The organism is Lutispora saccharofermentans, assembly GCF_024363565.1.
Lineage (GTDB): Bacteria > Bacillota > Clostridia > Lutisporales > Lutisporaceae > Lutispora > Lutispora saccharofermentans.
The window spans coordinates 1-115,343 of record NZ_JAJEKE010000004.1 but is presented as its reverse complement, the minus strand read 5'-3'; the positions used below and the strand labels follow the sequence as shown (position 1 = coordinate 115,343).

89 protein-coding genes and 3 CRISPR repeat arrays (1 of these 92 running past the window's edge) are annotated in these 115,343 nt (G+C 39.5%); of the genes, 79 read left to right on the top strand and 10 right to left on the bottom strand.

The genetic code is table 11. The features are described from left to right. The 59 genes from LJD61_RS06820 to LJD61_RS06530 all read left to right on the top strand — a co-directional run. Positions 1–183, top strand: partial view of a histidine--tRNA ligase gene (locus LJD61_RS06820; RefSeq protein ID WP_255226779.1) — the final stretch only. It extends 1,128 nt beyond the left edge of the window; 183 of the gene's 1,311 nt are visible here — the last part of the coding sequence; the start codon falls outside the window, past its left edge; its stop codon occupies positions 181–183. Between the two features lie 76 nt (positions 184–259). Next, entirely contained in the window at positions 260–517 is a 258-nt protein-coding gene (locus tag LJD61_RS06815; protein WP_255226778.1) for a hypothetical protein, read from the top strand. A 133-nt stretch (positions 518–650) separates the two neighbouring features. After that, a complete protein-coding gene (locus tag LJD61_RS06810) occupies positions 651–1,394 on the top strand; it encodes an SIMPL domain-containing protein (protein ID WP_255226777.1) in 744 nt (247 codons plus the stop codon). A 144-nt stretch (positions 1,395–1,538) separates the two neighbouring features. Then, positions 1,539–2,954 carry a sigma-54 interaction domain-containing protein gene (locus tag LJD61_RS06805; RefSeq protein ID WP_255226776.1) on the top strand — a complete coding sequence of 472 codons (1,416 nt, stop codon included), beginning with the start codon at positions 1,539–1,541 and terminating at the stop codon, positions 2,952–2,954. A 297-nt stretch (positions 2,955–3,251) separates the two neighbouring features. Beyond that, on the top strand, positions 3,252–4,151 hold the full coding sequence (locus LJD61_RS06800) for a glycyl-radical enzyme activating protein (RefSeq protein WP_255226775.1): 900 nt from the start codon (positions 3,252–3,254) through the stop codon (positions 4,149–4,151). A gap of 5 nt (positions 4,152–4,156) precedes the next feature. Further along, on the top strand, positions 4,157–6,517 hold the full coding sequence (gene hypD / locus LJD61_RS06795; RefSeq protein ID WP_255226774.1) for a trans-4-hydroxy-L-proline dehydratase: 2,361 nt from the start codon (positions 4,157–4,159) through the stop codon (positions 6,515–6,517). 338 nt (positions 6,518–6,855) lie between these two features. Beyond that, the gene (locus LJD61_RS06790) at positions 6,856–7,956 is read left to right on the top strand and encodes a M24 family metallopeptidase (protein ID WP_255226773.1); all 1,101 of its coding nucleotides are present in this window, start codon (positions 6,856–6,858) and stop codon (positions 7,954–7,956) included. A 12-nt stretch (positions 7,957–7,968) separates the two neighbouring features. After that, complete coding sequence (locus LJD61_RS06785; protein WP_255226772.1) at positions 7,969–8,529, top strand: helix-turn-helix domain-containing protein; 561 nt, start codon at positions 7,969–7,971, stop codon at positions 8,527–8,529. 112 nt (positions 8,530–8,641) lie between these two features. Further along, complete coding sequence (locus tag LJD61_RS06780; RefSeq protein ID WP_255226771.1) at positions 8,642–9,724, top strand: M24 family metallopeptidase; 1,083 nt, start codon at positions 8,642–8,644, stop codon at positions 9,722–9,724. A gap of 74 nt (positions 9,725–9,798) precedes the next feature. Then, on the top strand, positions 9,799–11,157 hold the full coding sequence (locus LJD61_RS06775) for a sigma-54 interaction domain-containing protein (protein ID WP_255226770.1): 1,359 nt from the start codon (positions 9,799–9,801) through the stop codon (positions 11,155–11,157). Between the two features lie 132 nt (positions 11,158–11,289). Further along, positions 11,290–12,987, top strand: coding sequence for a methyl-accepting chemotaxis protein (locus LJD61_RS06770; RefSeq protein WP_255226769.1), 1,698 nt, complete (start codon positions 11,290–11,292; stop codon positions 12,985–12,987). A 275-nt stretch (positions 12,988–13,262) separates the two neighbouring features. Continuing rightward, entirely contained in the window at positions 13,263–14,636 is a 1,374-nt protein-coding gene (locus LJD61_RS06765) for a tryptophanase (protein ID WP_255226768.1), read from the top strand. Between the two features lie 556 nt (positions 14,637–15,192). Next, complete coding sequence (locus LJD61_RS06760) at positions 15,193–15,645, top strand: Lrp/AsnC family transcriptional regulator (protein WP_255226881.1); 453 nt, start codon at positions 15,193–15,195, stop codon at positions 15,643–15,645. Further along, positions 15,646–17,274, top strand: a complete 1,629-nt coding sequence (pruA, locus tag LJD61_RS06755; RefSeq protein ID WP_255226767.1) for an L-glutamate gamma-semialdehyde dehydrogenase — start codon at positions 15,646–15,648, stop codon at positions 17,272–17,274. It begins immediately after the preceding gene. A gap of 113 nt (positions 17,275–17,387) precedes the next feature. After that, positions 17,388–19,727 (top strand): beta-propeller domain-containing protein, encoded by a 2,340-nt coding sequence (locus LJD61_RS06750; protein ID WP_255226766.1) that lies wholly within the window; start codon positions 17,388–17,390, stop codon positions 19,725–19,727. A 193-nt stretch (positions 19,728–19,920) separates the two neighbouring features. Continuing rightward, a complete protein-coding gene (locus tag LJD61_RS06745) occupies positions 19,921–20,367 on the top strand; it encodes an Lrp/AsnC family transcriptional regulator (protein ID WP_255226880.1) in 447 nt (148 codons plus the stop codon). Between the two features lie 6 nt (positions 20,368–20,373). Further along, a complete protein-coding gene (gene pruA, locus LJD61_RS06740; protein ID WP_255226765.1) occupies positions 20,374–22,002 on the top strand; it encodes an L-glutamate gamma-semialdehyde dehydrogenase in 1,629 nt (542 codons plus the stop codon). Positions 22,003–22,106: 104 nt separating this feature from the next. Then, positions 22,107–23,945, top strand: a complete 1,839-nt coding sequence (locus tag LJD61_RS06735; protein ID WP_255226764.1) for an N-acyl-D-amino-acid deacylase family protein — start codon at positions 22,107–22,109, stop codon at positions 23,943–23,945. A 65-nt stretch (positions 23,946–24,010) separates the two neighbouring features. After that, entirely contained in the window at positions 24,011–24,403 is a 393-nt protein-coding gene (locus LJD61_RS06730) for a 4Fe-4S binding protein (RefSeq protein ID WP_255226763.1), read from the top strand. A 42-nt stretch (positions 24,404–24,445) separates the two neighbouring features. Further along, entirely contained in the window at positions 24,446–26,617 is a 2,172-nt protein-coding gene (locus LJD61_RS06725) for an aldehyde ferredoxin oxidoreductase family protein (protein ID WP_255226762.1), read from the top strand. Between the two features lie 15 nt (positions 26,618–26,632). After that, complete coding sequence (gene thiS / locus LJD61_RS06720; RefSeq protein ID WP_255226761.1) at positions 26,633–26,830, top strand: sulfur carrier protein ThiS; 198 nt, start codon at positions 26,633–26,635, stop codon at positions 26,828–26,830. Positions 26,831–27,053: 223 nt separating this feature from the next. Then, positions 27,054–28,052 carry a dipeptidase gene (locus LJD61_RS06715; protein WP_255226760.1) on the top strand — a complete coding sequence of 333 codons (999 nt, stop codon included), beginning with the start codon at positions 27,054–27,056 and terminating at the stop codon, positions 28,050–28,052. 19 nt (positions 28,053–28,071) lie between these two features. Beyond that, positions 28,072–28,887 carry a tetratricopeptide repeat protein gene (locus LJD61_RS06710; protein WP_255226759.1) on the top strand — a complete coding sequence of 272 codons (816 nt, stop codon included), beginning with the start codon at positions 28,072–28,074 and terminating at the stop codon, positions 28,885–28,887. Positions 28,888–29,141: 254 nt separating this feature from the next. Next, on the top strand, positions 29,142–30,728 hold the full coding sequence (locus tag LJD61_RS06705; RefSeq protein WP_255226758.1) for an ABC transporter substrate-binding protein: 1,587 nt from the start codon (positions 29,142–29,144) through the stop codon (positions 30,726–30,728). A gap of 65 nt (positions 30,729–30,793) precedes the next feature. Further along, on the top strand, positions 30,794–31,714 hold the full coding sequence (locus tag LJD61_RS06700; RefSeq protein ID WP_255226757.1) for an ABC transporter permease: 921 nt from the start codon (positions 30,794–30,796) through the stop codon (positions 31,712–31,714). Positions 31,715–31,729: 15 nt separating this feature from the next. Further along, positions 31,730–32,566 carry an ABC transporter permease gene (locus LJD61_RS06695; RefSeq protein WP_255226756.1) on the top strand — a complete coding sequence of 279 codons (837 nt, stop codon included), beginning with the start codon at positions 31,730–31,732 and terminating at the stop codon, positions 32,564–32,566. Positions 32,567–32,577: 11 nt separating this feature from the next. Further along, on the top strand, positions 32,578–33,555 hold the full coding sequence (locus LJD61_RS06690) for an ABC transporter ATP-binding protein (protein ID WP_255226755.1): 978 nt from the start codon (positions 32,578–32,580) through the stop codon (positions 33,553–33,555). A 2-nt stretch (positions 33,556–33,557) separates the two neighbouring features. Then, the gene (locus tag LJD61_RS06685) at positions 33,558–34,544 is read left to right on the top strand and encodes an ABC transporter ATP-binding protein (RefSeq protein ID WP_255226754.1); all 987 of its coding nucleotides are present in this window, start codon (positions 33,558–33,560) and stop codon (positions 34,542–34,544) included. Between the two features lie 2 nt (positions 34,545–34,546). Beyond that, entirely contained in the window at positions 34,547–35,719 is a 1,173-nt protein-coding gene (locus LJD61_RS06680) for a M24 family metallopeptidase (protein WP_255226753.1), read from the top strand. A gap of 15 nt (positions 35,720–35,734) precedes the next feature. Continuing rightward, positions 35,735–36,646, top strand: a complete 912-nt coding sequence (locus tag LJD61_RS06675; RefSeq protein ID WP_255226752.1) for a phosphate butyryltransferase — start codon at positions 35,735–35,737, stop codon at positions 36,644–36,646. A gap of 19 nt (positions 36,647–36,665) precedes the next feature. Then, complete coding sequence (gene buk / locus LJD61_RS06670; protein ID WP_255226751.1) at positions 36,666–37,742, top strand: butyrate kinase; 1,077 nt, start codon at positions 36,666–36,668, stop codon at positions 37,740–37,742. 174 nt (positions 37,743–37,916) lie between these two features. Further along, the gene (locus tag LJD61_RS06665) at positions 37,917–39,845 is read left to right on the top strand and encodes a sigma 54-interacting transcriptional regulator (protein WP_255226750.1); all 1,929 of its coding nucleotides are present in this window, start codon (positions 37,917–37,919) and stop codon (positions 39,843–39,845) included. Between the two features lie 194 nt (positions 39,846–40,039). Further along, on the top strand, positions 40,040–40,243 hold the full coding sequence (locus LJD61_RS06660) for a 4Fe-4S dicluster domain-containing protein (RefSeq protein ID WP_255226749.1): 204 nt from the start codon (positions 40,040–40,042) through the stop codon (positions 40,241–40,243). Continuing rightward, on the top strand, positions 40,230–41,381 hold the full coding sequence (locus tag LJD61_RS06655) for a 2-oxoacid:acceptor oxidoreductase subunit alpha (RefSeq protein WP_255226748.1): 1,152 nt from the start codon (positions 40,230–40,232) through the stop codon (positions 41,379–41,381). Before LJD61_RS06660 ends, LJD61_RS06655 begins: the two co-directional genes overlap by 14 nt. Beyond that, the gene (locus tag LJD61_RS06650) at positions 41,369–42,214 is read left to right on the top strand and encodes a thiamine pyrophosphate-dependent enzyme (protein ID WP_255226747.1); all 846 of its coding nucleotides are present in this window, start codon (positions 41,369–41,371) and stop codon (positions 42,212–42,214) included. Before LJD61_RS06655 ends, LJD61_RS06650 begins: the two co-directional genes overlap by 13 nt. Then, complete coding sequence (locus LJD61_RS06645; protein ID WP_255226746.1) at positions 42,204–42,743, top strand: 2-oxoacid:acceptor oxidoreductase family protein; 540 nt, start codon at positions 42,204–42,206, stop codon at positions 42,741–42,743. The genes LJD61_RS06650 and LJD61_RS06645 overlap by 11 nt, the downstream gene beginning before the upstream one ends. A 33-nt stretch (positions 42,744–42,776) precedes the next feature. After that, positions 42,777–43,955 (top strand): aminotransferase-like domain-containing protein, encoded by a 1,179-nt coding sequence (locus LJD61_RS06640; RefSeq protein WP_255226745.1) that lies wholly within the window; start codon positions 42,777–42,779, stop codon positions 43,953–43,955. A 16-nt stretch (positions 43,956–43,971) separates the two neighbouring features. Then, complete coding sequence (locus LJD61_RS06635) at positions 43,972–45,381, top strand: sodium:solute symporter family protein (protein WP_255226744.1); 1,410 nt, start codon at positions 43,972–43,974, stop codon at positions 45,379–45,381. A gap of 41 nt (positions 45,382–45,422) precedes the next feature. Next, entirely contained in the window at positions 45,423–45,926 is a 504-nt protein-coding gene (locus tag LJD61_RS06630; protein WP_255226743.1) for an SEC-C metal-binding domain-containing protein, read from the top strand. Positions 45,927–46,165: 239 nt separating this feature from the next. Further along, positions 46,166–46,495, top strand: a complete 330-nt coding sequence (locus LJD61_RS06625; RefSeq protein ID WP_255226742.1) for a hypothetical protein — start codon at positions 46,166–46,168, stop codon at positions 46,493–46,495. Positions 46,496–46,497: 2 nt separating this feature from the next. Next, positions 46,498–47,556: a V-type ATPase subunit gene (locus LJD61_RS06620; protein WP_255226741.1), complete on the top strand. Its 1,059-nt coding sequence runs from the start codon at positions 46,498–46,500 to the stop codon at positions 47,554–47,556. 1 nt (position 47,557) lies between these two features. Continuing rightward, positions 47,558–49,519, top strand: a complete 1,962-nt coding sequence (locus tag LJD61_RS06615) for a V-type ATP synthase subunit I (protein ID WP_255226740.1) — start codon at positions 47,558–47,560, stop codon at positions 49,517–49,519. Positions 49,520–50,005: 486 nt separating this feature from the next. Beyond that, on the top strand, positions 50,006–50,425 hold the full coding sequence (locus LJD61_RS06610; RefSeq protein ID WP_255226739.1) for an ATP synthase subunit C: 420 nt from the start codon (positions 50,006–50,008) through the stop codon (positions 50,423–50,425). 11 nt (positions 50,426–50,436) lie between these two features. Next, complete coding sequence (locus LJD61_RS06605; RefSeq protein WP_255226738.1) at positions 50,437–50,745, top strand: V-type ATP synthase subunit F; 309 nt, start codon at positions 50,437–50,439, stop codon at positions 50,743–50,745. Between the two features lie 13 nt (positions 50,746–50,758). Then, positions 50,759–51,391, top strand: a complete 633-nt coding sequence (locus LJD61_RS06600) for a V-type ATP synthase subunit E (protein ID WP_255226737.1) — start codon at positions 50,759–50,761, stop codon at positions 51,389–51,391. Further along, positions 51,388–53,184, top strand: a complete 1,797-nt coding sequence (locus LJD61_RS06595; protein WP_255226736.1) for a V-type ATP synthase subunit A — start codon at positions 51,388–51,390, stop codon at positions 53,182–53,184. The genes LJD61_RS06600 and LJD61_RS06595 overlap by 4 nt, the downstream gene beginning before the upstream one ends. Further along, positions 53,165–54,547: a V-type ATP synthase subunit B gene (locus LJD61_RS06590; protein WP_255226735.1), complete on the top strand. Its 1,383-nt coding sequence runs from the start codon at positions 53,165–53,167 to the stop codon at positions 54,545–54,547. Before LJD61_RS06595 ends, LJD61_RS06590 begins: the two co-directional genes overlap by 20 nt. Then, positions 54,537–55,160, top strand: coding sequence for a V-type ATP synthase subunit D (locus tag LJD61_RS06585; RefSeq protein WP_255226734.1), 624 nt, complete (start codon positions 54,537–54,539; stop codon positions 55,158–55,160). Before LJD61_RS06590 ends, LJD61_RS06585 begins: the two co-directional genes overlap by 11 nt. A gap of 76 nt (positions 55,161–55,236) precedes the next feature. Continuing rightward, the gene (locus LJD61_RS06580; protein WP_255226733.1) at positions 55,237–56,445 is read left to right on the top strand and encodes an ABC transporter permease; all 1,209 of its coding nucleotides are present in this window, start codon (positions 55,237–55,239) and stop codon (positions 56,443–56,445) included. Positions 56,446–56,581: 136 nt separating this feature from the next. After that, positions 56,582–57,244, top strand: coding sequence for a GntR family transcriptional regulator (locus LJD61_RS06575; RefSeq protein ID WP_255226732.1), 663 nt, complete (start codon positions 56,582–56,584; stop codon positions 57,242–57,244). Between the two features lie 483 nt (positions 57,245–57,727). Beyond that, positions 57,728–59,296, top strand: coding sequence for an L-serine ammonia-lyase, iron-sulfur-dependent, subunit alpha (gene sdaAA, locus LJD61_RS06570; protein WP_255226731.1), 1,569 nt, complete (start codon positions 57,728–57,730; stop codon positions 59,294–59,296). A 30-nt stretch (positions 59,297–59,326) separates the two neighbouring features. Further along, on the top strand, positions 59,327–60,409 hold the full coding sequence (locus LJD61_RS06565; RefSeq protein WP_255226730.1) for an NAD/NADP-dependent octopine/nopaline dehydrogenase family protein: 1,083 nt from the start codon (positions 59,327–59,329) through the stop codon (positions 60,407–60,409). Positions 60,410–60,471: 62 nt separating this feature from the next. Further along, a complete protein-coding gene (locus LJD61_RS06560) occupies positions 60,472–61,146 on the top strand; it encodes a GntR family transcriptional regulator (protein WP_255226729.1) in 675 nt (224 codons plus the stop codon). Positions 61,147–61,255: 109 nt separating this feature from the next. Next, positions 61,256–61,783: a TRAP transporter small permease gene (locus LJD61_RS06555; protein WP_255226728.1), complete on the top strand. Its 528-nt coding sequence runs from the start codon at positions 61,256–61,258 to the stop codon at positions 61,781–61,783. Continuing rightward, a complete protein-coding gene (locus LJD61_RS06550) occupies positions 61,783–63,084 on the top strand; it encodes a TRAP transporter large permease (protein WP_255226727.1) in 1,302 nt (433 codons plus the stop codon). The genes LJD61_RS06555 and LJD61_RS06550 overlap by 1 nt, the downstream gene beginning before the upstream one ends. Before the next feature lie 83 nt (positions 63,085–63,167). Then, positions 63,168–64,175: an ornithine cyclodeaminase family protein gene (locus LJD61_RS06545; protein WP_255226726.1), complete on the top strand. Its 1,008-nt coding sequence runs from the start codon at positions 63,168–63,170 to the stop codon at positions 64,173–64,175. A gap of 33 nt (positions 64,176–64,208) precedes the next feature. Next, complete coding sequence (locus tag LJD61_RS06540; RefSeq protein WP_255226725.1) at positions 64,209–65,207, top strand: ornithine cyclodeaminase family protein; 999 nt, start codon at positions 64,209–64,211, stop codon at positions 65,205–65,207. A gap of 37 nt (positions 65,208–65,244) precedes the next feature. Next, positions 65,245–66,279 (top strand): TRAP transporter substrate-binding protein DctP, encoded by a 1,035-nt coding sequence (dctP, locus tag LJD61_RS06535; RefSeq protein ID WP_255226724.1) that lies wholly within the window; start codon positions 65,245–65,247, stop codon positions 66,277–66,279. Between the two features lie 100 nt (positions 66,280–66,379). Then, positions 66,380–67,660, top strand: a complete 1,281-nt coding sequence (locus LJD61_RS06530; protein ID WP_255226723.1) for an L-cysteine desulfidase family protein — start codon at positions 66,380–66,382, stop codon at positions 67,658–67,660. A 117-nt stretch (positions 67,661–67,777) separates the two neighbouring features. On the opposite strand, the gene LJD61_RS06525 is transcribed toward LJD61_RS06530, so the two are convergent. The 4 genes from LJD61_RS06525 to LJD61_RS06510 all read right to left on the bottom strand — a co-directional run bounded on the left by LJD61_RS06525 (position 67,778) and on the right by LJD61_RS06510 (position 70,306). Beyond that, positions 67,778–68,410 carry an ATP-binding cassette domain-containing protein gene (locus tag LJD61_RS06525; RefSeq protein WP_255226722.1) on the bottom strand — a complete coding sequence of 211 codons (633 nt, stop codon included), beginning with the start codon at positions 68,408–68,410 and terminating at the stop codon, positions 67,778–67,780. A gap of 5 nt (positions 68,411–68,415) precedes the next feature. Continuing rightward, positions 68,416–69,084, bottom strand: coding sequence for a molybdate ABC transporter permease subunit (modB, locus tag LJD61_RS06520; protein ID WP_255226721.1), 669 nt, complete (start codon positions 69,082–69,084; stop codon positions 68,416–68,418). Positions 69,085–69,096: 12 nt separating this feature from the next. Further along, positions 69,097–69,891, bottom strand: a complete 795-nt coding sequence (modA, locus tag LJD61_RS06515; RefSeq protein ID WP_255226720.1) for a molybdate ABC transporter substrate-binding protein — start codon at positions 69,889–69,891, stop codon at positions 69,097–69,099. Positions 69,892–69,976: 85 nt separating this feature from the next. Next, entirely contained in the window at positions 69,977–70,306 is a 330-nt protein-coding gene (locus LJD61_RS06510) for a winged helix-turn-helix domain-containing protein (protein WP_255226719.1), read from the bottom strand. A 348-nt stretch (positions 70,307–70,654) separates the two neighbouring features. Between LJD61_RS06510 and LJD61_RS06505 the strand changes: the two genes are divergently transcribed. The 3 genes from LJD61_RS06505 to LJD61_RS06495 all read left to right on the top strand — a co-directional run bounded on the left by LJD61_RS06505 (position 70,655) and on the right by LJD61_RS06495 (position 72,255). After that, a complete protein-coding gene (locus tag LJD61_RS06505; RefSeq protein WP_255226718.1) occupies positions 70,655–71,185 on the top strand; it encodes a hypothetical protein in 531 nt (176 codons plus the stop codon). Positions 71,186–71,315: 130 nt separating this feature from the next. Beyond that, the gene (locus LJD61_RS06500; RefSeq protein WP_255226717.1) at positions 71,316–71,606 is read left to right on the top strand and encodes an autorepressor SdpR family transcription factor; all 291 of its coding nucleotides are present in this window, start codon (positions 71,316–71,318) and stop codon (positions 71,604–71,606) included. Beyond that, on the top strand, positions 71,596–72,255 hold the full coding sequence (locus tag LJD61_RS06495) for an SdpI family protein (protein WP_255226716.1): 660 nt from the start codon (positions 71,596–71,598) through the stop codon (positions 72,253–72,255). The genes LJD61_RS06500 and LJD61_RS06495 overlap by 11 nt, the downstream gene beginning before the upstream one ends. Before the next feature lie 15 nt (positions 72,256–72,270). Here LJD61_RS06495 and LJD61_RS06490 read toward each other — a convergent pair whose 3' ends face one another. Then, on the bottom strand, positions 72,271–72,957 hold the full coding sequence (locus LJD61_RS06490) for a DUF4397 domain-containing protein (protein WP_255226715.1): 687 nt from the start codon (positions 72,955–72,957) through the stop codon (positions 72,271–72,273). Positions 72,958–73,350: 393 nt separating this feature from the next. On the opposite strand from LJD61_RS06490, the gene LJD61_RS06485 reads away from it, so the two are divergent. Together LJD61_RS06485 and LJD61_RS06480 are read left to right on the top strand one after the other, a co-directional pair. Next, positions 73,351–74,838, top strand: coding sequence for a putative glycoside hydrolase (locus LJD61_RS06485; protein ID WP_255226714.1), 1,488 nt, complete (start codon positions 73,351–73,353; stop codon positions 74,836–74,838). A gap of 92 nt (positions 74,839–74,930) precedes the next feature. Next, positions 74,931–75,407, top strand: a complete 477-nt coding sequence (locus LJD61_RS06480; protein WP_255226713.1) for a hypothetical protein — start codon at positions 74,931–74,933, stop codon at positions 75,405–75,407. 44 nt (positions 75,408–75,451) lie between these two features. Here LJD61_RS06480 and LJD61_RS06475 read toward each other — a convergent pair whose 3' ends face one another. Continuing rightward, complete coding sequence (locus LJD61_RS06475; protein WP_255226712.1) at positions 75,452–77,023, bottom strand: S-layer homology domain-containing protein; 1,572 nt, start codon at positions 77,021–77,023, stop codon at positions 75,452–75,454. A 294-nt stretch (positions 77,024–77,317) separates the two neighbouring features. Here LJD61_RS06475 and LJD61_RS06470 point away from each other — a divergent pair, with 294 nt between their 5' ends. Next, on the top strand, positions 77,318–80,539 hold the full coding sequence (locus LJD61_RS06470) for a hypothetical protein (RefSeq protein ID WP_255226711.1): 3,222 nt from the start codon (positions 77,318–77,320) through the stop codon (positions 80,537–80,539). Positions 80,540–80,638: 99 nt separating this feature from the next. Here the strand turns inward: LJD61_RS06470 and LJD61_RS06465 are convergent, their stop codons facing one another. Continuing rightward, positions 80,639–81,523 (bottom strand): helix-turn-helix domain-containing protein, encoded by an 885-nt coding sequence (locus LJD61_RS06465; RefSeq protein ID WP_255226710.1) that lies wholly within the window; start codon positions 81,521–81,523, stop codon positions 80,639–80,641. Between the two features lie 214 nt (positions 81,524–81,737). On the opposite strand from LJD61_RS06465, the gene LJD61_RS06460 reads away from it, so the two are divergent. Together LJD61_RS06460 and LJD61_RS06455 are read left to right on the top strand one after the other, a co-directional pair. Then, positions 81,738–84,317, top strand: a complete 2,580-nt coding sequence (locus tag LJD61_RS06460; protein WP_255226709.1) for a LuxR C-terminal-related transcriptional regulator — start codon at positions 81,738–81,740, stop codon at positions 84,315–84,317. Between the two features lie 282 nt (positions 84,318–84,599). Then, positions 84,600–87,938, top strand: a complete 3,339-nt coding sequence (locus tag LJD61_RS06455; protein WP_255226708.1) for a hypothetical protein — start codon at positions 84,600–84,602, stop codon at positions 87,936–87,938. A 75-nt stretch (positions 87,939–88,013) separates the two neighbouring features. Here the strand turns inward: LJD61_RS06455 and LJD61_RS06450 are convergent, their stop codons facing one another. After that, positions 88,014–88,898: a helix-turn-helix domain-containing protein gene (locus LJD61_RS06450; protein ID WP_255226707.1), complete on the bottom strand. Its 885-nt coding sequence runs from the start codon at positions 88,896–88,898 to the stop codon at positions 88,014–88,016. A gap of 271 nt (positions 88,899–89,169) precedes the next feature. Between LJD61_RS06450 and LJD61_RS06445 the strand changes: the two genes are divergently transcribed. Continuing rightward, entirely contained in the window at positions 89,170–90,162 is a 993-nt protein-coding gene (locus LJD61_RS06445) for a helix-turn-helix transcriptional regulator (RefSeq protein ID WP_255226706.1), read from the top strand. A gap of 313 nt (positions 90,163–90,475) precedes the next feature. Continuing rightward, a CRISPR array of direct repeats spans positions 90,476–93,803; the repeat unit is 30 nt; unit sequence GTTACTAGAGTACCTATAAGGAATTGAAAC. A gap of 64 nt (positions 93,804–93,867) precedes the next feature. Here the strand turns inward: LJD61_RS06445 and LJD61_RS06440 are convergent. Then, positions 93,868–95,190 carry an ISL3 family transposase gene (locus LJD61_RS06440; protein WP_255226705.1) on the bottom strand — a complete coding sequence of 441 codons (1,323 nt, stop codon included), beginning with the start codon at positions 95,188–95,190 and terminating at the stop codon, positions 93,868–93,870. Further along, positions 95,183–95,626 (bottom strand): transposase family protein, encoded by a 444-nt coding sequence (locus LJD61_RS06435; protein ID WP_255226704.1) that lies wholly within the window; start codon positions 95,624–95,626, stop codon positions 95,183–95,185. Before LJD61_RS06435 ends, LJD61_RS06440 begins: the two co-directional genes overlap by 8 nt. Positions 95,627–95,751: 125 nt before the next feature. Next, positions 95,752–96,114: direct repeats of the CRISPR family, unit length 30 nt; unit sequence GTTACTAGAGTACCTATAAGGAATTGAAAC. Between the two features lie 147 nt (positions 96,115–96,261). On the opposite strand from LJD61_RS06435, the gene LJD61_RS06430 reads away from it, so the two are divergent. The 11 genes from LJD61_RS06430 to cas2 all read left to right on the top strand — a co-directional run bounded on the left by LJD61_RS06430 (position 96,262) and on the right by cas2 (position 106,074). Further along, the gene (locus LJD61_RS06430; RefSeq protein WP_255226703.1) at positions 96,262–96,483 is read left to right on the top strand and encodes a type II toxin-antitoxin system HicA family toxin; all 222 of its coding nucleotides are present in this window, start codon (positions 96,262–96,264) and stop codon (positions 96,481–96,483) included. 48 nt (positions 96,484–96,531) lie between these two features. Continuing rightward, the gene (locus LJD61_RS06425; protein ID WP_408615001.1) at positions 96,532–96,885 is read left to right on the top strand and encodes a type II toxin-antitoxin system HicB family antitoxin; all 354 of its coding nucleotides are present in this window, start codon (positions 96,532–96,534) and stop codon (positions 96,883–96,885) included. A gap of 163 nt (positions 96,886–97,048) precedes the next feature. After that, positions 97,049–97,504, top strand: coding sequence for an IS200/IS605 family transposase (gene tnpA, locus LJD61_RS06420; protein ID WP_255225459.1), 456 nt, complete (start codon positions 97,049–97,051; stop codon positions 97,502–97,504). 485 nt (positions 97,505–97,989) lie between these two features. Continuing rightward, positions 97,990–98,721, top strand: a complete 732-nt coding sequence (gene cas6 / locus LJD61_RS06415; protein ID WP_255226701.1) for a CRISPR-associated endoribonuclease Cas6 — start codon at positions 97,990–97,992, stop codon at positions 98,719–98,721. Positions 98,722–98,735: 14 nt separating this feature from the next. After that, positions 98,736–100,433: a hypothetical protein gene (locus LJD61_RS06410; RefSeq protein WP_255226700.1), complete on the top strand. Its 1,698-nt coding sequence runs from the start codon at positions 98,736–98,738 to the stop codon at positions 100,431–100,433. Then, positions 100,426–101,310 (top strand): type I-B CRISPR-associated protein Cas7/Cst2/DevR, encoded by an 885-nt coding sequence (gene cas7i, locus LJD61_RS06405; protein ID WP_255226699.1) that lies wholly within the window; start codon positions 100,426–100,428, stop codon positions 101,308–101,310. The genes LJD61_RS06410 and cas7i overlap by 8 nt, the downstream gene beginning before the upstream one ends. Positions 101,311–101,327: 17 nt before the next feature. Beyond that, the gene (gene cas5, locus LJD61_RS06400) at positions 101,328–102,050 is read left to right on the top strand and encodes a CRISPR-associated protein Cas5 (RefSeq protein WP_255226698.1); all 723 of its coding nucleotides are present in this window, start codon (positions 101,328–101,330) and stop codon (positions 102,048–102,050) included. A 19-nt stretch (positions 102,051–102,069) separates the two neighbouring features. Beyond that, on the top strand, positions 102,070–104,304 hold the full coding sequence (gene cas3 / locus LJD61_RS06395) for a CRISPR-associated helicase Cas3' (RefSeq protein WP_255226697.1): 2,235 nt from the start codon (positions 102,070–102,072) through the stop codon (positions 104,302–104,304). Between the two features lie 8 nt (positions 104,305–104,312). After that, positions 104,313–104,804: a CRISPR-associated protein Cas4 gene (gene cas4 / locus LJD61_RS06390; protein WP_255226696.1), complete on the top strand. Its 492-nt coding sequence runs from the start codon at positions 104,313–104,315 to the stop codon at positions 104,802–104,804. Between the two features lie 12 nt (positions 104,805–104,816). Then, entirely contained in the window at positions 104,817–105,809 is a 993-nt protein-coding gene (gene cas1b / locus LJD61_RS06385; RefSeq protein ID WP_255226695.1) for a type I-B CRISPR-associated endonuclease Cas1b, read from the top strand. Position 105,810: 1 nt separating this feature from the next. Further along, entirely contained in the window at positions 105,811–106,074 is a 264-nt protein-coding gene (gene cas2 / locus LJD61_RS06380; protein ID WP_255226694.1) for a CRISPR-associated endonuclease Cas2, read from the top strand. A gap of 145 nt (positions 106,075–106,219) precedes the next feature. Further along, positions 106,220–115,332: direct repeats of the CRISPR family, unit length 30 nt; unit sequence GTACCTAGATTACCTATAAGGAATTGAAAC. Positions 115,333–115,343: the final 11 nt, after the last annotated feature.

Below are 115,343 nucleotides of genomic sequence, written 5' to 3'. Positions count from 1 at the left end.
AAGCTGAAGAAGAGCCTTGACTATGCGAACAAAGAAAAAATTCCCTATGTCATCATAATGGGAGAAGAGGAGCTGAAGTCACAGACTGTGAAGCTGAAGGATATGATGAAGGCCGAGGAACAGGATATTCCGCTGGGAGAGCTTATAGAGTATTTGAAGATGAAGACGGATCTCAAGCTGTAGTTTAGCCCTGTAGATAAACCAGAAAATGTATGCTATACTTTAAATGAGAAAAATACTACAAAAAGGAGTTGAAAAAATGACAAACGAAGAATTCCAAAAATTTGTGGTAGAAAAGCTTGGCAAAATTGAGTCCGAGGTAAAAGACATAAAAACTGAAGTAGCAGATCTCAAAAAAGAAGTAGCAGGAATAAAAAATCATACTGCCAGTCTGATAGGGTTTAGGACAGAAGTTAACGCTAAATTGGACGATATGATAGAGGGCAATAAATCTATTTATCAACTGCTTGGAGAGCACGAAATTTCCATAAGGACATTGATGCGCAGACCAGTATAACCGATACCTTGTGTCGGTTTTTCTTTTTAGCTCTTTATGGTTAAAACACGGGAACTTTATCCAAATCCTTGAAGTCTAAGTCATATATTACCGATAACAATCATAATATCTATAATTTAGGGGGTGTATCATTATGAACGGAGAAAACAAAAACAATCTGGTCTGGTCATTAATAGCAGTAATTTTGGCATTGGGGATAATCCTATCCTCAACAATCGTAACAAATGGTATCATAAAGATGAAGACCGGAGATAAAACCATAACTGTTACCGGCTCGGCAAAGAAACAGATAAAATCGGACCTGGTTGTATGGCGTGGAAGCTTTTCGGCTCAGTCGGCCCGGACTGCTGATGCCTATGCCAAGCTGAAGCTGGATCTGGAAAAGGTAAAGAAGCATCTGGTGAGCAAGGGGATAGAGGAAAGTGATATAATCATATCATCCATATCTACCAATCCTTATTACGTGGTATTGCCAAACGGTATGTACAGCAATGAAATCGCAAGTTACAGGCTGGAGCAGCGGGTGGAAGTTTCATCCAATGATGTAGAGAAGATAACTGCAATATCCAGAGAAGCTACTGATCTGATCAATGAAGGGGTAGAATTTCAATCCTATCCTCCTGAATATTACTATACCAAAATCGCTGATTTGAAGGTGGATATGCTGGGGCAAGCCACAGCCGATGCAAAAAACAGGGCAGTGCAAATCGCCGATGGCACCGGCAGCAAAATAGGGACATTGCGTTCGGCCAAGGTGGGAGTTTTTCAGATCACTCCTTTGTATTCTACCGATGTTTCGGACTATGGGATCAATGATACTTCGACCATAGATAAAGAGATTACAGCAGTAGTAACATGCAATTTTGAAATAGAGTAATAATAAGGTTTTACTTATCACTCTGCAGATAAGCAGGGTGATTATTTTGAACACTGATAACATTGAATAAACTATAGTACTTATGATATATTTTTAATAGAAAAGCGAAAAACTAACAATAGCATCACAAAGGGGGGCTTCATAATGGATCAAAACAAGATTAAGCAGCTCATATTGGATAGGCTGGAGGAAGGCATAATAGTGCTGGACGCAGACCTTGCCATTACCTTTTATAAACCAGCCTCAACTGAGATAACAGGTTTTGATCATGAAGATGCAGTAGGAAAAAGCCTATTTGAGGTATTCCCTCACTTGGACAAGGACAGCAGTACCTTCTATAAGGCTATGACAACAGGCAAGCCTGTCATAGATCAGGTGCAAAACTATGTCAATTATAAAGGCAAGAGTGTCTCTATCTTGAGCACTACCATACCGGTATTTGAGGATAGGGAGCTTGTAGGAGCCTTTGAAATATTTAAGGACCTGACAACTGTAAGGGAGTTATCGGAAAAGGTTCTCATGCTCCAAAATGAGCTTTACACAAAAGGTGATGGACATAAGGCACTCAACGGCACTCAATACACCATTTCCGACATCGTTGGAGAGAGTGCTGCATTGCTGGAGTTGAAAAACAAAGCAAAAAAGGTGGCAAACAGCAATTCTCCGGTATTTGTATATGGGGAAACAGGTACGGGCAAGGAGCTCATCGTTCAGGCCATGCATAATCTCAGCAGCAGGCGCGGCAAGCCTTTTATCGCCCAAAACTGTGCGGCTTTGCCGGAAAACCTTCTGGAGAGCATATTGTTCGGGACTGCTCAGGGAAGCTTCACGGGAGCGAAGGATAGACCGGGACTGTTTGAACTGGCAGACGGGGGTACTCTCTTTTTGGATGAAATAAATTCTATGAATCTTGAGCTGCAATCAAAGCTCCTGAGAGTCATTCAGGATGGAGTCATAAGGAGGATCGGAGGCTCAGATACCAAAAAGGTGAATGTGCGCATAATCGCCGCTTCCAACATGGACCCCAATATGATGCTGGAGCAAAATATAATCAGGAAGGATCTGTTCTACAGGCTCAATGTGATATACCTCTATGTCCCTTCTCTCAGAGAACGGAAAGAGGATATACCCATACTTACGAACTATTTTATTGATGTTTTTAATAGAAAAATGAATAAGGATATAAAAGGCGTGACCGGGGAAGTCCTGGATAGGTTTTTCAATGGTGATTGGCCAGGCAATGTGAGAGAACTGGAAAATACGATAGAGAGCGCTATGAACTTTACCGACGGAGATTATATAGGTCTCCCGGACCTGCAATACTACAGCATATTGAGGCAGACTTCGGCGTTTAAAGGTAAAGAAAGTCCGGAGATACCTAAGGGCCTGGGGCTGAAGGACGCCGTAGGAGAGTATGAAAAATCGGTGATCATCTCCGCCATAGATGAAGCGGGCGGCAATCGCGCAAAAGCAGCCAGAATGCTTAAAATACCAAAGCAGACTCTCCATGGCAAGCTTAAGAGGCTGGGCATTAAAAGCCGGGGCGAGGAAAGGGAATAGTATCATAAACCGTACGAAAAAATGTAAAAAAGGCACCTGAAGTACCATAAATGGGACTCAAGTGCTTTTTTATACTTTTCTAAATATTGAACGAGACTTCATTCAGTGGGGGATTCAACTCCCGCTGAATGTTAGTCGAGTCCATGCTGGACTTAGCCGCCCTTTGATGCCCGCCGCCTATGGAGGCGGGGGTCTTAGGGCGGCTTAGTTCAGTGTTGAAATAACTGAACCATCCTATTCCCGCAAGATGTTAAGATTGGCACATGATTTGCAACGAAATTTAGATGAGGTGATAGCGTGGAAGGTTGTATATTCAATATAATGAAATATTCTATACATGACGGCCCGGGAATAAGGACAACTGTTTTCATGAAGGGCTGTCCCTTGACATGCCGCTGGTGTCATAACCCGGAGAGCCAACAGGTTGATCGGCAGGCAGTAAGGTTTCCCGACAGATGCATAGGCTGCGGCAAATGTGCAGAGGTTTGCACTGCAGGCGCCATAGTAATAGAAGATAAAAGGATGAGAGTCGATATTAAAAAATGTATCGGCTGCGGCAGCTGTGCAGAGGTTTGCTATGCGGGTGCCGTGGGAATGGCCGGCAAAGCTATGACCTCGGTAGAAGTGATGAAGGAAGTAGAGAAGGACAACATATTCTACGAGGAATCCGGCGGCGGAGTCACTTTCTCCGGCGGCGAGCCTTTTATGCAGCATGAATTTCTTTTGGAAATGCTTAAAAGCTGTAAGAAAAAGGGTATACACACAGCGGTTGATACCTGCGGCTTTGTAAGAAAAGATATCCTTGCAGAGCTCAGTGGATTCATAGATCTTTTTTTATATGATTTGAAGATGATGGACGATGACAAGCATAAAAAATATACAGGGGTGTCAAATGAACTGATACTTGATAATCTGAAAGAATTGACCCAGCTGGGAAAGCGCATTTTTATAAGGATTCCTATAATCCCCGGAATCAATGATGATGCCAATTTGGAGGAGACAGGTAAGTACCTTTCCTCTATAAACGGAATTGAACAGATAAATCTTCTGCCCTATCATAATATATCTATAGAAAAGTATAAAAGGCTGGGCGAAGAATACAGCCTTGCTGATATAAAGACTCCGTCCGATGACAGGATGGATGAGATAGCTCAGAGGCTAAAAATATTCGGATTCAAAATAAAAATTGGGGGTTAGAGTTTATGAATGAAAGAGTCAGAGATTTAAGACAGAAAAGCCTTGACGCAATACCGGCTATATCCATCGAAAGAGCCCGAATCGTTACAAATGCATATAAGAAATATCAAGGGAAGGTTTCCATTCCTGTCCTTAGGGCCTTGGTCTTCAAGGAGCTGTGCGAAAATAAGACCATATGCATAAACGATGATGAGCTCATAGTAGGAGAGAGAGGTCCGGCACCTAAGGCCACTCCCACTTATCCGGAGCTTTGCTGTCACACTATAGCTGATTTTGAAGTAATGGATAAAAGGGAGAAGGTGTTTTTTAAGGTTTCGGAAGAGTCTAAAAAGGTTCAAAGGGAAGAAATAATTCCATACTGGGAAGGCAGGGCCATGAGAGATCTTCTGCTGAACAATATGACCGAAGAGTGGAAGGAATGCTATAGTGCCGGAATCTTTACCGAGTTTATGGAGCAAAGATCTCCGGGGCACACGGTAGCCGACGGGAAAATGTATCAAAAAGGATTTCTGTACTTCAAAAAGGATATAGAAGAGGAAATCGCTGAGCTTGATTTTCTAAATGATCCCGAAGCCTTTTCAAAGCATGAAGAACTGAAGGCCATGGCCATCTGCTGCGATGCGATAATAACCTTTGGCAAAAGACATGCAGATAAGGCTCTTGAGCTGGCAGCAGCAGAAAAGGATGAAAACAGAAAAAAAGAGCTGCTGCAGATTGCGGAGGTTTGTACAAATGTGCCTGCCAATGCGCCGGAGAATTTCTGGGAAGCCCTTCAGATGTATTGGTTTGTTCATCTCAGCGTAATCACTGAACTCAATACATGGGATGCATTTTCACCTGGCAGGCTGGATCAGCACCTTTATCCTTTCTACAGAAAAGGCATCGAGGAAGGGACTCTTACAGATGAGAAGGCAAGAGAGCTGCTTCAATTGTTCTGGATAAAGTTTAATAATCAGCCCGCTCCGCCCAAGGTTGGGGTTACATTGAAGGAAAGCGGGACCTACACCGATTTTGCAAATATAAACAACGGCGGCCTCACTGCCGACGGATCGGACGGAGTAAATGATGTGACCTATATGATCCTTGATGTCATACAGGAGATGAGGCTGTTGCAGCCCAGCTCCAACATTCAGCTCAGCAAGAAGAATCCGGATAAATTCTTGAAGAGGGTCTTGAAAATATTAGAAACCGGCTTTGGCCAGCCTTCGATCTTCAATGCGGATTCCGTAATAGAGGAAATGCTGAGAGCGGGAAAGACCATTGAGGATGCAAGATGTGGCGGCACAAGCGGCTGTGTCGAGACAGGGGCCTTCGGCAAAGAGGCGTACATCCTCACGGGATATTTCAACCTGGTAAAGGTAATGGAAATAACACTGCATAACGGCTTGGACCCAAGGACAGGCAAGAAGATCGGCATAGAGACAGGCGATCCGAGAAGCTTTAAATCCTATGATGAATTGTTTGAAGCCTTTAAAAAGCAGCTTCACCATTTCATAGAAATAAAGATCAGGGGCAACAATGTCATGGAAAAGCTCTACATCGACAATATGCCCTGCCCCTTCTTATCTATAATAACCGATGATTGCATAAAGAAAGCTAAAAATTACAATGCAGGCGGCGCCAGGTACAATACCAGATACCTGCAGGGTGTGGGCATAGGAACCATAACGGACAGCTTATCCTCTATAAAAAAGCATGTGTTTGATGACAAGAGGCTTGCTATGGCCGAAATGCTGGATGTTTTGGACAAAAACTTTGAAGGCAGGGAAGAAATACGCCAGCTATTCCTCAACAGAACGCCGAAGTACGGCAATGATGACGACTATGCTGATGATATAATGAAGGAAGTTTTCAATGCCTATTATGACGAAGTAAACGGCAGACCCACAGTTTGCGGCGGCAGCTATAGGATAGATATGCTTCCTACGACCTGCCATGTTTACTTTGGAGAAGTCACAGGGGCAACTCCTGACGGCAGAAAGGCAGGCATGCCTCAATCCGAGGGCATTTCGCCGGTTCAAGGCACAGACAGGCTTGGACCCACGGGTGTTATCAAGTCCGCCGGAAAGATGGACCATTTGAGAACGGGAGGTACTCTGCTCAACCAAAAATTCTCCCCGAGTGTAGTCGGCAGCGAGGAAAGCCTGGACAAATGGGCCCAACTCGTCAGGGCATACTTCAGGATGGACGGCCATCACATACAGTTCAATGTTGTAGATGCCAAGACTCTGAGGGACGCTCAGAAAAACCCGGAAAACTATAAGGACCTGATAGTCCGTATCGCAGGCTACAGCGATTATTTCAATGACTTGGGAGAAGCTTTGCAGAACGAGATAATAGAAAGAACGGAGCATAAAGGCTTCTAAAAATGATCAAACAAAGCTTAAAAGGGGCTGTTGCAAAAATCCAATTTTATCATTCTGAGCACAGCGAAGAATCTTTAAGGTATTGCAATAAAAAGATTCTCCAGTCGCTTTGCTCCTTCGGAATGACAGGTTGAATCCGTTATGCAGCAGCCTTTTTGTTTTAGTATATATAAACATCACTTATATAAAACTATTTGCGGATTTATAGGCATATGAACGGTATAAATTCGATTTTAAAAATTTTATGTTTGTAAAAAATTAAGTTATATGTAAATATTGCAGGAAATTTTTAATATATATAGAATATACTCGTAAAAATTATATTGTGGAGGGTGACGATGATGCTCAACATGACAAAGCTGGAACGGATGGCAGAATTGCTTCGGGGACATGGGGCGGATGCCTGTGTTATGGGACCCAGTCACGATGTAGAATACCTTGCAGGTATAAAGCCTTTTTCGGATGAGAGATTCAGGGGATTTTACGTTTTGTCCGACGGAAGATGGTTCTTCATATGTCCCGAGCTGTATTATGAAGAAGTAAGAGAAGCCTTGGGAGATAAAGCCCATATTTATATCTGGTCTGATGGGGATGGGCCCCTGGGATGCTTTGAGAAGGCGCAGGCAGATTATGGGCTTAACGGAAGGATCATAGCGGTCAATGATGGCGTCAGAGCTGTCGATCTCATCGATATGAAGAGCTTTATAAAGGCTGAATATGTGAACGAAGCGATGATATTTGAAGAGCTAAGGCTGAGAAAAGATGAGGAAGAAGCTCAGTATATGGCCAGGGCCGGAGAAATAGCGGACAAAACCTTTGCGGAAATTGTGAAGTTTATCAAACCCGGCGTATCGGAAAGAGAGATTGCCAATAAGATAAAAGAGCTGCTGATAGAGCTGGGAGGAGAAGAGCTTTCATTTGATCCCATAGTGGCTTCGGGCCCAAACAGCTCCAAGCCCCACTATAATGACGACAAGAGAATAATAGAGAAGCGGGATCTGGTTGTATTGGATTTTGGATGCAGATATAAGGGGTATTGCTCGGATACTTCCAGAACAGTATTCATAGGGGAGCCCACAGAGGAGCAAAAGAAGGTCTATGAAATATGCCTGAGAGCGACTACTGAAGCAAAAAAAGCGGTAAGGGAAGGGATAACCGCTGAAGAGGTGGATAAAACAGCCAGGGATATCATATCAAAAGAAGGCTACGGGCAATACTTCATAAACAGGGCAGGACATGGCATAGGCCTGGCTGTTCATGAAGCCCCTTATATAAAAAGCGGGAATAAGCAAGTATTGGAAACGGGCATGTGCTTCAGCATCGAGCCGGGCATATATATACCGGGCAAGTTTGGCATGAGGGTTGAAGATATAGTGATGGTTGACGGAGAAGGTTCAAGGGTATTTAATAATTCCGACAGGAATATGACCATATTATAGAGGAGTATAAAGATGAAAGAAGAGATAGGGCAGAAAATAAACCAGATAAGAAATGAAAAAGGCATGACCTTAAAGGATTTGAGCGAAAAAACTGATCTCTCTGTGGGTTTTTTGTCTCAGGTGGAAAGAGGCCTTACCTCCATTGCCATATTGTCTTTGAAAAATATAGCAGAGGCTTTGGAGGTGGATTTGTCCATATTTTTTACTCCGCCTAAAAAAAGCCGTTCATTAGTATTGAAGAGCTATGAACAGGAATATTTTCAGCTTGATAAAAGCAGCTTTATATTTTCTAACCTATCGGCAGATATGACTGACAGAAACATGGAAGCCATGTTGGCAACTATTTTGCCCGGTGATGATATAGCGGCACCGGCTAAAGCTCCTCACGGAGGAGAAGAATTTGTTTATGTATTGGAGGGAATTCTGACTCTTTGCTATAGTGAGGAAGAATATATTTTGTATCCGGGAGACAGCGCTCATTATAAAGCCGCAGAGCCCCATACCTGGAGAAATAGGACCAATAAGCTTGTTAAGCTTCTGTCTGTTAATACTCCCAGAATATTTGATTTATAGGATAGTAATATATTGTGCTGATTTGAGGAGGATTTGCATGGGGCAAGGCTTGCGGCACAAGCAAAGGGATCAATAAGCATAATGTTATAAATTAAAAAGAACGGTGACAAATATGGATACAAGACAAAGAGCGGAGAAGCTTTTAAAATCACTGCAGAAGGAGGGACTGGATGGTATATTCCTTCAAAAGGATGCCAACATCAGGTATCTGAGCGGCTTTACCAATTCAGACTCATATTTGCTGTTAGCACCTGAAAAACGAGCTATTATTACTGACTCCAGATATACGGAGCAGGCAGAAAAGGAATGCACCGGCTATGAAGTTGTGAGATGGAGAAACCCATATCCATCATTGGCGGAGACCTTGCTTACCCTCAGCGAAAAATGGGGAATAAAGAAGCTGGGCTTTGAAGGGGCTGTGATCAGCTATGATCTCTATACGAGGCTTAAAGAGGCATTGGAAGGGATTGAACTGATACCGGCTTCGGGACTGGTGGAAGAAATAAGGAAGATAAAGGATGAGGATGAGATATCTTTAATAAGGAAGGCATGCGATATTTCGGATAAATCCTTTGAAGAGCTATTGGGCTATATTAAACCGGGCTTATCCGAAAAGGATATTGAGAGGGAATTTCAATATATATTGAAGAAAAACGGCGCCGACGAAATAGCCTTTGACATAATAGGGATCAGCGGAGTTAAAACCTCACTGCCCCATGGCATACCTTCCGATAAGCTGATAGAGGCGGGAGATTTCGTCACCTTTGATTTTGGCGCTCAGGTACAGGGATACAAATGTGATATGACAAGGACGATTTGTGTCGGCAAGGCTACTGATGATCAGAAGAAAATATATGATATAGTTGCAAAGTCACAGAAAAGGGGATTGGAAGCTGTAAGAGCAGGTGTGCCTGGCAAGCTGGTGGATAAGGCCTCAAGAGATGTTATCGAGGAAGCAGGCTACGGTAGATACTTCGGTACCGGTCTGGGCCACGGAGTAGGACTGGAAATACATGAGCTGCCTTTTATGTCCACAAGCTGTGAAGAATATCTGGCTGCAGGCAATGTGCTCACCGTTGAACCCGGCATATATCTTCCCTCCTGGGGCGGAGTCAGGATAGAAGACACTGTGCTGGTAAAGGAAGAGGGCTGTGAGATTCTTACTCATGCGACAAAGAAATTGATCGAGCTATAAGCAGATGCTTTGGTTAGACATCCTTTTCCATATATATTATACTAAAAGTGATTAATGGTAAATTAGGTGATAAAATGAAAGAGCTGGAAAGGATTATAAGGGATAAGGAATTCATTTTCGAAAGCCTCCATGATGGCATTTCCATCATAGACCATAGAGGCATCGTCGTTTATGTCAACAATTCCAATACAAGAATAACCAAGAAGGAGAAGAGCTACTTCCTGGGCAAGTATGTGCAGGATATAGTTCCTGATTCGGGCATGCTCGGGGTATTGGAAACAGGGCAAAAACTAATAGACATTACAACTCATGTATTTGACGCCAATGTCATCTCCAATATAGTTCCTATAATGGATGGTGGACGGATTATAGGCGTCATCTCTATATTCAGGGATATCACGGAAATAAAGCAGCTTACAGACAAGCTGGAATATGCAAATACCACTATAAAGCAGCTTTATGGCAAGCTTCATAAGGTAAATGAAGATATGAGCGACTTTGTGGCAGGCAAAAGCCAGGCGATGAAGGAAGCGCTGAAATATGCGCTCAAGGCCGGTATGGTAGATTCAAATCTGCTCATAGAAGGCGAGAGCGGCACCGGCAAAGAGGTTCTTGCAAGATTTGTCCACAAAAATAGCCCTCGCAAGGATAAACCATTTTTGGCGGTAAATTGCGCCTCTATACCCTTTAATCTGCTGGAAAGCGAGCTGTTTGGCTACGAAGAAGGAGCCTTTACCGGAGCAAAAAAAGGAGGGCATCCCGGATATTTTGAGATGGCATCGGGCGGTACATTGCTATTGGATGAAATAGCAGATATGGATATCGCTCTTCAATCAAAAATACTTAGAGTGATTCAAAATAAAGAAATAATGAAGGTGGGGGGCAGCAGGCTCATACCCATAGATGTGCGCATAGTTGCAGCCACTCACAAGGATTTGAGGACATTGGTGGCTTCCGGCAAATTCAGAGGAGACCTGTTTTACAGATTGGAGGTCATCAGGATTTCCCTTCCTCCTCTGCGGGAAAGAAAGGAAGACATAATATATTACATAGATAACATGCTGGGCAAAATGAGGGAAAAAACCGGGAGAAAGGTCAGCCTAGGAGAGGATGCCTTAAAAATACTGAACAGCTATGATTATCCGGGGAATATAAGAGAACTGGAAAACATAATCGAGAGGGCTGTGGTTATGGATGAAGACGGAATAATCACCAAGAAGGATCTGCCTTTATATATAGCGGAGCATGATATAAAAAGCAGCAGCCAGCTAAACCTTCAATATAATGATCATTTCCCTACAATAAAGGAAATAGAAGCCGATGCCATAAAAAAAGCCATGGAAAAATATAAAAACAAGTCAAAGGTTGCCGATGTGCTGAATATATCAAGAGCCAGCCTATACAGAAAAATGGAAAAATATAATATCAACTGATATGACAAATAAATTAAAGAAATTATTCATAAAAAGGAGGATTTTGTCATATCGTGTTGAAGTATATGAGAATACAACTGCTTTGTTAACTATTAACAATAAACTTAGCAAATTTTTGTAAGGGGTGACATAATGAACATATCAAAATTCTTGAAAATAACAAGCGCGGTATTTATCATTTTGTCTGTATTGGTAGGAGGCAGTATTTATTTCTTTAATAACGGCATTGCAAATGAGAGGAATGCTGTAACCAGGCAAACTGAAATGCTGAGATTGGCAGCTGATCTGATTACGGCTACTAATTATAAGACGGACAAGATTCGAGCTTATGTGGAGTACGGATTAGAGTCAAGCTACACTAACTATATGACAGAAGTCAATGAAACCAAAACTCAGGAGAAGATCTTTGACAGGCTCACCGAACTGAATATTTCAGAAGAAAGCATGGATTATCTGCAAAACGCATTGTCCATATCTAAGAATCTGTTAAATATGGAAATGAAGACTTTAGACCTCTATAAAGAAGGGGATATAGAAACAGCTAAGTTTATGGTCAATAATTCCAGCTATCAGGAAAATATCAGGGCAATGATGAGCTATCTCGAATTATTCCAAAAAAAGATTAACGAAGAAGCCGAGGCATATACTGCAGAAATAATGGTTCAAACCAATTTCCTTTTTAAGGTTATTATCATCACCTCGATTTTATTAGTAGCATTCATACTCTTTACTTTTATCATGATGAACAAAAAAATTTCAAGGCTTACCGAGATATCCGTTAAAATGACTGAGCTGTCAGGCAATGAAGGTGATCTGACATCTCAATTGGCCATAAAGAGCAATGATGAGGTAGGAAAGATCGGCACCGCATATAATAAAATGATTGCCAATCTGAGAAGTCTTATCATAGAAGTAAACAACACTACCGGTGTTGTAGCGAGTGAAACTCTGAAATTTGAAGAAACCATTGCTGAGGCTTCCGGAAGAATGAAAGGAATAAACCAATCCGTGGAAGAGATCACGGGAGGAGCAGAGGAATTGAGTGCAACCACTCAAGAGGTCAATGCCTTTACGGAGGAAATAAGTGCCGCTGCTGTTCAGCTTCAGAGCAAAGCAGAAGAAGCCAAAAGCTCTGCCAGAGAGATACAGGAAAGGGCTCTTGTTATTAAGGATAAATCGGGACAAGCTATTGAGAGAGGCAGCGCTATTTATGAAGAAAAGCATGCAAACATAAAAAAGGCTATAGAAGAAGGACGTGTAGTTGAAGAAGTGAGAGTCATGGCGGACTCTATAGGAAGCATTGCTTCTCAGACCAATCTTCTGGCGTTAAATGCAGCTATTGAAGCTGCAAGGGTAGGAGAGGCAGGAAAGGGCTTTGCCGTGGTGGCGGATGAGGTAAGAAAGCTGGCTGAGCAGTCCGGTGAAGCAGTAGCTAACATACATAATATGGTTGAAAAGGTTCACTATGCTTTTGAAAACCTGTCTAAAGGCGCTCAGGAAGTGCTCGACTATATGTCGGACGAAATGAAGCCAAGCTATGAATTATTGATAAGCACCGGGGAGCAGTACAGGAAAGATGCTGAATTTGTTAACAGGATGTCCGAAGAAATTTCATCAGCAGTTAATACGATGTCAAGCTCTATAGACCAAGTAAGCGCATCCATACAAAATGTATCCTCCATCGCCCAGCAGTCTGCGGCGGGCACGGAAGAAATCTCTGCTACTGTCGGCGAAAGTGTGGAGGCTATAGAAGAACTGGTAGAATCAGCTCGCAGCCAGGCAAAGATGGCGGAAGGCTTAAAAGAATTAGTGCATAGATTCAAGATATAAAGCAATAATGGGGTTTCAGTATTTTGTATCATAAGTATACACAATATTGAAACTCTTAATTATATTGTATATTTATGATACAAAACATGATTCTCAATGTGTTTTTTTGGGACAAAAATTAAATCATATAAACTAAATAACTCTGCTTTTCTGTAACGGCATCTTGGCAAACCGTTGAAAATCAAGGAAAGATGTTATGATGGATAAGGTTTGAGATCTGGCATAAGCCTTGCAAGTATATAATATGAATTATAAAAAAATGAGGAGGTAAAAAAATGAGAAAACCGGAACCTTTCAAGATTAAGATGGTAGAACCTATAAACCTTATTCCCAAGGAAGAAAGAGTGAAGGCGCTGGAAAGAGCCGGCTACAATCCTTTCTCCCTGAAAGCTGAAGAGATTTTCATAGACATACTTACTGACAGCGGTACAGGCGCCATGAGTGACAGGCAATGGGCAGGCCTGATGATGGGAGACGAATCCTATGCAGGAAGCAGGAGCTTTTATAGACTGGAAGCAGCAGCTCAGGATATTTTCGGCTACAAATATATAATACCAACCCATCAAGGCAGAGGCGCGGAGCAGGTACTATTTCCACAGATGATAAAAAAAGGACAGGATGTTCTGGGAAACATGCATTTTGACACTACTATGGCTCATATAGAATTGGCAGGAGGCCATGCAGTAAACCTGATCCATGAGAGAGCCTTTGACACTACAACTCCATATGCTTTCAAGGGTGACTTCGATTTAGAAAAGCTTGAAAATTATATAAAGACCAGAGGAGTAGAGAACATAGCTTTCCTAATCATGACCATCACATGCAACAGTGCGGGAGGTCAGCCCGTATCCATGGCTAATATGAGAGCCGTAAGCGAGATATGCCGTAAATATGGCGTGAGAGTATTTATAGATGCAGCCAGATTTGCCGAGAATGCTTATTTCATAAAGACCAGGGAAGAGGGCTATGGAAAGAAGTCAATCAAGGAAATAGTAAAGGAGATGTTTTCCTATGCAGAAGGCTTCTCTATGAGCGCCAAGAAGGATGCTATAGTGAACATGGGCGGACTTGTAGGAATAAAGGATGATGAAGAGCTTTATATAAGCACAAGATCCATAACGGTTCCCTATGAAGGCTTCCCCACCTATGGCGGATTGTCCGGAAGAGATATAGAAGCTCTTGCGGTGGGTCTCTATGAAGGAATAGATGAAGCCTATCTGGAATACAGAATAGGCCAGATGGAGTATCTTGGAAAGAGGCTTATGGAAGGAGGCATACCCATTCAGACACCTCCCGGAGGTCATGCTATATTCGTAGACGCCAGGAAGATGCTGCCCCATATTCCCTACTATCAATTCCCGGCTCAGGCCCTGGCAAATGCTCTTTATATAGAAGGCGGAATAAGAGGCGTGGAGGTAGGTTCCTTCCTGCTAGGCCGTGATCCTGAGACGGGAGAGCAGAGAGAAGCGGATATGGAGCTTTTGAGATTGACGATCCCGAGAAGAGTATATACGGATAACCATATGGACTACATCGCTGATTGCCTCATTGCTTTGAAGGATAAGGCATCAGAGATAAAGGGTCTTGAGATAGAATACGAGCCCAAGGTTCTCAGACACTTCACAGCAAGGCTTAGACCGGTAAAATAGCAGAAGCTTAAATGATATATAAGTTGCAATAAATACGCTACATAGTTTTTATCACTGAACTAACCCGCTCTAAGCCCCCCACCTCTATAGGCGGTGGGTGCCAAGAGCGGCTAAGTCCAGTATGGACTCGACTAACATTCAGTGGGGGTTGAATCCCCTCTGAATGAAGTCTCGTTCAAATTGACTGATAACGATTGCGAATGCTCCAGAGCTAAGACTTTGTAAGCTTGCATAGGGTTGCGTCAAAACTCGCTTTGGCTCAAACAGTTGACGCAACTTGTCCTATACTTCGCTAACAAACTCTAAGCTCCTTCACAAAGCACTCCTTTATCAGTTAATATAAATTTACTTTTGTAAAATATTTAATGCGTTATATATAGAATAGGGCGTTGGAAATTTTTTCGATGCCCTATTTATTTTTTGAGTATTTTGGTAACTATTCGTTAGTCTATAAATGTTACGAAAAGTAGTATTTATGATAAATAATGAACTTTAAGTTGAAAAAATAATAGAAATATTTATCATAGTAAGTAAAGGGGTGATTTTAGTGGATGACATGGATATAAAAATACTAGAAATATTGGAAAATGAGGGGAGAATAACCCATGAGGAAATGGCCAAAAGGCTCAATATTTCCAGACCCGCCATACATCAGCGGGTTTCAAAGCTGGAGCAATCAGGGGTTATCAAAGGCTATAAGACGGTCATTGAATGGAGCAAGGCGGGACAAGCTCTGAGAGCCCTGATATTTATTAATGTCAGAACATCGGATTTCAATAGCCTGATGAATGAAATAGTAAATATCAAGATTGAAGGTTTGGATATTGAGGAATGCTTCAGGATAACGGGACAGTGGTGCATAATGCTGAGGATCAGGACTATCGAGGCAAAACAAATAACATGTTTGCATGATGAAATATTAAAAAAGCAAGGAGTGACAGAAACCTTTACCATGTTGATATTGTCGGAAATGAGTAAAGGTCAAATTAATACAGGGAGGAAGGATTAAATGAGCAATTCTATGTCGAAAGTGATGGAGTTTGAGAATGAGAAGATTTTGGAGTATCTACCCGGAAGCCGGGAAAGGGAAGAACTGAAAAAGGCTTTGAAAGACTTAAAAGAGGAAATTCTGGAAATACCTTTGATAATCGGAGGCAGAGAAATAAGGACCGAAAACACAGGTCAATGTATAATGCCTCATGACAACAAAAAGGTGATAGCCAAATACCATATGGCAGATGAAGCTGAAGTAAAAATGGCCGTCAATGCAGCTCTTGAGGCCAAAAAGGATTGGGAAAGGCTTCCCTGGGAGCATAGAGCGGCAATTTTTATGAGAGCTGCAGAGTTGGCTTCGGGATCATGGAGGGCGAAGCTTAATGCTGCTACAATGCTATGCCAGAGCAAGACCTTTATTCAGGCAGAAATAGACTCGGCCTGTGAACTGACGGATTTTTTACGATATAATGTCCGATGCCTTTATGAACTATATGGCGAGCAGCCCATGTCTTTAAAAGGCAGCTGGAACAGGACTGAGTACAGGCCCCTTGAGGGATTCGTATTCGCCGTATCGCCATTTAATTTTACGGCTATAGGCTGTAATCTGGCAGCCGCTCCGGCCATTTCAGGCAATGTGGTATTATGGAAGCCCGCTTCTAATGCGGTATACTCTGCATATATGGTGTTCAAGCTTCTTCAGGAAGCAGGGCTTCCTGACGGAGTCATAAACTTTATACCGGGCAAAGGCGGCAATGTAGGAGATGCGGTACTAGCGGATGAGAATCTCGCGGGGATACATTTTACCGGGTCAACAGAAGTTTTTAGAGATATGTGGAAAACCGTAGGAAACAGGCTGGATTTATACAGGACCTTCCCCAGGCTTGTAGGGGAAACGGGAGGCAAGAATTATATATTTGCCCATAGCTCTGCCGATGTGGAAGCTTTGACTGCTTCCATAATAAGAGGTGCCTTTGAGTATCAGGGGCAGAAATGCTCTGCAGCTTCCAGGGGATATATACCGAAAAGCCTTTGGCCGGAATTGAAGGGCCGGCTCATAGAGGAGCTTGGCACTATAAAAGCAGGAAATGTAGAGGATTTCAACAATTTCATGGGTGCGGTGATAGACAGGCATTCTTTCAATGCGATAAAAGGATATATAGACTATGCAAGGGATTCAGTAGAAGCTGAAATAATTTCCGGCGGAAATTGCGATGATTCTGTAGGATATTTTATAGAGCCTACGGTTATAGTTGTTAAGGATCCTCATTTCAAAACCATGGAGGAGGAAATATTCGGCCCTGTAGTCACTTTGTATATATATGAGGATAAAGCTTTTGAAGATACATTGGAGCTGTGCGGCAAGACATCTCAATACGGTTTGACCGGGGCAATATTTGGAAGGGATAGATATGCATTGGTCAAAATGGAAGAAGAGCTTATGCATACTGCCGGCAATTTTTATATAAATGATAAGCCTACCGGTGCAGTAGTGGGGCAACAGCCTTTCGGAGGAAGCAGGGCATCAGGAACCAACGACAAAGCCGGCAGCAAGCTTAACATGCTGCGATGGATATGCCCCAGAGTGATCAAAGAAAACTTCGATTATGTACTGGACTATAGGTATGAAAATAATATAGAATAACGGTAAATACAGCGGAGGTGAAAATCCCCGCTGTATTTTTCATCAACAGGAACTATAATGCATGAAATCCGTCTAATCTATAAAGAATACCAAATAAAGGATGGTGTTATAATATGTGCGGCAATGAGAAATTCATGAGAAATTCTTTGATACTGCTGATAATAATCTCTATGACGGTGACAATCATAGCCTTTGCGAAAGAAGAGGTATACAGGGAATTGCCGGAAATGAAAGGCGTCGCTGTTGATGAGGTGCTGAAGGTGCCCTTTGACGCTCCTCTGGCGGCAAACACTTTGACCAGGGCAAATATATGGGTAAAGGATTCCAATGGCACAAAGCTGCCAATAGACAGAGCCTTGGATAAGGATGGTAAAACATTGGTAATAAAACCTTTGGCTGAATATAAAAGAGGAGAGGCTTATACACTCTACATAAGCAAAAATGTCAGATACAGCAGTGGAAAACCTATCGGTGAAGCTTTAAAAATGAATTTTGCAGTGATGGAAGCGGTGCCGGAAAAGCTGCCGGTGGTAGGAAGTCTGGAAAACTTTAAAAAGCTTTTGGATGAGGCCGGAGTCGGAAATTATGATTATGCGGCCGAAAACGAAGGCGTAATAAGAGGAACTGTAAATGATACGGCTGTACAGGCTGCCGGTGCTGCACCGCAGGCTGCAGAAGCAGCGGGGAAAGCTGTTTCTAATAAGATGAAGGAATCAAAATCCGAGTCTTCGGATTTTTCGGGTACGAATGTTCAGGTCCAGGGTGTGGATGAAGCCGATGTAGTGAAAACAGATGGGGAATATCTCTATCAGGTGAACAATGACAGAATAGTCATCGCAAGGATATATCCTTCAAATGAAATGAAAATCATTAAAACCTTAAAAATGGGAGAAGAAAATTTATATCCCATGGAGCTTTATGTAGATAAAGAGCGTTTGATAGTAATAGGCAGTTCCAATAACAACATACCCATAGCCAGACCTATGGAAAAGAAGAAATCCATATACCCTCCCCGATATTCCTATAATACGGTAAAGCTTATTGAATATAACATAAAGGATAAAAGCAGCATCGCTAAATCAAGAGAGATAGAACTGGAAGGCAGTTATCTTTCTTCAAGAAAAATAGAAGATAAGCTCTATCTTGTATCCAACAAGTATTTCAACTATTATCGCATAATGAATTCGGGACAGGAAAATGACACGCCCTCCTATAAAGACAGTGCAATAGGTCAGGAGTTTGTAAATATTCCTTATGATAAAATCGCGTACTTCCCGGACTGCGTGGCATCCAATTATCTCATAGTTGCCGGATTGGATCTGGGGAGGCCGAAGGAAGGGGCAAATGTATCCACCTATCTTGGTGGCGGAGAAAATATATATGCATCTACGGGAAATTTGTATGTGGCTTTGACAAAGCATGTTGCTGAGCCTAAAAATCCCGTGATATATGACTCAGCCAATCCGACGAAATTTGTGCCTGATTATAATGATAGAGAAACCTTGGTACACAGGTTTGCTTTAAATGAAGGCAAACTGGTCTATACAGGGAAAGGCAGCGTGCCGGGAAATATTCTCAACCAATTTTCCATGGATGAAGATAATGGTTATTTCAGAATAGCTACTACCAAAGGTGACATATGGAGAGATGACGAGGGCACCTCAAAGAACAATCTCTATGTATTGGACGGCGGCATGAAAACTGTGGGGAGCATTGAAGATATAGCTCCCGGTGAGAAAATATATTCCGTAAGATTTATGGGCGACAGAGCCTACATGGTAACCTTCAAAACTGTTGACCCCCTGTTTGTGATAGATTTGAAGGACCCCAAGGCTCCAAAGATATTAGGAGCGCTGAAAATTCCGGGGTACAGCGACTATCTCCATCCCTATGACGAGAATCACATAATAGGCTTCGGCAAGGACTCTGTAGAAGTGGTGCATAAAGATAGCAAAGGCAATGAAACCGGAAGGACGGCATATTATCTGGGAATGAAGATAGCCATATTTGATGTAACCGACGTTAACAATCCTAAAGAAATGTTTACAGAAAAAATAGGAGATAGGGGCACAAGCTCCGAGCTTTTGAATAATCATAAGGCACTGCTGTTCTCAAAGGAGAAAAACCTTATGGCATTTCCAGTGACAGTAATGGAAGTGGAAGATGGAGACAAGGGTATAGGGCAAAATAGAATGCCTGCATATGGCAGCTTCGCCTTCCAGGGAGCTTATATATATAATATAGATCTGGTGAACGGATTCAAGCTGAGAGGCAAAATAAGCCATATAAGCGACGAGGAATACAAAAAATCCGGCGGCAGCTGGTATGACAGCAGCAAGAATGTAGATAGGATACTCTATATTAAAGATGATCTGTATACGGTATCAAAGGGAATGATAAAGGCCAATGATATAAACACGCTGAAGCAAAAAGGAGAGATTTTGATACCTTAGGGATAAATAAGAATAGAGTTAATAAACAAAATACAACACTTGCAAAGAGTGTTGTATTTTGTTTATTAAAATTACTTTAAGTAAACTGAAATTAATTACGAATAGTAGTTATTTTAGCTATATAATTGACTAAATGATTAAATAAATATATAATTAGCACAATATAGTAACGGGAGGTGTCAGCGTGGATGATATGGATCTTAAAATTCTAAAAGAATTAGAGAAGAATGGAAGGATGACTCATGAGGAACTAGGTAAGATACTTAACATTTCGAGACCGGCGATACATCAGAGAGTCAATAAGCTTGAGCAGAGCGGAATTATCAGGGGCTATAAGGCTTATATCGATTGGTGCAAAGCGGGCCAGGTGCTGAATGCTTTAATATTTATAAATGCCAAAACCTCTGATTTTGAGTCCCTGATGAAGAAAATTATGAATATAAGGGTGGATGGACTTACCATAGAAGAGTGCTACCGAATAACCGGACAATGGTGTCTCCTGATAAAGATTAGGGCCCACAACACAGAAAATATTACTGCCTTGCACGATGAAATATTAAAAATGGACGGAGTCACTGAAACCCTTACCATGTTAATACTATCAAAAATGGATCATATAGTAAAATCGAAGGGAGAATAGAGAAAGATGAACAATGGCGTTATTAAAGAAATTGGCTTTGAGAATGAAAAGGTGCGGGAATATGCTGTGGGAAGCAAGGAAAGAGCTGAGCTTAAGAAGACGTTGAAGGAAATGAGAGAGCAAATGCTTGATATTCCTATAGTTATTGGAGGAAAAGAGATAAGAACCGGTAATACGGGAAAATGCATAGTACCTCATGATAATAAAAAAGTTATAGGAATTTATCATAAAGCGGGAAAGAAAGAAGCTGAGATGGCCATTGATGCTGCGCTTTCGGCAAAAAAGAAATGGGAGAAATTATCCTGGGAGCATAGGGTGGGCATATTTCTCAGAGCTGCAGAGTTGGCAGCGGGCCCTTGGAGAGCCAGATTAAATGCTGCTACAATGCTTACTCAGAGCAAGACATATTTCCAAGCAGAAATAGATGCAGCTTGTGAGTCTGTAGATTTTCTAAAGAGCAATGCAAGCTCCTTGTATAAAATATACAGCGAGCAGCCTATATCAACCAGAGACAGCTGGAACAGGACACAATACAGACCCTTGGACGGCTTTGTATTTGCCGTTACGCCCTTTAATTTTACGGCAATAGGATGCAATTTAAGCGCAGCGCCGGCTATGGCGGGAAATACGGTTATATGGAAGCCTGCTTCCAATGTAGTTTATTCTTCTTATATAGTATACCAGCTGTTCAAAGAAGCCGGACTTCCCGATGGAGTGATCAATTTTCTTCCCGGAAGCGGCAGCGAAATAGGAAATGTGGTGCTCAAAGATCCAAATCTTGCAGGGATACATTTTACAGGCTCTACAGATACCTTCCAGGAAATGTGGAAAGCTGTGGGAGATAATATACAAAACTATAGAAGCTTTCCAAAGCTTGTAGGAGAAACAGGAGGCAAAAATTATGTATTAGCTCATGCCTCTGCTGATGTAGATACTCTTGTGGCTGCATTGATAAGGGGTGCCTATGAACTGCAGGGACAAAAATGCTCTGCTACTTCCAGATGCTATATACCAAAGGGCCTATGGCCTGAGGTAAAGGAAAAAATGATCAGAGAAATATCAACAATAAAAGTTGGTGATGTAGAGGATTTCAGCAATTTTATAGGAGCAGTAATAGATCAAGCTTCCTTTGATAAAATAAAGAGCTATATAGATTATGCTAAAAATTCTCACGATGCAGAGATATTAGCCGGCGGCAAGTGTGATGATTCAAAAGGCTATTTTATAGAGCCGACCTTCATACTAACCAACAATCCTGATTTTAGGACCTTAAAAGAGGAAATATTCGGACCTGTGCTGACTGCATATGTCTATGAGGATGAAAGATTCGACTATGCGGTAGATTTATGCGAGAGCACAACGAAATATGGCTTGACAGGTTCTATATTCGCCAAGGACAGATATGTTATAGCTGAGGTGGAGGATAAATTGATGCATACGGCAGGCAACTTCTATATAAATGATAAGACTGCCGGCGCATCGGTAGGTCTCCAGCCCTTTGGCGGTGCCAGAGCATCAGGCACCAATGATAAGGTAGGAAGCATATTCAATATGATGAGGTGGATAAGCCCCAGAGTCATAAAGGATAATTTTAATCAGGTTAATGATTACAGATATTCGGATAATATAGAATAATGCTTTAGTAAAATATATGGACATAAACGAATAAGAAATGTTTAAGAAGTAAACATTTCTTATTCGTTTTTTTGTCTAAGCTTTTTTTGAGGAGCATTCAGGCTATGGAAGCAGAAGGGTTCGTGATTAATTATAAAATTGGCATTAAGCTTGCTGATGATAAAGACAATATTATTTCATTGAAACAAATATATAGGAAAGGGATGTGTTGGATGTTTACCCTAGTCTTAAAAAATGGAACTATAATTGATGGAACAAAGAAAAAAGCATATAAGGCAGATATAGGCATCATAGATTCCAGAATAGTAAAAATAGGGGAAATTGACCAGAAGGAGAATGTCATAGATATAGAGGGCAGGTATGTTACACCCGGCTTTATAGACACTCATTCACATGCAGATTGTTCAGCCTTCTTATATCCTGACTGTGAAAGCTATATAAGACAAGGAATTACGACTTTTATTGGAGGCCAGTGCGGTGATTCTAATGCTCCTATAAATAATTACTGGATGAGAAAATATTGGGAATATGACATGTGGAATGATATTGACCCTTTTATATACTCTCCTCAGACAGTTCAGCCGGTAGATAAAGTGCTGCCTGTGGTCAAGGATAAGACAGGACAGGCCGTAGAATGGAAGTCTTTTGGTGAATACATAAAGCTGGTTGAGAAAAAAGGCATGGCCTGCAACATGATCACTTTGGCAGGTCATAGCCAAATAAGAGCTGATGTCATGGGGCTTGATTATATGAGAAAGCCTACAAGAGAAGAAATGGCTAAAATGAAGGAGCATCTCACGGAGGCTATGGAAAGCGGGGCTTGGGGTATGTCGACAGGCAGAGACTATCCGCCTAGTGCATCCGCGGATAAAGAGGAGATCATTGAATTCGTCAATCATATAAAAGAGCTTGGCGGATATTACTTCACCCATTGGAGAAGAACCGGCTTGAGGATAGCTGGATCGGCAAGGCCAAATAAGCTTGAAGGCATTGTTGAAGCTCTTGAGATAGCCCTTGAAACAGGGGTTAAGACTGAGATATCACACCTGACCTCAGGCTTTGAAATATATCCGGAGAATCCAGAGATGGACAGGCATGCATCAGAAATTACATTGGAGGTTATAGACAGCTATATAGAAAAAGGAGCTGACGTTGCCTTCGATGTAATACCCGGTGTCAGCGGCGGCATTTGTATAAATCCCTATCTTGCATCATATTTTACCCCTTGGATAAAACAATCAGGTTCATTGGACCAATTCATTACAAACTTGAAGGCAAAGGACTACAGAAATAAGCTGGTAAAACTTTTAAGGGATGGAGAATGGTATCCTCTAAGCGGCAAATCAGATCCATGGTGGCAGAACAAAATTTTTATTACGAAGAGCGAATCGGAGTGTTATATAGGAAAAAGCATCAACGATATAGCCATTGAAAAGAATATGGAGCCTGTCGAAGCCGTTATGCAATTGCTATTGGAGGAGCCATTCATCATGATAAGAAGAAATGGAAAATCTGAGGAAGAATTTAAGACTCTTCTGAAGCATGACAGAGCAAGTGTGTGCACTGACACATATGCCTTTGATCTGGTCGGGCTTTACGGGAATGATGCAGAGATAGCAGAACTATTGCCTCACCCACATACCTACTGTGCTTTTCCCAAATATATACTTCAATACGGTATGGATACTATTGAGGAGACCATATGGAAGATAACAGGCTTTCCCGCTGATTTTATGAATATAGAGGGGAGAGGTAAAGTATTAGAAAACAATTATGCTGATTTAGTTGTTTTAGATATGGATAGTTTAAAAACCAATGAAAATTATATAGAGCCAAGAGTATATCCGGAAGGAATAGAGTATGTAGTAGTTAATGGTGAGCTAGTCCTTGATAAGAAAGGCTGTACAGGAATCAGAGCAGGAAAAGTTTTAAAAAAGCAATAAAAAAGGGAGCCCATTGCTGCTTAACAGCTTAAAGCCATAAACAAATTAATGATGAGGTGAATGTTATGAAATTTCTACAAAAAGATGAAACGTTATGCATACAATGCCACATATGCGAGGAAACTTGTGCCCAAACCTTTTTTAAATCCGGTGACAGAGAAAAATCCTCAATAAAAATATATGATGAGCCGGGAGAAAAGGGCGAAGTAATAAATGTATGCAGTCAATGCGGGGAATGTATAGGAATATGCCCCGAACTGGCCATATACAGGGCGAAGAATGGTGTTGTAATGATTGACAAGGAAAAGTGCGTAGGCTGCCTTATGTGTGTCGGATTCTGTCCTACCCTCTCCATGAGAATACATAAGGAGTTTTTAGAGCCTTTCAAATGCATTGCTTGTGGTCAATGCGCCAAGCAATGTCCCACAAAGGCAATCGAATTGAAAAATATAGATTAGGAAAATATATTTATGAATTATGAACAGGAGGAAGGTTAGAGGATGAATGTAACAGGTGTAAAAGACAACGTTGAAAAAATTAAAGAGGCTCACAAGCTGTTAAAAAGATATGAATACACCCCTGGAGAGATACAAAGAGGCTACGCAAATAAAACCTTATATATCAATGTATCGGACAATATTATAGAGGCTAAGGAAGTTCCCGAAGAAATAAAAGAGAAATTTATTGGAGGCAAGGGCTTCGGGCTTTGGTATCTGTGGAATGCAGTAAAAAGCACTACCAAATGGGATGATCCGGAAAATGAAATAGTAATATCACCGGGTCCTATAGGCGGCATTACCCAATATCCGGGTGCGGGAAAGTCTCTGGTAGTCAGTCTATCCCCCACAACAGGCTCAGTTATAGACAGCAATGTGGGAGGGCATTTTGGACCCCTCATGAAGTTTTCAGGCTGGGATGCCCTTGAGATTCAAGGCAAGGCTGAAAAGGATATTGTTATTCTTATAGATGGAAACAAGGGGGTCGTTGAAATTTACGAAGCTCCTTTGGAGTCGCTGAACAGTCATATACTTGCAGAAGAACTGACAGAAATATTTGCAGAATCTGAAGAGGATAAGAGGAACATATCTATAGTAAGCGCAGGGGAAGCAGCAGAGCATACCTTGCTGGGAGTATTGAATTTCAGCTTTTATGACAAAAGAAAAAAAGTCCAAAGACTTAAACAAGCAGGCAGAGGCGGAATAGGAACGGTATTCAGAAATAAAAAAATCAAGGCAGTTGTAGTGAGATACAAAGGGGTGAAGGGCGACAGCAACAATCCTGCAGATGTCGAAAAGATAAAAGAACTGGGCCTGAAGCTTCACAGGGAAATAAAGGAGCTTGACAAGGATCAGTGCAGGATGAGAGAAATAGGCACTGCCCACTTGGTAGAGATAATGGATGATTATGATCTTCTGCCTGTTCATAATTTTAAATACGGCTCCCATAAAGATTCCCGGAAAATAGATTCCAAGGTCTTGGTGAAAAAAGTGGTACAAGGCTCCCCGGACGGCTGCTGGCACGGATGTTCTATGGCTTGTGCCAAGGCAGCTCAAGATTATGAACTAAAGACAGGACCCTATAAAGGCCACAAGGTTGTAGTTGACGGACCGGAATATGAGACAGTAGGAGGAGTAGGAAGCAATTGCGGAATATTTGATCCGGATTATATTATGGAGTGTAATTTCTATTGTGACACTTATGGTATTGACACTATATCTTTTGGCACTACTATGGCATTTTTGATGGAGTGCTATGAAAACAACATAATAAACAAAGATATAACCGGAGGTATTGAATTAAATTTCGGCAATGGAGATGCTGCCATGGAAGTTCTTCATCAAATGGCAAAGGGTAAGGGCTTTGGTAAGATTGCAGGTCAAGGAATCAGGCGTATTAAGAAGCTTTTAACTGAGAGCTACGGAGCCGATCCGAAATTTTTAAACGATATAGGCATGGAAGTGAAGGGCTTGGAATATTCTCAATATGTGTCTAAAGAATCATTGGCACAGCAGGGAGGGTATGCATTAGCCAATAAAGGTCCTCAGCATGATGAAGCCTGGCTTATATTCATGGATATGGTCAACAATCAGATACCTACCTTTGAGGATAAGGCTGAAGCTCTTCACTATTTTCCTATATTCAGAACTTGGTTTGGCTTGAACGGCCTATGCAAGCTGCCTTGGAATGATGTGGAGCCTGCCGACAATCACATGACCGATGAGCCGGCAAAGGTTCCTGAGCATGTTGAAAATTATGTTCAACTTTTTAATAGCGTTACGGGAAAAAACATAGATAAAGAAGAGATGCTCCTGCAATCAGAACGTGTGTATAATTTCCAAAGGGTATTTAACCTTAAGATGGGATTTGGAACCAGAGAACACGATATACCTCCGTATCGTTCCATGGGACCTGTTACAGAGGAAGAATATCTATCCAGGGAAGAAAGGTATGACAAGCAGTTGGAAAATATTTTGGGGCTAAAACCTGAAGAGATGAGTACAGCGGAAAAAATAGAAGCATTGAGGAAATATAAATATGAACAGTATGAAAAGCTTGTTGATGCTGTATATAAGCGAAGGGGATGGACGGAAAAGGGAATTCCTTCTGTAGAATTAATGGAAAAGCTTGGGATGGATTTTCCTGAAGTTATCAGGCTTATCGAGAAGCATTAATTTGGAGTGGTATAAATGATAAGGGTCAACCATAGAAATATGGATTTTTATGAAGGCATGACTCTTAAGAGCCTCATAAAGGATTTGAAATACAGCTTTCCTACCTTGATGGTAAAGGTTAACGGTGAGCTGGTACCCAAGGAAAAATACGAAGAAACACGAATTAGAGATGGCGATGATATTAACATAATTCACCCTATAGCAGGGGGATAAAATAGCGTATTATGTCGAGCTATGTCGTTTACATATGCAACGCATGTTTACAAATTTGACATAAGCATCGACATAATACAACTGATTTATAGGAGTATAAAAATATAAAAAGAGTTGTCTCAATATTGTAAATAGCCACAAATTCTAAAAATTTAGAATGTTGGCATGTTAATTGCTTAATTACATATAAAAGCTTGTAAATATAAAAGGGGAGTGTAATGAAATGATAAATAATTGTTTGGTTATCGATGGCTGTGCTTTTGTTGAAGGTGATTTTAAAGGCTGCTCCTCAAAAGTAGCCGATTCAGGCTTGGATGCTTTCTTTCTTACCTTGCCTAAGTCAGGTGAAGGCTTTACCGAGACAATAAAAGCTATAGGCAATATTTATAATCTTACGGATATTGAGGAGAAAAAAATACAAGTTGCAAGAACTCTTAGGGATATTGAGGAGGGAGCTGAAGCAGGTAAAAGATCAATAATATTAGCCTTCCAAGATCCTCATCCTATTGAAAACTCTCTAGATAATCTTAGGGCATTATATGAATTAGGTGTAAGAGTGGTACAGCTTACATACAACAAAGCGAATTACATCGGTACCGGATGCACGGAAACTATAGATAGAGGCCTGACAGATTTTGGAGCAAGGCTTATTGAGGAAATGAACAAGCTAGGGATGATTGTGGACTTATCTCATTGCAGCAAATTGACAGCCTTAGCTGCCATAGAGGCAAGCAAGCAGCCGGTAGTTTTTTCGCATGCATGCATCAGAAGCATGACCGAATCTCCGAGAAACAGAACAGATGAAGAAATAATCCTGCTTGCGAAAAAGGGCGGAGTTATTGGTTTGTCTCCTTGGGGTCCTCTATGCTGGAAGAAGGAAAAGGGGAAGCAGCCTTCAATGGATGATTATTTAGATCATGTAGACTATGCCGTTAAGCTTGTGGGAATCGATCATGTAGGTTTCGGAGGAGATTGTACCATAGATGACGGAGAAGATGCTTCAGGCACCACTGAGCAGGCTACTCTTTATCCTGCCGTAGTAGGAGAATACAATGCGAAGGTAGGAGTTCACCCTTCAGTAAGACATGCAATCGGGTTTAAAGGAGCCGGTGAGGTTAAAAATGTGGTAGAAGCTATGAAGGTAAGGGGCTATAAAGAAAGTGATATAGAAAAATTCCTGGGAGGAAACTTTAGAAGGGTAATACAAAGCGTTTGGAAATAAAGCTTAGGAGGAATTTGAAATGGCGAAGTTTGCACATTTGTCAGTGACAAAGGATAGAGCAGACAAGGAAACCCAGATTTTACTGAAAAGATCTGATTTGCCCCTCTCCGCCGAAGTATTGGAGATGGAAGGAAAAATTAAGGAAGATCCCAAAAGCGTAGAGCTTTGGATGGAAAAAGGCTTAGCTTTGTCAAAACAAATGCTTTTCAGAGAGGCAATAGAAGCTTATTCCATGGCACTTAGCATTAATCCTTTTCATGCGCTGACACTAAGGCACAGAGGACATAGATTCATATCCGTCAGGATGTTTCATGAGGCTGCAGCTGATCTGGAGCTGTCTTCAAGGCTTGACCCAACCAACTGGGATACATGGTATCATTTGGGTCTCGCCTATTACCTGATACGAGACTTTGAGAGAGCTGAAGCCGCATATAAGAAATGCCTTGAAATGACTCATTCTGATGAATTGGTAGTAGCTATAGTAGATTGGTATTGGATGACGCTTATGAGATTGGGAAAGCAAGAGGAAGCAGACGAGCTTTTGTATCTGGTTACAGAGGATACGGATCCGGGAGAAAATCTATCCTACAAGCGTAGAGTTTTGATGTATAAAGGATTAATAAAGCCGGATGAGCTTATCGACTTTGAAGGAGCGGAATTCCCGGATTTAGAAATGGCCACTCAAGGCTACGGGCTTGCAAACTATTATTATCTTAAAGGCGAATTGGAAAAATCCAATAAGATTTTAGAAGAAATTCTTCAAAAGGATGCCTTTTGGTCTGCATTCGGCTATCAAGCAGCCGTAGTGGATTATGAAGCGCGGGGAGGAATTTAAATGAGGCTTTTGAAGTACTAGAAGAGCTGAGATCTCCAGGTGAAGGAGCAATTTTCTATACATGTCGCTCCTATATGACGAGGCCCGGAGGTTGGGCATATGGGATAGCATGCTTAGAAGATGATAACAGCTATTGGGCATCTAAATAAAGCTCATCATAGTGTAAACTTGATAGCCAGAAAAGGAGGGGATGTCAAAATATACATAAGTATGGGTTCTACAATAGATTATAAAAATATAAGGGGGAAATCTTAATGAAGAAATTTTTAGCATTCATGCTGGTATTAACGATGACTTTATCTTTGGCAGCATGTGCCAAGCCGGCACCTGCTGCTGTGCCGGAAACTCCTCAAGAAGAAAAAGGATTTAAAGACACTATAGTATTTGCTCCCAATACAGATGCTGCTTCTTTAGATCCTCATGTACAAAATGATACAACCTCTGAGCAAGTAGTAAAGATGCTTTACAATACACTTTTGAAGTTTGGCCCTAATGGAGAAATAACAGGCGATTTGGCCGATTCTTGGGAAGTGTCCGAAGATCAGAAAACTTGGACTTTTAAACTAAAAGAAGGCGTAAAATTCCACAATGGAACAGAAATGACTGCAGAGTCTGTAAAAGGTACTTATGATAGAGCAATGGATCCTTCAAACGGCTTAGTAGTAGGCGAGATTGTTAAGATGTTTGAAAAGGTAGAAGTGGTTGACAAATATAAAGTAAGCATTACAACAAAAGAGCCTTACGGGGCTATGATGGCATTGATGTGCAATATGTCCTTGGCGATAATGGATCCTGCTTATATTGAGAAATATGGAATGGACCTTGGCTCCAATGCTGAATCCATCAATGGTACAGGCCCATACAAGGTAGTTTCATGGACAAGAGATGAGGAATTGGTTTTAGAAAGCCATGATGATTACTATGGAGATAAAGCTTTGACTAAGAAGGTAGTATACAGACCAATACCTGAAGCTGCAGCAAGGGTTATAGCTCTTGAAACAGGAGAGGTAGATGCTATTCAGGGTGTACCTGCAAATGAAGTACCGAGGCTCGAGAGCATTGATGGCTTAAGCGTATACAAAGCAAAATCCATAGGACAGAGATTATTCAGATTTGGCTGCAACGATTCAATCGTGGGCAATACAAAGGTAAGACAAGCTTTGATTTATGCTGTGGACAGACAGGCTATAATAGACTCTTTGTTCCCGGGACTATCTTATCCCTCAACAGCTCCTTTGGCACCTGTAACTTGGGGTTATGCTAACTTAGGGGAGATAAAGCAAGATAAAGAAAAGGCAAAACAGCTATTGGCGGAAGCGGGCTATCCAAATGGATTCAAAACAAAGATTGTTACTACAGAAAGATATGCTAAGGGTGTAGAACTGGCTGAAATTATTGCTTCTCAGCTTAAAGAGGTAGGCGTAGAGGCCGAGATACAAGTAATGGAATGGAGTGCTTTTTTACAGACCATCGATGGAATAACCGCAAAAGAGTTTGATGCACCATTGTTCATAATGGGTGCAGGTCCCTCTATGATGGATGCTGACGGTGGGCTGAGAGGACTATACACAACAACATTAACCGGTAAAAATGATAGAAACTATGGCTTCTATTCCAACAAAGAAGTTGACGAGCTTATAGATGCAGGAATGAAAGAAACAGATCCGGAAAAGAGAAAAGAATTATACAAGAGAGCACAAGAGATACTTTATCTTGAAGATCCTGCTGGAATTTGGCTGTTCGATCAGCTTACAAACCTTGCACATTCAAGCAAATTAAAGGATGTAACAGTAAGTCCTATAAGCACGATAACTTTTGAAAAGGCAACGATAGAGAAATAAATAAGTAAATTTTAATATATTATGAAAGCAGTTTTAACTGCTTTCATAATATGGGAGGTTTTTAAATGCTGGGATATACATTTAAAAGAATACTGCAAATAATCCCTGTTCTCTTTGTAATATCATTGGTGGTGTTTTTGATGCTCCATATGATACCGGGAGATCCGGTTAAGAATATGCTGGGTATAAATGCACCTGAAGAGGTAGTGGAGGCCACAAGAATCAAGCTGGGTCTTGATCAGCCCCTATATAAGCAATATATTGGGTTTGTAAAAGGTGTTTTCAATGGCGATCTGGGTGTTTCTATACACACGAGAAAGCCTGTTTTGGAAGAGATATTGAATAAATATCCTTATACATTAAAGCTTGCTATAGGAGGTACAATCGTGGCAACAATACTGGGAGTAATTTTTGGTATCATTGCTGCGGTAAATCATAATAAGTTTATGGACAATTTTATTATGGTATTGTCCTTGCTTTCCGTTTCAACTCCTTCATTCTTCTTGGCTTTACTTCTTATGCTGGTTTTTTCCCTGTATTTGGGTTGGTTTCCCAGCATAGGCATGAGGTCTCCGGCTCACTATGTGCTGCCTATAATAACTTTAGGCACTCAATCTGTAGGTATCATGGCGAGGACCACAAGATCTGCCATGTTAGAAGTATTGAAGCAGGATTATATCAGGACCTCAAGATCACGAGGCGTACCGGAAAGAATAATAATTTATCTACACGCTTTTAAAAACGCGTTGATTCCTGTAGTTACAGTAATCGGCTTGAGATTTGGAGGATTATTGGCCGGCTCTGCACTGGTTGAAACCGTATTTGCAATACCGGGTATCGGACGGCTGATGGTTGATGGAGTCTTAAAGAGGGATTACCCTGTTGTGCAAGGTACTATTTTGGTCATATCTGCAACCTTTGTAATAATGAATCTTATAACCGATTTATTGTATGCAGTAGTTGACCCTAGAGTTAAGTATGATTGATGGGGGGGAAGCTGATTGAATTCACAGGTATTTAAGCGATTTAAGAAGAGAAAATCATCAGTAATCGGCGGAATAATAATCTTGATTTTTGTAATAACTGCTTTGATTGGACCAAGCCTTTGCAAATATGATCCTACTGCCATCGATTTGCCCAATAAATATCAAAGTCCCAGTATAAAGCACTGGCTTGGAACGGACAATTTGGGAAGAGATACTCTTACCAGATTGGTATATGGAGCCAGAGTATCATTGATGATGAGCGTAGTAAGCGTGTTTATAGGTTCGTTTATAGGCATTATTTTTGGTGTACTGGCAGGTTATTACGGAGGTTGGATCGATGCCCTTATATCAAGACTTATTGACTTGATCTTAGCCTTCCCCGGATTGCTTTTGGCCATTGCTGTTGTGGCAGTTTTAGGAAGCGGAATAATGAATACCATGGCAGCTATTGCATTTTATTCCATACCTTATGTAGCAAGACTTGTGAGAGGACTTGTAATATCTTTAAAGCATACAGAATTTATACAAGCCTGCAAAGTGATAGGAGCATCTGATTTTAGAATAATTGTTTTTCATATAATACCAAATACAATGGGGCAAATAATAATAGATGTTACTTTAAGCTTAGGCTCTGCAATACTTACGGCTTCCTCCCTGTCCTTTCTCGGTCTCGGAGTACAGCCGCCCAATCCAGAATGGGGAGCCATGCTGAGCCAAGCCAGAGAAGTATTGAGAAGTACGCCTCTAGCGGCCTTAGCTCCGGGAACTGCAATAACCATGGTAGTCTTGAGCTTCAGTTTGGTTGGAGATGGTTTGAGAGATGCGTTGGATCCTAAGTTAAAGAATAGCTAGTGGGTGAGAATATGAAAGAAAATATACTTAAAGTTAATAATCTGAAAACATATTTCTATACTGAAGAAGGAGTCTTGCCCGGGGTAGATGGGGTGGACATAGAAGTCAACAAGGGAGAGACCTTGGCAATAGTCGGTGAATCGGGCTGCGGCAAGAGTGTAACCTCCTTGTCTATACTAAGGCTCATACCAAACCCTCCAGGCAAGATAGTAGAAGGGGAAATATTATATAAGGGCAAAGACCTGTTAAAGCTCAGTGAAAGAGAAATGAGGGGCATAAGAGGCAACGATATATCTATGATTTTTCAGGAGCCTATGACTTCCTTAAATCCTGTTTTTACTGTAGGAAAGCAAATAATGGAATCACTTATGATTCATCAGAAAATGAATAAAAGCCAAGCCAGGGAAAGAGCCATAGAAATGCTGAAGCTGGTAGGGATACCCCTTCCTGAAAGGCGTGTGGACAACTATCCTCATCAGCTTAGCGGAGGTATGCGCCAAAGAGTTATGATAGCTATGGCTTTGGCTTGCAGTCCGAAGATACTCATAGCTGATGAGCCTACAACCGCATTGGACGTGACTATACAGGCACAAATTTTGAGATTGATGTGTGACTTGAAGGCAAAGACAGACACTTCTATAATTTTGATTACCCATGATTTGGGAGTTGTAGCGCAAATTGCGGAAAATGTTATGGTTATGTATGCGGGTAAAGCCGTTGAATATTCAGATGTAAAATCCTTATTTAAAAATCCTTTGCATCCATATACAAGAGGCTTGCTTAATTCAATACCAAAAATTAATAGCGAGCAAGAGAAGCTATACAATATTGAAGGCAATGTACCCAGTCCAAGAAACTATCCCAAAGGCTGCAGGTTCAGTCCCAGATGTGATGAAGCAGAAAGCGCGTGCTTTGACAAAGAGCCTGAGCTTATAAATGTAGGTGATAGCAGAAGGGTAAGATGCTGGAAGTATAAAGGAGATGAGTAGGATTGAATAATGTTATTTTAGAAGTAAAAGATTTGAAGATGCATTTTCCGATTAAAATAAAAACAAAGAGCTTCATTAGTGAAAAAAAATACGTGAAGGCTGTAGATGGAGTAAGCTTCAGCATACATGAAGGAGAAACCTTGGGTCTTGTAGGAGAGAGCGGCTGCGGGAAATCTACCACAGGTAAAATGATAGTCAAGCTCCTTGAACCAACTGAAGGCAGTATAAGGTTCAGAGGCAAAGATGTGTTCAAAACTCAAGGGGAAGAGTCAAAGCTTTTGCGTAAAGAAGTTCAGATTATTTTTCAAGACCCTTACTCATCTCTGGATCCGCGTTTTACAGTAGGCAGGACAATAAGTGAGCCGCTGGTGGTTCATAAAATAGGGGATGAGAAGACAAGAAAGGAAAGAGCTATAAAGCTGATGAACGACGTAGGATTGATGGGAGAATATTTTGATCGTTACCCTCATGAATTCAGCGGAGGTCAGAGGCAGAGAATAGGGGTAGCCAGAGCTTTGGCCTTAAATCCTTCCTTGATCGTTTGTGATGAACCTGTATCTGCCTTGGATGTATCAATCCAGGCTCAGATACTGAATTTAATGCAGGAGTTGCAAGCAAAATATCATTTGACTTACCTGTTCATTTCCCACAACTTAAGTGTGGTCAAGCATATTTGCGATAGGATTGCTGTTATGTACTTGGGTAAGATTGTAGAGATAGCAAATAAAAAGGACTTATTTGATAATCCAAAGCATCCATATACACAAGCTTTGCTAAGTGCCATACCCATTCCTGACCCTGAGATTATAGTAGAACAGGAAATGTTGGAAGGAGACGTACCCAGCCCGGTAGATCCCCCATCGGGCTGTCGTTTCCATACAAGATGCAAAAATGTAATGGATATATGCAAGAAGCAAGAACCCAAAGACTTAAATATGGGGGAAGATCATATTGTAGCATGTCATTTATACGATAATAAGGAGGATTGAAAATGAGACAATCTCTGATGTTAGGATTTCCGGTGGAGGAGTATGAAAGAAGACTTCAAAAGATTACAAGCCAAATGGAATCAAAGGGCATAGATGCAATAATACTTACAAGTGATGAAAACACTTTTTACTTTTCTGGTTTTAACAGCATAGTATGGGACAGCAAGGTTTCTACTCCCGGGGTAGTAATAATAACCAAGGATGGATCCATGGCTTTGGCTACTACAAAAGGAGGAGCTGAAACGGCAAGAGTTACATCCTGTGCGGAAGATATAAGGGCATACGGCAAGGATGAATATCCAACCTATGCAAAGGCTATAACCTCTTTGCTCAGGGACAAGGGAGTCATCAGGGGAAGAGTCGGTTTGGAATTAGGGGAAGGCCATAAGATGCACTTAAATTATAATGCATCACAGGATCTTTTTAATGAATTGAAGGATGCAGAAATAGTTGATGCAGCGGAGATCATATGGAACCTAAGATCTATAAAATCTCCTCTTGAGATTGAAAAGATCAGAGAATGCTGCAGCATAAATATAAGAGGAATACAAAAAGGTCTGGATAGCCTTTATGAAGGCATGACTGAGGATGAACTGTATAGGACTATAGCTCAGGAATATTTTAGGCTTGGTGCTCAAAGGACTTTGCCTCTTGGAGTAAGAGCGGGAGTTGAGAGATATTCTCAAAGCAACTGCCCTCCATCAGACAGGCCTATAGGCAAGGGTGATATTATATTGATAGACGGAGGTCCGGTTTATAGAGGATATTATTCGGATATAATCAGAGAAGCTGTAATAGGCAAGCCCACAGACTATCAGCTTGAAATGTTTAATGTGGCAAGGGAGGCCTGCTATAAAGGAATAGAGGCTATAAAACCCGGTGTGCCTATTAAGGAAGTTGTCAAAGTTGTTGATGACTTTATGGATAATAGTAAATTTTCAGAAATAAACGTATATAAGAATTGGTGCGGTCATAGCATAGGAGTTGGAGTTCATGAATTCCCTATGCTGGACAGCAAGACCGATACAATACTTCAACCGGGCATGACCTTTGCCATAGAACCATATATATATGAATATGGAGTAGGAAGTCTTGGGATAGAAGAAAACATACTTGTTACGGAAACCGGATGTGAGATTCTGACTCCGTCAAACAGTGAGCTGATGATACTGTAGTAAAGGATAATGGTTATGATAGATACTTTTGAACAAATAATTGAATACGCTAAAAATATTGGACCCAAAACCATAGCAGTGGCGGCGGCTGAAGATGAAGATGTCTTGAAATCCGTTGAACATGCATGTGAAGAAGGCATTGCCGATGCAATCCTGATAGGGGATAAGGGAAAAATACAAGAAATAGTTGAGGAAAACAATCTTAATAAAGGATATGAAATCGTAGATGAAAAGGATAAAATAGAAGCATGCCGCAAGGCTGTGCAGCTTGTTAAAGCAGGCAAGGCTTCCCTGATCATGAAAGGCTTTGTAGATACTTCAGTAATATTAAAAGCCATACTTGATAAGGAAACAGGCTTAAATATTGATGGCTTGCTGAGCCATGTAGGTGTCCTAAAGACCGATAAATATGATAGATTCTTTATTATAAGTGATTCGGCAATGAATATTTCACCCAGCTTGGAAGATAAAGTAAGCATAATAAATAATGCTGTAAAGGTTGCCCATGCCTTAGGCAATAAAAGCCCTAAGGTAGCGGTTTTATGCCCGGTGGAAAAAGTTAATCAGAAGATACTCTCTACTGTTCATGCAGCTGAATTGGTCAGGATGAACAATGAGGGCATAATAAAAGGCTGCATTGTAGGAGGCCCATTTGCTTTAGACAATGCGGTATCACAGGAAGCAGCAAAGCATAAAGGTATAGTTAATCCTGTAGCAGGGCAAGCGGACGTTTTGATAACGCCCAATTTGGAGGCAGGCAATATACTTAATAAAGCTATAGAATATTTTTCAAATGTAGAAAAGGCAGGAGTAATTATGGGGGCTAAATCCCCTATTGTTCTGACCTCTAGAGCCAGCTCTGTATCTGCAAAGCTAAATTCCATTGCACTTGCAGTGCTGATCTCCAGGGGCTCTGTAATGGATTAAATTTTAGGAGGATTAAGCAATGAACCAGATATACAGGATATTGGCAATAAACCCGGGATCAACTTCTACAAAGATAGCAGTATATGATAATGAAGATTCTATATTTACAAAAACCATATTCCATTCTTCCGAGATCATAGGTCAGTTCAGCAAAATCCATGATCAGTACAACTTCAGAAAAGAGATGGTGGTCAACACTCTTAAAGAGCAGGGAGTAGATTTAAACAGCTTGGATGGAGTTGTAGGCAGAGGAGGTAACATGAAGCCTGTAAAAGGCGGAACCTATGGCATCAATGAAAAAATGATTGAAGACTTAAAGGTTGGAGTTATGGGACAGCATGCCTCAAATCTCGGCGGCATAATAGCGTGGGAGATTGCTAATCTCCTCAATATACCGGCATATGTGGTTGACCCTGTAGTTGTTGATGAGCTTGAAGATTTAGCAAGGATATCCGGGATGCCGGAAATCCCCAGGAAGTCCAAGGATCATCCATTAAATCAAAAGGCGGTAGGCAGGAAAGCGGCCGCTGAGCTTGGAGGAAAATATGAAGAATATAACTTTCTTATAGCTCATCTTGGCGGAGGCATTTCCATAGGAGTTCACAAAAAAGGCAGAATAATTGATGTGAATAATGCGCTGGACGGAGATGGACCCTTTTCTCCTGAACGATCAGGAGGACTTCCGGTTGGTTCATTAGTAGACATGTGTTTTTCAGGGGAATACACAAAACAGGAAATAATGAAAAAAATAGTGGGCAATGGAGGATTGACGGCATATTTAGGAACTAATGACGGCAGAGAAATTCAAAAAAGGATAAAAGCCGGAGATGAATATGCAAAGCTTATTTATGAAGCGATGGCATATCAAATTTCGAAAGAAATAGGAGCGGGAGCTTCAGTCCTCAGGGGTGAGGTAGATGCCATATTGTTGACCGGAGGTGTGGCCTATGATGATGAGTTTACAGCTTGGATCAAAGAAAGAGTAGGCTTTATAGCACCGGTAATGGTTTATCCGGGAGAGTTTGAAATGATTGCATTAGTCCAAGGAGTGCTTAGAGTAATGAATGGTGTGGAAAGTGTAAAAATATATTCATAGGAAATATTACAGGTAAGTCTTCGGCTTTGTATTTAGCAGGAAGACTTACTTTGCATTTTGTTTAAAATATGAACACAAATAAATTAGTTAAACAAAATAAGAGGAGTATTGTAATTATACCGAGAATATACGTATTGTATGAATATTTAAACATCTATGAGGGGGCTATATATTATGCAGAATCGTATACTTTTCATATCTACTTACAATGAGTTGGCAGAATTAGCCAGAAAGCTATCCAAAGAATTAAAAATAGATATGCATATTTATGAAGGCGGCATAATGAAGGATGGACATATATATGCAAAAGAAAATGAGAAAAACTTTGATGTGATTATAAGCCAGGGGGGTACTGCAGAAGCGGTAAAAAATATAGTAGATATTCCTGTGGTATCTGTTGAAATCAGGTTTATAGACTTTTTGGATGCCATATATAAGGCAAAGCAATATGGGGACAGAATAGGCTTGGTAACATATATGTCGGAAGATATAAAAGACCTTGAAAGGATAAAGACCATCCTTGATATAGATTTTAAGGTTTTTCCCTATAGAACCAAGGAAGAGTTAAAAAAGCAGGTAGATGACGCCACAGCTTTGGGAAAGCTGACTTTGGTAGGAATGGGCGATTGTATCATGGAAACCGCTAAGGTAAGAAACCTTAACGCAGTAGTTATCCAAACCGGAGAAAAACAAGTGAAGGAAGCTGTTATAGCTGCTAAAAACATTTGCAGCCTTGGCTTGAGAGAAAAAGAAAAGGCTGAAAGATTCAAAACAATATTGGATCATTCGGGAGACGGCATAATTGCTCTTGATAGAAATGGTGTAATTATAATATTCAATCCTGCAGCGGAAAAAATATTCGAGCTTAGTGCGGATCAGGTACTGGACAGATCTATAAACAATAATATGAATAGAAAGTATTTGGGACAGATATATGGAGATGGAAGTCATCAGCTAAATAAACTGGTAAGAGTAAATAACAAGCAGATAGTATTGAACCGCCTGCCTATAATAATCGGGAAAGAACGGCGGGGCATGGTCATGACCTTTCAGGAAATCTCCAAGCTTCAAAAGCTGGAACAAAAAGTCAGAACAGAGCTGTATAGAAAAGGATTGGTGTCAAAATATAGCTTTGACGATATCATAGGAGAAAGTCAAATTATAAAAAATACTATCAGCCAGGCAAAAAAGATAGGAAAAACTTCCACTACCATACTAATAGCTGGAGAAACAGGTACAGGCAAGGAACTCTTTGCTCAAAGCATTCATAGTATCAGCCCAAGGAAGGATGGCCCTTTTGTCGCAATAAACTGTGCGGCCTTGCCAGAAAACCTATTGGAAAGTGAGCTTTTCGGATATGAGGAAGGTGCGTTTACAGGAGCGAAAAAAGGAGGAAAAATAGGCTTGTTTGAGCTGGCCCACGGAGGAACTATTTTTCTCGACGAAGTTGGAGAAATGCCCTTAAGCCTTCAGGGAAGGCTCCTGAGAGTCTTACAGGAGAGGGAGGTGCTGCGAGTTGGAGGGGATTATATACTCAATGTAGATATAAGAGTAATAGCTGCCACTAACCTCAATCTATATGAAAGAGTGAAGGAAGGAAAATTCAGAGAGGATCTATACTTCAGATTGAATATATTAGACTTGAGGCTGCCGGCACTTAGAGAAAGGAAAGAAGATATACCCCTGCTCCTGAGGAACTTTATAAGAGAGATGAATGCAAAGCATGATACAAAAATTAAAGATATTGAAGAATCCGGAATGGAGCTTCTAAAAGAATACAATTGGCCGGGCAATATAAGGCAATTGGAGAATTTTACCGAAAAAATGTGTATTCTATCAAATGCTCCAATAATAAATGAGTCTTTGATAGAGCAGCTGCTGGGCAACGGCTTGTATCAAAAGAAGGCGCCGAAGGCAGAAAAAGAGAAGCAAGGTGATACTATTACCTTAGATATAGGCAACCTAAAGGATATTGAGCTCCAAATAATTAAAGAAGCCAGTAAAGTTTTTAAAGGAGACAAAATATTATTGGCAGAAAAGCTGGGTATGAGCAGAACAACCCTATGGAAGAGGCTCAAGGAAATCGAAGATATGGAACAATGACATTGCTGCTCAAGCTCTTGTTTCAAAATTCAACAAAGTTTATAAATTTGTTCATATTTGACATACAATTTATATCAATATGGCTCTCTCAGCCTATGAACGGTTGGGAGAGCCATATTGCTGAATTGGTATACTATTTGCTATACATATAATGTGATAGAGTTTATTCATACATAGAGAGTGAGGTCAAAAATATGAGCATGATAAGTATTAGGAAAGATTGGTGCAAAAGATGCGGAATCTGCATAGAATTTTGTCCTGTAAAAGTATTTGCTCAAGAAGCAGATGGCACTCCGGTACCACAAAATCAAGATAAATGCACGGTTTGCAGGCTCTGTGAATTGAGATGCCCGGATTTTGCAATCAAAGTGGAGGTGACGGAAGATGAGTCAAAATAAAAGCCTTAGATTCATGCAAGGGAATGAAGCTATTGCAGAAGGAGCTTTTGCAGCTGGAGCAAGATTTTATGCCGGCTATCCTATCACTCCTTCTTCGGAGGTAGCAGAAATAGCTTCAAGGAGGCTTCCGCAGTTAGGCGGTCTTTACGTCCAGATGGAGGATGAAATAGGCAGCATGGCTGCAATCATAGGAGCTTCTGCGGCCGGAAAGAAATCCTTTACCGCTACCAGCGGTCCCGGTTTCTCCCTTATGCAGGAGAATTTAGGAGTAGCTGTTATGGCTGAAGTGCCATGTGTGATTATTAATGTTCAACGTTCTGGCCCAAGCACAGGCCTTGCAACCAAGCCTGCTCAAGGAGACTTTATGCAGAGCCGGTGGGGAACTCATGGAGACCACGGTATAATCGTTATTTCTCCGTCAACTGTGGAGGATTGCTATTATCTGATGGTTAAAGCATTCAATCTGTCAGAGAAGTATCGTACTCCTGTAGTTTTTTTAGCTGATGAAATAATAGGGCATATGAGGGAAAAAGCTGTCATAAGGGAAATAAATCCCGAAGAGATAATAAACAGAAAGTTTCCAAAATGTGATCCTAAGGATTATAAGCCTTTTGAGAGGGAAGAGGATGGTATAGCACCTTTAGCCTCCTACGGCAGCGAATATATAGTGAGATTATCAGGCTCAACACATAATGATGCAGGCTTTCCTGACAGCAGGCCTGAAAATGCCGATAAGTTTATCAGACACTATACAGACAAAATTGAAAAGAACAAAAAAGATATTACAATCATAAGAAAATATAACCTGGAAGATGCAGACTACGCTATAATCACCTTCGGATGTACTACGCGCTCCGCCCTAGAGGCTATGGATGTGATGCGCAAAGAAGGCAAAAAGGTTGGTGTATTGCAGTTGGTTACGCTATGGCCCTTTCCTGATGAGGAAATAGATGAGATATGTGCTAGGGTCAAAGGTATAGTAGTGCCTGAGCTTAATTTGGGTCAATTGATTAGAGAGGTAGATAGGGTAAACAGCTATCCCATTCCCGTAGTAGGGGTCAATAAGGTGAACAGTCTGTCTATCAGCCCTTATGAAATAATTGAAAAGGTAGGGGAGATGGAAAAATGTCAAAAATAAAATATGATGACTATTTAATTAAAGAAAAACTTCCTTTATTCTGGTGCTCAGGCTGCGGAAACGGAACAGTGCTGGGAGCAATTCTTAGAGCTTTTGCCACATTGGAATTAGATAAAAAAAATACGGTAGTGGTTACCGGGATCGGATGCTGGGGAAAGGCAGATGATTATATCAGCACCAACACCTTTCATGGAACCCACGGCAGAGCGCTATCCTTTGCTACCGGAATCAAGCTGGCTAATCCAAAGCTTAAAGTCATAGCCTTGATGGGTGATGGTGACGGCGCCACTATCGGGGGAAATCATCTTATACATACGGCGAGAAGAAATGTAGATATTACAGCAATCGTAGTCAATAATTTCAATTATGGAATGACAGGAGGACAGTATTCGGGTACTACTCCTGAAGACTCATATACAGCTACCTCCAGGTATGGGCATATAGAGCCGGGCTTTGATTTATGCAAGCTGGTAGAAGCCGCCGGTGCCCCTTATGTGGCAAGAGGATCTGCTTATAATGTTGTACAATTGGAGAAACTGATTAGAGATGGAATTGAAAAAAAAGGATTTTCCTTTATTGAGGCAATTTCACCCTGCCCTACTCATTTTGGCCGCCTCAATGGAATGAGGACTGCTCCTCAGATGCTGAAATGGATAAAGGAAAATTCAGTCGCAATAAGCGGTGCGGAGAAGTTAAGCCGGGAAGATAGAGAAAAGAAGTTTATAATGGGCAAATTTACAGATAAGGATATACCGGATTACAGCCAAAAATATCAAAGCATAATAGAAAGCTGTACAGCCGAAGCTGGAGGAGGCATAAATAATGAAATATAAATGGCAATTGATATTAAGCGGCGTCGGAGGCCAGGGACTTATCGCCTGCGGAGGGCTTATAGCTGAGGCTGCTATTTTATATGAAAGTAAATATGCCACACTGTCATCTTCTTATGGAGTGGAGACAAGAGGAACCTTTACTAAGTCAGATGTTATAATAAGCAATAAAGAAATATACTATCCGGAGGTAATGAAAGAAGATATAGTATTATCTTTGGCTCAGGTAGCCTATGATAGATATGTATCTAAAGTTGATTCTGATGCCTGCTTAGTGTATGATAATAGCCTGATCGCAGAGCCAAAGGAATCGAAGGCAAAACAATATGGCTTCCCCTTTACTGACCTTGCAAGAGAATTGGGAAATACTACTGTAGCAAATGTAATAGCCCTCGGAACCATAATAAAGCTTACGGGCATTTTGACAGAGGAATCCCTACTAAATGCTATAGAAGACGCGTATAAGGAAAAGCCTAAAGTTATGGAATTGAATATCAAAGCCTTTAAAAAGGGCGTAGAGATTGCTCAATAGCAGCAGAGTTTCAATAATTGGAGGGTTAGAATTATGGAGATAAAATATGCAGATAGAGTTGACAGCATAAAGCCGTCAGCTATAAGAGAACTCCTAAAGCTCACACAGCAACCTGGAGTCATATCCTTTGCAGGCGGGCTGCCGGCTCCTGAATCCTTTCCTATAGAAGAAATGAAGCGGATAAGCGTCAAGGTATTGGAAGAGCAAGGGAGATCGGCTCTGCAATACAGTACCACAGAAGGATATCAGCCTTTGAGAGAATTCATTGCAAAAAGAATGAATAAATCCGGTATTGATATAAAGTCGGATCAAATATTGATCACAAACGGATCTCAACAGGGATTGGATTTCAGCGGCAAGCTGTTCATAAATGAAGGAGATGTAGTCATTTGTGAAAGCCCCAGCTATGTAGGAGCATTAAATGCTTTCAGGGCTTATATGCCTAAGTTTGTGGAAGTTCCAATGGATGATGAAGGCATGAAAATAGATGATTTGGAAAAGGCGCTGATTGAAAACCCGAAAACAAAATTCATATATGTAGTGCCTACTTTCCAAAACCCTACCGGAAGAACCATGAGCATAGAAAGAAGAAAACAGCTTATCCAGCTGGCTTGTGAATATAATGTTCCGATAATTGAGGATAATCCCTATGGAGAACTGAAATTTGGGGATGAAGAAATACCGCCTGTTAAGCATTTTGATACAGCAGGCATAGTGATATATTTAGGAACCTTTTCCAAGACATTTTGTCCTGGGCTAAGAATAGGTTGGGTAGCAGCTTCTCCGGACATTGTAAGGAAGTATGTTCTCGCAAAGCAGGGGGCAGATCTTCAAACAAATACCATGTCTCAAATAGAATTGGCTAAGTTTATCGAATTGTATGATTTTGATGAACATGTGGAAAGGGTCAGAAACATATACAGAAATAGAAGGGATGCTATGTTAAATGCCATGAAGGAAGAATTCCCTGCAAGCATAAAATATACTTACCCTGATGGCGGCATGTTTACCTGGGTTGAGCTTCCCAAAGGAATAGATGCGGCAGATATATTGAAAAAATCCTTGGAATGCAAGGTAGCCTTTGTGCCGGGGTCATCCTTTTATCCTAACGGAGGAAATGAGAACCATTTCAGATTGAATTACGGCACAATGAGCGAGGATTTAATAGCGGAAGGGATTAAGCGATTGGGGAAAGTCCTTAGAGCTTTATAGATAGGGTGATAATATAATGTTGACATTAACATATCAGCACATAATAGGGATAGTATTTACGCTGTTTCTGATTACTCTGGTAGGAGCTTACTCCGGCAGAATGGTAAAAAATTCATCGGATTTCTCTGTGGGAGGCAAAAAAGCCGGTGCGGGAATCATTACCGGGACTATTATGGGCACATTGGTTGGAGGGGCGTCTACAATAGGTACTGCACAACTGGCCTTTCTATATGGATTCTCAGCCTGGTGGTTTACCTTAGGAGCAGGAATTGGATGCCTAATTCTTGCATTGTTTTTCTCAGGTCCTCTACACAGGAGCGATAAGGAAACTGTACCCCAGATACTGGCTGAAGAATTCGGAGGATTGGCAAGGCCTATCTCAAGCATATTCGTATCCTTGGGAACCTTCTTGAACATAATAGCACAAATACTTTCTGCGGTAGCTTTATTGACTTCGATGTTTAAAATCAGCCCCATTGCAGCTTCTGTTATATCAATAATGCTTATGTCCGCTTATGTAATCTTCGGCGGAGTATGGGGGACAGGATTGGTTGGAGTGGCCAAGCTTATTCTTCTATATATATCTGTTATCGCGGGAGGCATCATTGCAGTTACATATGGAGGGGGTATAGGCCATTTTGTTAATACTTTCCCCAGCTATCCATATTTCAGCTTGTTCGGCCGAGGAGTATGGATAGATGGAGCAGCAGGCTTTTCATTAGTATTGGGAGTTTTGTCCACGCAAACCTATATACAGGCCGTATTATCCGGAAAAACCTTGAGGGATGCCAGAACCGGGTCGCTTATAAGCGCATTTATGATACCCCCCATAGGCATAGCAGGCATATTCATAGGTCTCTTTATGAAGATGAATCATCCTAATATGAATGCAGCCTCGGCTTTTCCCCGGTTCGTACTGGAATATATGAGCCCCTGGCTGGGTGGTATAGTGCTGGCAACACTGCTGGTTGCGGTGGTGGGTACGGGAGCAGGTCTTGCCCTTGGAATAAGCACTATATTTACAAAGGATATATATAAAAATTATATAAATAAAAACGCTGATGATGATAGACTCCTCAAGGTATCGAGATGGGTTATAGTGGTATGCCTTGTCCTGGCTCTGTTATTTACAACAGGGAATGCCAAGTCTCTGATTCTAAAATGGAGCTTCATGTCCATGGGCTTGAGAGGAGCCACAGTCTTCATGCCTCTATGTGCGGCTTTGTTCATGAAAGGCAAGGTGAAAAGCAGTTATGCTATTTGCTCGATGGTCATAAGCCCAATATCGGTAATGCTGGGCAAGATCTTCCTGCCCCAAAGCTTTGATCCATTGTTTCTTGGTGTGACTATAAGCATAATGATTACCATTTTGGGTATGTTTGCCTCTGAAAATCATCAAATATTTGAAAACAAATCCTCTTTGTAATATAATATTAGGGTAAATTTACAAAGCAAGGGAGTTGTAATATGAGCTTATTTGAAACTTGGAGAGAAACTGCATATAAAGAAGAGGATCCGAAAATACAAAAGAAGTTTTGGGAAGAATACTTTGACATCGAAAAGGGTATATATGAGAAAATCCTGAACAAGCCTGATGAGGTGGTGAAAGGCTCGGCAAAAGAGCTGGCTGAAGGCTACGGCACAGATGTGCTTCACTTTATAGGCTTTTTGGACGGTATAAACACCAGCTTAAAGGAACCCAACAAGCTTGAAGAGCTTGAAGAAGACTCACAGGTTGAATTGGATATAGATGTAGAAAAGCTCTACTATAATATGCTGGCTGCCAAGGCAAAATGGCTGTACAGTCTGCCCCAGTGGGATAGCATATTAAGCGATGATAAAAGGAAAGAAATAACCAAAAAGCAGAGATTATCCGGCACTGTAATAAAAGAAGAAACTGTGGGAAGAAACGATCCATGTCCCTGCGGCAGCGGCAAGAAATATAAAAAGTGCTGCGGCGCAAATAAATAATTGATGGCCTCCACGATAAGGAGGCTTTATTTTTTTATGTAAGATAGGTATGATAGCTTCAAAGACCCTGGCATATATAGCATGATATTGGGCACTTTAATTAATGAATACAATGGAAATTAAGGCAATTTAATAATACATTGAATCTAGTCGGCTTTGACTTTTTAAATAAATGATTCCATAATTGAAATTATTCCCTATTATAAGTTGTAATTTATCAGATAGAAGCAGGTGGTTTTATGCAAAACAATATGGAAGGAATACTAAAGGATCTGGTTTACATCGACAATATTGCGTCGGATGTGAATAAAAAAAGACAGGCGGAGCTTGCTGGTATCGAAGAAAAGTGTGCGGCTGAAATTGAAAATTTGGACAGGCAGCTGGATGAAGAAAAAGCAGCAATGAGAAAACAATTGGAACAAGCAGTATTGAAAGCTGAGGAAGATGCGAAGGACATAGAGAAAAGATCCCATGATTCCATAGAAGCCCTGGAAAGAAAGTATGCTCAAATCAAGCAAGAAATACTGAAACAGGCAATTAATAAATTATTTGACATGGAGATGGATTAAACATGGACCGCATAAGAAGGCATGCAGCGGTTACGGCAAAGATTAAGGCTTTGGAAGGGCGATTCCTTACCGATGGGGATTATATAAGCCTGCTGAGAATGAAAACTGTAACCGAGTGCGCCGGGTATCTGAAGGAAAATACAAGCTACAGCAAGGTCCTGGCAGAAGCAGAAATCCATACTATCCATAGAGGGGCTTTAGAGGGCTTGATCAAGCAAAGGATCATTGAAAACATGGATAGAATAATGCACTATTACAGCGGAAGCTACAGGGATTTTATCAGAACCTTCTATGCCAAATATGAGATAGAGGATCTGAAGGATCTGGCCAGGGAAGTATATAATAAGAAGGAAATCAAAAATTATGAGGATAATGTTTTCGTCGGGAAATTCAGCAAGGTAGAGCCCCGCAAGGTTTTTGAAGCAAAATCAGCCAGGGATATAATACAGGCTTTGAGCGATACGGCCTTTTCCAAATACCTATGCCCGTTGCTGGACGAAAACAAGGGAGAGAATCTTTTCAGATTTGAGATGGCTTTGGATATGGCCTATTACAGCATATTGCGTCAGGAATGGGATAGGCTGGCCCCTGCAGACCAGGAAACCATCAGGCATGCCTTTGGTATCTTTGGAGATATACTCAATATACAGTGGATATACAGAGGAAAAAAGTTTTACGGCATCAAGCCGGAGATCCTTTTGAACTATACCATAAAGCTTTATTACAGACTGAACTTTAAGCAGATAAAAGAGCTTTGCTATGAAGAACGGCTTTCGGACTTTTTAGATAAGGCCAGAGAGACAGAGTATGGTTTTTTATTTAAGGAAGATGAAACCACGGATATATTTATGGACAGGAGGATGTACAGATACCTGTATTTCAAGCTTAAAAGCCTGGACAAAAATACAAGCATGAATATAATCAATGCAGTAGCGTATATACTGCTTCTTGAATTTGAGGTCAGGGATATAATTTCCATCATAGAAATAATAAGATATCAGGTACCTGAGGATCAAGGCAAAAAGTATCTGATAAAAAAATTGAGTAAGGGGGCGATATAGCATGGCGGTAGAGAAGATGAAAACAGTGGGCATAGTGGGCAGGATTGCAGATATGGATAGAATATGCAGGTCCATCGTATTGAACGGCAGCATGCACATGCTCAATGCCCTTACGGAGATAAACTCCAACTATTTCAAGCTCAGCGCCTCTGAAGAAAATTTAGAAGCGATAGAAGAATCGGCTCAGCTTGTGCCTTACGCTGCCGGCAGAGATTTTGCAAAGGACGAAGAGATGATAAAATCCCTGCATGGCATTTTTGATTTTAAGCCTGTTATAAATGCAAGTTCAATTGGGATTGATCACGATTACGGAAAGCTGCTGCAGGAAATAGAAAATGAATATCATTTTGTCAAAGAATTGTGGGATGAAGTAGAGGCTAAAAGGAAGCTGGTAGAAGAAAAGAAAAGTTATATCAGAAACTTAAACTATATGAAAAACCTGAATATGGATATAGGCCAGCTGATAAACCTCAGTTATTTGAAGTTCCGCCTCCTCATCGTATCAAGGGAAAACTACGGCAGGCTCAAAGGAAACTATGAAAATATAGCCTCTTTGATACTGAGGCTGGCAACTGTAGACGACAATGTAATAGTAGCTTCAGCAGCCCCAAAATCCTTCGATGAGGAAATAGAGAGACTTTTCATATCCCTTAACTATCAAGAATTGAAGCTGCCCTCCGGATATTCGGGAACGGCTCAGGAAATAATCGAAAAGATACAATCGGAGATAAAAGAGATATTTGACGAAATAAAACAATTGAAGGCTTCGGTGCAAAAGCGAAGAGGGGATATAGGTCCCATCATAAAGAAAGCCTACGGTGCCATGGAGCTGGAGAAGAAGGTAGAGAAGGTGAAGAAGGAAAGCGCTGCAGGCAAAAAGCTTTTTTTCCTCTTCGGCTATGTACCCAAAAGCAAAGTAAAAAGACTTCAAAAGGAGCTGTGGGATAATTTCGGCAGCAATATAATACTGGTGATAGATGATGCGGCATCCCATGAAACAGCCAAAGCGCCGCCGACCAAATTTAAAAATAACTGGGTCATCAGGCCCTTTGAAGCTCTTATAAGAATGTACGGGCTTCCTTCCTATGATGAGGTGGATCCTACCGCATTCTTTGGACTGACCTATATGCTGCTCTTCGGTGCTATGTTCGGAGATATGGGACAGGGCCTGGTAATTTTGCTGGCAGGATTATACCTGAGGCATAAAAAGCGAAGGGTGAATTTAGGGGGCGTGCTGTCCAGATTAGGCGTAAGCTCTATCATATTCGGCGCGCTTTACGGCAGTGTATTCGGCAAGGAAGATTTGATACCTGCATTGCTCATAAGGCCTATGGCCAATATAAATATGATCCTTATCTGGGCTGTTGCATTAGGTGTGGTGCTGATGACCGTAAGCTTCATATACAGCTTTATAAACAACTGGAAAAGGCATAATCTTGAAGAGGGTCTGCTGGGACGCGAAGGACTGGTGGGATTCCTGTTCTTCTGGACACTGATCACTGCCGTGGCCAATAGCCAGCTTGGCTTTGTGGCTGTGCCCCTTAAGATTTTCATCATTATTATGGCGGTGCTTTTGCTTCTCAATGTGTTCAAGCAGCCTATCGCCAATATGCTCAAGGGTTCAAAGAAGCTTTATAATGAAAGCGTCGTTGATTACTATACGGAAGCAGGCTTTGGAGTGGTGGAGACCTTGCTCTCGTTTTTATCCAATACAATATCCTTTATAAGGGTAGGGGCCTTTGCCTTAAATCACGCAGGCTTATATTTGGCCTTTGAGACCATGGCTGAAATGGTCAATTCCGGCATAGGCGGCATCCTGATACTCATCCTGGGAAATGCAGTCATAATAGGCCTTGAAGGGCTTATAGTATTTATTCAGGGCTTAAGGCTTGAATATTACGAACTGTTTTCCAGATATTATTCGGGAGAAGGAGTAGAATATGCTCCTATAAAGTTAAGTTAGCTTTGGGAATGGAGAACACGGATTTACACTGAAGGGTTAATAATATTAAACTTATGTGAAATTGTTAATTGAGCCCTTATAGTAATACTCAGGTTCCGATCTGTTGTGCCAATTGATAAAAGAGTATTTTGTGAAGAGGCTTAGAGTTTGTTAGCGAAGTAGAGGAAAAGCTGCATCAACTGTTTGAGCCTATATGCTGTTAAATTGGAAAATCTCATAACTTGCTTGAACCTTAACAGTAATTACAAATGCTGCATGCGAGTTTTGATGCAGCCCTATACAAGCTTACAAAGTCTTAGCTTCGAAGCTTTATACTTGTTATCAGTTGGCACAACAGATTAAGTTAGCTTTAGAAATGGAAATCACGGATTTACACGGAATCTTTCACGGATTGACACTGGACGTTACAAAGACTCCAGCGCCCTACCCGAGTACCCTGAGATCTGAGCTCTAAAACCTGAGCTCTAATAATAAGGAGGATGAATCATGTACACTATTGTTGCTATAGCTCTTTTCATCGTGCTGATGACTATCGGATGCGGCGTTATCCTTTTGAAATCAAAGGAAAATGCCGATGGAATAAAGGTTAAGAAAATACTCAAATTCAGTTTGGGCTCTTATATATCTTTGATCGCTTTGTTTCTGTTCATATTAGCCCCCAGGGTAGCATTTGCTGCCGCATCAGACGGCTCGGCGTCAGGCCTTGGCTTTATAGCCGCTGCTGTATCAACAGGCTTGGCCACCATTGGAGCAGGATATGCAGTAGGTGCCGTAGGATCTTCTGCTCTGGGCGCAGTATCCGAAGATCCGGGGATACTTGGTAAAACCTTGATATTCGTAGGATTGGCAGAAGGTATAGCTATATACGGACTCATAGTATCCATCATGATACTCGGCAGGATATAGAAGGTGTTTTTATGAAAATGCATCTTATCAGTGATAATGCGGATACCTTGACGGGTTTCAGACTGGCCGGTATAAAAGGCACAGTAGCGCACGAAGGGGACGAAGCACTGGAAGAACTGAAGAAAGCCTGTGATAATCCTGACATAGGTATAATATTGGTCACGGAAACCTTGATGGAAAAGATGGGACAGGAGATTAAAAACATAAAGCTTGATCCCAAGATGCCCATAGTCACTGTGATACCGGATCGGCATGGCTTCAGGAGAGAAAAAGATTATATAACCCGAAGCATAAAAGAATCCATAGGATTAAAGATTTGAGGAGTCTGATATTATGGCAGTAACTGTAGAAGGAAAGTTGGAGCTGTTTAAAAAAATATTGTTTGAACATATAGAAGAAGACTGGGCTGAGAAAAGAAACGAACTGATCAAAGCCATGGAAGAGAAGAAAGAAGAAAAGAAAAAGGAATTTGAAAAGCGAAAAAGGGCCATTGTAGAAGACGGGGAAGGCAGGGCCCAGGCTAAGAGAAAATCCATCATAGCACAAGTCCAAAGCGAAGCAGACTACGAAGTGATGAAGAAAAGGGAGGCCTTGCTAAGCGATTTGATGGGTTCCTTAATGGATTGGAGCAGGGAATTTATAAAAACAGACGGATATAAGTCTTTTTTGAGCAATAACATAGAGAAGGCTTTGCACATGATGGATGGAGAAGAATTGTTGTTCAGTTTCTCAGAAAAAGATATGAATGAGCTTGGCTCCTTTATCAAAGAAAGTGTAGAAAGGTTGAAAAATAACAAAAATATTGAACTTATCAAAAGCAGCACGGATATAATCGGCGGATTCACATTAGAGGATAAGAACAGCGGCGTTTTAGCCGATTTCAGCATCAAAACGCTTATAGACGAAGGCAAGGAATATATGGGCAGGATGCTCTATGAAAAACTGGATGAGGTGTTGAAAGCATGAGCAGCATGGGGAATATCACATTAGTCAACGGACCCGTGGTCAAGGCAGAGAATATGGAAAGCTTCAAGATGAGAGAAATGGTCCTGGTAGGAGAGAAAAAGCTTATAGGGGAGATCATATCCATAGACAGCGGAAATGCCACTATACAGGTTTATGAGGAGACCGCCGGATTGAAGGCAGGAGAAGCTGTATATCCTACAGGGAAGCCTCTCTCGGTAAAGCTGGGACCGGGTATAATCGGCAATATTTTTGACGGCATAGAAAGGCCTCTGCTGGACATCTATGACAAAGGAACGAGCTACATCCCCGAAGGCTTGGGATTGTCCTCCATCAGCCTGGATAAGATATGGAAGGTAAAAATGGCCGTGGCTGCCGGAGACAAGTTGAAGCCGGGAGCTATATTTGGAGAGGTGCAGGAAAGCACTACTGTGACCCATAAGCTTATGGTGCCTCCGAATATGGAGGGAACAGCAGCCTTTGTTGAAAAGGACGGCGAATATAATCTGGAGCATGTGCTTTTGGTGCTGGACGACGGCGCCAATAAGCATGAAGTGAAAATGTACCAGGAATGGCCGGTAAGAGAGCCAAGGCCGGTATTCAAAAGGAATCCCATAGAGAAGCTGCTGGTGACGGGGCAGAGGGTCATCGATACATTTTTCCCTCTTGCCAAGGGCGGTACGGCAGCCATACCGGGCGGCTTCGGCACAGGGAAGACCATAACTCAGCATCAGCTGGCAAAATGGAGCGATGCGGATATCATCGTATACATCGGCTGCGGTGAAAGAGGAAATGAGATGACAGAGGTTTTGGAGGACTTCCCCAAGCTCAGCGACCCCCGCAGCGGCGAGCCCTTGATGAACAGGACGGTGCTTATAGCCAATACCTCCAACATGCCTGTGGCGGCCCGAGAGGCTTCCATATATACGGGCATAACCATTGCAGAATATTACAGGGACATGGGCTATAATATAGCCATCATGGCGGATTCTACCTCCAGGTGGGCGGAGGCCCTGAGAGAAATATCGGGAAGGCTCGAGGAAATGCCTGCAGAGGAAGGCTACCCGGCATACCTTCCATCCAGGCTTGCCCAGTTTTATGAAAGGGCCGGAGATGTGAAAGCCTTATCCGGGCAGGAGGGCTCCATAACCATAATAGGAGCAGTATCGCCTGCAGGGGGAGACTTTTCCGAGCCGGTCACTCAAAACACCAAGAGAGTGGTAGGGACCTTTTTGGCTTTGGATAAAGCATTGGCTTATTCAAGGCATTATCCTGCCATTAACTGGATAAATTCCTACACAGGTTATATTGCAGACCTCCGGGATTGGTACAGGGATAATGTATCTGATGAAATGCTGGAGCTCAGGGCGAAGATGCTGGGCTTGCTCAGGGAGGAGCATAAGCTGATGGAAATAGTAAAGCTGGTAGGGGAAGACATACTTCCCGATGACCAGAGGCTGATACTGGAAATCTCCAAGGTCATCAAGACAGGATATCTGCAGCAAAATGCATATCACAAGGAAGATGCCAATGTATCCTTGAAAAAGCAATACGATATGCTTAAGGTCATAGACCGCCTCTATGAAAAAGCTCTGGCAGCAGTGAAAGCAGGCATCCCTATAAGCAAGGTCAAAGACGAAAAGCTTTTTTATGATATAGTATCCATGAAATACAATACTCCTGAAGGTGATGAGAAAGTATTTGATAATTATATGAAGCAGATAGACTCCTATTTCAATCCGCTGATTTCCCAGTATGACAAGGGAGGGAAAAAACATGAAAATGAAATATCTTAAGATAAGCAAAGTGGAAGGCCCTCTCATAATTTTAGAAGGGGTTAAGGATGCGGCATATGATGAAATGGTGGAAATAGAAGTAGAAGGACAAAGCCCTAAGAAGGGCAAAGTGGTTCAAATAAACAGAGATAAAGTAATAATCCAGGTATTTGAAGGAACCACGGGCGTATCATTGAACAATGCCAGGGTATCCTTTGCAGGCAAGCCCCTTGAGATATCCCTGTCCAAAGAGGTATTGGGGAGAGTATTCAATGGGATCGGAGAGCCCACGGACGGTGCCCCCCTGTACTTGGGGAAGAAATATGATATACACGGACGCCCCATGAATCCCGTTGCCCGATTCTATCCCAGAAACTTTATTCAAACCGGGATATCGACGATAGACGGACTGACAACTCTGATAAGAGGCCAGAAGCTGCCTATATTTTCAGGGGATGGCTTGCCCCACAACGAACTGGCGGCACAGATCGTAAGGCAGGCAAAGATAACTGAAAGCCAGGAGGATAATTTTGCAGTAGTATTTGCCGCTATGGGCATCAAGCATGGGGAAGCGGAATTTTTCAGAAAAAGCTTTCAGCAGTCGGGGGTTCTTAAAAAAGTGGTCATGTATGCAAACCTGGCAGACGACCCTATAATAGAAAGGATCACTACGCCCAGATGCGCTTTGACCGCGGCAGAGTACCTGGCATTTGAAGAAAATATGCATGTTTTGGTCATAATGACCAATATCACGAGCTACTGCGAAGCTTTGAGGGAAATATCCGCATCGAGGGAGGAGGTCCCTTCCAGAAAGGGTTATCCCGGCTATCTTTATTCGGATCTGGCTACACTTTATGAACGGGCAGGCATGATGAAGGGCAAAAAAGGCAGCATAACACAGATACCCATCCTTACCATGCCCAATGATGATATAACCCATCCTGTACCGGATCTGACAGGCTATATCACAGAAGGGCAGATAATACTATCAAGAGACTTGTACCAGAGAGATATCTATCCTCCTGTAAACGTACTTCCCAGTTTATCTAGGCTTATGAAGGACGGCATAGGCGAAGGCTACACCAGAGAGGACCACCCTGACGTGGCGAACCAGGTATTTTCGGCCTATTCCAGAGTGCAGGATATAAGGTCTCTGGCTCAGGTAATAGGAGAAGAAGAGCTCTCAGATACGGACAAAAAATATCTGGAATTCGGCAAACAGTTTGAAAGGCAATTTGTAAAACAAGGCTATGACGAAAACAGAAATCTTGAAAGAACTCTGGATCTCATGTGGGAGCTTTTGAAGATACTTCCCAAATCTGAGCTCAACAGAGTAAAGCCTGAGTATATAGATAAATATATGGAGGCCAAGGATGGAAAGTAATATTGCTTTTACCAAGAGTAACCTGATGGCAGCCCAATACTCCCTTGAATTATCTTTAAAGGGGTTCGAGCTGCTGGATAAAAAGAGAAATGTTCTGGTTATGAACATGATGGGCTTCATAGACAGGGCTGAGGAGATTCAGCAAAAGATGGGCGAGATATTTAAGGAAGCCTACGAAGCATTGCAGGTTGCCAATATAACCATGGGTATAAGCAGCATAGGGGAAATCGCCCAATCCATACCTGAGACAGCAGGCTTTGATATCATAACCAGGAGCATAATGGGCGTTGAAATACCGGAAGTAAAATTTGAAAGAAAAAGCTTGAATCATTTCTACAGCTTTTATCACACCAACTCCGCCCTGGATGTGGCATTAAAGAAGTTCCAGGAGTTGAAATACCTCATATATGAGCTTTCTGAGGTGGAGGACTCCGTATATAAGCTGGCTATGGAAGTAAAGCGAACTACCAAAAGGGCCAATGCCCTTCAGAACATCCAGATACCTAAATACAAGGAAATAGTAAAGGTGATATCCGAGGTGCTGGAAGAAAAGGAAAGAGAAGAATTTTTCCGGCTGAAGGTGGTAAAAAAGAAGAAGGATCAGACTTTATAAACTATATAGAGTATAATAATATGAGGATAATGCGACATTGTCGCATTTTATATATAGCATAAAGGAGTGCAGTAATATGAATTTTATGGAAAGCTTCAAATCAGCTCTATATAGCGTCAAGGCCAATAAGATGAGATCCTTCCTGACCATGCTCGGTATAATAATAGGCATATCCTCTGTAATCACGATTGTTTCCCTGGGCGAAGGAGGGAAAAAGGCCATAACCGGGCAATTCGAGAAAATCGGTATGAATATGATAAACATAAAGATAAAGCCTAAAGACAACGATGTTGAAAGCAGAGACTACTTTACCCTGAAAGACAAAAAGGCCTTAGAGGAAAAGATACCTGAAGTAACCGATGTCATAGTGGGCATAGAAGGCTTTGGATACTTCAGAACAGATAAGATAAAAAAGGAAGCCGGCCTGGGAGCAGTAGACGAAAGCTATATCAAGCTCGCAAACCTGGAAATGCTGGAAGGCCGCTTTATTAACGAGAGGGATGTAGAGACCAATAGAAGCGTAATAGTCATCGATGACCTTACCGCCATAAAATTCTTTGGAAAGCTGGATGCCGTCGGAGAAAAGCTGAGGATAACAAACATGGACAAGGATATAAGCCCTGTGATAATAGGAGTGTGCAAGAATCCTGCAGGCAATCTGGCTACCATGTTCGGCGACAACTATCCGGGCATAGGATACTTACCGGTCACTATTGCCGATAAGATATTCACAAACACGGATATAACAATGCTGGCGGCAATGGTGACAGATATGTCAAAATCCAAGGAAATATCTGCAAAAATCATAAGACTCCTGGAGCAGATCCATCGCAATAAAGATAAATATATGGCAGAAGAGGGCTTCAAGGAGATTGACATGGTGAACAATGTAATGAATATATTTACCGGTGTAATAGGGGCTATAGCAGGAATATCTCTGCTGGTAGGAGGCATAGGGGTTATGAACATCATGCTTGTATCGGTAACGGAAAGGACCAGGGAGATAGGGATAAGGAAAGCCTTAGGCGCTAAAAATAAAGATATCATGCTTCAGTTTCTCACCGAGTCCCTCATATTATGCCTGATCGGAGGCACCCTGGGAATGAGCCTCGGCATCGCTGCCGGAATAGGTGCCGGCAAGCTTATAAATGTAGCTATAGGTGTTTCACCGTCGGTGATACTTGCTGCCTTCGGATTTTCCTCAGCAGTGGGAATATTCTTTGGAATATATCCGGCGAAAAAAGCAGCAAAACTTGATCCCATAGAAGCACTAAGATATGAATAAAATATATTCGGATATTTAAAAAGCTTGTCAATATTTTCTTGTAAAAAATTGTTACTAATCATTGGCATTATGATATAATTATTATGTAATAGCTACTTATGATAAAAATAGTATTAAATAAAAGGGGTTATAGATAGTGTCAAAGAGATCTACCATTGATGAAGTTTACAATATTTTAAAAAGTCGAATATTGACCTGTGAATATAAGCCTGGACAATTAATATTTGAAAAAGAAATTGTCGATGAGCTTGGAGTAAGCAGGACTCCCGTAAGAGAAGCATTAAACATTTTAAACGGCGAGGGCTTGCTGCACATAATACCCAAAAAAGGGATACAGATAACATCATTGTCAGTCAAAAAAATGAAGCAAATTTATGAAATCAGAAAAATATTAGAGCCGGTATCGGTAAGTCAGGCTATTAGGAATATAAAGCCAAGTCATATTGAATATTTGACCAATCTTGATAAAACTTTGAGAACCGGCTTTGACAGAAGTGATGTTACGGATATTTTTAAATACGGAATGGACATTCATTTATATATTGCCGATTTATCCGGCAACGAAGTCCTCGTCAGCATACTTAAGTGGCTGAGGGAAGAAAGCTATAGAGGTTATGTATACTATTTAAAGCAATATATGGATAGATGCACGGATGATGAAAGAAAGATAGTTGAAGAAAAAACAATTAATAATCATAGTAAGATAGTAGAAGCTTTAAAAGAAGGCGATGAACAAAGGGCCATTAAACATGTCGTAGAGGATTTAAATATTTTTATTCAATTTATAAGCGATTATTAATATATAAATAAATATGAAATAAATGCAAACTTAAAGCACCAAACAGGCAGGTAAAATAAATGCATGCCGGTTGGTGCTTTAAGTTTGCATTTATATTTGACGCTTTAGAATTTTTTAAATTTTTGAAAAATAAAGAAGGAATATTGAATCTTATGTAGAACATATATTTAAATCTATGTATACATGAAGTATACGAAGATAAAGAATTCTTAATTAATACTATATAGTATTAATAATTTTTTTACGATTGCTATGTATACTTGAGGTATATATAAAGAATACTTAAAGTATACGAATTTAAGAACTTGTTCATGTCTGCAAGACATAATCATAAGAAGTGCATTAGAATGTCAAATAACGGCATAATGCTTAGAATCTAGGATAGCGTGATTATAGGAGATGATAATATACCATGTAATTAATTATTAGTGAAAAACATAAGTTACGAAACACCAAGAAATATGTATAGGTAAGGTGAAAATTATGAGGGGTTCAAATGCTTTTGATGTGTTTGACATAGTAGGGCCGATAATGATAGGCCCATCAAGCTCGCATACTGCCGGCGCCGTGCGGATTGGATTACTGGCAGGCCAATTATGCAATCATGAGCCAACGGAGTTAGCTGTATTTTTTCATGGTTCTCTTGCACGTACTTACTCTTTTCATAAAACAGATGTAGCAGTTGTCGCAGGAGTCATGGGGATAAGGGCAGATGATGAAAGAATAAAAGATTCAATTAATATGGCTCAGCAAAAAGGTATCAGAGTAAGGTTTGACAAGATCCGCTTAGAAGGAGCTCATCCCAGCAGCATTTTGATAGAAATGGTTGACCATAGCGGTAACAAGCATGTTGTCAAATCAGCCACGATAGGTGGGGGAAATATACATATAGAAGAAATAAACGGATATAAGGTGGATATAGATGGCAAACAGGATTGCTTGGTAGGATTGACCGAAGAATGCAATAAAAAGCAGTTTGAGGATGACATAAAGATATTATTAGGCCAAGATATGGCGCTTGTTATATATGAGCCTTTTAAAAATATGTGTTCTTTTAAATTAGAGAATGGAAAAGCTATTGATTCGGAATCATTAAAGCTGATAAGAAATCAAAAATATATTAAAGAAATTCACTTTATTAAAGCAGTAGTGTCAAAAGGCTTAAAAGGCAAAAGGTTCTATAACTCTTGCCGTGAGCTGGTAGAAGAGTCTGAAAAGAATAATTGCTCAATAAGTGAAACCGTAGTCAAATTTGAAGCTGCCAGATCAATGAGAAGCGAAAATCAGGTTTTACAAGAAATGAAAGAAGCATATTCGGCAATGAAACAATCAATAGAAAAAGGGCTTGAAAAAGAAAATGAACTTCTTGGCAATATTTTTAGGGGCAATGCAGCCAAAATGGACAATTATATAAAAAGAAACAAGAGTATATGCGGTATAAGTTTATCTAAAGTAATAAGAAATGCATTGGCTGTAATGGAGGTAAATGGGTCGATGGGAAAGGTTGTTGCATGCCCTACGGCAGGATCTGCCGGCACTGTCCCTGCTGCAGTATTTACAGTCGCTGAAGAGAACAATTTAAAGGATGAGGATGTAATTAAAGCTTTATTCACAGGGGCAGGCATTGGAATTATTATAGCAGAGAATGCAAGCATTTCCGGCTCCGTATGTGGATGTCAGGGAGAGTGCGGGGCCGCATCTGCCATGGCAGCAGCAATTATAACAGAACTCTTTGGAGGAGACTATGATCAGATACTGAGCTCGGTATCTCTGAGTTTAGGGAATGTATTAGGAATGGTTTGTGACCCGGTGGCTGGAATGGTAGAAATACCTTGCATACAGAGAAATGCCATATCGGCAGTCAATGCAATATTATCTGCGGAAATGGCCTTGGCAGGAGTAGATAGTGTAATACCTGCAGATGAAATGATAGGAGCCTTAAATGAAGTAGGAGAGCTGATGGATGAAAGATTAAAGGATACTTTGGGCGCAGGAATTTCAAATACACCAACAGCCAGAAAAATCGAGCAGGAAACATTCGGTACAAAATGATCTTAAAAATTATTTTGAGGAGGATTAACAATGGATAAAAGTAAATATGCAGTGCTTGGTGCCGGCAATGGAGGCCAGTGTATATCTGCATATCTTAGTCTTAAAGGATATGAGGTTAGTTTATATGACAGATTTAAAAATATTATTAACCCATTAAAAGAAAGAGGAAATATTGAATTAAAAGGCGTTTCATTAAATGGTATTGCACAAATAGATTGCATAACAACAGATATTGAGGAAGCAGTTGATGGGAAAGACATCATATTAGTAGTGGTGCCGGCTTATGCTCACGAATATATTGCTGACATGCTGAGTCCAATATTAAAAAGCGGACAAGCTGTTGTACTTTGCCCCGGATCAACAGGGGGTGTGCTTGAGTTTAAGCGGGTCCTAAGAGAAAAAAATTGCAGTGCTCACATTAAGATCGCTGAAACTAGCAGCTTGTTTTATGCCTGCAGAACTGAGGCACCAGGAGTAGCGATCATTGGCGGAATAAAAAAGGAGCTTCCTCTTGCAGCTCTTCCTTCATCAGATGCTAAAGAAATTATTGAATTGCTTAAAGAGCCTTATCCACAATTGATAGAAGAGGAAAACGTTTTAGTATCTGATATGAGCAATATGAATGCGGTGATACATCCTTTGCCTGTGCTTTTAAATACAGGTTGGATAGAAGCAACAAAAGGGAATTTTAAATTTTACTATGACAGCATTACCCCTTCAATAGGGAAAATGGTAGAAAAGCTTGATGCAGAAAGGATAGAAATATGCAAAGCTCTGGGCATTGAAGTCAAAAGCTTCAAAGAAAGCATGTACTTCTACTATGGAGCTCAAGGTGACAGTATAGGTGAGATGGTAAGAAAAGTGGATGCATATAAGATTGTTAGTGCTCCCAGTAAGATTGAAACCAGGCTTATAGCAGAGGATGTGCCAATGGGTCTTGTGCCGATGGCTGAATTGGCAAAATTGGTTGGAGTTAAAACTCCGATGATGAATATAACAATAGAATTAGCTTCCATACTTCTTGGAATAGATTTCAGGGCGACTGGCCGGACATTAGATAAGCTAGGTATTGAAGGGATGGATAAAGAAAGCTTATTAAACTATATAAAGTAAACAAAGACTTCTGTTGCGGAGCAAACTTTTAAAATCAAATTCTAGATAAGGGGAATTGAGGTATGGCAATTAAGACAAGCACAAAAGAAGCCTATGAAATGATAAAACAAAAAATTCTGTCTTGTGAATATGAACCTGATCAGTTTGTGTCAGAAAAGGAAATCGTAGAGCAATTGGATTTAAGCAGAACCCCTATAAGAGAAGCAATCAATATTTTAAACGGAGAAGGTTTATTAAAAATTATTCCCAAAAAAGGATTGCAGGTTGCACCTTTATCAATAAAAAATATTAAAGAAATCTATGATATAAGAATCCTTATTGAGCCTTTGGCTGTACAGCAAGCCATAAAATATATTAAACAGGATGATATTAAATATCTGGTTCAATTGGATAATAATCTGAATGATTACTTTAATAAAAAAGACGCATCTGTGGTTTTTAAAGCGGGAATGGATATACATTTGCATATAGCACGCTTATCAAACAATGAAACCATATTTTCGCTTATTAAGATGTTGAGAGATAGGAGCCAAAGAGGATATGTATATTATCTGCAAAAATCCTTTGACATGCTTAATAATGAAGATAGAAAAGCAATTGAAAAGTCACTTCTAGGCAATATCCTAAGCATTCACAGCAAATTCATTAAATCATTGATAGAGCTGGATGCAGAAACAACGATTCATTATATAACAGAGGACCTAACCTGTATGAAAAATTTGTTTGCAGGGTTTTAAGTTATAAGCTGCTGTACTTTTGCTAAGCACATTTATATGAAGGGAGATGAGTTGATAGTTAAATTTTTGAAGTCTCGTTCAACAATATTTCGCGATAGGAGTGAGTAAAATGAACATCTCGGTCTTTAAAAAAGCAGGAAATGCATTAGTTTCCGCTCAGCGTTTCATTGGTGTGCTGCTCGCTTTTGTAGCCGCATCATTAGTTGTGTATCAGGTTATTCTTCGTTATGTGTTCAAGGCGCCTTTAATGGGTATTGAAGAGCTTTTAATATTTCCTACTATTTGGCTTTATATGATTGGCGGAGCTAATGCCTCACAGCAAAGAAATCATATCGAGTGCGGTATTCTTACTTTATATATGAAAAGGGAGGGGACAATCAAGCTATTTAATGCTTGTAAATCTCTGTTCTCAATGATTGTTTCATTATGGCTTACATACTGGGCATATTGGTTTTTTATATATTCTTATAGCAAATGGAAGCTTAGTGATATCCTATATATCCCTATGTTCTATGGCGAAAGCGCACTTTTTATCGGCCTGGTTTTTATGAGTATATATGCCATCATCGACTTTTATATGGATGGCAGGGCATTTATACATTATTTTAAATCAAAAGCAGAAGGAGGTAATAACTAATGTTAACAATAGTAGGTATTTGTGTTATTCTTTTGATTCTCCTTTTGATGTTAAAAATTCCTTTGCCCTATTGTTTTGGCGGAGCACTCCTGTTTATGTGTATTTTTGCAGGCGTATCTATGAAAAGCATGATGCTGTGGGTGTTCAGCCAAACCATAAGTCCGGTGCTTCTCGCAAGCCCTATGTTTATACTTGCAGGCTCTTATATGGGCGGAAGCGGTATAGCAACGAAGCTGCTTGATTTTGTGGATTCTTTTATCGGTAGGATAAAAGGCGGGCTTGGAGTCGTATCCGTTCTTACCTGTGCCGTTATTGGCGCCATATCCGGCAGCGGTTTTACCGGTGTGGCAGCGACAGGTCCCGTAATAATACCGCGCATGGTGGAGCAGGGTTATCCCAGAGGCTATTCGACTGCTTTGGTTACAGTGTCTTCTGTTTTAGGACTTTTGATACCTCCTAGCGGGATATTGATCATATATGGCTGGGTCACCGAAACTTCAATACTGGCTTGCTTCTTGTCTACAGTGGGCCCGGGGCTCTTGATAACATTATTGTTCTGTATAATCAACATGATAATATCGAGAAAGTTTGACCTTGTGTTGGACGAGCCCAGACCCTTTAAAGAAAAAATAAGGATTGCAGGCCGAAGAGGTGCAATTGCGCTTCCTGCCCTTCTTATGCCCGTAATAATACTTGGAGGAATCTATGGCGGAATTTTTACCCCGACTGAAGCGGCGGCGGTAGCAGCAATATATTCAATACCAATAGGTTTTTTTGTATATCGCACTATGAACCTTAAAGATTTTTATGAGTTAACGCTGGATTCGGTAGCCTCTATAGGCGCTATTATGAGCATGATAATATTCTGTTTGATGTTAAGTCAGACATTTGTATTATTGCAAGTCCCTCAAGCGATCATAGATATATTTTTCAGCTTGACTAACAGCCGCATACTGATGCTGATCTTAATAAACTTATTCCTTTTTGTTGTAGGTATGATAGTTAATGATGCTACGGGGATGATTCTATGCGCTCCTATTTTGCTGCCATTGGTTTTAAAATTGGGCATCAGCCCTGTTCAATTTGCGGCTATAATGGGCGTAAACCTTGCCATGGGCGGGGTAACACCTCCTTATGCAAGCATACTGTACTTAGGTATGAGGATCGGCAAGTGTGAATTTAATGAAATATTTGGCCCTACAATGATTTTACTTGTTTTCGGATACATACCGGTTGTGTTTTTAACTACTTTCTGGCCTGCACTATCATTGTGGCTGCCAGGCTTGTTCGGGCTTCTATAATAGCAGTCAAGTGCTTTAGGATTTAACTTATCCGGCACTTAACAACACAATAATAATTATTTAAATAAATGGAGGTAATTTGTATGAGCACTTTATTATTAAGTCAAGACCAGGTTAAAGAATTATTTACAATGAAGGACATCGTGGAAATTTGCGAAAAGACATTTCAAGGATTTGGTGAGGGTACTGTAATCAATCCTACAAAAGTAAATCTCGACTTAGGTGAAACAGCAGCATTTCCGCCTTATAAAGGTTTTATGAATGCTATGCCTGCATATATCGGCTGGACTGATATTGCGGGTATCAAATGGGCAGGCGGCAACTTGGGCGAAAGGAAGAGATTGGGTCTACCATATGTGACCTCTCTGATTATGCTTATCGATCCCAAAGTCGGGAATTTCATCGCTGTTATGGATGGAGCCTTTATTACCAACATGAGGACTGGAGCACAGACTGCAGTTGCGCTGAAATATATATTCAACAACGGCAGCTCTGAGAAAAAACCTATTAAGCTGGGGCTTTATGGTGCAGGGATGCAGGGACACACACAGACATTGGCTATTTCAGAGTTATTTGATATTGAAGAAGTAAGGGTATATGACGTAATGAAAGCCGCTGCAGAAAAATACAAGAAAGATATGAAGGATGTTGTTAAAGGAGAAATCGTTGTATGTGACACTCCAAAGGAAGCGGCTAAGGGTGATGCAATAGTCTGCGTAACTCAATCCAAGGATAAGTTCCTTCTCGATAAGTGGGTTAAACCCGGAACAGTCATATTCCCAATGGGCTCTTATCAAGAGTGTGATGATGCTATGCTTATGAATGCTGACAAGATAATAGTCGATCATATAGGGCAATGCCTGCATAGAGGGGCACTGGCCGAATTGAGCGAACAAGGAAAAATAACCGAGGATGACATATTTGGAACTATAGGCGAGCTTGCGGCAGGCAAATTGTCTGTCGGAGATTACTCTGATGGAAAGATAGTTTGCATTCCAATAGGTACAGGCGCTATGGATATTGCTGTTGCGAGCATTGCATACAAGAAAGCAAAAGAAAAGGGCATTGGAGGAACATATTCATTTGTTTAATTGTAGTATTGGATAGTATTGGAGGTGCTTTTTATGAACACATTATTGCTGAGCAAATCGGACATTAAAAAATTAATTTCAATGAAAGAAGTCATAGATATCTGTGATAAAACTTTTCAAGGATTTGGTGATTGTACAACTATAAATCCTCCAAAAGTAAATTTGAATTTAGGAGATTCAGCACCATTTCCTCCTTATAATGCTTCAATGAATGCGATGCCGGCATATATAGGCTGGCAGGATATAGCCGGTTTGAAATGGGCCGGAGGCTTTGGAGGCCAACGCCTTAAAATAGGTCTTCCATTCATCAATGCTCTTATTTTGCTGTGTGATCCCAGCATGGGTAATTTTGTTGCTGCTATGGATGGTACTTATATTACTAACATGAGGACAGGCGGTCAAACAGCTGCAGCTCTAAAATATATTTTGAAAGACAAGAAGAGTATTAAACTGGGATTATTTGGCGCAGGTGCCCAGGGACGTACCCAGACAATGGCTATATCAGAAGCATTTGATATAGAAGAACTAAGGGTATATGATATTGTGAAATCATCTGCTGAAAAGTTTAAGAGTGATATGGAAAGCTATGTGAAAGGAAATATAATTGTATGCGATAAGGCACAGGAGGCTGCCAAAGGCGATGTAGTTGTCTCTGTTACTTTGGCAAAGGACGGCTTTATAAAAAGCGAATGGATAGAAAAAGGAACTGTCTATTTTCCGATGGGTTCTTATCAGGAATGTGATTATGAAACTATATTGCAGGCGGACAAGATAATTGTAGATCATGTTGATCAATGTCTCCATAGAGGAGCTTTAAAAGAGCTTGCTGATCAAGGCAAAATCGGAAGGGATAACATTTACTGCACAATAGGCGACTTGGCTGTTGGAAGGAACACAGCGGATAATTTTAAAAATGAGAGAGTTTTGTGTGTACCCATAGGAACGGGAGCCATGGATGTAGCAGTTGCAGCTACTGTATACAAAAAAGCCGTATCCCTTAGCATGGGGGATGAATTTGCATTTGATATATAAGATGTCAATTACTTTTAAATATGAGGAGGTTATTAGTTTGAAAAGAGCCATTTCTTTAATTATGGTCATAATACTTTCTGCTTCTCTAGTGGCGTGCGGCCCCAAAGGAGAAAACAGTGAAGCATTTGCAAAGGAACAAAATTTGACTCTAAAGCTTTCACATATCAGACCTCAGGGCTCCGTCGCAGATAACGATATCCGCAATTTTGCCGCTGAAGTTGAGAAGAAAACCAATGGAACTATTAAGTTTGAGATATATCCTGCATCTCAATTGGGGGATTATACCACTGTTCTTGAAAGAGTGAGCATAGGTGATGTTGATATGCAGATCGCTCCTATTGGCACAAATCTGGATAAAGCTTTTGGTATCTCATATTGTCCATATCTGGTACAGAATTGGGATGAGGCAAAAGAAGTATACAAGAGCGGCGGCGATTTGGTTAATAATATGGCTGCTATCTGCGAAAAAAATGATATAAAGCTTATCGGTACTTATCCATTATACTTTGGAGGCATTGCATTAACAAAAAAACCTTCAGATCCGACGAATGTAAATAGTAAGGACGGTATTAAAATTCGTGTTCCAAATATGAAAGCCTTTGACCTTGCTTCGCAGGAGCTTGGTTATCTTTCTACTCCACTACCGGCAGCCGATACCTTTACTGCGATGCAGACGGGTATGGTAGAAGGTGCTATAGGTCTTGGTGCTGAGGGTTACTATTCCAACTACAGAGACCTGGTAAAATACTATTTGCCTATAAATGACCATTTTGAGCTATGGTATGTATGTATAAGCGCTGAAACCTGGAAAAAGATGAGCCTTTCACAGCAAGAAGCCATTACTGCCGCTGCAAAAGAAATGGAAACAAAGAGATTTGTTGAGGCTGAAAAACAAGAAAAGGAATATGAGGATAAGCTTGTCGAAGCCGGAGTGGAAATAATTAATTTCACTGATGAAGAATTATCAAATTTTGCTAAAGTAATAAGAGAAAAAGTTTGGCCTGCTACTAAGGCAGATTTTAACGAAGAGTTTTTTGATAGCATAGTAGAAAAATATAATCTTCTCAAATAAACATATGTCAGAGTGTTTCCTTCATTAAACATGGGGCAAAAAGCAATAGGCTGCATATATGCAGCCTATATTATATTAAAAACTTAGGGAGGATAAAAGCTTGATTAACAATGAAATCTTATCAATTTTAAAATCAGAGGTAAAACCGGCTTTGGGTTGTACAGGGCCCACTTCTGTATCCTATGCTGTAAGCGTTGCAAAAGACGCTGTCGGGGGGAAGGTAAAGTCAGTAAAAGTCAAGGTGGATAGGGATACTTATAAAAACTCTATATCTGTAGGTATTCCCGGAACTTCAAAGATGGGCTTAATTATTGCGGCTGCGCTGGGAGCGGTTTGCGGTGATTCAAAGCTTGGATTGGAAGTATTAAAAAATGTTACGCCCGAACAGGAGGGATATGCTCAGGAATTTGCCAAAGACTTTGTAGAAGTAGATATATGCTGGGAATTAAAAGAAGTAGGCCTATTTATTGAAGCCTATGTCGAGACAGAAAATGGTGCTGGACGAGCCATAGTAAAAAGAACTCATACTAATGTGGTTCTTATAGAAGTAAATGGTGAGTCAGTATATAGTAAAGAGGATATAGGCAGTGAAGCACCAGATAATCAAGTCGACGCACCAATAAGAAAGTTCAAAGTTAAAGATTTTTATAATTTTTCAAAGAGTATCGATCTAAGGTCGATCATGTTTATAAAAGATGCTTTAGATATGAATGTAAATCTTAGCAAAGCAGGACTTAAGAATAATGTTGGAGGAGGATTCGGAGTCGGTTTCAACAATTTTAAAGGTGACAGAGCTTACATAAAAGCCAAGAGCTTAGCAGCTGCAGCTTCGGATGCAAGGATGGCAGGGGATAATATACCTGCCATGAGCTGCGCCAGCAGCGGTAATGTCGGAATCACTGCCTCTGTACCGCTTTTGCCTTTGTGTGAGGAATATGGGAAGAGTGAAGAGGAAATGATACGCGCTATATGCTTGAGCTTTCTTTTGACCATATATATAAAAAGCCATATTGGGAGATTGTCAGCTATGTGTGCCTGCGCAATAGCTGCCGGGGTAGGCGTAGCTGCAGGATCTGCATATTTATTGGGCGGCAGTTATGAGACGGTAGAGATGGCCATAAATAATATTGTGGGAAGTCTGGGCGGAGTATTATGTGACGGCGCCAAGCTTGGATGCGCAATGAAGCTGTCAACAGCTGTGGGGGTCGCAATAGAGTCAGCATACCTGGCTGTTGAAGGGATTAGTATACCTAAAAGAGATGGGATTGTATCAGATTCTGCGGATGATACTCTTAAGCTGCTTGGTAAGATTGCAAGAGAAGGTATGGTTGATACTGATATTGTGATGTGTAAGGCGATAATTGATAGAGAAGTAAAATAATACAAAAGAAGAGACGGAAACCACTGAAAGGCACGGAATTTTTCACGAAAAAACAGGTCAGGGGAAATTATCAATACCTGACCTGTTTTTTTCGTGTTCCACGCAATACGTAGTATTTTATATTACTTTACCGTCTTTGAGATGGATTATCCTGTCCCCTAAGAGCTTTGCTTCCTTTTCATCGTGGGTTATCAATATGGTATCCATATGGAAGTTTTCTTTGAAGTTCACAAATTCCTCATAGACCGAAGCTTTTGTATCCCTGTCCAAAGCTGAAAACGGCTCATCCAGGAGCAAAAGTGCAGGTCTGGTTGCTATGGCCCTGGCTAAGGCAGTCCTTTGCTTTTCCCCTCCTGAGATGTTAGAGGGAAGTTTGTCCTTGATATGATGTATTCCGAATGAATCAAGGACTTTTTCAGCGTAAGAAAAATCTTTGATTTTTCTGCTTTTTAAGCCGTAGAGCACATTATCCATTACGCTCATATGAGGAAAGAGCGCATAGCTTTGAAATAGATAACCTATATTTCTATCCTTGACCGGAAGGTTTATGTTCTTCTCTGATGAATATAAAAACCTGTCTTCTATAGATATGCTCCCTCTATCGGGGTTTTTGAGTCCTGCGATGCAATCCAGCAAAGTGGTTTTCCCTGCTCCGGATTCGCCTTGAATGACTAAAATGCCTCCTTCAAAGCTTATATCTATATCAATAGTGAAATAATCCATTTTCTTATAAATTTTAATATCGACCATATCCATCACCCTATGCTATGAAAGTTTTTCTTCTTCAGCCAGCTATTCAGGGAGTAAATCAAAATAAAGCTGAAAGCTGTCATTATTCCCACCAATATATTGGCAGTGACCATATCTCCTGAGTCTGAGGCAAAATATATGGCCAGAGGTATGGTTTGGGTCTTGCCCGGTATATTGCCTGCTATCATAAGAGTGGCCCCAAACTCACCAAGAGAGCGGGCAAAAGTCAAGGCTACGCCGCTGACGATTCCAGGCCAGGCAAGAGGCAGGGTGACAGTCCAAAATATCCTGCTCTCGGAAGCTCCCAAAGTTCTCGCTGCTTTTTGAAAGACGGGATCAACATTGATAAAGGAGGCCTTGACGCTTTGATACATGAGAGGCAGAGATACTATACAGGCAGCCATGACAGCCCCTGTCCATGAAAAAACCAGAGAGATGCCCATAGAGTAGAGCCAGCTTCCTATTATGCCCCTGCGGCCAAACAAAATGAGAAGTATATATCCTGTGACAGAGGGAGGCAAGACCATAGGAAGAGTTATGAGGACTTCCGCCGCATTCTTGCCGGGAAAGTCCTTCTTCGTCATAACCTTTGCCAGATATACTCCTATAATCAGAGAGAATATTGTCGCTATTGATGCTATTTTGAGAGAAAGAAGCATAGGCTTTAGTATCATATCTTCACCTTATCATTTTAAAACTTCGAAGCCGTATTTGCTGAAGGTCTCAGCAGCTTTGTCGCTGGATAAAAAATCTAGAAAATTCTTTGCGGCTTCTTTTTGCTTGCTTTCGTTTATCAATGCTGCGGGATATACGATGGGCTTATGGGAATCAGCAGGGAATGCTCCAACGATAGCTCCCTTTTTTAACAATGCAGCATCAGAAGAATAAACGATGCCAGCATCGACTTCACCGGTTTCAACATATGTAAGCACCTGTCTTACATCCTTTGCAAGCACAAGCTTGGGTTCAATGTCTTTCCACATGTTTAGGCTCTCCAGGCTTTCTTTGGCATAGCTTCCTGCAGGCACGCTTTCCGGGGCGCCTATACTTATCTTGCCTGTCTCTGCTTTACCAATATCCTCGATTTTAAGTATTTTATCCTTTGCTTCTTCAGCGACGATGAGAACCAGACTATTGCCGAGAAGATCCTTCCGGCTTTCTTTTACTATGAGTCCCTTTTCCTCCAAAGCATCCACTTGTTTTTTACCGGCAGATATGAATACATCCGAAGGAGCGCCTTCCTCTATCTGCTTTTGAAGAGTTCCCGAAGCCGCAAAATTCAATATAAGCTTAACATTATTGCTTTTTTCATATTCAGGCTGCATTTCCATCAGTGCATCCTTAAGGCTTGCTGCGGCAGAAATATTAAGCTCTATCGGCTCGGCGGGCTTCACAGGCTCGGCAGGTTCGGCAGGCTTGCTGCAAGCAGTAAAACTGAATAAAGAGATAATAGTCAAAATCCAAACAATAGCTTTTTTCATAAAGATCAGCTCCTTTACTAACCGTAATACTAATTCGAGTATAACGAAGATGAAGAAAAAAGTAAAGCTTTAGATTTACTCGATGTTAAGTGAAGTATTTATTAAAAATATTATTCAAGGCTTCTTCGCATTCTTTATAAAATTTTGCATAGGTCTGGAGAAGGTTTTCGGCATCATCCGTCAGCAGGGAAAAACCCCCTCCGACGCCTCCTGTTTTGCTTTTGATCAATGAGAAGCCCAGCCGGCCTTCAATATCCTTTACCAGATTAAAGGCTTTGTTATAGGACATGCCCATCGATTTTGCAGCTTCGGACAAGGAGCCCTTTTCCTTTACCTTTACAAGAAGCTCGTAAGGACCTTGGCCAAAAACCTTTCCATCATTGTCCAGCCATATCTTATATCTCAAATTATACATAAAAAATCTCCAAACCATAGGTATATTTTTCAATAGAATCTTTATTATTATAGCAAATATCATGATAAAAGGCCATCAATATGAAAATTCTATACATAGGATAAAAGTAGTGTTAAAATTCTGTTAATACATGTATAATAAAAAATACGCAGTATTTTTTATGGCTGCGAGGCACGGGGTAAGGGGTACGAGGGTTAGGGTATTCCTTTTGGGTCAGACCCCAGAGCTCTGCTATAACACTCGAACCTCGTACCAAGACCACATAGAAGTGTCCCTAGGCTACGCACCTCGTACCCGAAAAAAATTGCTTCGCAATTTCTTACATAAACGAGTGAAAGGTGGATTGGGATGACAGTATACAAAGGATATAAAAGCACTTTAAAATGGGCCGGAATAACGCTGCTTAGCTTCATAGGACTTATTTTAATAATATACTTTTTTACAAGCAGAGGATTTCTATCCTGGTTCTTTATGGTAAGTTTATTTCTTATGTGCGTACCGACCTATCAGGGCATGATTCTAAGTATATCAATAGATGATGAAAAAGTGGTTGTCAGAAGGCCATTGAATCAAAAGACGATCAGGCTTGCGCAAGCTGCTTTCTGTGCAGTCCATGATATAGGAGAAGGCAAGTCCCTGCTCTTTGTATTTATAAGACAAAGGTGGGGAGGCGGACATAGGATAGGAGGAATAAGGTCCAAGATGTCTTATGAGGAGGTAATGGACGCATTATCAAGGGGAGGACGGGTGCAGGATCTCAAGGTAAATTTCAATAGAGCTGTAAAGGTGCCTGTATCCATGGTTGAGAATGGGGAAGAGCTTAAGGAAAGAATACTGGACAGCATAGATGCTCATCACTGCAAAGCAGTCTATGATTAAGCATATGAAACGCATTGTGTGAGCCCGGAAATAAACCCCATGTTTTTATTGCATTTCCGGCAATTAAAGCATATAATTATATTAGATATTTAGATAAATATCTAAATAACCCTTTGAGGAGGCGTTTTCAATGTCTTTGCTCAATATGCCTTTTAAGGCCTTGTCTGATCCGACGAGGCGCAAGATAATACAGATGCTCAAAGAAAGGGATATGACTGCAGGTGAGATAGCCGATCATTTTGATATGACAAAACCCAGCATATCACATCACCTGAATATCTTAAAGCAAGCTGATCTTGTGATAGACGAAAGAAAGGGGCAAAATATATATTATTCCCTTAATACCACTGTTTTTCAGGAGGTTATTAATTGGTTTTTTAATATAGCCGATGCAAAGGGAGGTTTTAAAGATGAAGAATAAATTTAATATCAAAAGAGAGCTTCCGCTTCTAATAATGATCATAATGGTTTTTGCCATAAGCTTTTACTTTTATCCCCAATTGCCTGAAAGGATACCAACGCACTGGAACTTCAGAGGGGAGATCGACGGTTATTCGAACAAACTCTCAGGCAGTCTTATAATGCCTATTATGAACTTGGTCATGTATGTGATGTTTCTTTTTCTTCCCGCACTGGACCCGAAAAAAGAGAATTATAAGCTATTTGAAAGCACCTATATATATTTCAGATATCTTTTTCATATCTTCTTTATTTGTATGCATATAATGATAATTGCAGCTGCATTAGGATATGTGGTTGATACAGGAAGGATGGTAATGCTAGGCGTATCGTTATTGTTCATGCTTATGGGGAATGTCATGGGAAGGCTTAAGCATAACTACTTTGTAGGAGTAAAGACCCCATGGACACTGGCTAATGAAGAAGTATGGACGAAAACTCATAGATTGGCAGCAAAGCTGTGGACGGCCGGAGGGCTTATCGGAGCTGTACTGGCAGTGCTGAATTTCAATGTGGGATGGATATTTTTGATCATATTGATACTCCCTTCTTTGATACCGGTGGTTTATTCCTATATAATATTCAACAGGTTAAAAAACAGGCAGCCATGACGACGCTGCCTGTTTTTATCTTCTTCCATCCGACAATATAATTGCTGAGATAGGCGGAGAGCCTCCCAGTATGCCTATGGCATACATTGTATATGCTCTGCCGCCTGACAAGGCAATATTGGCCTCGCCCAATATTGCGCCGGGTGTTCCTGCAGCACGCAGCCTTAAACTGTATATTCCGGGCTCCATTCTTATATACTCTTCTGTCCTGCCAAAGGTTAACCCGCTGAATAATGCCTCTCCCGTCTCCAGAGTCACATCCACTGCAGGAGCATTGGGCGATATGTGAACGAAGCGCAAGAGGCTTTCATTGTCAGGTATTGTCTCATCCGAATCAATGTATGTCCTATGCTGGATATTTGGAGATAAGCCTGAAAGCACAAAAGTACGATAATTGCCCTTAACAGGGCTGATAGTAAATCGCAGCAGGGGCTCTCCTTTTTGCCCCATAGGATAGACATTGATCTTATGATATGTCGAAGGAAGTGCTGAATAACCTGCCATGCTTGCATAAGATAGGTTTGACACTGCCTTCCTGTCATCGATGTAAATATCAACAGCGGGCGTGTTTGGAGACGCATGGAGGAATCTTATGAAAGAAAATCCCCCCTGCCTTTCTTCTATAGCTTCAGCTTCATTCAAGCTCATGCTTTTTGCTGTAATAGGGCATTCCATATATGGACGCAGCGGGCAATAAGCCATATTGATACCTCCTTCTCAAATTATAGAAAATGCGACAGGAAACGGGGGAACACGGATTTACACGGAACCTTTTACGGATTCACACTGAAGGGTGGTAAAACAGCCAATAGATGGTGACCCCTGCAATAATATTGCCTATAAAAAATCTTTCTGTGTCATTTCGTGTAAGTTTAGTGTCTTTTAGTGGTTTCCATTCCTTGCTTCAACACTCAGACCTAAATCCCCGAACCTCGCGCCTCAAGCCAAGACCACAGAGAATAGCTCTATAGCGCATTATATATATATGATTTTTTACCGTCATTAATTCACAAATAAATTGAAACAAAATAACATCAAAAGCAGTCGAATTATGTGATATAATGAATTAGCATAATATAATATGAGAGGTGCCCTATGGAATTGAAAAAAGTAATATCTCTTCTAATCGTTGTTTTATTGTTGGTAGGCTCTATCACCGGCTGCTCTGAAGGAACAAAATCAGAAAATCTGCCAGCCGTATCAGAAAATGGTTCGGAAAACCCGAATCAAGCTCCCGAAGAAATCAAAGAACCGGAATTTATTGAAGAAGAAATTCCCGCAATGACCTTTGCAGAAAATACTCTATTTATTACAGGAAGAAAGATCAATGTCAGAGAGGACATTGTGAAAGATGCTAAAATCCTGGGCAGCCTTTCCAAAGGGAGTCAGGTGGTCTTCCTTGAAGAAAAGAAGGATGAAAAGGAAGAGACATGGTATAAAGTTACTTACGAAGATGAAGCAGGGAAAGAAACAACCGGCTGGATAAGCTCTAAAAACGCCGCCAGGGAATGGACGGGCCTTATAGGGGAGAAATTTCAGGATATGGACTATACTCCTCAAAAGAAAATAAAGGAATATGAGAATAACCCCAGAGTAAAGGTCCGAGGATTGTATGTGACCATATATTCTGCTTCGAACGCTAGGATCGATTCCTTGATTGAAATGGCTAAAAGAACAAATATAAATGCATTCGTAATAGATGTGAAGGACGATAAGGGCTATATGCTCTTCCCTACAAAGGCAGCGGAAAAGTTCAGTCCAAAAGCCAACGAGAAGGCAACGGTAAAGGATATACAAGCCTTGATGAAAAAGCTTAAGGATAATAATATATATGCCATTGCCAGAATAGTGTCCTTCAAGGATCCTACTTATACGACCCAAAATCCCGACAAAGCAATAATATATAAAGATAGCGGAAAGCCTTTTATGAATAAGGACGGACTTATATGGGCCTCTCCTCATGACAGGACTCTTTGGGAATACAATCTGGAGGTATCAAAGGAAGCCGCCGATGCAGGCTTCAACGAGATCCAATTCGACTATGTGAGGTTCCCGGCCTCTGACGGGGGCAAGCTGGACAAGCAGCTGGATTATAGAAATACAACAGGTGAATCAAAGCCCGGAACGATACAAAATTACTTAAAATATGCCAGAGAACAGCTGTCACCCAAAAAAGTATATATATCTGCCGATGTTTATGGACTCGTAGGCTCTGTAGAGGATGATATGTCTTTAGGACAATATTGGGAAGCAGTGAGCAATATTGTGGACTATATATGCCCTATGATGTATCCCAGCCATTATGCAAATAATACCTACGGCGTGCCTATACCTGATGCTGATCCATACAAAACAGTATATAATTCTGCCAAAGATTCTTCTATAAGGAATAAAAACATGCCGACTCCTGCCATAATAAGACCATGGATACAGGACTTTACAGCTCCATGGGTAAAAGGTTACATTAAATATGGCGACAAACAGGTCATAGAGCAGATCAAAGCTTTGGAAGAGAACGGAATAGATGAGTTTCTGCTGTGGAATGCAGGAAATAGATACTCAGAAGGAGCGGTAACGAAGTAAAAGGATGGATGGTAGTTTATAATAACTTTCCTTCCGTGAAATTTAGTGAAAGATTCAGTGTCTTTCAGTGGTTAATAATAGGAGGTGCTAAGATGAGCTTTTATGCGCGGGTTTTTTCAATGGCGGAGGATTATCCGTCGAGATTTGCCATATGCGATGAGCTTTTGGAAGCAGAATACGAATTTTCTACTTTTCCCGGGAAATTTGACGAGGATTTTGACGAAAAAGATTGGAAATACTTGATGCTGGAGTATGATCCCAACCATGAACCCATAAGATTGGAAAGAAACATAAAAGGGGTAGACCCGATATTTGAAGAGGAGAGGCAGGAATTCCTCGATGTGCTCCAGGAGCTTCCTTACAGCAAGGAGCAGAAAAAAGCGGTTGATATCGTAAAGAATATGGTGCAGATATATGCTCTGGATGTAGATGAAGATATAACGGAAGAAGGCTGGCAATTCCTTGAAACGCTTCTGGATTTTCTAGCCGATGCCACCGATGGCTATGTGCAGATAGATGAGGAAGGCATATATGGCAAAGAAGGCGAACTGTTGGTAGAAATGGAATAATGGGATAAAAAAATCTCTCCCATAAGGGGAGAGATTTTTCATCTTTAGAATTTGCTGAATTGGTTGAATGCACGAAGAACAAGCATTATAGCCATTTCTCTGGTTGTATTACCCTGTGGCAGGAAGTATGCTGAACCGTCTGACGTTGTACTACCCTTTATTATGTCGTTTGCGTTCATAAACTTAACTGCTGATAATGCCCAAGGTGCTATCCTGTTGGCATCCAGGAAGTTTGCTTTGAATTCGCCGGTAGGCTGCAGGTTAGGCATTGCGGCTTGAAGTGTCCTGAGCAGCATAGCAGATATTTGCTCTCTTGTTATTTCTAAGTTTGGCGAGAATAAGGTCTTTTCCGGATTTGTTCCATTAACTATGCCAAGTTTGAATGCTTTTAGTACTTCAGGATTATCAGTGTCTGTAAAGTTGTCTACTCCTGGTTCTGCTTTAAGTCCTGTTAATTTTTCATATAACAGAACAGCTAATTCACAGAATTCCTCACGAGTTATATTCTTAGGGAATTGAGAGAGAACCTTATCTGTAACTAGCTTTTCATCTACTGCCTGATTTACCTCTCCGGCAGCCCATGTGGACAGGCCTTCTGTTCCTGCAGCTATTTCATCAACAGGCGCTCCGCTAACTGTAAATGGAACTGTGCCGAATAAAGCATAAGAATATAGCTCTTTATCTACAGTTCCTGAGCAAATGACTCTTACCTCATAATTGCCGGGATTAGAGGGTGCCTTGAATTCATACACATTGCCTACTTTGAAATCGTTAACATATGCATATACATTAGTATTTTCAATCTTCTCATTTGCCAGTTCAATAGCAAAGAATGCATCCTCTTCTATTTCGCCGGGAGTAAGTCCATTGACCGTAATGCTCATCTTTTCTTCAGGCTGGACATTGGTTTTAGATAATACTATATCCCCGGGTTTTGCTTTGCTGGATACAACATCGAAAGATACTGTCCCAAACAATACCGATTCTTTATTATCCGTAACACCATCAGAGAATACTCTGATTTCATATTTGCCGAACTTGTAGGGAGCCTTAAACTGATATGTGTTGTCAGCAGGTAGATTCGATATATAGTCTGTGAGATCAGTGTTTTGGATCTTTTCATTTGCTTCCGCTATTCCGAGCCATGCATCATTTTCAATCATTTCATCAGTAAGTCCATTAATAGTAACCGACATAGGCTCATTGAGCTTTACTTCAGTTTTAGGCAGCTTTATATCTCCTGCCTTAGCCTTAGGGGCGCCTACTGTGAACTCTACTTTATCTATTATATTCTCATCACCGCCAATCAATGCTATTTCATAAGTGCCTAGAGAAGTGGGTGCATTGAACTCCCAGACATTTGATTCGGGCAGATTGATGACATATTCTTTCAGATCAAAATTCCCAATCCTGTCACCTTTTTTACCAAGCCAAATGGCCGCATCGTTCTCTATTTGTTCATCAGTTAATCCGGATATAGTAGCTTCACCTTTTTCACCAGCTGTAAACTGTGTTTTGTCCAGAGTTATTGTACCCGCTGCAAAAACAGGTACGCTAAAAAATGCTGACATAACTAAGCATAATACCAAAATAATGCTTAAAGATCTTTTCTTCATTAAATTTCCCTCCTATTTATCTTAAAAACTACAATTACACAATTATAAACATTGTAGCACCAAGCCTTTAAGAATTCTTCCAAAAAGTTGCTGTATACTTCCAAAAAATTGCATAAAAAAAGGCCGTAGATATTCTAAGGCCTCATTCTATACTCTGCCGGAGCTATACCTGTTTTTTTCTTGAAGGTCGATGAAAAATTACACAACTTTTTAAAAGCTTTAGCAATATTTTAAAAGCTTTTCTGCTATATTTTGTTTATTATAGATAATAATGTTCGAAAAGGATGTGAATAAATGAATAAGCGAAATAAAGCTGTGGCAATTATAATATTTTTGGCAATGATTTTCTCTATAGTGGTTATGCCTTTTTCCGCTGCCTATGCAAGCGCACCGGATATAAAGCTGCCGGTTGAAAAGCCGGGAATCAATATTCCAACGATAGATAGACCCGTTATCAATAACCCTATTACAAAGGACCCTTCCAGTATAAGAGATCATCTCAGAAAACTTAAAAGGGCTGAGGAAGCCGCCAGGGTGAAGGGTGTAACCTATAAGCTGAAGCCGGGGGTAGAAAAGCTGCCCTCAGACATGAGCTATGATTTGGAACAGATAAGATTGGATGATCTAGTAAACTATGAAGGAGCAGACAAAGTCACCGGCAAGGAAACCATCGACCCCAATAAATTGAAAGGTATCAGATATAATCCCGGCTCTAAATTTATGGTTCTACCCAAGGCTGATCTCTCAAAATTTACACCAAAGGCAAATAAAATATATATCGATGAAGGAGAAGGATTAGCCTATAGAGTTCTGCAGGATGGCAAGACCGATGCAGAGGGAAATAAGCAATATGTCGTAGAAACACCCGCCTTAACAGATATTTTTGAATCCTATAAAATACCCAAGCAGGATATAAAGCTTACTACGGGAAATATAGCGTATATGGCGCCCGGCGTGCAATTAGACCCTAGAAGCGGCATGAGTCCAAATTATATGGCTGCGGACAATGGCTTTTTATCAGGCTATAGGCATGAGGGAAACAAGCATATTCTTACACTCACACCGGGCAAAATGATATTCCAATATCCTTCCAAGGAGGATAGGGAAAAAACTGAGGAAGAAAAGAAAAAAGCTGAAAAAGAAAAGTTTAAAGGTGACTGGTGGAATAAAGAGCAATATTCAGATTTAAGAGGCTTTGAAGAAGAATCGGAACTAAAAGTTGAAGTAAAAATAAAAGAAGGGACCATAACCATTGAGGACCCAACCTTCCACGCGGATTTTGACCTCAACTGGCTGACCACTCAAGCTAAGGCTGATTTTTATTTTGAATCCAAAACAATAGCTGATGTTACCTTTGAAGGCGATCTGAAATTTAACAAAACTGTAGAAACCTGTATATTTGGATATGACATTGATTTAGGGTCGGTGCTGGGCAAGGAAAAAGGCAACAGAGCCTTTGTAGGAATATTCCTGGTATTAGGTGTGAACGGTAAGGTTCATGTAGAAGTAAGAACAATAGCCACAGGCAATGCCAGGGCAGGCTTTGCCTATAAGGCTATTGCCTATGGGTTCATACCCTACTTCGTAGGGCCTTATGTGACTTATAGGCCTACGGGATTTGATGCTACATTTGCCGCCGATGGCGAGCTTCATGCGGTTCTGGCCTGCGTCCCGCAGGTAGGCGTTATAATCTGGGGCACAGAGATAGGTGCACTACAAATCTGGCTGGGCTTAAAAGGTGATGCAAAGTTCAGTGTCAGCGGGGGAGGCGGTACCGGCACCGATGGAGCCATAAAATCCAAAGGTTCTTTGGATTTGGGTGCCTTTGCAGAAATGGTGGGCTATCTCTTTGGCAATAGGTACTCAATCTTTAGGCTTGATTTCCCGATCTATCATGGAGAATGGGATGTAGGCACGGAAGTTTCAGGCGGAGGGGGAGATCTAATACGAGAGGTAAATGCAAGCTTTTTGGCAAAGGCAGATGCTTTCACCAATATAGTGGAGGGCAAAATAGCCATTACCGATAAGCTTATCCCCTTTGCCAACAGAGAATTTGATCTGGAAATATATGACGGTTTTGAAGACATAAAAATTAGCCTCAGCACCTATACAGATAGCGAAGGAAATTTCAAGTTCAATACAGGTAGATATAATTTACTGCCCTCTGATAGAATTATACTCACTATACCAAAAGGCGATGTATATGAGAGGGATAATAAAAAATATAAAGTCACAGGAAGCAGTCAAAAAATATATCCTGATGTGCCTTTTACTGATTTGGATTTTAATGTTGACTCCTTCAATGACATCATAACCGGCGTAGTATCGGGGCAATATAGCGGGCCTGTTGATATTGAAGTGAAAGATTGGAATGGGTTTAAGGTAACAAAGTATAGAACCAATGCACAAAAAGGTATATTCACTTTATCTGTACCTATAAATGAAAGTACCTATAATGTAAAAGCAGAAATAAACTTTGAAGGAAGCAAGTTCCCGGAATTTTATGAGGTAGTGCGAGAACGAAATCTGGATGCATTAGAAATAATCTTTATAAATGAATTTGCTCCCGAGACTAGCAATAAATTATCAGAAGAAAAAATCCAGATACGAGACGATATAAATATACCTGGCATTAATACGCAAGCTGATTGGGACAAAATAAAAATAAATCAAGATGATAAAGGCATAACAGAAAATGTGGATGATGCAGGAAACAAGGTTGTAAGGCCCATAAAAATAATAGGAAGCATAACGAATAAAGCAGAAATGGGTCCAATCCAGACCATAGGGGAAAACTACGTAAGAAATTCAGAAGTAAGTGGCATTCCGGTTCAACCATATCTGGGGAATGTAAAGATAACCTCCCTGCCTGTGGTGGACTCAATGCTTGCAATTTTGAATAGAAGAGATCACTCTAATCTTACCGACCCGCTGATAAGACAAAAAGGCTGGACAGCTACGGTAAATGCACAGCGGGTGACCTTTGACGGGGAGTTAACCTCGGCTTCTACCTTTGAATTTGTTAATCCTGAAGCCCTATGCTATGTTCTGGAGATTGAGCATGAAGGATTGAAGAAAGAAGTGAGATATGACCCATTTGTATTTCACTATACAAATACATTACAGAAAGTTCAGGAATTTGCTAAGCAGCCGCTTCAAAAAGAAGTGATACTCAAAACAGAGGAGAAAAAGGATGCTATAACTAATCCGGTCGATAGTTTACAAAATAAATGGAAAGGATCTTGGCTTACAAATATCGGAACAATGCAATTGAACCAGGAAGGCAACTTCATAAGCGGGACTATCATCCAAAACGGCAAAGAATATGCCATAGAGGGCTCAATATCAAACGGGGTATTCAAAGGAAGCATACTGATCCCTTCGGAATCAAGTATATTCGGCGACATAACCTCCTTTGAGATGAATATGTCAGGTGATGGCAGCATCAGCTTCAAAAACTTCGGTACAAATACAAAGCTAAAGGGCTTAAATGGAACAAAGGCTTTAAAACAGTAAAAATGAATAAGCAATAAAAACCACCCTCTTTCGCTTCAATATACGGCGAAAGGGGGCGGTTCATCTCGCTGAGTAAGAGCATGCATACAGTTTCTTTGACTAGAGGCCTAGCCTGTAATCTGTTGGAGATATACCTGTTTTTTTCTTAAAAGTCGATGTAAAATGACTGTGGCTGGAAAAACCACAAATCATGCTTATTTCAGTGATGGAGTATCCATTGGCATTCAGCATCTTTTTTGCTTTTTCAATCTTCATATCAAGAAGGTATTCATAAGGGGTCTTGCCTATTTGTGCTTTAAAGCTTCTTATAAAGCTGTATTGGTCCATTTTCATAAGCTGAGCTAATTCGGTGCATGAAACACCTAAAGCATAATTCTCATTCATATAGTCTATTGCTTTTTTTATGTTTTCTTTGGTGCCCTTGGGTACATTATGAGGCCTGGGAGGAAGGTTATGTCTCAATTGCCTGATAAGATTTCCTGCTATAAGCAAGCTAAGATTATTTGTCATGAATTCATAGCCTGTCTGTTTAAAACGCAATTCTTCTAAAAAAAGGCGAATAAGCATGCTTATATCATGATTCAAAGCATTTGAGTCGTTGGAGAAAACAATGTTTCCGGAGCCGTATATTTCTTCGGAAATCTCTTGGATCAGGCTCTTACCTATATGTATTCCACAAAGAGTAAAGCCTTTTATATTTATTGACACACCATGCTCCTGCATGGGATTGATGGCAAATAATGAATTGCTTCGTCTGTCATAAACCTTATTGTCTATGACAGCAGAAGGTAATTTTGCATAAGGTATGACAAACTCATAGCTGTCGTGATGATGAGTGCCATGAGCAATATTCGTGGCTTTATTGGTTACGATTACAGCGATATTATTACAACAGAAGTTCTCAATCACTACTTTTGCATCCTCTATATTATCAAAAGGAATAGCACCTGTTAAATCAATTACTCTATGCAGATCAACGGACATATGATCACTTCCTGTTTCTATTTGCTTATACAATATATTATAATGATATCAAATCTAAGCACAAAATAAATTACACTAAAGTATAAAAAGCAAATTAATTTTCCTATAGGAAAACTTGTTCATTCTGGATTCTTAATATAATATATAAATAAAAATGTTTTGATACAGATGCTTTATCTTTTATTAATATTTAAGTAATATAGGAGATGAGATTATGGCAGCTAAAATTTCCAAATCAAAATCTGCCTATGATTTTGATTTGGATCTGGAAAAAATGCTTTATCGTCCGCGGGTGAATGCTTTGCTTGAGAAAGGTTTATCATATCCTATGACATTGGTTTGGGCACCTGCCGGATACGGAAAGACCACTGCTGCTATGCAATTTGCCAAAAATACGGATTACGAAGTTATTTTTATGTCGTTAAGTGAGTTGGATAGAAATCCACAACGCTTTTGGGCACATATATCCGATCTATATAAGAAGATAAATCAGGATATAGGTGATGCTATGGCTCAAATCGGTTTTCCTTTTTCCTCGGCCCAATTTGAACAGCAATATGATATAGTCAGTCAAAATATGATCTCTCGAAATAAAAGGCTTTTGATCATTGATGATTATCATCTTTTGGGAAATCCGGAAATTGATAAACTTCTAGAAAAAATCGCACGCCTTAGAATAAAAAATTTGCATATCTACATTTTATCAAGGGTATGTCTCCAAAATTTCATGCTTGATTTGAAAATTAAAAGAATTGCTATGGAAATAACCAAGGAAGAACTTCGTTTCGACATAAATGAGCTTATGGAATATTATAAAACGCTTGATATAGATCTTGAAAAAGCCTCTGCACAAGACATAGAAAGCTATACAGACGGCTGGGCAAGTGCAATATTCCTATCAAGCCTATATATAAAAAAAGACAGCATAGCTGATATGAATCTCGATGCTGCGGCACTGGATATCAATAATCTTATCGAAACTACCATATTTAATAATTATAGTAAAAAAACTCAGGAACTTTTGTTAAAGCTCTCAATATTAGAACGTTTTGACATAGACATTTGTAATTACATTTTAGGAACAAATCATACTCAAAAACTCCTATCAAATATTTTTACCAACAATTCACTTATTAAGATAAGCGAAGATAGGCAGCATTATGAAATGCACCGGATTTTTCGCGATTTTTTGCATGAACGCCTCCAATCGAGTAAAGAGCTCAATATTAATGCCCTTAATACCCAAGCCGGCGAATATTATGCTTTTAAAGGCGATGTCGTAATCGCACTGTCACATTTTGATGCGGCAAACAATTACGAAGGGATTGCGGAAATGCTGCTTAGAGATAAGTTCTCAGATACTTTCAGCTTGCAGCAGCTGGAAACAATTGTGTCATATCTGCAGAAGCTTCCTCAGGAATATTATATTAAATATCCGATGCTTTTGGTTATTTCTGCTTTTTTGATGACCAGGAGCAAGCATCCGGAAAAAGCAATTGAGCTCATAAAAAAAGTGGAGCATATATGCAAGAGTCCTCAAATACCTGAAGTCGTGAAAAACAAACTATTAGGTGAAGCAGCAGTAGTAAAATCCATGATGGCCTTTAATGATGTATTTGCCATGCTCCCTTTTCACATGGAAGCCTGCAAATTTCTGCCCAAAGGCTCTGAGCTTTTGAGCAAATATATTTCATTTACTTTTGGGAACCCATCGATGCTGTACCTTTATTACAACAAAGCAGGCAACCTTGATAATATAGTAAAGGGCTTTACAGAGGAATTCTTTTGGTGGGAAAAGATAACTCCTTGCGGCTATGGCGCCGATATCCTCATAAAAGCGGAGGCGGAATTCGAACGATGCGAATATGAAGAAGCGGAGCAGGATGCGTACCGTACTATATATAAAGCTGAGCAAAAGGAGCAAAACTCCATTATTATTGCAGCTAAGCTGCTTCTCATCAAACTGTGTATGGTGGAAGGCAACTATGGAAAAGCAGCTGTGATACTGCAAGATATTCGTAATATAGTCAACCTGAGGAAAGCCCTTGTTTACTCTACAACCCTGGATATGTGCATAGGCTTTTTCAACGTCATAACGGGAGATCTGGAGCGCATACCCAAATGGCTTTACAGCGGGGAACTTGATAAAAGCTCCGTATCTATGACGGCCTTTGGCTTCGAATACCTTGTCTATACTGCCGTGCTGCTGTTTAAGGGGAATTATTTAAAAATAGAAAGCATAATACCTAAAATGCTTGAAACCTTTGCTCCTTTTACTTATCAATATGGAATAATGAGAGCTTATATTTTGAAAGCCATTGTAAATTTTAATCTTTATGGGATAGAAACAGCTATCGAAGCTTTAAATGCAGCCTATAACATAACCGATGCCGACAGGATAATCATACCTTATCTTGAGTATGGAGAGTTTTTGCTGCCTATATTCAAACAGCTTTCAAAAAATTATGATTCCTTTGAGCTTGCCTTACCAAAGGAATGGATTGACGCAGTAATAAAAAGACAGAAGGAATTTCAAAAGGCTCTGCAAAAATTTAAGGCAGGGTATAATGCTATGAATCCGGACAGGGCAGAGAAGCCTGTCAAACTGACAAAGAGAGAAAGAGAGATACTATATCTCATAGCAAAGGGCTATACCGGAGAAGATATAGCTAAGGAACTTTTTGTCACTATCAATAATGTAAAGGTTATAACCTCTAAAATATATAGAAAGATAGGAGTCAGCTCCAGATCTGGAGCAGTAAAATTTGCTATAGATAACAGGATGACCGATTAAGATAAAACAGCCATTATCAGGCTGTTTTTTTATTGTGCAAGAAAGTGTAGATTGTCATCAAAAATTATAATTGTTATACCTTTGTGTAATTTACTTATTATCATAAGGAAGTAATATGGTATATAGGAACAGAATGCCAACATTATTTTTAAAGGAAGTGAGGCTGGGAGTAATGCAACTATTCACAAGCCCTTGCAATAAACTAAAAGCTTTTTTCTTAAATTACTCATATAATGAAATTTATAATAATTTTTATTTAAATATATGGAGAGGAGTGATGCAATGTACAAGCATAATAGAAATACGGCATTGTTAATTTCATTAGTATTGATTTTTTCAATCATGTTGTCGCCTTTTTCTGCTGCTTATGCAAGTGGACCAGCGATAAAAACACCAACAATAACAGCTCCCTTAAGAAGACTTGAAACCCCTGCCAGAATTCAAGGAGTTCAGTATGAGTTTAAGGATGAGGTAAAGAGAATTCCTGCTTCAATGGAATATGACTTTAAACCCTTAAGCCTGGACAAATTTGCATCCTTTGATTTGAAGCCAACAGAACCATCCATAGGTACGGGGATCACTCCGCCTACGATAAGTTTACCGGGTGGAGCAACTGCTGAGCCTGCTTCTCCAGCGGCAGGTGAAAACGAGTTATCTATTGACAAAATAAATGGTATAAGATATCCGGCAGGCTCAAAAATATTGGCCATCCCTCAAAGTGCCGCATCATCCTTTAAACCAAATGTTAATGACATATATGTTGATGAAAAAATGGGTAGTGCCTTTAGGGTTTTGGATAATCAGGACACAGATTCAGTGGGGAACCCTCAATATATAGTGGAGACCCCTGAGCTCACAGATGTATTTAAGTCCTATGCTATTCCGGAGCAAACCATAGATCTGACCACAGGCAATATTGCATATATTGCTCCTGAATTTGAGCTGAGCTCTGAAAGCGGAATGTCAAAGAACTACGTTGCAGCGGCTGGAGTAAGTGATTATGTAAGCTTCAGGCAAGAAGGAAACAAGCATATTCTGACACTAAAACCGGGAGTAACAATATTTGAATATCCGTCGAAAGAAGAGCAAAAAGCAGACAAAGAGGCTAAGGAAAAGGAAAGAAAAGAGAAATTTAAAGGTGACTGGTGGGAAAAGGATCAGCATGGTGATTTGAGAGGCGTGGAGAATGAAAGCTCCCTAAGTGTCGATGTAAAAGTAAAGGGAGGCACAATAACTATTGAAGATCCTAAGTTTCACGCCTATTTTGACCTCAATCCGTTGACCACTCATGTGGAGGCAGATTTTTACTTTGACGCAAAGGCAACAGCAGATGTGACCCTTGACGGAGATGTGACCTTCAATAAAACCATAGAAAAATGTGTATACGGCTATGATATAGATTTAGGGAAAGTACTGGGAGATGAAAAGGGAAACAAAGCCTTCGTAGGAATATTCCTGGTAATCGGCGTTGAAGGCAAGATACATGTAGAAGTAAGAACAATTACCACTGGCGATGCAAGAGCCGGCTTTGCATATAAAGCATTTGGCTATGGCAGTATACCATATTTTGTAGGCCCCTATGCCGCCTTTAAACCTGCCAGCTTTGATATGAGCTTTACGGTAAACGGAGAGATAAATACAACCCTGGCTTGCGTTCCGCAGGTAGGAGTAATAATCTGGGGAAAAGAATTAGGTGCATTGCAAATATGGGTAGGCTTTAAATCCAGAGCCACCTTTAGTGCCTCGGGAGGCGGAGGTTCCGGCGGAGCTCAAGATTTCAAGGCCAGCGGCTCCATATCCTTGGATGCCTTTGGAGAGCTGGTTGGATATTTGCTGGGTGACAGGTATTCAATCTTTTATATAGATTATCCTCTCTATAAAGGTGAATGGAGCGTTGGGGAGGAAGCCTCAGGAAGCGGTGGAGATATGGTACGGGAGGTCGCCCCGCATATGATTGTATTGGCTGATGCCTATACAAACACCATAGAAGGGAAAATACTCTTTGACACTACCAGTCAACCCAGAACAGGATATGCAGGTGATAATGCGGATATAGAATCTGCAAAAAGACCCTATGCCAATGGACGATATGAGGTAGAAGTCTGGGAATATGGCAGATTGAAATATACAATTCCCGGGCTGACAGATGCAGAGGGCCACTTTAAAATTCAAGATTCCTCAAGATATAGCATAGTGCCCACTGACAAGGTAATTGTTAAGATTGAGAACAGCCCCATATTTGAAGCAGATCAGAAAAAGTACAAAGTTGTTGGCAACAGTAAAGATATTCAAGCTACAGTTCCATTCAGCAAGCTGGACTTTAATGTAGATTCCTTTAACGATATAATTACAGGCAGAGTTTCCGGCAACTACACAGGACCTGTTCGACTGACAATACAGGATAATAATTTTCAATCGGCGGTTCTCAATGTTAATGCAGTGAACGGTATATTCACTTATGCTTATCCTATAGATGAAAACATATACAATGTAAATGCATTGATAAACTTTGAGGGCTCAAAATTCCCTGATAATCAGGGCGTGACCAGAAACAGAAATATAGACTCGCTAACCATCAATATTTATAATGATTTTAAGCCTATGGAAGGATCTAACGCAGCGGCTGGCATGCAAGAAAGAAAAATTACATTAGGCAGATCTATTGACAGCAATATATCTTTGCCGAGCAGCATAACCAATGCTCAGGACAGACTGGACAGACTTGGTGAATTGCAAGGTCAAGATTTGACTGAGCAGGATATAGAAGGCAGCAAATTTATCAAACCAACAAAGGTATTCGGCAGCATAACCAATAAAGGAGATATGGGTTGGATACAAAACCAGGGAGATGAATATGTAAGGCCCGGCACAAACAGCTCTGCTTTAAAGCATTATAACGGCAATATAAAAATTACATCTATACAAGTTCAATCCGCTTTGGAAGCTATGCTGGAGGATATGAAAGGACCGCATGATAACTGGCTGCCGAAACCGAAATCAGACTGGGTGCCATGGACTGCAACAGTTCAAGCACAGCAGGCAATGTGGTTAAAGTCTGTGAAAGATGCCAGCAGCCCTATAGGTTTTAGAATAGAGCAAATACCTACATCAGCATCACAATTTGAATTTGATAAGCCTGATGTTGTGGCTTATGTAATAGAAATAGAACATGAGGGATTGAAACTGACCAAAACCTATGACCCATATTCATATCATTATAATAATAATCAGCAAACTATGGAAGATTTCATAGGACCGCTGAAAGAAGCAGTAACCTTAGTGACAGAGGAAAAAATCGATTCGATAGTGAATCCCGGAGACGTTATGAACCAATGGCAAGGAGCATGGATGACCCAGATGGGCATAATGGAGCTGATTCAAAAGGGAACATCGATAACAGGCAGCATCCTTCAGGGAAGCACGGCTTATATGGTAGAAGGCACGATCTTAAACGGAGTATTCAAAGGGAGCATAATGATGCCTTCAGAAACCAGCATGTTCGGAGATATAGTAACTTTTGAAATGGATATGGATGCGGACGGCAAGAGCGCCAACTTTAAAAATATCGGTGCCGGCGTAAAGTTAAAGAATCTGAATGGAACGAAAGCTATAAAGCGGTGATCCTTAAAAAATGAAACTTACCCCCTTTCGCCCTAATATATGGCTAAAGGGGGTAAAATATTGCTTTGCCCTCTCCTACAAGTTTAACCTATACCCTGTAGGAGACAGGCCTGTTCTTTTCTTAAAAGTCGATGTAAAATGACTGTGGCTGGAAAAACCGCATGCCATGCTTATCTCGGTGATAGTGTATTTGTTTGACCTCAGCATCTTCTTTGCTTTTTCAATTTTAAGTTCAATCAAATATTCATAGGGGGTTTCATTTGTCTGTTTTTTAAAGATCCTTATAAAGCTGTATTTGTCCATTCTTATAAGCTGAGCCAACTCGGTGCATGAAACACCGGCAGCATAATTCTCATTCATATAATCTATTGCTTTTTTGATGCTTTCTTTAAGAACATTGGGCTTATTATGAGGCTTAGCCGGAAGATTATGCTTTATATGCCTTATAAAATTACCGACGAGAAGCAGAGAAAGATTTTCTACCAGGAATTCATGTCCGACTTGTTTGTATCTCAGCTCTTCTAAAAACAGATTCACAAGAAGGTTTATATCATGGGTCACTATAAAGGAGTCATTGAAAAAAACTATATTGGGCGAACCATATATAGCATCAGCGACTTGCTGTACCATGCATTTATCCACATGTATTCCACAAAGGCTGAAGCCTTCTATAGCTGCCATCAATCCATGCTCCTGTATGGGATTGATAGCAAACAGGGAATTGGAAGGCTTATCATGCACTTTATTATCTATGGTGGTCGAAGGCATAGGAGCACGACAGATATCAAACTCATAGCTATTGTGGGCATGAGTTCCATGGCTGATATTTGTAGTCTTATTGGTGTTGACTATAGCTATGTCATTGCTGCAAAAATTTTCGACGACAACCTTTGGGTTCCCAATATTGGTGAAAGGAATAGGACCTGCCAGGTTCATGACTTTTTCCATATCGACTGACATAAGCTTATTTCCCCCAATTAACAATATCTTGGCTAAGGTGAAGTTTAAAACGCGGTCTAGGCTTTATATATATTATATCAGGTATTTTATGTTAGTAAGTATAAACTTTCTAATAATTCAGTATTATAAAAAACGCTGCTTTGATTATTTTTGAAGGATTAACCATATTTGTGTCAAATAATACAATTAAATGTTTGAAAATTTTATAAAACGCCCATATTCTGTCCGGACTATGAGGTATATTAAAAACAAGAGAAGCGGGAGGAATCTTATGAACGATGTTTCTCAAATCGAAAGACAGCTATACATACTATCACTGCTTTCTGATAGTAAAAAAGGCTATACAGTGGATGAGCTTCATAAAAATCTTGATATGGTGGGGATTGATGTGAGCAAAAAAACTGTAGAAAGAGACATTGACTTTATATCTGCCGGCAGCTTTTTCGTCATGGAAGAAAAAAGAGGCAAGAGTACGTATTATGTAGCAAATAAATTTGGCATAGAGAATATAACTTTTACCGCATCCGAACTCATATCTTTGCACTTTATCAAAGAACTGCTTAAATCCTATTCCATGCTGGATATCGGAAATACAGCCAGGCATCTTATTGACAGGATAATAAACAATCTGCCACAACTGGATAAAGCCTATATAGAAACACTGAGTGAACTGTTAAAGGTGAGAGAATCCTATATTGGGCTGGAAAAGCATCTCAATGAGGAAATCGTAAGCATTGTGAGAAAAGGCATCGAGCTTAACAAAAGACTCCTGGTAAGATATCATTCTTTCAACAGCGATGAGACCACAGAGAGACAATTTGATCCATACATAATTGAAATATATGAGGGATGCTATCACCTTGTAGGGTATTGCCATCTGAGGAATTCAATCAGAGACCTGAGGATATCACGAATACAGGATGCCCAGCTTTTGGACGAATCCTTTCAAAGACCAAAGAAATTCTATGAGAACTATAGAAAAGGCAGATTTGGAAAGCTTGCGGGAGAAGAGCAAATTAAATTGGTGCTCAAATTTAGAGGAGAAGGGGCTAGATATGTAAAGGAGTACGAAAGTGCAAAAGCTGATCTTTTGGTGGAAGAGCAAGACGGCAGCATTTTATTTCAAAAAACCACTACTATGACGCCGGAAATCATCAAGTGGGTGCTGAGCTTCGGAAGTGACGTAATAGTGCTGGAACCGGAGAAGTTAAGGGAAGAGGTCGTAGATGGGGTGAGAAGGATGATGGAGAGGTATGTAGAGTAGGATAGGGGGAGATAAAAAAGAAAATAAAGGGCAAGGTTGATGTCAAAAATTTAAATATATTTGCTCACAATTTTCAATTTCAGCAAAAGAAAGTTATCAATAGAGCTATATATTATAATCATAAGTATTTATAAATTGTCGTCGCTCTCTAATAGCGTTAAAAAACCTGGAGATCGACGACAATTTATTTTTGTGTAGAAATTAGCTATAGTTATGGTATATCAACCTATTTACGATAATCTATCTTTTGTCTAGAAAAATATATTGATTTGACAAAGAAATATGAAATGTAGTAGTATGAGGCTGTGAAATGGTTACTAGAGTACCTATAAGGAATTGAAACTCTCTTGGGTCGCACTGAGGAACCGACACATTCAGGGTTACTAGAGTACCTATAAGGAATTGAAACACCAAATTCGGCTCAAATGGCCTTATTTTCTCTAAAGTTACTAGAGTACCTATAAGGAATTGAAACTTGGGATGGTAGACAGTGCAAAACAGCCTATTGCGTACCTAGGTTACTAGAGTACCTATAAGGAATTGAAACTAAACGATATGATTGGTGCTCTAAATAAGCTCAAAAGTTACTAGAGTACCTATAAGGAATTGAAACCTCTCACCAAATTCCGTCACAGGCTTTTCTCGACCTGGTTACTAGAGTACCTATAAGGAATTGAAACTTCGCTGAAGCCGTAGAGGTATCAAAGAGTTCAATGTTACTAGAGTACCTATAAGGAATTGAAACACGGTGATATGGATTGCATGGGCGAAGTACATTGGTTACTAGAGTACCTATAAGGAATTGAAACCGAATCATGGGGAGGGATTATTTGTGAACAGCAGAGGTTACTAGAGTACCTATAAGGAATTGAAACTAAAAAAGACCTATGAAGATAGTATTCCGGCAATGAGTTACTAGAGTACCTATAAGGAATTGAAACAATTTATAGAGCGAGAATGCAAGCACTCCATAAGGTTACTAGAGTACCTATAAGGAATTGAAACCGTTGAAGCCCTATCTGATAAGTACCACTATATTTAAGTTACTAGAGTACCTATAAGGAATTGAAACCAGGCAAAAATGTTGAGGTCAGTTCTTCTGCCGATGGTTACTAGAGTACCTATAAGGAATTGAAACTGGTAAACGAAATCACTGCAGACGAATACAACAAGTTACTAGAGTACCTATAAGGAATTGAAACCTGATGCAGGTGTTGTTTTCAATGGTACTCCTGAGTTACTAGAGTACCTATAAGGAATTGAAACTTGTATTAGGCGTGGAAGCTTTAGACTACTTTAGCGTTACTAGAGTACCTATAAGGAATTGAAACTACCATATATCTAACAGATGACAAAAGCCCGCTAAGTTACTAGAGTACCTATAAGGAATTGAAACGGGGATTTATCGGGTATAAGGCTTGAGAACTCTGGGTTACTAGAGTACCTATAAGGAATTGAAACCTCTATATGTTTGGACAGGGACCTTGCCGGAGAAGTAAGTTACTAGAGTACCTATAAGGAATTGAAACTTTTGGATTTATGCGGAGGCACTGGAGCATGGTCAGTTACTAGAGTACCTATAAGGAATTGAAACTATCAAGGTAATGCAATGTGGGCCGTAGAAAGTATGGGTTACTAGAGTACCTATAAGGAATTGAAACAAGCTCATTTCCTCAATGTGGCCTTAAAACACAACGTTACTAGAGTACCTATAAGGAATTGAAACATAGCTTGGCCGGAAGGGGTGGAATAGATGCTTGACGTTACTAGAGTACCTATAAGGAATTGAAACTTGCAACAGCTAATTGATAGCCGCGCATGGGTGGACGTTACTAGAGTACCTATAAGGAATTGAAACCTGATTATCTGGGAATGGAGGTACAGCCATGAAAAGAGTTACTAGAGTACCTATAAGGAATTGAAACTAAACAATGTTGTTGAAGCCATGACAAAAGCACTTGAGTTACTAGAGTACCTATAAGGAATTGAAACACGTGCTTTCCCCTGCTATTCTTCCGGACGGCTTCACGTTACTAGAGTACCTATAAGGAATTGAAACCGGCGAATAGGCTTCAATATGCAAGCAACCAAACGGTTACTAGAGTACCTATAAGGAATTGAAACCAGGAAATCGAAGCGCGCCTTGCGGCTATTGCGAGTTACTAGAGTACCTATAAGGAATTGAAACCTTATGGCGGCGTGATTGTGGCCGCTGTAAAACTTAAGTTACTAGAGTACCTATAAGGAATTGAAACCTAACGTGTTACTAACAAACATGCCTCTATACCTCTGTTACTAGAGTACCTATAAGGAATTGAAACCCGCTATGACTACAGCTTTAAACGCTGTTAAGACGTACGTTACTAGAGTACCTATAAGGAATTGAAACTTATGAACTTGTTTTTAGAACTATTAAATATAGTGGGTTACTAGAGTACCTATAAGGAATTGAAACCTCTAAAACCGCTGATAACATTTTGCAGCCCAGTAAGTTACTAGAGTACCTATAAGGAATTGAAACATAACAGACCAGCCAACAGGCGGCCAACAGGCACCTAAGTTACTAGAGTACCTATAAGGAATTGAAACGCATAGTAGCGTTATGCAGTACAAAAAGACCGGACCGTTACTAGAGTACCTATAAGGAATTGAAACGACGTAGAAACCAATACAGCAAAACCTTGCAAATGGTTACTAGAGTACCTATAAGGAATTGAAACACGGAAAACAAAATTATGGCTACCGATGAAATAAAGTTACTAGAGTACCTATAAGGAATTGAAACGAGATAGCTAAAGAAATATATGCAAATGGATATACGTTACTAGAGTACCTATAAGGAATTGAAACATGAAGTCAATGAAATGTTTGGGATTGCACCATTTGAGTTACTAGAGTACCTATAAGGAATTGAAACTAGTGTTGGATAGGAGGGCTGTAGATGCCTGAGAGTTACTAGAGTACCTATAAGGAATTGAAACGAGCTAAATATAATTTAAAGGGGGAAGCTGCATGGGTTACTAGAGTACCTATAAGGAATTGAAACATCTATTATACAGACAGTTTCAAGAATGGTGTGAGTTACTAGAGTACCTATAAGGAATTGAAACTAGGAAAATTTGCAATTACAGCTTGCTTCCTCCTCGTTACTAGAGTACCTATAAGGAATTGAAACCCGCTATGACTACAGCTTTAAACGCTGTTAAGACTGGTTACTAGAGTACCTATAAGGAATTGAAACATTGCCGAAAATCTGCCCAAGGATATGAAAGAATATAGTTACTAGAGTACCTATAAGGAATTGAAACCGCAACTATCATTGATGATATAGATGAATACGACATCAGTTACTAGAGTACCTATAAGGAATTGAAACTCAGATGGTGGAAAAACTGGCGAGCGTTTGAGCTATGTTACTAGAGTACCTATAAGGAATTGAAACTAATTCAGGTTATCGAGCTCGTTGACATGCTTTGAGTTACTAGAGTACCTATAAGGAATTGAAACATAATAACAGATAAAGGCAATAGAACTGTATGCCATCAGTTACTAGAGTACCTATAAGGAATTGAAACCTCGTAACGCTGGTTGGTAATATAGCGTTTAAATCGGTTACTAGAGTACCTATAAGGAATTGAAACCTATTTTTTAATATGTGTAACATCTGGAGTTGTATTGTAAGCGCACAATAGGTTCTTTCCCACTTTAGTTGATCTGATGAAATAATTCCAATAGGAGCAGTTTTGATTTCAAAAGCTCAAAGCTGCTTCTACCATACATAATTCGCTTTATGACTTTTAGCTTATTGACACTTCCTTCCGCAAGACCATTACTATAACTATAAGTGATGCAATTTTTTACTGCAGTAAGGTCTTTTCGTAAACCAGCTAAAAAAGAATTTATTTCCGTTATCTGAAGCTTTTGAGTTTCTTCCATCCATGATTCTAATTTATCTACCTTTTTAGAAAATATGAGTTCATGAAAACTTCTAAGCATTTGATATGTTTTCCCTAGGATAGGGTATTTTTCAATTATCGCTTCATATTTTTCCTGTGTGATTTCCTTTACATCATCAATTGTCTTGTATATGAGTTGAACCATCCACTTTCGAGGTATATACTCTTTTAATTCTGGAGTTTCAGTTTCACATCGCTTTTGGTGTTCACGCTCTTTTTGCATAAAAACCCGTAACGCAGCAACAGTACCCGTATATCCCTTTTCCTTTATTATTTCTACAATACTGGTATATGTCATACCCCTTGAACGTAATTCTAATACTTCCGATTCATATGGTTGTAATTTTCCGGAGCGTCGGTAATCATAATGTCCATTAATATTTGAATTATCTTCGGATAGATATCTTTTTATTGTATTATATACATGTCCTGTAATTCGGCTAATTTCTTCAAATGAGCATCCCTGTTCAAACAATTTACGAACGTAGGCAACTTTCTGCTCTTTTGTAAATATAGCCTCTTTATGTTGGCGTTCCCTAGCAGAGCTAATGTCTTCAGGGATATCTTCGTCTTTCATAGCTAAGTATTTACTAATTGTAGAAAGTGATGAATGCATTAAAAGAGCAATTTCATTTACAGTTAAACCTTCTTCATATTTTGCTTTAGCAAAACGTATCCGTTGTGCTCGGTTTCTTGTATCCAGTAAAGTTTGCATCTGGGGTGTTCTTGATTCCGCTGTAGCTGGTATTTCAAGGCGGGCGGGAAATAATCGCAACATATATTTTTCCACTGCCTCCGATAAATTTTTAAGAAGATGAAACCGGTCACTAATTTGTATAGCTCCTGGATGGGTCTCTGCTATAGCAGAAGCATAAATTTGTGATCCATCCCTGGATACAATCTCAAGGTTTGAATAGTCTCTTAACCATTCTATGACTGGTTCTTTTTCTCTGGAGTCCAATATATCAATTATTTTATGTGAATCAAGATCAACCATAATTGTTCCATAAGAATACCGCTTCTTAAATGCAAAATCATCAATACAAATTTTACGAATGCTACTTTTATCCATAATGCAAGGCATTTTTTTTAAGTAGATTGCAGATAGTACTCTTGCTTACAATAGTAGCATCTGCTTTTAATATTTGTGATGCTGATACTGAACTAACCGTGGTGGATAACCTTAAAATTTTATCTATAAGCCTTTTGGTTTTGCGAGATTTACTTTCAATAAAATCATATCTTTCTGCAAAAGTTTTGTGGCTGCACTCCCGGTTATCACAAAAATATTTTCTGTTGTTTAGTAAGATAGTAACTTGTTTATCTTGTAATGGCAAATCTTGAAGTTTTCTTTGGTATATTGAGTGTACTTTGGATGCTATTTTCCCACAATAAGGGCAATTTATTTCGCTACGGCTTGATTCCACAACAATAATTATCTTGTGTTCATATGTTTCATGGGTTAAATAGTTGAGTGACGGGTCTAACGATTTCACAAATTCATTCATATGTTACACTCCCATTAGTTTTATTAGCTAATTTTAGTGTTCCATATAGATGCAATCACTATTCAACTAAAGTGGGAAAGAACCTATTGTACGCTTACTATATTTCTTATTTGGTGAAGATGGTGGTTACTAGAGTACCTATAAGGAATTGAAACCCGGAGGGATAACGCTTGTGACGTCACTCGTCAGCGCTACTAGAGTACCTATAAGGAATTGAAACATTTGACGTCCATTTTTGCTTTCTCCCCTTTGCTAGGGTTACTAGAGTACCTATAAGGAATTGAAACGATGCTGTGAAGGAAGAAGAGCAAGAATACTATGATAGTTACTAGAGTACCTATAAGGAATTGAAACTCCATGCAAGCTCTGTTTGATAGGCCAGTCAGTCCGGTTACTAGGGTACCTATAAGGAATTGAAACTACTCCAGCCACCAGCCGACACAAGGCTCTCCATCCTCGCTACTAGAGTATCTATAAGAAATTGAAACCTGTATATAAATCAGAACTTCACCGGCTGCCCATGTTATGCTGCCTTTATTATGATTAAAATATTTTTATAAAGAGAAGGTTAAGATATAATTGATTTGCGGTACTATATATGATACTATATAAATGAAGAAGGAGGTGACTAAAAGGTGGGAGTTGACAAAATAATATGTAAGATGAAGAAACAGCCTAACGGAATAAAATTCAATGAGATTGCTAAAGTATTAAATGCTTATGGATATGAATTAGTAAGAAGCGCAGGTTCACATAGACAATTTAGGAATGAGCGAGGAGAAGTTATAACCATAAAAGAAGAGAATCCTCTGAAGGCTGTATATATAAAAGATGTACTTAGGAGAATAGGGAGATAAAAAATTCCCTTGATTCTTCACGATACAATTAACTCCCACCTTTCTGAAATGGATAAAAAGAATATTGACTATTACATGAGTTTACCATACAATCATTTGATACAGCCGGTTACAGATGAAAGCGGCAGTTATTATTATGGCAGGGTATTAGAATTAGATGGCTGTCAAAGCACAGGAGAAACCTTTGAAGAAGCTTATGCAAGCTTACGAGAGGCAATGAGAAGCTGGCTTGAAGTAAAAATTGAATATGGAGATCCTATTCCTGATCCTGCGGGAGATGAAGATTACAGCGGTAAATTTATTCTTAGAATTCCAAAGAGCTTGCATAAAAGATTAGCGATTGAAGCACAGCAAGAAGGAGTCTCATTAAATCAATATGCAATGTATAAATTGAGCAAATAGAGCCGAAAGGCTCTTTTTTCTTATGGACTTTAGTCTGTTGAGCCTGCGAAACAATAAACCACCCGCTATGCGGGTGCGCGACAGAAGTTATACAAAAAAATCACCTTTCCGTTATAATAGAGTTGTTCAAGCTACTATGATAACGAAAGGAAAGGTGATTTTAATGGCAAACAAAGAAAATAGTTTGGCCCATACTAAGTGGATGTGTAAATATCATATTGTATTCACTCCCAAGTATAGACGAAAAATAATATATAATCAATACAAAGAAAGTATACGGGATATTCTAAAGCAGCTATGCAATTATAAGGGAGTAGAAATTATAGAAGGACACCTTATGCCAGATCATATACACATGTTAGTGAGTATACCACCGAAAATGAGTATATCGAGCTTTATGGGGTATCTAAAAGGAAAAAGTGCCCTAATGATATTTGATAAACATGCAAACTTAAAATATAAGTATGGGAATAGACACTTCTGGGCAGAAGGTTATTATGTGAGCACAGTAGGACTAAATGAAGCAACAATAAGGAAATACATACAAGAGCAGGAGAAACATGACATAATGGTAGACAAATTAAGTGTAAAAGAATACGAAGACCCCTTCAAGGGGTAGCAAGTAGTACGTTCGTCCCTTTAGGGGCGGCAAAAGTGGCAATGGCGTAGTAGCTTGAACAAAGTGAAAGCCAGCGTCTTTAGGCGCTGGCCGGTAACAGAGGCTTATAGCCTCAGAGCAAACTACCCGTTTTACGGGTAGTTATTGATTTTCAAAACGACATAACAGAGTGGAAGTGTGGAGGATATCCTAGGTAAAAGCTTTGTAAACATCTATCTCTTTCCTATAAGCATTTCTGAAGGCTCATAAATTATTAAGTTCTTTTCAAAAATTTGAAGGATTATCCAGAAATATGTCAAATAATATAATTAAAATTATCATATGTAAATTTATTTAAAGAAGCCACAACTAGAACACTGGAAATAGTCAAGTGGGTTTTTGGGATTTGGCAGTGACGTGACTGTGTTGGAGCCGGGGATAGTAAAGAAAGTGATCATTGAGCAGGCTAAGAGGATGCCGGAGAGGTAAGAAATGGGGGGACTTATGTGCAGATAAGTATTAGTTTTATAAGTGAAAAGAACATTGTTTTACCTATACATTACAATAATATAATACAAGCCTTTATTTATAATAATATTGACAATAAACTATCTAGATTTTTACATGATAAAGGTTATATTACCAATGGCAGATCATTTAAGATGTTCACTTATTCTCGTGTTATTGGAGACTGGAGAGCAGAAGAAGATAGATTTAATTTTGGAAAGAAGGCAAAGTTGATAATATCTTCTCCTCTTGATAATTTTTGCAAATCAGTTGCAAATAGTATGCTGCAAAGCAACCATCTTTTTATCGGTCAAAATAGTATTCAAACTGAGCGAATTCAAATAGACAATCAAATAGTTGATAAAGATGAAATTATTATAGATACATTATCTCCAATAGTTGTATATTCGACATTTATAAAACCTGATAACAGCAAATATACCTGCTATTTCATGCCCAGAGAACCTGATTTCAACAGATTGGTTAAGGAAAACCTTGTGCGAAAATGTAATGCAGTAAATACAATAACAAATGGGATAGGAGAGCCTAATGTTGAAGTAATACCATTAGGGAAGGTAAGACAACACCTTACTTATTATAAGAAAACAATAGTAAAGGGAGCCTCAGGTAGATTTTTAATAAAAGGCAGAAAAGAGTTATTGCAAATAGGAGTTGATGCGGGGTTTGGGAGCAAAAATAGCCAGGGATTTGGCTGCGTGAAAATAATATAGAGAGGAGGGATATTTTGGAATACAAAATGCATGTTAGGAATCATTGGTGGTTTGATGCCGGTATTGCAGGTTTATACTTTATTGCAAATAGGACAAAACAAGCTCAGAATTATAATAATATCAGAATCAACTTTGATTCTGATAGCCTGATTTTTCAAGGAGATAGTGAAGATGATATCAGGGCATTCTTGCAGGATTGCTACAAAGAGCTTGCTTCATGCTATTGGAATGTATCTACAAAATCTCAGAAAGAAAGACTTGAATTAGTAATGTATAATCCTGAGACAGAAGAGTTCTCACTAGCACCAAAAAGACAGGCAACACCTGTTGTATCTTTATTTGTAAAACAATTTGATGCAGATGGTATTGAATATAAAGATATGGATGATATATTAAAGACTAGAGTGGATGATTATCTAAAGAATACAAAGAGAAAACTTTTTGGTAAACAAAACAAATTAGTTTATTCACTAACAACATCACATCAAAAGCTGAAAATACTACCCAAAGAGAATATTAAACGGCAGTGTGCATGCAGCATATGCGGCAGGTTAACAAGTAATCTTAATGATATTTCTCAACCATCCTTTTTACTTTTCGCAAGCACCAATGCAACCACATCCTTTCATACTCAAGGGAAAAAACCCGCTAAGATATGCTGGGAATGTGAACTAGTATCAAAGTTTACCATGGAAACAGTTAATTATAAGCAAATAAATTATAAGGATAATAAAAATAGAACTTCCCTTTCTATGCTTATACTGAATTCACCTGATTTAGCTCATAGTATTAATAATCAAAGAAAGATAGGCTGCAGTTCGGTACTTAGGTCAATAGATGAAGATTATTTCTATAGCAATATTGGGTTTGATTCTGACGGATTGATCGATAAATCAAAAATGTCCTACGAACTGCTTTGGGCATATTTCGTAGATACCTATAGAATATTGAAAAGCTATACTTTAAATAATGATGCTGATGAGCAAGATATCTTTACTGAATTTTTAGGGGATGTTATTTCTTCTCCCATAGAAATAATCATCATAAGCGTTGATAAAATTAATAAAACATTTACTACAAAAGAACTGATTTTTTATAACGATGTGAGTTATGCATATAGGCTTATTCATCAATTTATGGACAAGGGTGTAAACATAAAGGATATATTTTATGCTTTATATGAAACCGACAGTAAAGGAAAACTACTGCCATCAAGGAACAATATATTCAGAAAAATCCTTGGCAAACATTGCATATTGACGGATATTGAGTCAATCACATTCAGAAAAGTAATCAAAGAGAAAGAAAGCAAGTATATCAATGTATCAAATATGCTCAATTTCTTGCTGGAGTATTATTTGATAATAAAGGAGGATATCATGAACAAAGAGCAGATTGATGTTGCTGTAAAACTAGGCAAACAAATCGTTAATCAGGCTTATAAGGATTCAGGTGAGAATAAGGAAATACTGAAAAGAATTAAAGGCGACTTATTTACATTAAGAAAGACCCGTACAGTAACGGATTTTATAACAGAATTGAATACTCTTCAGTTTAGATATGGTATATCAGTATCAAATTCCATACTTGAGGGTGTATTAAATGAAGTACCATTTGAAGATTTCAAGGGATATTGTATCATGGGTGCGTTAAACAGCTATAATTTCTATAATTCAAGTTTAAAAGAAAAGGGGGATAAGAAGGATGAATAAAGCAAAAGCATTAACAATTACTTATTTGACTAAGGCAACTTATGCTTCACTAAATGGGTCGGACAAAGAGGTAGATAATATATCCAGCATCAAAAAAATCAGGAAGTATGACGGCAAGGAATATCCCTATTGCTCGTCCCAAGCAGTCAGAAGAGCTTTGAGAGAGCAATTGTCAGTAATGGGGCATAAATTATCTGAAGGAGTTGCGGGGGAGAAGGAAAAAGGTGCAGCAACAACTAAATGTGATCCTCAGAAGTATATTGATGATGATCTATTTGGATTTATGAATGCATCTGCAGAAACTGTCAAAAGGACTAGTCCAGTGAGGGTGTCACCTTTGGTAGCTCTTACTCCATATCTTGGAGAACTTGATTTCGCAACGAATTATATGTCGGTAAGTTCTGGTGGAAACCCAAATATATTTGAAACAGAAATACATTCAGGATATTATTGCGGTACCATCCTGGTAGAGCTAGATCGCATCGGTGAAAAATCTACAGGTGATAAATATGAACTCAGCTTGGATAATGATGAAAAGGCAAAAAGAGTGCTGGCGTTAGTCGATGCAATTCAGAGTCTATGGACTGTAGGCAGGCAAAGTAGATTTTTGACAGACATATCACCTAAATTAGTGTGCGCTTCTTTAATGAGTGTTAAAAACCCAATCTTTATGGAAAGCATCAGGATAGGCGAAAATGACAATGTGGAAGCAGAGCTTATAAGGAATACGATTTCAGACTTTAAGAACCAGATTATCAATTCAGTAATAGGTGAAAGAAAGGGATTCTTTGGGAAAGATACAGATGAATTCATAACGCTGGGCGAATGCTTTGATATTATTCGCAGCTGGGTAAGAGATACCTATTCCAATAAGTAATAGGAAGAGGAATGTCAATGAAAGGAATAATTGTATCGCTCTATGCTATGACAGCATCTTTCAGGGATCCGAATACTCACCTCTATCAAGAATCTATATTGGTTCCGCCACCTAGCACCATAGTAGGTATTGCCGGTGCGGCTTTAGGACTAAGCTTTAAAGATGCACTTGCATATTTTAAAGATTGCAGAGTAAGTGTAGGATGCATATTGAAAAATCAGGGAAAAGGGAAAGATCTATGGAATTATTCAAAGATTAAGAGTAAAGAAGTTATTAAGGCAATCTTGTTAAGAGAATTCCTATGTGATATTGATGCATATATATTTTTTGCATGTGATGATATAAAAAGGATAGATGAACTGTATAATGCATTTATATGCCCACGCTATGCTCTGACATTGGGAAACAGTGATGAACTGGTTAAGATAAAGAATGTTGAAAAATGTGATAACATAAGCAGTAGTGAGCACGTTGAGATTAGAAGTACTTGGATAGATGGAAACTATATCAATAATTTTGAATTAGATTGGGAAAAGGTAAAAGCTTTACCTATCAAATTAACTATTAAGCCTCCAGTTGTAAAAAACCTTCCGATTGATTTCAGCTTTAATGAAAAAGATGAGAGGATAGCTACAGAATTTAGAAAATTTACTTTTTTGGGGGAGTTTCATATTCTAAAAAAACCTGTTACTGTTTACAACTTTAAGGATAGCAAAGTACCGTTGTTTACATTTGGTTAAATTTGAGCGGGGTGTTCATATGTACTATGCCAAATCTGTTGAAGGGCAAAATGGCAGCTATGATTATCACATAAGCAAATGCATAGATATATTTTATCAAGAGATTGAAAGAAATAAGGAAGCATTAAGCAATATAATGCGTGATATAGAATATAGCATGGATGCTTTTGAAAGCAATGCATATTTAGCAGTTTCCTTGCATGATTTCGGTAAGCTTTCGGAAAACTTTCAAAATGAGATGAAGAATAAAATCTTTGGCAGCAAGCTAAAGACGATTAATTTCAGGCATGAGCTGTTATCAGTAGTTTATATGATATTGGCCACTCAGGACTATTTTAAAAAAAACTATAGAGAATTCCCATTTCATTACTTTGCAGTCCTGTCCCACCATAAGAGTCTTGATATTAACTTTAGCAGCTTCTCTAATGAATGGAACAGCAACCAGCCATGGCCTTTATTAAAACAGGAAGAGTATGAATATGGGTTAAATCTCTCACAGAAGTATGCAAAAAAAGAATATGGCTTTGTTAAGAATATTGAAAGATTCAAAATCAAAAAAGAAACAGTATTTAAATTGCTAGAAAAATATGTTCTTGAATCATATTTTGTTAATTTGAACCTAAATAAAGAAAATATAAGAACATTATATTCCATATGTAAAGGATTATTACAATACTGTGACTGGATTTCCTCATCAGATAAAAAACCAATGCAGCAAGTATTAACCCAGGATGGTCTTAAAGCTAAGATAAAACAGAAAGTAGAAGCTGATGGGAAGCAATTTATCGAAAGAAAGTTCCATAAGGAATGTGCTATAGCTACAAATGATGTTGTAGCTATAGCACCTACTGGGTCTGGAAAGACAGAAGCTTCATTATTATGGGCTTTAAAGGCAGAAAAGAGCAAGGTTCTGTTTCTTATGCCTACTATGGTTACCTCAAATAGTATTTTTAACAGGCTTGCAAAGCATTATTTCAGTGAAGAATACTGCGGACTTACACATTCCAATGCTGACGTTTATTTTGCAATAAATGATGAGTTTAAAGATAAAGAAAGGCTGGAGCTGCTTCAATACAAGGTTTTTATCCCCCCTGTTATGGTTTCTACAATTGACCAAATGCTTACAAGCGGATTTAATACAAGATATTGGTCTTTGAAGGAATATGCACTCGTGGGCAGTTCTGTAATTATTGACGAGATTCAAGCGTATGATACATTTACTCTGGCATTGATAACGGAAACGATAAAAAAAATAAAGAAGCTGCAAGGCCGCATCATGATAATGAGCGCAACTATGCCAAAATTCCTGCTGCTTCACTTTAGCGAGTTATTGGGTATAGTCTCACCCATAGTTGCATCAGAATTCATGGATAGAAAGCAAAATAAATGGAGATTTATAAATAATAAAATAGATGATGTAAAAGATGAAATTAGAAACTATGCAAATCAGGGGAAGAAAGTTGCAGTAATAGTCAACAATATTGAGACAGCTAAAAGATTGTATGAGGAGTTATCTGAAAAATATAATACATTATGCCTTCACTCAGAATTCATCATGAAAGATAGGATTGAAAAAGAGGATAGGCTGGAAAAAGATAATAGCTATCAAATAGTAGTATCTACACAGGTAATGGAGGTCTCTCTTGATATTAGCTTTAATATTATGTTTTCCGAATGCGCTCCCATGGACAGCCTAGTGCAACGAGCAGGCAGGTGCAATAGGCATGGTGAGTACCAAGACTCTGAGTTTATAGTGTTTGACTATTCCGAGGTATCAGAGAAATATGTATATAAGGAACATCATGAAGTATTGATAAAATCAAAGGAAGTAGTAAAAAAGAATCAGAGGCGTTTATCAGAAAGAGAGATTTTAGATATGGTAGATGAAGTATATGAAGGGTTCGATTTATATGATGAAAATTATAAAAAAGGCCAAGAGCTATATAATCAAATAATTGAAGAGGAAATAATATTTGATTTGGATTATGATGAAGATAAGCTTAAAACAAGGCTTTTGGATAATATCAAGGTATCTATTATACCATATGAGTTTAAGGAAATAGTTGAGGAATTATATGCTAAGAAAGAATATGCAAAGATAGCATTATTCGAGGTTCCTGTTGGGATAAGCAGATTTAATAAATATATTCGAAAAAATTATTGTGAAAACAATTATAAATTGCCTATCTATACAATAGGACATAGCAGCTCAACGGGCTTGGTGTATAACGATAAAACCATGGAAATGTTATGAGGTGTAAAATGGAAGTCAATGGAACATTAATGTGGTATTATGCTATTTGCAGTCGGGAAGTCTGGCTTATGAGCAGAAATATTATTCCTGATCAAAAAGATACAAATATTGAAATCGGAAAGTTTATACATGAAACATCTTATGAGAGGTCAAAGAAAGAAATAGAATTTGGTAATGTTAAGTTTGATGTTTTACTTAAAACTAAAGATGAAATGATAATTGGCGAAACAAAGAAAACATCAAAATTTCAGGAAGCTTCAACTATGCAACTGCTGTATTATTTGAGAGAACTAAAAAATTCAGGGATCAATGCCAAGGGTGTTTTGTTATATCCTGAGGAAAAGAAGCGAGTTGAGGTTAAATTAACTGAAGAAAAGATCCTACTTCTTGAAGAAACAGAGAAAGAGATAGAAACAATAATAAATAATATACTGCCTCCGCCTATTATAAAGAATAAATACTGTAAAAGTTGCGGATACAGGGAGTATTGCTATGCTTAAGGGGGTTATGTGTTGAAAAGAGAAATATATATATTTAATAATGGGGAAATGAGAAGAAAAGACAACACAATACTTTTTGAAACAGAAGAGTGCAAAAAATATATTCCTATAGAGGAGATAAACAATATATGGTTTTTTGGTGAAGTAACTATAAACAAATCGCTGCTTGATTTTGTATCGCAAAAAGAAATCTGTCTTCATTTTTTTAATTATTATGGATATTATAGTGGAAGCTTTTATCCAAGAGAACACTTGAATTCTGGATATGCAATACTAAAACAGGCAGAGCATTACTTGGATTATAATAAAAGAATGGAATTAGCACGAGGAATAATAGAAACAGCAGTAAAAAATATCATTGTCATTATTAAATACTATAATGGAAGAGGATCAGATTTAGAATGCAATATTGTAAGTATAACAGATAAGTTAAACAAAATGCAGGATGTCAATAAGATTGAGCAGCTAATGGCTTTGGAAGGAAACATCAGGGATGAATATTATAGTTGCTTTAATGAAATTATAAAAAATACTGATTTCAAATTTACAGGCCGCAGCAAAAGGCCACCTCTTGATAACATTAATTCGCTCATCAGTTTCGGTAACTCAATTATGTATACAACAGTACTTGGCGAAATATATCAAACTCATCTAGATCCCAGAATAGGGTATTTGCATTCAACTAATGAAAGGCGATTTACTTTAAACTTGGACATAGCTGAAATATTCAAGCCGATTATTGTGGACAGAACCATTTTTGCACTTCTAAACAAGGGCATTATAACAAAAAAAGATTTTGAAAAAGATTTCAACGGTATATTGATTTCAGAAAAGGGAAAGAAAAAATTCATAGAAGAATACAATGGGAAACTGGATACGGTAATAAAACATCCGAGGCTAAATGCAAGTGTAAGCTATAAAAGATTGATAAGACTTGAGCTCTACAAGATACAAAAACATATAACTGAAAATGAAAAATACGAAGGATTTGTAGCGGGGTGGTAGCATGTTTGTTATTCTATTTTATGATTTTGGAGAAAGAAGAGTTGCAAAAGCCCTAAAAATATGCAGAAAATATTTGACTTGGGTACAAAATTCTGTTTTTGAAGGAGAAATTACTCAGGCAAATTATAAGAAACTAACGCATGAGCTTTCCATGAAGATGGATAAGGATGAGGATTCTTTGATAATATATACCTTTGCCAATATGAAATATTCCACTAGAGAGGTAATTGGGGTAGAAAAAAACCCTCAATCTATTTTTTTATAAAACTTTATCGACCTATAATAGCGTAAAAAATGTAGGATATCGATAAAGCCTATAAATAAGCAAAATTAATGGTTTAGGACTTTAACGATAACAAAGTACATTAATATGATAAAATGGAAATGTAGTAACAGTGCCATGTGCACGGGTACCTAGATTACCTATAAGGAATTGAAACGAAGTATTCACAAATGTAACATTGAGAGCAATTACAGGTACCTAGATTACCTATAAGGAATTGAAACTGTTGAGTCATTATATATAGACTCTTTAACCATAAAGTACCTAGATTACCTATAAGGAATTGAAACATAAGATATATGAAGCTATAGGCTTGAAGCCAAAATGTACCTAGATTACCTATAAGGAATTGAAACGACGCTCCGATTTACGATGATTGTGGAGATGAGAGAGGGTACCTAGATTACCTATAAGGAATTGAAACTTTTGATACAAATTATACACCTTCGGGATGTTTTTAGTACCTAGATTACCTATAAGGAATTGAAACTGCTTCAATCCAGCTATGTTGAGAATGAGGACAGAACGTACCTAGATTACCTATAAGGAATTGAAACTATACTTTTGCCAATAAAAATAGGAAAGGGATGGAGTACCTAGATTACCTATAAGGAATTGAAACAACCCATGCTCTCGCAAGTCTCTCCATTTTCTGTCAGTGTACCTAGATTACCTATAAGGAATTGAAACTGTCTGATGGCTGCAACATAGATTTTGAAGCCGCTGAGTACCTAGATTACCTATAAGGAATTGAAACCGACTGTATCATCGTAGTTGATGCTGGAACTGCCGGTACCTAGATTACCTATAAGGAATTGAAACATTAACATTACCAACATATTACAAATTGGAGGTCGGTACCTAGATTACCTATAAGGAATTGAAACTACCCCAAATGTCTATGAGTCTGAAAAAACATATTCCGTACCTAGATTACCTATAAGGAATTGAAACTAGGAAAATTTGCAATTACAGCTTGCTTCCTCCTCAAGTACCTAGATTACCTATAAGGAATTGAAACACCCGGATTGGACATGCAGAGGCTTTCAGTATGAGGGTACCTAGATTACCTATAAGGAATTGAAACTATGTTTGATATTGCTGATAGCGACTTTGGATGCGTACCTAGATTACCTATAAGGAATTGAAACAACCTCTGGATATGGCGCTTGGTGTTGCTTAAAGGTGTACCTAGATTACCTATAAGGAATTGAAACATGCTTGCCCTCACCAGCCCCATATTTTCCTCAACAGTACCTAGATTACCTATAAGGAATTGAAACAAGGGCGGAATGCAACAGTGTATGGAGATAACGGAGGTACCTAGATTACCTATAAGGAATTGAAACACTGCCACTGAAGTTGTGGTTGATTATATGCAAGATGTACCTAGATTACCTATAAGGAATTGAAACTTCGCTGAAGCCGTAGAGGTATCAAAGAGTTCAAGTACCTAGATTACCTATAAGGAATTGAAACGTTTCATTTGTTCTAACATTTCATTGGCAAATTCAAGGTACCTAGATTACCTATAAGGAATTGAAACTCAGCTAGGTTTACGCCGACTTGTACTTGATCAGAAGGTACCTAGATTACCTATAAGGAATTGAAACTTTGCGGCATGAACTTGGACATGCAATCCTTCATCCGTACCTAGATTACCTATAAGGAATTGAAACATTGAAAAGATTTACAATGATAGAGGGTAGAGATACCCGTACCTAGATTACCTATAAGGAATTGAAACAGAGAAAAAATGAAGGAGGAAAAATAAAAATGAAAAGAGTACCTAGATTACCTATAAGGAATTGAAACAGAAATCACGAAATCGTGAACTTAGGAGGAAGAGAAGGTACCTAGATTACCTATAAGGAATTGAAACACATTGTAAAAGACCTTGTAAGGGCAAGCATAAGGGTACCTAGATTACCTATAAGGAATTGAAACTAAATGAACAACATAGGCTTCTCCCCCAGCAGGAGGTACCTAGATTACCTATAAGGAATTGAAACTAGTGCTAGGCTCATATCCTTCTTGAATAAGTTTATCGTACCTAGATTACCTATAAGGAATTGAAACCTCTCCAGATCTCAGGAATTAAGAAATCAAAGTTTGTACCTAGATTACCTATAAGGAATTGAAACCTTGTAAATGGTAAAAACAGAGCACAGGGAGAAAGTACCTAGATTACCTATAAGGAATTGAAACACTATCTAGAATCAGGATATGTAGAAGATGACCCATAGTACCTAGATTACCTATAAGGAATTGAAACGCAGAACTCGCTGGCCTAAACAATACCGAAGTTCTCAAGTACCTAGATTACCTATAAGGAATTGAAACCCATGTTTTCTGTATTTGTTTTTGGATCGGCTATAGTACCTAGATTACCTATAAGGAATTGAAACGCAAGCATCATATCTGCCATAAGCCGATTTATTTTGTACCTAGATTACCTATAAGGAATTGAAACGCGATCTGCTTCTTGGTTTTGCCTGAGATATATAGAGTACCTAGATTACCTATAAGGAATTGAAACAGGAAAAAATTGCTTAGTTTTATCAAAGGGAGGGAGTACCTAGATTACCTATAAGGAATTGAAACTGGCAATAGCAGCATATTACGTTATATCTGTAGCAAGTACCTAGATTACCTATAAGGAATTGAAACTAAACAACTCCTGCATCTGTAACATCCACATTGGGGTACCTAGATTACCTATAAGGAATTGAAACATATGTGCCTTGCGTATAAGGCTCAATAGTCACCCTGTACCTAGATTACCTATAAGGAATTGAAACACCAGAAAGGGGGAGCACTAAGTGGAGGAAATAAGGTACCTAGATTACCTATAAGGAATTGAAACCTTAAACTTATGAACAAAAAGGACATTTTATTTTATGAGTACCTAGATTACCTATAAGGAATTGAAACTTGTCGGCATTAGGGCTGCCGAAAGGGCAAGCCAAGGTACCTAGATTACCTATAAGGAATTGAAACTCTGCAAAGGACTGTATACGAAGAATGCGGAGAAGGTACCTAGATTACCTATAAGGAATTGAAACACGCTCTGCAATCCTTCTATGCGTTTGATTATTTGGTACCTAGATTACCTATAAGGAATTGAAACCGTCATCGAAAGGCTGTCACTATATAAAAGCGTTGGGTACCTAGATTACCTATAAGGAATTGAAACTTATGACAGCCTCTGGATGTAATCGTAAAATCTTTTGTACCTAGATTACCTATAAGGAATTGAAACAAGGCTGCCGGATGGGTACACGAAGCTGACGTAAGGTACCTAGATTACCTATAAGGAATTGAAACTTTCTTTTTCATACCCAAGCGTTTGTATTTCTAGGTACCTAGATTACCTATAAGGAATTGAAACTGGACAAACTCATGAAGCATCTCGCTGTAGAAACGGGTACCTAGATTACCTATAAGGAATTGAAACTAGTGAGAATAACCTTGTCTGTATCAGGTGTAACCGTACCTAGATTACCTATAAGGAATTGAAACTGGCGATTATTGCTATGCCTATTGGGCCAGTGAGAAAGTACCTAGATTACCTATAAGGAATTGAAACTCATAATCAAGGCTAAGAACTTCATTCCGGCGCAATCGTACCTAGATTACCTATAAGGAATTGAAACGCATAATCAACAAGAAATTTAACCGTAAGCTGACTAGTGTACCTAGATTACCTATAAGGAATTGAAACCTATTTTTCTGCAAGTTAAATTTTTATTCTATCATGTACCTAGATTACCTATAAGGAATTGAAACTTGACTTGTTAACTCAGCAATTACAATCTCAGCAAGTACCTAGATTACCTATAAGGAATTGAAACGTATCTTATTCAGTTCTTCTCGCCAGTTCTCGGGTGTACCTAGATTACCTATAAGGAATTGAAACATATCTACCACGGAGAAAGCACCAAAAACGGCTACGTACCTAGATTACCTATAAGGAATTGAAACAAAAATTGTCGCTATCGTTTTCTGTGCCGCGCCATAGTACCTAGATTACCTATAAGGAATTGAAACCTGATGAAAAAGAACCTGATGAAACAAATTTCAGAACGTACCTAGATTACCTATAAGGAATTGAAACAATATCTTTAAATAGTTGAAGAACTTTATTCCTTGTACCTAGATTACCTATAAGGAATTGAAACGTATACAAGCCGACAGGAACTATTCTTTCCTTATGTACCTAGATTACCTATAAGGAATTGAAACGCTTCTTTGCGCTCGTATTCGCCATAGCCTATCCCCCGTACCTAGATTACCTATAAGGAATTGAAACCTATGACAAAAGAAGAAGCAGTGGAAATGAAAAGGATGGTACCTAGATTACCTATAAGGAATTGAAACACCTTTTTGCTTAGTAAGCTCCCTGAAACGCCAGGGTACCTAGATTACCTATAAGGAATTGAAACACAGTAGCAACCTCCAATTGAGGCTTACCTGCAAAGTACCTAGATTACCTATAAGGAATTGAAACATAACCCAATTCGGCTTTGCTTTTTGAACGATTCGTACCTAGATTACCTATAAGGAATTGAAACAAAAGAAAGTAACAGATATGGGACACAACATAAAGTACCTAGATTACCTATAAGGAATTGAAACAAGCTAGGGAAATATGCGCCTATAGGAGGGTGTTTGTACCTAGATTACCTATAAGGAATTGAAACATCAACTACCTTGTGAGTTTTGCAAGATTGATTGGTACCTAGATTACCTATAAGGAATTGAAACACCCGAAATATGGGGCAAGCTAGAGAAGGAAATAAAGTACCTAGATTACCTATAAGGAATTGAAACCCGTTGTATCATATTTCTTGGCGATCTGCTTCTTGTACCTAGATTACCTATAAGGAATTGAAACTACAGCGTAAGGCTAACAGAAAACAAAATCATGGCGTACCTAGATTACCTATAAGGAATTGAAACTAGGGCAAAAAAATTTCTTCCATTGTGCATTTAAGTACCTAGATTACCTATAAGGAATTGAAACTTGAAAATAAGAAGCTTCTAGCGGTGGAAGTGAAGCAGTACCTAGATTACCTATAAGGAATTGAAACATTTTATATATTCGTTAGCTTGTTCTACTAGCCTTTGTACCTAGATTACCTATAAGGAATTGAAACCTTTTGTATAGGGACAAGCTGCCGAAGTTTAATAATGTACCTAGATTACCTATAAGGAATTGAAACTAAGCTTCAGCAGGGTGAAGAATTGAAAGCCTGGGAGTACCTAGATTACCTATAAGGAATTGAAACTCGGGTAGAAGGCGCCGACCTTGGGTTGCAGCCATAAGTACCTAGATTACCTATAAGGAATTGAAACAAATTAATATGCGAATACGCAAACAGTAAGGCTGACGTACCTAGATTACCTATAAGGAATTGAAACATATCTACCACGGAGAAAGCACCAAAAACGGCTACTGGGTACCTAGATTACCTATAAGGAATTGAAACGAAGTAAAGCAACACAGAAAAAAGAGAAGCCTGGAGTACCTAGATTACCTATAAGGAATTGAAACTCATCCGGTATTAATAAGCTTCATAGCACAAGGCAGAGTACCTAGATTACCTATAAGGAATTGAAACAATGCAACCACTCCCCTTATGTTTTACGTTTTTGAGTACCTAGATTACCTATAAGGAATTGAAACTTTATAACTATTGGTTATAATATAACTAATAGTTGGTACCTAGATTACCTATAAGGAATTGAAACAAAATGAGCCCGGCAAGCTCACAATAGTACATAAACGTACCTAGATTACCTATAAGGAATTGAAACTGCGAAGGAGTTGGATTCATGAGAAAAAAGGTTTACCCGTACCTAGATTACCTATAAGGAATTGAAACGTTAGTTTGTTTGAGGTCAATATCCCCCCTGCCGTCGTACCTAGATTACCTATAAGGAATTGAAACTAAACAAGACCCAATATGGGGTAAAAATAAACGATAGTACCTAGATTACCTATAAGGAATTGAAACTTTGATTATTCTTGCATTTAATACAATCATTTGTGTACCTAGATTACCTATAAGGAATTGAAACTACGACTATAAAACATGGGGGAGCTATAGGGTAGCCAGTACCTAGATTACCTATAAGGAATTGAAACTACTCTGTGTCTACGGGCTTTGAGCGGTGCGGAGAGTACCTAGATTACCTATAAGGAATTGAAACACATTTCTCACAAGCCCTGTAGGGATAGCTGTAGCAGGTACCTAGATTACCTATAAGGAATTGAAACGACAAAACCATACAAGGCCTGCCAAAGAGTATTGAGGGTACCTAGATTACCTATAAGGAATTGAAACGGCCCTGTTATTACGAAAGCTATTGATTTGGGCATGTACCTAGATTACCTATAAGGAATTGAAACCTCTGCCAGGCGCCGCAATAGTCTGCGAACTGAGCGTACCTAGATTACCTATAAGGAATTGAAACGTAAATGGGGCGGAGAAAATTGAAAAAGATAGCGAGTACCTAGATTACCTATAAGGAATTGAAACCTTGCCCAAATTCAGGGCTTTTGAAAATTTGTAAGGTACCTAGATTACCTATAAGGAATTGAAACTGTAGTACGAAAAGACCGGATTTAGGTTTTGACAGGCGTACCTAGATTACCTATAAGGAATTGAAACCTATTTCTATGTCTAAAAAATTACAAATATCATAAGTACCTAGATTACCTATAAGGAATTGAAACTGGCTCTTGTAGAAAGCGGAGAAACCCTGCTCTACGTACCTAGATTACCTATAAGGAATTGAAACAAAATGAAACACGAAGCATAATTTTTTTTACCTCAGGTACCTAGATTACCTATAAGGAATTGAAACCATGTTTTTCAACATAGGCCCTAGCCTCTTCCGGGGTACCTAGATTACCTATAAGGAATTGAAACTATTTAGATACAAAATATGATATAATCGATGCAGCCGGTACCTAGATTACCTATAAGGAATTGAAACAAACTGAAGCTCAAGAGGATTCTCAAAGTAAATTTGAGTACCTAGATTACCTATAAGGAATTGAAACTCTGCCATATTTCCAGCGTTGTAAGCCGCTTTATGTACCTAGATTACCTATAAGGAATTGAAACCAGTCAACGATATTGTGATGAATGCCGAGCAAAGTATGTACCTAGATTACCTATAAGGAATTGAAACACCTGAAAGGGGGAGAGGTCCCAGCCTTTACAGCAAGTACCTAGATTACCTATAAGGAATTGAAACTCTGCAGCCTCTGCATTCTCCCTCGCTCTTTGCTCGTACCTAGATTACCTATAAGGAATTGAAACAAAATAAATGGTGAAAATATCGCAAAAGCCCCTTTTGGTACCTAGATTACCTATAAGGAATTGAAACTATGCTCTTTTGGCCTAGTGCCATCCGATATGCCTGTACCTAGATTACCTATAAGGAATTGAAACAACATTGATGCACATTCATCAATAATAAGCAAAGTCGTACCTAGATTACCTATAAGGAATTGAAACTCTCTTAACAGCTCCAATTCTTCCGGAGTAAGTGCGTACCTAGATTACCTATAAGGAATTGAAACATATATAATTAAGCACACAATAAAACATAATGACAGGTACCTAGATTACCTATAAGGAATTGAAACATTCAGACAATTTCTCCAAAACGTTCAATGCAAAACAGTACCTAGATTACCTATAAGGAATTGAAACGGCATAGAAATGGTCGAAGTGGACACCGGAGAAGTGGTACCTAGATTACCTATAAGGAATTGAAACATGTCAATAACAAGTGATTGTGACTGGTGGCAATTGTACCTAGATTACCTATAAGGAATTGAAACAACGCTCAGACGAGAGATATATCGATCAAGGCAAGATGTACCTAGATTACCTATAAGGAATTGAAACTGTGATACCCTCCGATCGTGCAATAGACTATCAATGTACCTAGATTACCTATAAGGAATTGAAACAAGGGTTTTTAGGCATTCATAGCCCGTCAACAGTAGTACCTAGATTACCTATAAGGAATTGAAACCGGCATAGCCGGAAAGCCCGAACGTTCATTGCTTGGTACCTAGATTACCTATAAGGAATTGAAACATAGATAAAGTAAAACAGTTTGAAGAATAAGGAGGGTACCTAGATTACCTATAAGGAATTGAAACCCCTGAAATAGTGGGGACTTTGATATAGATATTAAAGGTACCTAGATTACCTATAAGGAATTGAAACGCATGATTGGTAACTATATAAGGGATTTGGGTTGTGTACCTAGATTACCTATAAGGAATTGAAACATAACAACAGTGTCGACCTGCATCTCTTTAAAATAGTACCTAGATTACCTATAAGGAATTGAAACTTGGATGGTACTCAAGTTAATCTATTATACAGACAGTACCTAGATTACCTATAAGGAATTGAAACCGAGATTTAATACAAAAGTTTCAAGCAGATAAAAGTACCTAGATTACCTATAAGGAATTGAAACTCGCTTTACTTGCGCTTGTATCAAACTGCTTGACAGTACCTAGATTACCTATAAGGAATTGAAACGCTTCCAAGGTCGGGATAAGCCAAAGTTTTTTGAGCGGTACCTAGATTACCTATAAGGAATTGAAACTTTTTGTCAAAATTGGGTATACTCATAATCTCTTGTCGTACCTAGATTACCTATAAGGAATTGAAACAAGCCTGCTGAAGTAAGAGCGAAAGAAAAAGCTGAAGGTACCTAGATTACCTATAAGGAATTGAAACCTTTTATACCGCATTCTCTGAGCTCCTTGACGGTTTGTACCTAGATTACCTATAAGGAATTGAAACTTCGTAACACTCTTGTCATCTCCTGATTCAACAAGGGTACCTAGATTACCTATAAGGAATTGAAACGGCTTGTCCAGTTGAATTTGCTGTTCAGCTTCTAGGTACCTAGATTACCTATAAGGAATTGAAACTTTTCCCCTCCTTATATCAGTTGCCAGCCATCACGTACCTAGATTACCTATAAGGAATTGAAACTACCTATTAACACTGCCGTCTTGCCATTAGTGGAGGGTACCTAGATTACCTATAAGGAATTGAAACAGGTCATGAATATTGGTCGTTGCACTTTAGAAAAAGCCGTACCTAGATTACCTATAAGGAATTGAAACACACCGGCAAGGACTGCACCGGGCTTGAAAACAGCGTACCTAGATTACCTATAAGGAATTGAAACCCCGCTCAAGC

Coding starts and splice junctions, on each gene's coding strand:
- LJD61_RS06745 (WP_255226880.1), top strand. CDS start 19,921: ATGGATCTTAAAATTCTAAAAGAATTAGAGAAGAATGGAAGGATGACT.
- LJD61_RS06475 (WP_255226712.1), bottom strand. CDS start 77,023: ATGAAGAAAAGATCTTTAAGCATTATTTTGGTATTATGCTTAGTTATG.
- LJD61_RS06785 (WP_255226772.1), top strand. CDS start 7,969: ATGAAAGAAGAGATAGGGCAGAAAATAAACCAGATAAGAAATGAAAAA.
- modA (WP_255226720.1), bottom strand. CDS start 69,891: ATGAAAAAAGCTATTGTTTGGATTTTGACTATTATCTCTTTATTCAGT.
- LJD61_RS06680 (WP_255226753.1), top strand. CDS start 34,547: ATGAGACAATCTCTGATGTTAGGATTTCCGGTGGAGGAGTATGAAAGA.
- LJD61_RS06780 (WP_255226771.1), top strand. CDS start 8,642: ATGGATACAAGACAAAGAGCGGAGAAGCTTTTAAAATCACTGCAGAAG.
- LJD61_RS06490 (WP_255226715.1), bottom strand. CDS start 72,957: ATGGCTTATTGCCCGCTGCGTCCATATATGGAATGCCCTATTACAGCA.
- thiS (WP_255226761.1), top strand. CDS start 26,633: ATGATAAGGGTCAACCATAGAAATATGGATTTTTATGAAGGCATGACT.
- LJD61_RS06525 (WP_255226722.1), bottom strand. CDS start 68,410: ATGGTCGATATTAAAATTTATAAGAAAATGGATTATTTCACTATTGAT.
- LJD61_RS06555 (WP_255226728.1), top strand. CDS start 61,256: ATGAACATCTCGGTCTTTAAAAAAGCAGGAAATGCATTAGTTTCCGCT.
- LJD61_RS06485 (WP_255226714.1), top strand. CDS start 73,351: ATGGAATTGAAAAAAGTAATATCTCTTCTAATCGTTGTTTTATTGTTG.
- LJD61_RS06545 (WP_255226726.1), top strand. CDS start 63,168: ATGAGCACTTTATTATTAAGTCAAGACCAGGTTAAAGAATTATTTACA.
- pruA (WP_255226765.1), top strand. CDS start 20,374: ATGAACAATGGCGTTATTAAAGAAATTGGCTTTGAGAATGAAAAGGTG.
- LJD61_RS06450 (WP_255226707.1), bottom strand. CDS start 88,898: ATGTCAGTCGATATGGAAAAAGTCATGAACCTGGCAGGTCCTATTCCT.
- LJD61_RS06705 (WP_255226758.1), top strand. CDS start 29,142: ATGAAGAAATTTTTAGCATTCATGCTGGTATTAACGATGACTTTATCT.
- LJD61_RS06675 (WP_255226752.1), top strand. CDS start 35,735: ATGATAGATACTTTTGAACAAATAATTGAATACGCTAAAAATATTGGA.
- LJD61_RS06425 (WP_408615001.1), top strand. CDS start 96,532: ATGGATAAAAAGAATATTGACTATTACATGAGTTTACCATACAATCAT.
- cas2 (WP_255226694.1), top strand. CDS start 105,811: ATGTTTGTTATTCTATTTTATGATTTTGGAGAAAGAAGAGTTGCAAAA.
- LJD61_RS06600 (WP_255226737.1), top strand. CDS start 50,759: ATGGCAGTAACTGTAGAAGGAAAGTTGGAGCTGTTTAAAAAAATATTG.
- LJD61_RS06605 (WP_255226738.1), top strand. CDS start 50,437: ATGAAAATGCATCTTATCAGTGATAATGCGGATACCTTGACGGGTTTC.
- buk (WP_255226751.1), top strand. CDS start 36,666: ATGAACCAGATATACAGGATATTGGCAATAAACCCGGGATCAACTTCT.
- LJD61_RS06590 (WP_255226735.1), top strand. CDS start 53,165: ATGAAAATGAAATATCTTAAGATAAGCAAAGTGGAAGGCCCTCTCATA.
- LJD61_RS06700 (WP_255226757.1), top strand. CDS start 30,794: ATGCTGGGATATACATTTAAAAGAATACTGCAAATAATCCCTGTTCTC.
- LJD61_RS06735 (WP_255226764.1), top strand. CDS start 22,107: ATGGAAGCAGAAGGGTTCGTGATTAATTATAAAATTGGCATTAAGCTT.
- LJD61_RS06640 (WP_255226745.1), top strand. CDS start 42,777: ATGGAGATAAAATATGCAGATAGAGTTGACAGCATAAAGCCGTCAGCT.
- LJD61_RS06560 (WP_255226729.1), top strand. CDS start 60,472: ATGGCAATTAAGACAAGCACAAAAGAAGCCTATGAAATGATAAAACAA.
- LJD61_RS06440 (WP_255226705.1), bottom strand. CDS start 95,190: ATGGATAAAAGTAGCATTCGTAAAATTTGTATTGATGATTTTGCATTT.
- LJD61_RS06650 (WP_255226747.1), top strand. CDS start 41,369: ATGTCAAAAATAAAATATGATGACTATTTAATTAAAGAAAAACTTCCT.
- LJD61_RS06495 (WP_255226716.1), top strand. CDS start 71,596: ATGAAGAATAAATTTAATATCAAAAGAGAGCTTCCGCTTCTAATAATG.
- LJD61_RS06455 (WP_255226708.1), top strand. CDS start 84,600: ATGTACAAGCATAATAGAAATACGGCATTGTTAATTTCATTAGTATTG.
- cas3 (WP_255226697.1), top strand. CDS start 102,070: ATGTACTATGCCAAATCTGTTGAAGGGCAAAATGGCAGCTATGATTAT.
- LJD61_RS06810 (WP_255226777.1), top strand. CDS start 651: ATGAACGGAGAAAACAAAAACAATCTGGTCTGGTCATTAATAGCAGTA.
- pruA (WP_255226767.1), top strand. CDS start 15,646: ATGAGCAATTCTATGTCGAAAGTGATGGAGTTTGAGAATGAGAAGATT.
- LJD61_RS06565 (WP_255226730.1), top strand. CDS start 59,327: ATGGATAAAAGTAAATATGCAGTGCTTGGTGCCGGCAATGGAGGCCAG.
- LJD61_RS06765 (WP_255226768.1), top strand. CDS start 13,263: ATGAGAAAACCGGAACCTTTCAAGATTAAGATGGTAGAACCTATAAAC.
- LJD61_RS06500 (WP_255226717.1), top strand. CDS start 71,316: ATGTCTTTGCTCAATATGCCTTTTAAGGCCTTGTCTGATCCGACGAGG.
- LJD61_RS06615 (WP_255226740.1), top strand. CDS start 47,558: ATGGCGGTAGAGAAGATGAAAACAGTGGGCATAGTGGGCAGGATTGCA.
- LJD61_RS06610 (WP_255226739.1), top strand. CDS start 50,006: ATGTACACTATTGTTGCTATAGCTCTTTTCATCGTGCTGATGACTATC.
- LJD61_RS06595 (WP_255226736.1), top strand. CDS start 51,388: ATGAGCAGCATGGGGAATATCACATTAGTCAACGGACCCGTGGTCAAG.
- LJD61_RS06550 (WP_255226727.1), top strand. CDS start 61,783: ATGTTAACAATAGTAGGTATTTGTGTTATTCTTTTGATTCTCCTTTTG.
- LJD61_RS06580 (WP_255226733.1), top strand. CDS start 55,237: ATGAATTTTATGGAAAGCTTCAAATCAGCTCTATATAGCGTCAAGGCC.
- LJD61_RS06460 (WP_255226709.1), top strand. CDS start 81,738: ATGGCAGCTAAAATTTCCAAATCAAAATCTGCCTATGATTTTGATTTG.
- cas7i (WP_255226699.1), top strand. CDS start 100,426: ATGAATAAAGCAAAAGCATTAACAATTACTTATTTGACTAAGGCAACT.
- sdaAA (WP_255226731.1), top strand. CDS start 57,728: ATGAGGGGTTCAAATGCTTTTGATGTGTTTGACATAGTAGGGCCGATA.
- LJD61_RS06620 (WP_255226741.1), top strand. CDS start 46,498: ATGGACCGCATAAGAAGGCATGCAGCGGTTACGGCAAAGATTAAGGCT.
- LJD61_RS06730 (WP_255226763.1), top strand. CDS start 24,011: ATGAAATTTCTACAAAAAGATGAAACGTTATGCATACAATGCCACATA.
- LJD61_RS06510 (WP_255226719.1), bottom strand. CDS start 70,306: ATGTATAATTTGAGATATAAGATATGGCTGGACAATGATGGAAAGGTT.
- LJD61_RS06725 (WP_255226762.1), top strand. CDS start 24,446: ATGAATGTAACAGGTGTAAAAGACAACGTTGAAAAAATTAAAGAGGCT.
- LJD61_RS06805 (WP_255226776.1), top strand. CDS start 1,539: ATGGATCAAAACAAGATTAAGCAGCTCATATTGGATAGGCTGGAGGAA.
- LJD61_RS06690 (WP_255226755.1), top strand. CDS start 32,578: ATGAAAGAAAATATACTTAAAGTTAATAATCTGAAAACATATTTCTAT.
- tnpA (WP_255225459.1), top strand. CDS start 97,049: ATGGCAAACAAAGAAAATAGTTTGGCCCATACTAAGTGGATGTGTAAA.
- LJD61_RS06665 (WP_255226750.1), top strand. CDS start 37,917: ATGCAGAATCGTATACTTTTCATATCTACTTACAATGAGTTGGCAGAA.
- LJD61_RS06635 (WP_255226744.1), top strand. CDS start 43,972: ATGTTGACATTAACATATCAGCACATAATAGGGATAGTATTTACGCTG.
- LJD61_RS06445 (WP_255226706.1), top strand. CDS start 89,170: ATGAACGATGTTTCTCAAATCGAAAGACAGCTATACATACTATCACTG.
- LJD61_RS06790 (WP_255226773.1), top strand. CDS start 6,856: ATGATGCTCAACATGACAAAGCTGGAACGGATGGCAGAATTGCTTCGG.
- cas4 (WP_255226696.1), top strand. CDS start 104,313: ATGGAAGTCAATGGAACATTAATGTGGTATTATGCTATTTGCAGTCGG.
- LJD61_RS06540 (WP_255226725.1), top strand. CDS start 64,209: ATGAACACATTATTGCTGAGCAAATCGGACATTAAAAAATTAATTTCA.
- cas5 (WP_255226698.1), top strand. CDS start 101,328: ATGAAAGGAATAATTGTATCGCTCTATGCTATGACAGCATCTTTCAGG.
- LJD61_RS06770 (WP_255226769.1), top strand. CDS start 11,290: ATGAACATATCAAAATTCTTGAAAATAACAAGCGCGGTATTTATCATT.
- LJD61_RS06585 (WP_255226734.1), top strand. CDS start 54,537: ATGGAAAGTAATATTGCTTTTACCAAGAGTAACCTGATGGCAGCCCAA.
- LJD61_RS06715 (WP_255226760.1), top strand. CDS start 27,054: ATGATAAATAATTGTTTGGTTATCGATGGCTGTGCTTTTGTTGAAGGT.
- LJD61_RS06815 (WP_255226778.1), top strand. CDS start 260: ATGACAAACGAAGAATTCCAAAAATTTGTGGTAGAAAAGCTTGGCAAA.
- LJD61_RS06750 (WP_255226766.1), top strand. CDS start 17,388: ATGTGCGGCAATGAGAAATTCATGAGAAATTCTTTGATACTGCTGATA.
- LJD61_RS06465 (WP_255226710.1), bottom strand. CDS start 81,523: ATGTCCGTTGATCTGCATAGAGTAATTGATTTAACAGGTGCTATTCCT.
- hypD (WP_255226774.1), top strand. CDS start 4,157: ATGAATGAAAGAGTCAGAGATTTAAGACAGAAAAGCCTTGACGCAATA.
- LJD61_RS06435 (WP_255226704.1), bottom strand. CDS start 95,626: ATGAATGAATTTGTGAAATCGTTAGACCCGTCACTCAACTATTTAACC.
- LJD61_RS06645 (WP_255226746.1), top strand. CDS start 42,204: ATGAAATATAAATGGCAATTGATATTAAGCGGCGTCGGAGGCCAGGGA.
- LJD61_RS06760 (WP_255226881.1), top strand. CDS start 15,193: ATGGATATAAAAATACTAGAAATATTGGAAAATGAGGGGAGAATAACC.
- LJD61_RS06660 (WP_255226749.1), top strand. CDS start 40,040: ATGAGCATGATAAGTATTAGGAAAGATTGGTGCAAAAGATGCGGAATC.
- LJD61_RS06505 (WP_255226718.1), top strand. CDS start 70,655: ATGACAGTATACAAAGGATATAAAAGCACTTTAAAATGGGCCGGAATA.
- LJD61_RS06480 (WP_255226713.1), top strand. CDS start 74,931: ATGAGCTTTTATGCGCGGGTTTTTTCAATGGCGGAGGATTATCCGTCG.
- LJD61_RS06470 (WP_255226711.1), top strand. CDS start 77,318: ATGAATAAGCGAAATAAAGCTGTGGCAATTATAATATTTTTGGCAATG.
- LJD61_RS06630 (WP_255226743.1), top strand. CDS start 45,423: ATGAGCTTATTTGAAACTTGGAGAGAAACTGCATATAAAGAAGAGGAT.
- LJD61_RS06710 (WP_255226759.1), top strand. CDS start 28,072: ATGGCGAAGTTTGCACATTTGTCAGTGACAAAGGATAGAGCAGACAAG.
- LJD61_RS06625 (WP_255226742.1), top strand. CDS start 46,166: ATGCAAAACAATATGGAAGGAATACTAAAGGATCTGGTTTACATCGAC.
- modB (WP_255226721.1), bottom strand. CDS start 69,084: ATGATACTAAAGCCTATGCTTCTTTCTCTCAAAATAGCATCAATAGCG.
- LJD61_RS06775 (WP_255226770.1), top strand. CDS start 9,799: ATGAAAGAGCTGGAAAGGATTATAAGGGATAAGGAATTCATTTTCGAA.
- LJD61_RS06655 (WP_255226748.1), top strand. CDS start 40,230: ATGAGTCAAAATAAAAGCCTTAGATTCATGCAAGGGAATGAAGCTATT.